The 115,343-nt window shown below is 44.9% G+C and carries 73 protein-coding genes (2 of these 73 only partly in view); 40 read left to right on the forward strand and 33 right to left on the reverse strand.

The genetic code is table 11. The features are described from left to right. From FAM09_RS21825 to FAM09_RS21840, 5 genes are all read left to right on the forward strand, one after another. Positions 1 to 1,733, forward strand: partial view of a SusC/RagA family TonB-linked outer membrane protein gene (locus FAM09_RS21825; protein WP_243751747.1) — the 3' portion only. Its footprint begins 1,258 nt before the window's first position; only the last 1,733 of its 2,991 coding nucleotides appear in the window; its start codon lies beyond the left edge, outside the window; it ends in the stop codon at positions 1,731 to 1,733. A gap of 66 nt (positions 1,734 to 1,799) precedes the next feature. Next, positions 1,800 to 3,434, forward strand: coding sequence for a RagB/SusD family nutrient uptake outer membrane protein (locus FAM09_RS21830; protein ID WP_136579268.1), 1,635 nt, complete (start codon positions 1,800 to 1,802; stop codon positions 3,432 to 3,434). A 211-nt stretch (positions 3,435 to 3,645) separates the two neighbouring features. Next, positions 3,646 to 3,828 carry a hypothetical protein gene (locus FAM09_RS31130; RefSeq protein WP_208025627.1) on the forward strand — a complete coding sequence of 61 codons (183 nt, stop codon included), beginning with the start codon at positions 3,646 to 3,648 and terminating at the stop codon, positions 3,826 to 3,828. Further along, a complete protein-coding gene (locus FAM09_RS21835) occupies positions 3,801 to 4,946 on the forward strand; it encodes an NCS2 family permease (RefSeq protein ID WP_208025628.1) in 1,146 nt (381 codons plus the stop codon). The genes FAM09_RS31130 and FAM09_RS21835 overlap by 28 nt, the downstream gene beginning before the upstream one ends. A gap of 166 nt (positions 4,947 to 5,112) precedes the next feature. Continuing rightward, positions 5,113 to 5,922 carry a 5'-methylthioadenosine/adenosylhomocysteine nucleosidase gene (locus tag FAM09_RS21840; protein WP_136579270.1) on the forward strand — a complete coding sequence of 270 codons (810 nt, stop codon included), beginning with the start codon at positions 5,113 to 5,115 and terminating at the stop codon, positions 5,920 to 5,922. An 84-nt stretch (positions 5,923 to 6,006) separates the two neighbouring features. On the opposite strand, the gene FAM09_RS21845 is transcribed toward FAM09_RS21840, so the two are convergent. Next, positions 6,007 to 6,696 carry a DUF6250 domain-containing protein gene (locus tag FAM09_RS21845; protein ID WP_136579271.1) on the reverse strand — a complete coding sequence of 230 codons (690 nt, stop codon included), beginning with the start codon at positions 6,694 to 6,696 and terminating at the stop codon, positions 6,007 to 6,009. Positions 6,697 to 6,847: 151 nt separating this feature from the next. Then, entirely contained in the window at positions 6,848 to 8,773 is a 1,926-nt protein-coding gene (locus tag FAM09_RS21850) for a rhamnogalacturonan lyase (protein WP_136579272.1), read from the reverse strand. Positions 8,774 to 9,111: 338 nt separating this feature from the next. Here FAM09_RS21850 and FAM09_RS21855 point away from each other — a divergent pair, with 338 nt between their 5' ends. From FAM09_RS21855 to FAM09_RS21865, 3 genes are all read left to right on the forward strand, one after another. Further along, entirely contained in the window at positions 9,112 to 9,393 is a 282-nt protein-coding gene (locus FAM09_RS21855) for a hypothetical protein (RefSeq protein ID WP_136579273.1), read from the forward strand. Between the two features lie 265 nt (positions 9,394 to 9,658). Further along, positions 9,659 to 11,869: an alpha-N-acetylglucosaminidase gene (locus FAM09_RS21860; RefSeq protein WP_136579274.1), complete on the forward strand. Its 2,211-nt coding sequence runs from the start codon at positions 9,659 to 9,661 to the stop codon at positions 11,867 to 11,869. A gap of 292 nt (positions 11,870 to 12,161) precedes the next feature. Then, positions 12,162 to 14,105: an LTA synthase family protein gene (locus FAM09_RS21865; protein WP_136579275.1), complete on the forward strand. Its 1,944-nt coding sequence runs from the start codon at positions 12,162 to 12,164 to the stop codon at positions 14,103 to 14,105. Between the two features lie 18 nt (positions 14,106 to 14,123). On the opposite strand, the gene uxuA is transcribed toward FAM09_RS21865, so the two are convergent. Then, the gene (uxuA, locus tag FAM09_RS21870; protein WP_136579276.1) at positions 14,124 to 15,281 is read right to left on the reverse strand and encodes a mannonate dehydratase; all 1,158 of its coding nucleotides are present in this window, start codon (positions 15,279 to 15,281) and stop codon (positions 14,124 to 14,126) included. A gap of 114 nt (positions 15,282 to 15,395) precedes the next feature. Beyond that, positions 15,396 to 17,324 (reverse strand): sialate O-acetylesterase, encoded by a 1,929-nt coding sequence (locus FAM09_RS21875; protein WP_136579277.1) that lies wholly within the window; start codon positions 17,322 to 17,324, stop codon positions 15,396 to 15,398. A gap of 307 nt (positions 17,325 to 17,631) precedes the next feature. Between FAM09_RS21875 and FAM09_RS21880 the strand changes: the two genes are divergently transcribed. The 4 genes from FAM09_RS21880 to FAM09_RS21895 all read left to right on the forward strand — a co-directional run bounded on the left by FAM09_RS21880 (position 17,632) and on the right by FAM09_RS21895 (position 23,016). Then, positions 17,632 to 18,672, forward strand: a complete 1,041-nt coding sequence (locus FAM09_RS21880; RefSeq protein WP_136579278.1) for a LacI family DNA-binding transcriptional regulator — start codon at positions 17,632 to 17,634, stop codon at positions 18,670 to 18,672. 187 nt (positions 18,673 to 18,859) lie between these two features. Then, a complete protein-coding gene (locus FAM09_RS21885; protein ID WP_136579279.1) occupies positions 18,860 to 21,001 on the forward strand; it encodes an alpha-glucuronidase family glycosyl hydrolase in 2,142 nt (713 codons plus the stop codon). Between the two features lie 174 nt (positions 21,002 to 21,175). Continuing rightward, positions 21,176 to 21,925 (forward strand): SDR family NAD(P)-dependent oxidoreductase, encoded by a 750-nt coding sequence (locus FAM09_RS21890; protein ID WP_136579280.1) that lies wholly within the window; start codon positions 21,176 to 21,178, stop codon positions 21,923 to 21,925. Positions 21,926 to 21,948: 23 nt separating this feature from the next. Further along, a complete protein-coding gene (locus tag FAM09_RS21895) occupies positions 21,949 to 23,016 on the forward strand; it encodes an endo-1,4-beta-xylanase (RefSeq protein ID WP_136579281.1) in 1,068 nt (355 codons plus the stop codon). Positions 23,017 to 23,030: 14 nt separating this feature from the next. On the opposite strand, the gene FAM09_RS21900 is transcribed toward FAM09_RS21895, so the two are convergent. Continuing rightward, the gene (locus tag FAM09_RS21900) at positions 23,031 to 24,545 is read right to left on the reverse strand and encodes a TolB family protein (protein WP_136579282.1); all 1,515 of its coding nucleotides are present in this window, start codon (positions 24,543 to 24,545) and stop codon (positions 23,031 to 23,033) included. 179 nt (positions 24,546 to 24,724) lie between these two features. On the opposite strand from FAM09_RS21900, the gene FAM09_RS21905 reads away from it, so the two are divergent. The 3 genes from FAM09_RS21905 to FAM09_RS21915 all read left to right on the forward strand — a co-directional run bounded on the left by FAM09_RS21905 (position 24,725) and on the right by FAM09_RS21915 (position 28,099). Continuing rightward, positions 24,725 to 25,843: a redoxin family protein gene (locus FAM09_RS21905; protein WP_136579283.1), complete on the forward strand. Its 1,119-nt coding sequence runs from the start codon at positions 24,725 to 24,727 to the stop codon at positions 25,841 to 25,843. A 446-nt stretch (positions 25,844 to 26,289) separates the two neighbouring features. After that, a complete protein-coding gene (locus FAM09_RS21910; RefSeq protein ID WP_166437227.1) occupies positions 26,290 to 26,928 on the forward strand; it encodes a response regulator transcription factor in 639 nt (212 codons plus the stop codon). A 307-nt stretch (positions 26,929 to 27,235) separates the two neighbouring features. Continuing rightward, positions 27,236 to 28,099, forward strand: a complete 864-nt coding sequence (locus FAM09_RS21915; RefSeq protein ID WP_136579285.1) for a hypothetical protein — start codon at positions 27,236 to 27,238, stop codon at positions 28,097 to 28,099. A gap of 75 nt (positions 28,100 to 28,174) precedes the next feature. Here FAM09_RS21915 and FAM09_RS21920 read toward each other — a convergent pair whose 3' ends face one another. Beyond that, positions 28,175 to 28,519 (reverse strand): hypothetical protein, encoded by a 345-nt coding sequence (locus tag FAM09_RS21920; RefSeq protein WP_136579286.1) that lies wholly within the window; start codon positions 28,517 to 28,519, stop codon positions 28,175 to 28,177. 307 nt (positions 28,520 to 28,826) lie between these two features. Here FAM09_RS21920 and FAM09_RS21925 point away from each other — a divergent pair, with 307 nt between their 5' ends. Continuing rightward, positions 28,827 to 29,450, forward strand: a complete 624-nt coding sequence (locus FAM09_RS21925; protein ID WP_136579287.1) for a helix-turn-helix transcriptional regulator — start codon at positions 28,827 to 28,829, stop codon at positions 29,448 to 29,450. A 295-nt stretch (positions 29,451 to 29,745) separates the two neighbouring features. Continuing rightward, positions 29,746 to 30,831, forward strand: coding sequence for a T9SS type A sorting domain-containing protein (locus FAM09_RS21930; protein WP_136579288.1), 1,086 nt, complete (start codon positions 29,746 to 29,748; stop codon positions 30,829 to 30,831). On the opposite strand, the gene FAM09_RS21935 is transcribed toward FAM09_RS21930, so the two are convergent. The 7 genes from FAM09_RS21935 to FAM09_RS21965 all read right to left on the reverse strand — a co-directional run bounded on the left by FAM09_RS21935 (position 30,828) and on the right by FAM09_RS21965 (position 48,338). Continuing rightward, positions 30,828 to 33,665, reverse strand: a complete 2,838-nt coding sequence (locus tag FAM09_RS21935; protein ID WP_136579289.1) for a TonB-dependent receptor domain-containing protein — start codon at positions 33,663 to 33,665, stop codon at positions 30,828 to 30,830. The genes FAM09_RS21930 and FAM09_RS21935 overlap by 4 nt on opposite strands. 189 nt (positions 33,666 to 33,854) lie before the next feature. Next, the gene (locus FAM09_RS21940) at positions 33,855 to 37,532 is read right to left on the reverse strand and encodes a DUF4450 domain-containing protein (protein ID WP_136579290.1); all 3,678 of its coding nucleotides are present in this window, start codon (positions 37,530 to 37,532) and stop codon (positions 33,855 to 33,857) included. 135 nt (positions 37,533 to 37,667) lie between these two features. Then, a complete protein-coding gene (locus FAM09_RS21945) occupies positions 37,668 to 39,803 on the reverse strand; it encodes a hypothetical protein (protein WP_136579291.1) in 2,136 nt (711 codons plus the stop codon). 83 nt (positions 39,804 to 39,886) lie between these two features. Continuing rightward, positions 39,887 to 40,318, reverse strand: coding sequence for a nuclear transport factor 2 family protein (locus FAM09_RS21950; RefSeq protein ID WP_136579292.1), 432 nt, complete (start codon positions 40,316 to 40,318; stop codon positions 39,887 to 39,889). A gap of 103 nt (positions 40,319 to 40,421) precedes the next feature. After that, complete coding sequence (locus FAM09_RS21955; protein WP_136579293.1) at positions 40,422 to 43,313, reverse strand: glycosyl hydrolase; 2,892 nt, start codon at positions 43,311 to 43,313, stop codon at positions 40,422 to 40,424. 281 nt (positions 43,314 to 43,594) lie between these two features. Next, positions 43,595 to 45,103 carry a RagB/SusD family nutrient uptake outer membrane protein gene (locus FAM09_RS21960; RefSeq protein WP_136579294.1) on the reverse strand — a complete coding sequence of 503 codons (1,509 nt, stop codon included), beginning with the start codon at positions 45,101 to 45,103 and terminating at the stop codon, positions 43,595 to 43,597. A 19-nt stretch (positions 45,104 to 45,122) separates the two neighbouring features. Beyond that, positions 45,123 to 48,338: a SusC/RagA family TonB-linked outer membrane protein gene (locus tag FAM09_RS21965; RefSeq protein ID WP_136579295.1), complete on the reverse strand. Its 3,216-nt coding sequence runs from the start codon at positions 48,336 to 48,338 to the stop codon at positions 45,123 to 45,125. Positions 48,339 to 48,796: 458 nt separating this feature from the next. Between FAM09_RS21965 and FAM09_RS30785 the strand changes: the two genes are divergently transcribed. Genes FAM09_RS30785 through FAM09_RS22000 form a run of 8 tightly spaced genes read left to right on the forward strand, consistent with a single transcriptional unit; the run spans position 48,797 to position 64,406 of the window. After that, positions 48,797 to 48,934: a hypothetical protein gene (locus FAM09_RS30785; RefSeq protein WP_153825471.1), complete on the forward strand. Its 138-nt coding sequence runs from the start codon at positions 48,797 to 48,799 to the stop codon at positions 48,932 to 48,934. A 48-nt stretch (positions 48,935 to 48,982) separates the two neighbouring features. Beyond that, positions 48,983 to 51,229 (forward strand): fasciclin domain-containing protein, encoded by a 2,247-nt coding sequence (locus FAM09_RS21970; protein WP_136579296.1) that lies wholly within the window; start codon positions 48,983 to 48,985, stop codon positions 51,227 to 51,229. 20 nt (positions 51,230 to 51,249) lie between these two features. Continuing rightward, entirely contained in the window at positions 51,250 to 54,537 is a 3,288-nt protein-coding gene (locus tag FAM09_RS21975; RefSeq protein ID WP_136579369.1) for a SusC/RagA family TonB-linked outer membrane protein, read from the forward strand. 19 nt (positions 54,538 to 54,556) lie between these two features. Next, the gene (locus FAM09_RS21980) at positions 54,557 to 56,050 is read left to right on the forward strand and encodes a RagB/SusD family nutrient uptake outer membrane protein (protein WP_136579297.1); all 1,494 of its coding nucleotides are present in this window, start codon (positions 54,557 to 54,559) and stop codon (positions 56,048 to 56,050) included. Between the two features lie 8 nt (positions 56,051 to 56,058). Further along, positions 56,059 to 57,747, forward strand: coding sequence for a fasciclin domain-containing protein (locus FAM09_RS21985; protein ID WP_166437228.1), 1,689 nt, complete (start codon positions 56,059 to 56,061; stop codon positions 57,745 to 57,747). Between the two features lie 51 nt (positions 57,748 to 57,798). Then, on the forward strand, positions 57,799 to 59,328 hold the full coding sequence (locus FAM09_RS21990) for a fasciclin domain-containing protein (RefSeq protein WP_136579299.1): 1,530 nt from the start codon (positions 57,799 to 57,801) through the stop codon (positions 59,326 to 59,328). A gap of 34 nt (positions 59,329 to 59,362) precedes the next feature. After that, the gene (locus FAM09_RS21995; protein WP_136579300.1) at positions 59,363 to 62,542 is read left to right on the forward strand and encodes a SusC/RagA family TonB-linked outer membrane protein; all 3,180 of its coding nucleotides are present in this window, start codon (positions 59,363 to 59,365) and stop codon (positions 62,540 to 62,542) included. Between the two features lie 31 nt (positions 62,543 to 62,573). Continuing rightward, positions 62,574 to 64,406, forward strand: a complete 1,833-nt coding sequence (locus FAM09_RS22000) for a RagB/SusD family nutrient uptake outer membrane protein (protein WP_136579301.1) — start codon at positions 62,574 to 62,576, stop codon at positions 64,404 to 64,406. 264 nt (positions 64,407 to 64,670) lie between these two features. On the opposite strand, the gene FAM09_RS22005 is transcribed toward FAM09_RS22000, so the two are convergent. The 10 genes from FAM09_RS22005 to FAM09_RS22050 form a co-directional block, all read right to left on the reverse strand. Beyond that, positions 64,671 to 66,647, reverse strand: a complete 1,977-nt coding sequence (locus tag FAM09_RS22005; protein ID WP_136579302.1) for an alpha-L-arabinofuranosidase C-terminal domain-containing protein — start codon at positions 66,645 to 66,647, stop codon at positions 64,671 to 64,673. A 70-nt stretch (positions 66,648 to 66,717) separates the two neighbouring features. Next, positions 66,718 to 67,548, reverse strand: coding sequence for a 5-dehydro-4-deoxy-D-glucuronate isomerase (kduI, locus tag FAM09_RS22010; protein ID WP_136579303.1), 831 nt, complete (start codon positions 67,546 to 67,548; stop codon positions 66,718 to 66,720). 326 nt (positions 67,549 to 67,874) lie between these two features. After that, positions 67,875 to 68,639, reverse strand: coding sequence for an SDR family NAD(P)-dependent oxidoreductase (locus FAM09_RS22015; protein ID WP_208025634.1), 765 nt, complete (start codon positions 68,637 to 68,639; stop codon positions 67,875 to 67,877). Between the two features lie 358 nt (positions 68,640 to 68,997). Then, entirely contained in the window at positions 68,998 to 70,536 is a 1,539-nt protein-coding gene (locus tag FAM09_RS22020; protein WP_136579305.1) for a glycoside hydrolase family 28 protein, read from the reverse strand. 83 nt (positions 70,537 to 70,619) lie between these two features. After that, complete coding sequence (locus FAM09_RS22025) at positions 70,620 to 72,878, reverse strand: GH92 family glycosyl hydrolase (protein WP_136579306.1); 2,259 nt, start codon at positions 72,876 to 72,878, stop codon at positions 70,620 to 70,622. Positions 72,879 to 73,101: 223 nt separating this feature from the next. Next, entirely contained in the window at positions 73,102 to 74,016 is a 915-nt protein-coding gene (locus FAM09_RS22030) for a glycerophosphodiester phosphodiesterase family protein (protein WP_136579307.1), read from the reverse strand. 31 nt (positions 74,017 to 74,047) lie between these two features. Next, complete coding sequence (locus tag FAM09_RS22035) at positions 74,048 to 74,785, reverse strand: MIP/aquaporin family protein (protein WP_136579308.1); 738 nt, start codon at positions 74,783 to 74,785, stop codon at positions 74,048 to 74,050. Positions 74,786 to 74,965: 180 nt separating this feature from the next. After that, the gene (glpK, locus tag FAM09_RS22040) at positions 74,966 to 76,450 is read right to left on the reverse strand and encodes a glycerol kinase GlpK (RefSeq protein WP_136579309.1); all 1,485 of its coding nucleotides are present in this window, start codon (positions 76,448 to 76,450) and stop codon (positions 74,966 to 74,968) included. Positions 76,451 to 76,547: 97 nt separating this feature from the next. Continuing rightward, positions 76,548 to 77,966 (reverse strand): calcineurin-like phosphoesterase C-terminal domain-containing protein, encoded by a 1,419-nt coding sequence (locus FAM09_RS22045; protein WP_136579310.1) that lies wholly within the window; start codon positions 77,964 to 77,966, stop codon positions 76,548 to 76,550. A gap of 317 nt (positions 77,967 to 78,283) precedes the next feature. Continuing rightward, positions 78,284 to 79,858 carry a glycerol-3-phosphate dehydrogenase/oxidase gene (locus FAM09_RS22050; protein ID WP_136579311.1) on the reverse strand — a complete coding sequence of 525 codons (1,575 nt, stop codon included), beginning with the start codon at positions 79,856 to 79,858 and terminating at the stop codon, positions 78,284 to 78,286. A 549-nt stretch (positions 79,859 to 80,407) separates the two neighbouring features. On the opposite strand from FAM09_RS22050, the gene FAM09_RS22055 reads away from it, so the two are divergent. From FAM09_RS22055 to FAM09_RS22070, 4 genes are all read left to right on the forward strand, one after another. Next, on the forward strand, positions 80,408 to 81,172 hold the full coding sequence (locus FAM09_RS22055) for a DeoR/GlpR family DNA-binding transcription regulator (RefSeq protein WP_136579312.1): 765 nt from the start codon (positions 80,408 to 80,410) through the stop codon (positions 81,170 to 81,172). Positions 81,173 to 81,238: 66 nt separating this feature from the next. Beyond that, complete coding sequence (locus FAM09_RS22060; RefSeq protein ID WP_394347824.1) at positions 81,239 to 81,391, forward strand: helix-turn-helix domain-containing protein; 153 nt, start codon at positions 81,239 to 81,241, stop codon at positions 81,389 to 81,391. Positions 81,392 to 81,594: 203 nt separating this feature from the next. Beyond that, positions 81,595 to 82,662, forward strand: a complete 1,068-nt coding sequence (locus FAM09_RS22065) for a glycosyltransferase family 4 protein (RefSeq protein ID WP_243751748.1) — start codon at positions 81,595 to 81,597, stop codon at positions 82,660 to 82,662. A gap of 114 nt (positions 82,663 to 82,776) precedes the next feature. Next, positions 82,777 to 84,957, forward strand: coding sequence for an amylo-alpha-1,6-glucosidase (locus FAM09_RS22070; RefSeq protein WP_136579313.1), 2,181 nt, complete (start codon positions 82,777 to 82,779; stop codon positions 84,955 to 84,957). Positions 84,958 to 85,088: 131 nt separating this feature from the next. On the opposite strand, the gene FAM09_RS22075 is transcribed toward FAM09_RS22070, so the two are convergent. Together FAM09_RS22075 and FAM09_RS22080 are read right to left on the reverse strand one after the other, a co-directional pair. After that, complete coding sequence (locus FAM09_RS22075) at positions 85,089 to 86,234, reverse strand: aldose epimerase family protein (protein ID WP_136579314.1); 1,146 nt, start codon at positions 86,232 to 86,234, stop codon at positions 85,089 to 85,091. 78 nt (positions 86,235 to 86,312) lie between these two features. Then, positions 86,313 to 87,854, reverse strand: coding sequence for an alpha-N-arabinofuranosidase (locus tag FAM09_RS22080; protein WP_136579315.1), 1,542 nt, complete (start codon positions 87,852 to 87,854; stop codon positions 86,313 to 86,315). Between the two features lie 373 nt (positions 87,855 to 88,227). On the opposite strand from FAM09_RS22080, the gene fdhD reads away from it, so the two are divergent. Further along, complete coding sequence (gene fdhD / locus FAM09_RS22085; RefSeq protein WP_136579316.1) at positions 88,228 to 89,049, forward strand: formate dehydrogenase accessory sulfurtransferase FdhD; 822 nt, start codon at positions 88,228 to 88,230, stop codon at positions 89,047 to 89,049. A gap of 163 nt (positions 89,050 to 89,212) precedes the next feature. Beyond that, positions 89,213 to 91,519 (forward strand): FdhF/YdeP family oxidoreductase, encoded by a 2,307-nt coding sequence (locus FAM09_RS22090; protein WP_136579317.1) that lies wholly within the window; start codon positions 89,213 to 89,215, stop codon positions 91,517 to 91,519. A 168-nt stretch (positions 91,520 to 91,687) separates the two neighbouring features. Here the strand turns inward: FAM09_RS22090 and FAM09_RS22095 are convergent, their stop codons facing one another. Next, complete coding sequence (locus FAM09_RS22095; protein ID WP_136579318.1) at positions 91,688 to 92,176, reverse strand: YbhB/YbcL family Raf kinase inhibitor-like protein; 489 nt, start codon at positions 92,174 to 92,176, stop codon at positions 91,688 to 91,690. A gap of 417 nt (positions 92,177 to 92,593) precedes the next feature. Here FAM09_RS22095 and FAM09_RS22100 point away from each other — a divergent pair, with 417 nt between their 5' ends. Beyond that, entirely contained in the window at positions 92,594 to 93,319 is a 726-nt protein-coding gene (locus FAM09_RS22100; RefSeq protein WP_136579319.1) for a hypothetical protein, read from the forward strand. Between the two features lie 92 nt (positions 93,320 to 93,411). Here FAM09_RS22100 and FAM09_RS22105 read toward each other — a convergent pair whose 3' ends face one another. Further along, positions 93,412 to 93,771: a hypothetical protein gene (locus FAM09_RS22105; RefSeq protein WP_136579320.1), complete on the reverse strand. Its 360-nt coding sequence runs from the start codon at positions 93,769 to 93,771 to the stop codon at positions 93,412 to 93,414. A 379-nt stretch (positions 93,772 to 94,150) separates the two neighbouring features. Here FAM09_RS22105 and treS point away from each other — a divergent pair, with 379 nt between their 5' ends. The 3 genes from treS (at position 94,151) to FAM09_RS22120 (ending at position 100,449) form a co-directional block, all read left to right on the forward strand. After that, the gene (treS, locus tag FAM09_RS22110; RefSeq protein ID WP_136579321.1) at positions 94,151 to 97,468 is read left to right on the forward strand and encodes a maltose alpha-D-glucosyltransferase; all 3,318 of its coding nucleotides are present in this window, start codon (positions 94,151 to 94,153) and stop codon (positions 97,466 to 97,468) included. A 607-nt stretch (positions 97,469 to 98,075) separates the two neighbouring features. Further along, positions 98,076 to 98,675 (forward strand): hypothetical protein, encoded by a 600-nt coding sequence (locus tag FAM09_RS22115; protein WP_136579322.1) that lies wholly within the window; start codon positions 98,076 to 98,078, stop codon positions 98,673 to 98,675. An 85-nt stretch (positions 98,676 to 98,760) separates the two neighbouring features. Continuing rightward, positions 98,761 to 100,449, forward strand: a complete 1,689-nt coding sequence (locus FAM09_RS22120) for a patatin-like phospholipase family protein (RefSeq protein ID WP_136579323.1) — start codon at positions 98,761 to 98,763, stop codon at positions 100,447 to 100,449. A gap of 71 nt (positions 100,450 to 100,520) precedes the next feature. Here FAM09_RS22120 and FAM09_RS22125 read toward each other — a convergent pair whose 3' ends face one another. From FAM09_RS22125 to FAM09_RS22135, 3 genes are all read right to left on the reverse strand, one after another. Continuing rightward, positions 100,521 to 101,162 carry a 3-keto-disaccharide hydrolase gene (locus tag FAM09_RS22125; RefSeq protein WP_136579324.1) on the reverse strand — a complete coding sequence of 214 codons (642 nt, stop codon included), beginning with the start codon at positions 101,160 to 101,162 and terminating at the stop codon, positions 100,521 to 100,523. 117 nt (positions 101,163 to 101,279) lie between these two features. Beyond that, the gene (locus FAM09_RS22130; protein WP_136579325.1) at positions 101,280 to 102,788 is read right to left on the reverse strand and encodes a hypothetical protein; all 1,509 of its coding nucleotides are present in this window, start codon (positions 102,786 to 102,788) and stop codon (positions 101,280 to 101,282) included. An 11-nt stretch (positions 102,789 to 102,799) separates the two neighbouring features. Further along, complete coding sequence (locus tag FAM09_RS22135; protein WP_166437230.1) at positions 102,800 to 103,930, reverse strand: ABC transporter ATP-binding protein; 1,131 nt, start codon at positions 103,928 to 103,930, stop codon at positions 102,800 to 102,802. Between the two features lie 193 nt (positions 103,931 to 104,123). Here FAM09_RS22135 and FAM09_RS22140 point away from each other — a divergent pair, with 193 nt between their 5' ends. The 5 genes from FAM09_RS22140 (at position 104,124) to FAM09_RS22160 (ending at position 110,479) form a co-directional block, all read left to right on the forward strand. Beyond that, the gene (locus FAM09_RS22140; protein WP_136579327.1) at positions 104,124 to 106,340 is read left to right on the forward strand and encodes an ATP-binding protein; all 2,217 of its coding nucleotides are present in this window, start codon (positions 104,124 to 104,126) and stop codon (positions 106,338 to 106,340) included. A 41-nt stretch (positions 106,341 to 106,381) separates the two neighbouring features. Continuing rightward, on the forward strand, positions 106,382 to 107,017 hold the full coding sequence (locus FAM09_RS22145) for a response regulator (protein WP_136579328.1): 636 nt from the start codon (positions 106,382 to 106,384) through the stop codon (positions 107,015 to 107,017). An 80-nt stretch (positions 107,018 to 107,097) separates the two neighbouring features. Next, the gene (locus tag FAM09_RS22150; RefSeq protein ID WP_136579329.1) at positions 107,098 to 108,174 is read left to right on the forward strand and encodes an OmpA family protein; all 1,077 of its coding nucleotides are present in this window, start codon (positions 107,098 to 107,100) and stop codon (positions 108,172 to 108,174) included. Between the two features lie 30 nt (positions 108,175 to 108,204). Continuing rightward, positions 108,205 to 108,663: a hypothetical protein gene (locus FAM09_RS22155; protein ID WP_136579330.1), complete on the forward strand. Its 459-nt coding sequence runs from the start codon at positions 108,205 to 108,207 to the stop codon at positions 108,661 to 108,663. A gap of 106 nt (positions 108,664 to 108,769) precedes the next feature. After that, the gene (locus FAM09_RS22160; protein WP_166437231.1) at positions 108,770 to 110,479 is read left to right on the forward strand and encodes a thiol-activated cytolysin family protein; all 1,710 of its coding nucleotides are present in this window, start codon (positions 108,770 to 108,772) and stop codon (positions 110,477 to 110,479) included. Positions 110,480 to 110,532: 53 nt separating this feature from the next. Here the strand turns inward: FAM09_RS22160 and FAM09_RS22165 are convergent, their stop codons facing one another. The 3 genes in view from FAM09_RS22165 to FAM09_RS22175 are tightly spaced (at most 55 nt apart) and all read right to left on the reverse strand, a layout consistent with a single transcriptional unit that may run on beyond the window. Then, positions 110,533 to 112,014, reverse strand: a complete 1,482-nt coding sequence (locus FAM09_RS22165; protein ID WP_136579332.1) for a glycoside hydrolase family 32 protein — start codon at positions 112,012 to 112,014, stop codon at positions 110,533 to 110,535. 55 nt (positions 112,015 to 112,069) lie between these two features. Next, entirely contained in the window at positions 112,070 to 113,776 is a 1,707-nt protein-coding gene (locus tag FAM09_RS22170; RefSeq protein WP_136579333.1) for a RagB/SusD family nutrient uptake outer membrane protein, read from the reverse strand. Positions 113,777 to 113,800: 24 nt separating this feature from the next. Next, positions 113,801 to 115,343, reverse strand: partial view of a SusC/RagA family TonB-linked outer membrane protein gene (locus tag FAM09_RS22175; protein WP_136579334.1) — the final stretch only. It continues 1,595 nt past the right edge of the window; only the last 1,543 of its 3,138 coding nucleotides appear in the window; its start codon lies off the right edge, out of view; it ends in the stop codon at positions 113,801 to 113,803.

A 115,343-nucleotide genomic window follows, 5' to 3' on the forward strand; every position in this document is an offset into this window, starting at 1 on the left:
CCAACAACGATATCGAGAGCAAAGAAGAAAAAACTTTATTGACCGGACTGGCCGAAGTAAAGATCCTCAAAGGACTGGTATATACCCTGAGCATCTCCGGACAAAAAGAACAAACCAACCGGAACATCTATAACAATGCATTTTCAGGTCAGGCGGTTGGCGCCAATGGCCGGGCTTTTCGCAGCAGCTATGAGAACATCAAACAGGTAATTGAGTCGTTCTTTAACTACGAAAGATCATTCGGCCAGCATAACATTAAATTACTGGGTGGGTACTCCTGGCAACAGGACCGCATTGGCGACGGTTTTGGCGTTTCAACACAAGGCTATACCAACGACCTGCTCACCTTTTATAACCTGTATGTAAGTAATCCGTATACTGTTGGGAATATCAAATTTGATAATGCCATCATCTCTACGCTGCGGTTGATCTCTTACTACGGACGGATCAACTACCAGTTCGATGATAAATATCTATTACAAGCTTCACTGCGTAACGACGGTTCTTCAGCTTTTGGTAAGAATAACCGTTGGGGTTACTTCCCGGCTGTTTCTGCAGGATGGCGTATTTCACAGGAAGCGTTCATGGCCGATCAAAAGATCTTTGATGAATTGAAACTGAGGGCCGGTTATGGCGTATCGGGTAACTCACTTGGTTTTGATGCCTTTACTTCTATTGTACGCTATAGTTCAGGCGGCAGGTTCTATTATAATGGGCAATACCCGACCGGATTGTTACCTGTACAAAATGAGAACCCCGACCTGAAATGGGAAAGCACTGCAATGACCAATATCGGTCTTGACTTTTCGGTATTGCGCAACAGGGTAAGCGGTTCAATAGATTATTATATCAAAAATACGTCTGACCTTATCTATAACTATCCCGTATCTACTACCCAGTATTTTGTAAACGTATTAACGGCCAATGTTGGTAAAGTAAAAAATACCGGTATTGAAGTAACCTTAAACGCTACGCCAATATCAAACAACCGTTTCAACTGGACCACTTCTGCCAACTTTGCGCATAATAAAAATGAAGTGGTTTCTTTATCGAACGACAAATTCACCGCGTTATCGTCTATACCCACTGCATACCTGGGAGGGAAAGGCCAAACCGGCAACTGGAGCCAGGTGATCATGGAAGGCCAACCGCTGGGCACCTTCAGCTTGTGGCACTATATGGGCAAGAACGATGCCGGCACCAGCACGTTCCAAAAAGCCGATGGAACTGTGATTGCCAGCCAGCCGCTTACATCAGACTACTTTATTGCCGGCAATGCACAGCCTAAATTGATGTTTGGCTGGAACAACACTTTTACCTATAAAAACTTCGATCTGAACTTCTTTTTGAGAGGAGTTACCGGTAATAAAATTCTGAATAATACGCTGGCCCAATTGAATAACCCGGCCGATTCAAAAAATCTCAACGTCCCTAAATTCACGTTGGGCGAAGCATTTACCGACAACATTGCTTACCTCACTTCTGACCGCTTCCTTGAAAATGGTTCGTATGTGCGCCTTGACAATGCTACCCTGGGTTATTCATGGAAAACAAAGATCCCGGCTATCAGCAAATTGCGATTCTTTGTTTCGGGAAACAACATCTTTACCATCACCAATTATAGGGGTATAGATCCGGAAATAAATATCGGCGGATTGACACCAGGTATTGACGCTAAAAATTTCTATCCCAAAACAAGATCGGTCATCATTGGCGCCAACATAGTATTCTAATACTATGACGCGCTTTACAGGTTGTTCAAAAAAATTAAAGTAAACGCTTCAATAAAAAATTACCAGATGAAAAAGCTTTTGATCGCATTATCAGCTATTACCGTAATGGCGGGTGCGTGCACCAAACTGGATGTTAAACCCGAATCACAATATATTGATACCAATTTCCCCAAAACATCTGCCGACTACCAGGCTCTGATCGGACCTATTTACACGCAACTGGCCAGCAAATATGCCATTGAATATTTCCGGATGCAGGAACTGACCACTGATGAAGTTATATTGCCCGGCCGCGATGGCAACTATGATGATGGGGGCCAGTACCGCCAGCATCATCATCACACTTATACACCCGATCACACCAATGTAAAGGATGTTTGGGAATGGGGATTTGGCGCAATCAACACCTGCAACCGGGTATTGAATAATATCAGCAGTTCAACCCTTGCGGAAACGGACCCCATTCGCATAGGCGCCATTGCAGAAGTAAAAGCAATGCGTTCCCTGTTCTATTTCTTTATGATGGATATCTATGGCAATGTTCCCATTGTTGACACCTTCCCTGTGTTGAACCTTCCTACTACCAAACAAAGGATTGAAGTGTTTCAGTTCATAGAAAAAGACCTGAAATCGATTGTAAACAATCTGCCCGTAAAAAACGCCAATAACGCCACCTTAACCTACGCACATCCCACCAGGGCCATGGCATATGCCTTACTGGCTAAAATGTACCTCAACGCAAAAGTATATACCGGCAGTGAAAGAAAACAGGAAACTGTACAAATGTGCGACAGCGTAATTGCCAATACACAATATAAGCTCGATGCCAGCTATGCAGCGGTATTTGCACCGGATAATGGTCCTGGTATTACAGAAACCATTTTTGCCATTCCGTACGATGCTTTACAATTAGATGGAAACCAGTTTACCCGTCATGCTTTTATGGCTTATTTGTGGCCCAAATATGGTGTCCCCAACAACCTGAGCATTTCCATTAGCACCACGCCTGAATTTTACGACAAATTTAATTTAGCTGGCGATGAGCGGAACAATACCTGGTTAGTAGGAAAACAATATAACTGGGATGGCACACCATTTACTATAAAAATAAAAAAGAAGGACCTCGATGCCAGCTATACAGGCACCAATAACGACACTACCTGGCAACTGGAGATCACCAGGGCCATTAAAATGACCGGCACCAAACCTTTTGACGTGGGTAACGATTACCTGGCCCGGTGCATGGGTATCCGTTCTATCAAATATTATCCCGACAAAGCTACTACCGCGGCTACCCGTATGAGTGGTAATGATATGCCGATCTTCCGGTTAGCAGATGTTTATTTAATGAAAGCGGAAGCCATTGTACGTGGCGCCAGCGCCACTACCGTAAATGGCGAATTGCAAACAGCGCTGGTATTATTTAATAAAGTGCGTGCGCGGGCAAAAGCGCCGTTAGCAGCATCGGTTACACTCGATGAACTGCTGGATGAGCGCGGCCGCGAATTACACTGGGAAAACTGGCGCCGGAATGACCTGATCCGTTTTGATAAATATGAAATAGAATACCCCATTCCCGGCGATGTGGCTACCTCAGGTTATACGCCCGGTATGAATAAGGATCCCCGCAGAAGGCTCTTCCCTATTCCGTCTTCGGAAAGAAAACTGAATACCAATTTGGTGCAGAACGATGGCTATTGATAAGTACCCTTATTGTTATTGCTAAGAGTAAAGGGTGGGTCCATCTCTAAGGTGGGCTCACCCATTTCTTTTCATTATACCAACCATGTGAGCTCCGCGGAAAGATAGCTCACCCACAGTCCCCCTACACCTCCTCCCATACTTTTTCCCTTTGATTTAAAGGGAACCCCACCATTTTTCTTCCTATCTTCAGCCCTTAACCTATCACTGCATGTTTTTAGCCGACGCGACCAAAAACAAAAGCACCGTTACCACCGAGATCATTGCCGGAGTATCCTCTTTCCTGGCTACCGCTTATATTATTGTTGTGAACCCGTCGATACTCAGCCAAACAGGCATGCCTTTCAGCGGCGTATTAACGCCACCGTGCTGGTGTCGTTTTTCAGCAGCCTGATGATGGGCTGGTATGCGAAGAACCCGGTGCTGGTAGCGCCTGGCATGGGCCTCAATGCGTTTTTTACGTTTTCGGCGGTTATTGGTATGAAAGTGCCGTGGCAGGTGGCTTTAGGCGCTGTTTTCTGGAGTGGCATACTTTTTCTGGTCCTGTCGGCATTCAACATTCGAACCTACATCGTACACGCTATACCGCGGCCACTGCGTTACGCCATTGCTGCGGGTATAGGTTTATTTATAACACTCATCGGCTTTGTGAATGCCGGGTTTATCGTGCACAACCCCGCAACTATAGTAGGTATTGGAAAATTACAACCGGCCCTGCTTACGTTTTTTGCCGGACTATTATTTACAGCCGTACTGGTAACCCGGCAGGTAAAAGGCGCTATCCTTATAGGCATTGTGTTCACTACGCTGGCCGCGTTGCCCTTAGGCCGCTGGTGGGCAGAAGGCGCAGCACCGCTGATCACCTGGAAAGGAGTTTTTGCAGCGCCCGATTTTAGTTTGTTATTTAAGCTGGACCTGGTACACTCACTGCAATGGTCGGTTATACCGGTGATCTTTGCCTTTGTATTTACCGATATGTTCGACAGTCTTTCCACACTGGTAGGCTTATCAGAAGCAGCCAACCTGCTGGATGAAAACGGCGAACCACGCAATATTAAACGCGCTCTTATAACCGATGCCGTGGCCACTACTATTGCCGGTTTGGTAGGTTCCAGCCCGGGTACTGCTTATATTGAATCGGCTGTTGGAATTAAAGAAGGGGGAAGAACAGGGCTTACAGCCATTACCGGGGCGTTGTTGTTTTTACCCTTTTTGTTTTTGGCGCCCCTGTTATCTGTTGTGCCCGCTATTGCCACCGCGCCAGCATTAGTGTTAGTAGGCGTGTTCATGGTGCAACCGGTTACAAAGATCAACTGGTTGAAACTGGATGAAGCCATACCGGCTTTTCTGGCTATGGTGATCATTCCCTTTTCGTATAGTATTACGCAAGGCATCATCTGGGGTTTCCTTAGCTGGACGGCTATTAAACTGATCACGGGGAAGAAGAAAGACATTAGTATTGCGTTATGGATAATAGATGCCTTTGCGATTTTAGCTTTGATACTTGAATAGTTCTTAGTTTTTAGTTTATTGTCGTTGGTTTATAAGTTCGACATAACCGACTTATAAACTCATTAATTTACAAACTCGTTACCTTGTTGCCTCGCTGCCTTGACTTTACTTGCAGCTTGCAGCCTTTTTCACGATTGCCGCTGCCTTTCAACATCAACCAACCACCATGCGTACAACCATCGTTCTATTAGCCTGGATTTGCTGCTCCTTCGCCACCCAGGCTCAGGCAAAAAATTCAAACGTTACCGGCATACTTGGCGCTTTTGCAGATGAGATCAACTACCTGTTAACACAGGTACAGCAAAAGAAAGAAACGATTATTCAGCAGGTTCATTTTACTGAAGGCATTTTGCAAGGCAAAAAAGTAGTGATCGCGCAAACAGGAATTGGCAAGGTGAACGCTGCTATTACCACTACGCTGATGCTGGAACATTATAAACCCCGTGCTATCATTTTCACCGGTATTGCAGGCGGTGTAAACCCTGCCTTACAACCCGGCGACCTGGTTATAGGCACCCGCGTTGCTTACCACGATTACGGCGCCATTGTTCCCGATAGCATTGTAAGAAAACCTACCCGCAACCCATTTACACTAAAAGAAAATCCACTGTATTTTAGCTGCGACACTGTTCTGGTGGCCCGCGCCCGCTCTATCAGTCATAATATCTCACTGGAAAAAATTCGCCGGGCGAATGGCGAACAGGCGCCTCAAATAATTAGCGGCACTATTGTAACCGGCGATGTATTTGTATCCTCAAACCGCGCCGCACAGAACCTGGCAGATCAGTTACAGGCAGATGCAACCGAAATGGAAGGCGCTGCCGTAGCACAGGTATGCTGGCAACAAAAAACACCCTTCATCGTCATCCGCAGCATGAGCGACAATGCCAATAACAATGCCCATACCGATGTAGCTGCCTTCTATCAAATTGCCGCGCGCAACTCTGCTAAGTTTGTAATGGCGATTTTAAAGTAGCTTATTAGTGAGTTCTTGATTCGTTAGTTCCAGGTTCTTAAAATTTGGTTCCTGGCATTTGCTTTTTGGTTCTTACTCCATGAACTAATTTTCCATTTGATACACTTTAAATGTAGTGATCTCCTGGTGCGATTTGGTACTGCGAAAACCAAAATAACCTTCCTGCAACGGAGCCGGGTCTTTATAGGAGAAATAACATTGTCCATCTACCCAATAAGAAGTGACGCCGTTCTTTACAACAATAGCGATGTGATATACTTTATTCACCTGTAACAAATGCGCTGGATCTGTAAATTCCTGCAATAATCTTCTCTTCCCATTACCTTCATATTTCCTGAACCGGGTTGTTTTATTGCTGTTCCCACCCATGCCTGCATAATATAGTTGCAATGAATCGTATGACTCCAGCACACCCTGCCGGGTGAATAAGTATTTATTACGGGGATCACTGGCCATCCAGAAATTGTTAAGATCTGATAACCGGTCATTCGCGCCACCTGCCATTACAACTACCCGGTCGTATTCAATGCGGATATTATTTTTAAATAACCTTTTCAGCCAAACTGTTACCCCACCTTTGGTATCCAGCACCAGGTTACCATTTTTTGTATGTACAGAAGAATTCGGAGCAGGCGCCATTTCAACGATCCATCGGCTGGTATCTAAAGAAGTAGTGAAATTGTCTGAATGGATCAGGGTGCCTCCCGAAAGAACGGAGGTATCAACTGGCTGAACCTGTGCCACCGAAGCAAATTGCAATACACTTATAATCATCAACGATATAATTGACCTCAAAATACTATATGCATACCTGGAGCTTTCAGCATTACCCTTTTGGCTTTTGGCTTCTGGCTGTATTTGTATTTGCTTATAGCTTGCAGCTATATTTGTATTTGCTTTTAGCCTGCAGCGGTTCATACACCGGTTAATTTTTAGTAGTGGTAATATCAGGTTGCGATTGCGGTTTCATGCCAGCCCCTAAATAAAATCCGGGGTGCGGCGGCTGGTTATAACTTACGTTTTGCCAGGCAATCGCCAACCGGTATTGCGGATCGTGCATCAAGGTATAGAAACGATAATCGGTTGGAATGGTGGTGGTATAAATGCGCAACGCTGAGTTGTCTGTTGTTCGCCACATCACTTCTTCGCGCCAATCGCCAAACAGGTCTGCACTTAAACAAGGCGTGGCTTTTGTACCGTTGTTAGCCGTACAGCCATCTGCCGTAAGCAGGTTGATCGTTGTTTCATTTTTCCAATCCCATTTATCAATGCGGTTCTTATCCAATAACTCACGGGTAAGGTCCCCATCCCACCAAACAACGAAATTGGTTGAAGACGGCGTTTTCTCTGTGATGGTTTTTCCATGTACATCGCGCAAACCGCCTGGTCCACCCCAGTTCTCAAACCCAGGATGAACAGGATCGATATCTGCGGCAACGCCGCGGCCAACATCTACGCCCGGCGCCAGGCTGAACAATACTTTACCGGTCTTTGCATCAAACAAGGCAACGCCCGGTGTTTGCAAGGCCAGTGTTTTTTCTTCCGTTTCATGAATGCCAAACACCTCCATACCGGCACGCTCAGGGTCCATATCGGTCATATGCAATGCATCGCCATGACGCAGCCCGGTTGTGAACAAACCTTTGCCATCATCATCAATTGTCATGGCGCCAATGCAGATCTCATCTTTCCCATCGCCATCTACATCTGCCACACTCAGGCTGTGATTGCCCATGCCGGAGTACGGGTTGCTGCCGTTCTTTGAATCAAACACCCACCGGCTGGTCAGTTTTCCATTCCTGAAATCCCAGGCCGCCAATACAGAACGTCCATACCAGCCACGTACGAATACAACGCTGGGACGAACGCCATCCAGATAAGCGATGGCGGCTGTAAAGCGATCTGCCCGGCCGCCGTTATTATCGTTACCGCCATTTCCGCCTATACCGCCCCAACCATTCAGGGGGTACCGGTCTGGAATAAACGTACTGGTAGCTAATGCCGCGCCGGTAAGGCCATCAAATACGGTCAGGTACTCCGGACCATTCACCACTTTTCCATAAGTAGGATCATTAGCAGTAAATGTTCGCCAGTCTTTCGTGCTATCGCCAATGATCTTACCTGTGCCGTCTATAGTACCATCGGCCGTTTTGCAAACAACTTCTGCCCGGCCATCGCCGTCCAGGTCATACACCATCAACTGGGTATAAGCTGCGCCGGAACGGATATTCTTACCCAGATCAATGCGCCAAAGTAGTTTACCAGTTAAGGTATAGGCATCTAATATTTGTGGACCGGTAAACCCGGTTTGCGGCGGGTTCTTTCCATTAGAGGGTTCCCATTTCAGAATGATCTCATATACCCCATCGCCATCCACATCGCCTACACTGGCGTCGTTGGCACTGTAAGTGTAGGATTGGTCCATTATGGTTGATGACGGCGGTGGCTGTAATGGTATGGAAAGATATTGCCTTACAGGTGCATTTACTGCCAATGAAAATTCTCCTGAGCCTGTAGTTACTTCTTTTCCATCCACTACCGGTTTTACCAGCCAGGTATTAGTAGTTGATAAATCGGCCAGGGAATCAATAAACCAGGTAACGGTTGCAAGCGGAGATGCATTGAGCTTTACCGGCGTTTGTGTTCCGGACTTACGGTAGATATTAAAAGCAACTTTTGTTGATTCAGTACCTAACAAGCGCCAACTGATGAACACCTGGTTTTCGCTGCTACGTATTGCCACCACCCCACGGTTCAACGTTTCCATTTGACGTTGTGCATTGGATGTGCTGACCCCCAAAATAAAACAGGTAATACAAATAATAGCGAAGGATATATTTCGTTTTAGCATATCTAATTCAGCAAGCAATTTACCGTTATATTAATTCACGAAAATTAGATAGCCCTATGAAAATACCATCCTGCACCAACCTGAAGAAAATTGCTGATTTATAGATTTTGAGATTTGTCAGCATGATGTTCTTCATAAAATTCCAACATTTCTAAATCCCAAAATCAGAAATTCTAGCAAAACATTGGCACGCTTTTTTAATAGTATAGACCATTAAACAAAACAGGGCTATTAAGATAATTTGAATTAGCTTTCATAGAGATAATTACTAATATCTTAATACATTTTAAAACTCCCGTGATCAGCCATCATTATTCCAAAACCATTAAATAATTTATATGAACACATTTACTGCCCGGGTTGAATTGCATAGTGCGAACCCAAATGATTATAATAGATTATACACTGAAATGCAAAAAGAATCGCTGGTTGCCGCAGGCGCCAAAGCAGATACCGGGAATGTTGAATTTAAAAGCAAGGATAAATTATCAATCAGAGAGGTTATTGATGCAGTAATTCGGGCCGCTTCCAAAACAGGTAAGAAGTTTTCTTTTACCGTAATGAAAGATAAAAACCTTGACAAGCTGGAAAGCAGAATGCGCTATCATTTACAACACTAAACTAGTGGTGAGTAGCTAGTAGCCAGTAGGGAGAACTCCGCAACTTTTTCATTTCCTACCAGCCACTAGCTACTTGCACTCGCCCTCATCCTACCTCTTACATCTTATTTCTTACCCAATACCTCTCCTCTGTGCTCCTGCCTTATCAACTCGTCCACTTACTTCCCTCCTAACGAAACCGGTTTCGTTAAGGCATTTTGGCTACTAGTAAAATTGGCTTTATCTTGATGGCGCTACCGATTTGGTATGATGAACGGATAAAACTATGCAAAAACAAGTAACACCCAGGCCACACAGCTTTATGCTGCTGCTCATGGTCGCGATGCTGCCGCTCTCTATTACTGCCCAATTGAATAAAAATGCCTCCCTCGCACTTATTCAACGGGTATTGCCAAAACACGCCACACATTTTATAGTAGAATCAATTCCTGCCGAGAATGGGAAGGATATTTTTGAAATAGAAAGCCGGGCCGGTAAAATCGTTTTGCGTGGCAATAATGGTATGTCGGTTGCCTCGGCTTTGTATCATTACCTCACCGAATATTGCCATTGCCAGATCACCTGGAATGGAAGCAACCTGCAATTGCCTGCCACCCTTCCGGTAATAAAAGAAAAAGTACATAAGGTTACTCCATATACCTATCGCTACTACCTCAATTATTGCACATTCAACTATAGCATGAGCTGGTGGGACTGGAACCGCTGGCAAAAAGAAATTGACTGGATGGCCCTGCATGGGATCAATATGCCGCTGGCTATTACCGGGGAAGAATATACCTGGTATGTTGTTTATAAAGAAATGGGCTTTAGTGACGATGAATTGAAAGATTTTTTCAGCGGTCCGGCTTATTTTGGCTGGTTCTGGATGGGCAACCTGGATGCCTGGGGCGGTCCGTTGCCATTAAGCTGGATGAAAAGCCATAAAGTTTTGCAGGAAAAAATACTGCAACGCGAAAGAGAATTGGGCATGAAACCGGTATTGCCTGCCTTCACCGGCCACGTACCCTCAGCATTTAAAAAGAAATATCCCAACGCAAAATTAAAAGCCACCAACTGGACGAATGGTTTTGCCGATACTTATATTCTTGATTCGGAAGATCCGTTGTTTGCCGAGATCGGTAAAAAGTTCTTGCAAACCCAAACAAAATTGTTTGGCACCGATCACCTGTATTCAGCAGATACTTTCAATGAAAACGAACCACCTTCCGATGATCCTGCTTACTTATCAGCACTCAGCGCGCGCGTGTACGAAGGCATGAAACAAGCCGATACGGCTGCTACCTGGGTAATGCAGGGCTGGTTGTTTTACAGCGATCGTAAATTCTGGAAAGCGCCGCAAATTGAAGCATTGCTGAAAGCGGTGCCAGCTAATAAAATGATCTTACTCGATCTGGCTGCAGAAATTGAACCGGTTTGGAAACGCACCGATGCTTTTTATGAAAAGCCCTGGATCTGGAACATGCTGCACAACTTCGGGGGTAATGTAAACATGTTCGGTCGCATGGATGGCGTAGCGGCCGGACCAGCATTGGCTTTGAACGATACCGCATCTGGTAAAATGTGGGGCATTGGTTTAACCATGGAGGCCATTGAACAAAACCCTGTGATGTATGAACTGATGATGCAACACACCTGGCAAACAGAACCCATTGCGCTGGATGCCTGGTTACAAAAATATGTATTGAACCGCTATGCCACTACCAGCAACGACCTGGTGAATGCCTGGCAGATCCTGCGGCAAACCGTATACAACGGAAAAGAGATCAGGGATGGCGCAGAATCGATCATTACCGGCCGTCCAACTTTTGATTCCACTACCGTATGGACCCGCACCAAATTGAATTACGACCGCAAAGACCTGTTACCGGCCTGGGACCTGTTTATTCAGGCAGCCAATAAAGGTATTCATACTGAAGGGTTCCGCTACGACCTGGTAGATATTACCCGGCAAGTGCTGGCCAACTATGCCGGACCGTTACAAAAGAAATGGATAGCTGCCTATAAAGAAAAAGACACGGCAGCTTTCTATAAATACAGCAAGGCGTTTTTACAACTGATCAGCGATATGGACCTGTTGCTGGCTACCCGCAAAGATTTTATGCTGGGCCCCTGGTTGTCTACCGCCCGCAGTCATGGCACTACACCAGCAGAAAAAGCATTGTATGAGCAGAACGCCCGTGACCTAATTACGCTGTGGGGCGATGCCAATAGCCCGTTACATGAATATTCGAACCGGCAATGGAGCGGATTGCTGAATGATTTTTATAAACCACGCTGGCAGCAATTCTTTACACTCCTGCAAAATTCATTGCGTACAGGTACCGAACCAGACCTGAAACAATTTGAGGAAACGATCCGCAACTGGGAATGGAAATGGGTGAAGACACAGAAGGGATTCCCTGTTGTTCCTACAGGCAATAGTGTGCAAGTGGCGCAGATGATGTATAAAAAGTACCGGAAGGAAATTGAGAAATGAGAAAGTAAGAATTATGAATAAGGAATGAGAAAATAAATACAGCGAATGCTGAATATCGAATATTGAATGTTGAATGTCGAAGTAAATAGGAGCGTATAGTGTGTTGAAAGCATGTATTAAAAAAATAAACCATAAAAGAAAATTGCAATTACCAGGCACCGGCAGAATTTGAAGAATATTGAATTAATCGTATATTGTCAATTACACACGAGCATCAATACCATCTAACCATTGCCTTCAGAATTCCTTCAAATTCACTATTTCATTTACAGTTTCTATTCTTGCCATGCACATGAAAAAAACCCGGTATTCGATCCTGATTAACTTCATCCTGTTATTCCTGGTCATTTCTTTCGTTACAAGAACCATTCTTTTAGTATTGTCATTTCATAAAGCCGACCTGTCGGTTTTGTCGGGCTTGTGCATTTATGGTAAAGGGCTGGTTTTTGATAGCGTAGTAGCTTTTTATTTTTGTGCGCTATATGCCATCTACCTGCTGGTTTTGCCGCACCGTTGGAATTATTCCGTTGTAAACAAAGTATTGACCTACGCAGGCTTTTTCCTGGCGGTGCTGATCATTATGTTCTCCTTTTTTGCAGAATTCGCTTTCTGGGATGAATTTGAAAGCCGGTTCAATTTTATAGCTGTCGATTACCTGGTATACACGTTTGAGGTGATCAATAATATCAATCAATCGTACCCACTTCCCTGGCTCATCAGCGCCATGGTGTTGCTCACCGTGTTGGTGATCTTTATTTTTCACAAGCGAAAAATATTTCAACAAAGCTATTATTCCTATACGCCTTTTAAGGAACGGCTCTTATTTACAGGAATCGTTTTGCTTTGCGGGGTCCTGGGCTTTTTGTTTATCTCCAATTCCTGGGCCGATACCAGCCGCAACCGGTACCAGAATGAATTGTCGAAAGCAGGCATTTTTTCATTCATTGCAGCTTTCAAAAACAATGAACTGAACTACTATGATTTTTACGCTAAAGAGCCCGAAGCCAGTGCATTTTCAATAGCCCGGTCACAATTACAGGAATTCAATGCACAATACAACAGTCACGGGAATAGCATCCGGCGGCTGATCAACAATGCTGGTATTGCGCAAAGACCAAATGTAATAATGGTAACGATTGAAAGCTTCAGCGCCGATTTCATGGGTCATTTTGGCAATACCCAACAACTTACGCCCGTGCTGGATGCGTTGGCCGATTCAGGCATTTTATTTACGAATATGTATGCAACAGGTACGCGCACTGTACGGGGTATGGAAGCGTTGACCTTATGCGTTCCGCCTACGCCCGGCAACAGCATCGTACGGCGTACTGATAATCAAGGGTTGTTTTCAGTGGGGTCTGTTTTCAAAAAAGCAGGCTATACAAGAACATTCTTTTATGGTGGCGATGGGTACTTTGACAATATGAACCATTTCTTTGGCAACAATGGATTCGACATCATCGATAAAGGGGGCCGGTTTTCCCCCGGTGATCACTTCAATACCACCAGGACCATTATTCCCGATCAATACATTCATTTCAAAAATGCCTGGGGCATTTGCGATGAAGACCTATACGATGCCGTTATCCGGGAAGCAGATCTCCGTTATTCCAACCAACAGCCTTTTTTTGATTTTGTGATGACCACCTCCAATCACCGGCCTTTCACCTATCCCGACAAAAAGATAGATATTCCTTCCGGTTCGGGCCGGGAAGGCGCTGTAAAGTATACTGATTATGCCATTGGGGAATTCATTAAAAAGATCAGGTTAAAACCGTGGTTCAATAATACGATCATCATTTTTGTAGCGGATCATTGCGCCAGCAGCGCCGGTAAAAACGAGATCAATGTTTCAAAATATCATATTCCCTGCATCCTGTATAATGTAAAAGGCAATACGACCCATGCCGTTAATAAACAATGCTCGCAGATTGATCTCTTTGCCACCTTATTTGGCATGTTGAACTGGAAATATGAGTCTGGCTGGTATGGCAAAAATGTGTTGCTACCCGATTTTCAACCGAAAGCCTATATTGCTACTTACCAGAAGCTGGGTTATTTGCAACAGGACAGCCTGGTTGTGTTAAGCCCGCAACAAAAAATTGCCACCAGTATATGGAATGCGCAAACCGATGAACAACGTTCAATCAAAAACGATCCGGCACTTTGTAAAAAAGCGATTGCGGCTTATCAAACAGCTTATTACCTGTATAAAAACGGTGGAATGAAAGAATGAGAACGACACAAGACTAACCTATAAACTCCTCGTAATCCCCAACTCCAGTCCCCGCAATTCTGCCAGTCCGCGCAGGCGGCCAATGGCGCTGTAACCGGGATAGGTTGTTTTCTTCAGGTCATCCAGCATTTGGTGACCATGGTCGGGCCGCATGGGCAGCGACACGCCTCTTTTTTGCATCACCAGCACCAGTTCCTTTATTACGGCATACATATCTACATCGCCGGTGAGGTGACCGGCCTCGAAGAAATTACCGGCCGCATCCCTTTTGGTGCTACGCAGGTGCACAAAATGAATATGATCGCCATATCGGTTTACCATTCCGGGTAGATCATTATCTGCCCGAACCCCAAATGACCCCGTACAAAAACACAAACCGTTTGCGGTTGAGGGAACCGCCCGCAGCAGGTCTTTTACATCCTGCTCGGTGCTCATAATGCGGGGCAGGCCTAATACCGGGTAAGGAGGATCATCAGGATGAATGGCCATTTTCAAACCACATGCTGAGGCTACGGGTACCACCTGTTGTAAAAAATAAAACAAATGTGACTTCAGCTTTTTCGCATCGATGTGATGATACGTCGTTAATGCCGCCAATACCTGTTCTTTGGTAAAAGGCTCATCGCTGCCCGGTAAACCCAGTAAGGCATTGCGGTACAGTGTTTCTTTTTTTTGAGGCGTTATATTGTGGAGGTATGACCTGGCTGCATTAAGCTCTTCTTTTGTATATTCTTTTTCCGCCCCGGGTCTCTCGAGCATAAATACATCAAAGGCAATAAAGGCCAGGCGCTCGAAGAACAAGGCTTTACTGCCGTCGGGCATTTGATAATCTATATCGGTACGCACCCAATCGAGTATGGGCATAAAGTTATAAGTGATCACCTCAAGGCCGCAAGCGGCAACGTTGCGAAGGCTTTGCTGGTAATTTTGAATGTATTGCTGATAATTACCGGTCTGCTTTTTTATGTCTTCATGCACAGGCAGGCTTTCAATGACCGTCCACCGCATGCCGGCGGCTTCTATCATTGCCTTTCGTTTGTTGATCTCGTCTATTGTCCAAACGTCGCCTACGGGAATGTGGTGTAAAGCCGTTACTACTCCTGTACATCCTGCCTGTCGTATATGTTGTAATGGAACGGGATCGTTAGTACCAAACCATCTCATTGTATACTCCATATCATTGTAAGTTATTGGTTCATTTGTGGTTTAGTTTCAAGTTTTGAGTTGTTCAGTTATTAAGTTATTTGTTCAAGACTGAACAACTCATTAACTGAATAACTTACGAACTTATTACCAATCATCCGTTCTAAACGACGAAGCCGGCAAGCCTTCCTTATTGTATAGATTCGCGCCTTCAGGATTGTCGGCCCAGGCATAACGAACTGCAACGGGATCCGGCACCTGTTCACTCCACACCACTACCTTCTTCCCTTCAATAACAGCCTTCGCCCAAACAAATTTTTTATCTGCCCCTGCTATAGCAAAATATTTCAACTCATTGTTCCCTTTCGCCATCAATCCGCTTCCCGTATTGGTAAATTGAAGCACCAGCTTATTGCCTTGCTTCGTCTTCGACTGGTATAACGGACCCGAATACACTACTTTCTGATCACCATACGCCTGTTTTTGTGCCCATAATGCCAGCCGTTTTCCTACATCTGCTTTGTTCAACGGGTGTATATCGTTCCATTCGCCAATATCTGTTATCACAGCCATGCCGGTATTGGGTAGCGACAAGGTCTTCAACTGCGCTTCGCGCGTCATGGCCCAACTGCTTTCGCCCGGCTGTTCTTTTGCCGCCATGTAATTGGCGAGCTGTACAAATAAGAAGGGGAAATTTCCCTGGTTCCATTGTTGCCGCCAGGTATTTATTACCGCAGGAAATAATGTGCGGTATTCAACCGGTTTGCCTGCGTTGGATTCGCCCTGGTACCAGATCACCCCTTTGATGCGATAATTCAACAACGGCGAGATCATGGCATTGAACAATCCTGTTGGCTGGTATTGAAAAAAAGTTTGTGACGGCAATGGAGAAGCAGTAGTGCCTAATGCAAATTGCCAGTCGCCGGTAAGGTCGATGGTCTCCTCTCCTGCTATCAACTGGTAAGGTTTTTCAGTTACAAATCCGCCACGCCCTGAGTTGTTGATAACGCGCACCACAATGGTATTCTTTCCCGGTTGTAACAGGCCGGCCGGTAATTCATATCTTCTTGGTGGATATTGATACCCGGTAGTTCCCGCAAAGCGACCATTCACAAATACGGAATCCTGGTCAACAATTCTTCCCAATAACAACTGCACCGGTTTACCAGTCATGGAAGCCGGCACCTGTATATCTTTTCGAAACCATACAACGCCATTCACGCCTTTCAACCCATGTTGTTCCCAATAACCGGGAATGGGCATCTTTTGCCAGCCTGCTACATTGCAGGCGGTATCGTACCAGGGTTTTGCATCGTGCAATCCTTTATCCTGCAGCCAGATCGTTTTATACCAGTTATCGCGTACCTGCCTGTCGTAATTGCGAATGCTATCTATATAGCCGTTACGCCTGTATTTCAAAGCGGTTTCCAGGTGATTCGGAAATGCTTTTAACGCTGCTGAGTTCAACCAGGCTTCAGCAGGCGATCCACCCACGGCAGCTTTTATTAACCCAATTGGTACCTGGTATTTTTCGTACAGCGACTTCGCAAAAAAATAGCCTACAGCAGTGAACTGTAACACGGTTTGCGGGTCGGCCAATTGCCAGTTGCCCGATTCAACATCTTTGCGGCTTTTTTGAAAATCATAGGTAGTGCTCACGTTGAACTGCCTGATGTTCGGGTTGGTTGACGCGGCAATGATCGCCGCATACTTTTCTTTTACCCGCTCCATGGGTAATTCCATATTCGATTGCCCCGAACACACCCACACGTCCCCTATCAAAATGTTCTTTATTACTATTCGATTGCTGCCGGTAATTTCCATCTCATACGGCCCGCCGGTTTTCATGGCAGGCAATGTGATCATCCAGATACTATCGGCGCCGGTGGTGGTTATATAGGTTTTGTCTTTAAATTTGACATTCACCTTTTCACCTACTGCCGCCCAGCCCCAGATAGATAATTTGGCATCTCTTTGCAGCACCATGTTATCACTGATAAGGCGGGGCAGTTTCACCTGACCTGTAGTGGCCAGGCAAAAGAGACTCGAGATAAGTATGTAGATATAGCGGATCATAATGTAGATTACAGGTTGCAGGTTGCAGGTTGCAGGTTTCAGGTTACAGGGAAAACCGGTTACCGGGTACCAGTTGCCGGGAAAGTCAGTTTCAGGTTTTCACCATTCACCATTGACCATTCACCCTTGACCATAGCCTTTTCCGGTGTAAAAATTTATTTTCAATCGTTTTAATATACATGGCAAACAATTGACTAGCAATTCATGGCACTAATTTATAGATAAAAAAGCATCAATGTAACCGATTACATTGTTTTTTTAAAAATAATTTTACTTTACCTTTACTATCATATATGTAAGCGATTGTATGACAAAACCCAAAGAAGTAACGATTTACGACCTCGCCCGTAAATTGAATGTCTCGATAGCTACCGTAAGCCGGGCCTTAAAAGACGACCCTGTTGTAAGTAAAAAAACCAAGAAGAAGATCTTCGACCTGGCCGAAGAAATGGGCTACCGGTACAATCACTTTGCCCGCAATTTGCGTGAGCAACGCACCTACACTATTGGCGTTATTGTTCCCCGCCTCAACAGCTATTTCATGAGCACGGTCATTGCCGGTATTGAAAGTGTTGCTAATAACGAAGGTTATACCCTTATTATTAGCCAGTCGTCTGAAAAGGCCGATAAAGAAATGGCCAGCGCCAAAACCATGTTCAACAACCGCGTGGATGGCATGCTGGTTTCCCTGGCCTACGATACGGAGGACATTGCGCATTTTGACCAATTTATAAAGAAGAATATTCCACTCATTTTTTTCGACCGCGTAGCAGACCATCCCGATTGCACCAATGTTTTAATTGATAACCGCAAAGGCGCATATGAAGCTACCTGCCATTTGATAGCACAAGGCTGCCAACGCATTGTTCATATAACCGCTACACCAAAACGAAATGTATATGTAGATCGATTGGCCGGTTACAAACAGGCATTGGCCGATCACCAGATCCCGTTCGATGATAAATACATACTGATCAATAACCTGAGCCAGGAAGCCGGTGCACAGGCCGCCGCAACCATTCTGCAGATGAACCCATTGCCCGATGCCATTTTTGCTGCAAACGATAATTGTGCCGTGGGCTGTATGATAGCATTGAAAAAAGCAGGCCTTCGTATTCCGCAGGATATCGCATTCGCCGGTTTTAATAACGACCCGGTTTCAACAGTCATTGAACCTAATCTTACCACCATTAATTACCCGGGTTATAAAATGGGAGAAATGGCAGCCACCAGTCTCATTAACCATTTAAATGGCGTGAACAGCATTGACTCAACCAATACCATCTTGTTAAGATCGGAATTAATTATACGAGCTTCATCGTTGAGAACAAAGTCAGATAGTGAATGAGAAAAGAGCTGCAAGCTGCAAGCTGCAAGTTGCAAGCTGCAAGCCGCAAGCTGCAAGCAATACAGCTTAAAGCCAAAAGCCGAAAGCAAAAAGGAAAGCCGCAGGAATTGTATTAGGCAATCTGCATTGAACTTTGAACTAAGAACTGAAAACTGAAAACTGAGAACTGAGAACTGAGAACCCCCATATGAAGAAATTGCTCATTATTATTATTGGTATTCTTATAAACAACTCTTTACTGGCAGAAGACGGCTACCGTTTGTGGCTGCGGTATAACACGGTTCACGATCCTGCTTTATTACAACAATACCGCCAACAGATCACCAGTATTCTTTCCCCCGGTGATGCTGATGGGTTGTTCAGGGCGCAGCAAGAATTGATCACGGGCCTCTCCGGGTTACTGGGCAAACAAATATCCATGCAAATGGGTGTCAACAACGGCACCGTCATGGTTGGTCTGCCCCAGCATTTTTCTTTTATCCGTACACTGGTGGGTGATACGGCACTGGCGCGTTTGGGAGAAGAAGGATTTATCATTCGCACCACACGCCGCGACGGCAAAAGCGTCATTTTGATAACAGGCAACAAGGAAGCCGGTATTCTCTATGGCGTATTTCATTTTTTACGGTTGCTGCAAACGCATCAGCCTATACAACAACTGAACATTTCCAGCACACCGAAAATTCAGCTTCGCTTACTTAATCACTGGGATAATCTGAATCGCACCGTTGAACGGGGTTATGCCGGCGGTTCTATCTGGGACTGGCAACGTTTACCAGGATATATCGACCAACGATATATTGATTATGCGCGGGCGAATGCTTCAATAGGCATCAATGGTACTGTACTTACCAATGTAAACGCCAATGCGATGGTGTTAACGGAAGCCTGGTTGCAAAAAGTGGCCGCACTGGCCAATGTATTCCGGCAATATCATCTCAAGGTTTATCTCACAGCCCGCTTTAGCGCACCGGTTGAAATAGGCAAACTAAAAACAGCCGATCCGTTGAATGCAGAAGTAAAGCAATGGTGGAAAGAGAAAGCGAATGAGATCTATCGCTCTATCCCTGACTTTGGCGGCTTCCTGGTGAAAGCCAATTCCGAAGGGCAACCGGGTCCGCAAAATTATCAACGTACACATGCCGATGGCGCCAACATGCTGGCCGATGCCGTGGCGCCGCATGGCGGCATTGTGATGTGGCGTGCTTTTGTATACAGCAACGAGTCACCGGAGGACAGGTTCAAGCAGGCTTATAATGATTTCAAACCACTCGACGGGCAATTCAGAAAAAATGTTTTGGTACAGGTAAAGAATGGCCCCATCGATTTTCAACCGCGCGAACCATTTCACCCGCTCTTTGGCGCTATGCCGCAAACCCCGCTGATGATGGAGTTTCAGTTAACACAGGAATACATGGGTTTTGCCACCCACCTGGTTTACCAGGCGCCTTTGTTTAAAGAGGTGCTGAACGCCGATACGCATTCGAAAAGCAGCAGCACGGTTGCACAAATAATCGACGGCACTGCCAATAACCATACATTGACCGGCATGGCCGGGGTAGCTAATATCGGCAGTGATATCAACTGGACCGGTCATCCATTTGGGCAGGCTAACTGGTATACATTAGGCCGGCTGGCATGGGACAACAGCCTTACTTCCGCCCAAATTGCCAATGAATGGATCCGGCAAACCTTTTCCAACAAAAAAGCGTTTGTTGATACGGTACAACAACTCATGCTGGCTTCCCGGGAGATCATGGTCAATTATATGACACCGCTGGGCCTGCATCACATCATGGGCTATGGACATCATTATGGTCCGGCGCCCTGGTACAATAAGGCGCCGCGTGCCGACTGGAACCCGGTATATTTTCATAAAGCCGATTCTATTGGTATCGGATTTGATCGTACAGCAAGCGGCAGCAATGCGCTGGCGCAATATCAGCCTGCCGTACGGCAGCAATTTGAAAATATGGCTACCTGTCCGGAATACTTTTTATTGTGGTTTCATCATGTACCCTGGGATCATAAAATGCGTTCCGGTAAAACCTTGTGGGAAACCATGTGCGATAAATATTATAGTGGAGTAGACTCGGTGCGTTGGATGCAACGCAGTTGGAACCGGATGCAAAATTTTATAGATGCAGAACGGTTCAACCAGGTTCGGCAATTGTTGGCGATCCAGGAGCAGGAAGCGGTGTGGTGGCGCAATGCCTGCCTGTTGTATTTTCAAACCTTTTCCAGGAAAGCGATACCGGCGGGGTATGAGAAACCGGATCGTACTTTACAATATTACCAGGAGTTGAGTTTTCCTTATGCTCCGAATTAGCGAAAGCCAGCGAGTAGTAAGTAGCAAGTAGCGAGTAGGGGAAAGCGAGCATGCAGAATTTAGAAAATCGTAGCGAGCATTAAATATAAAGCCCTACTAGCCATTCACCACTAGCCACTAGCTTGACACATAGAGCACAAAGGTTGAAATATAAGAAATATAAACCTAGTATTAATGAATACAGTTAATCAAACAGTAGCGATCGTAACCGGCGGTGGTTCTGGCATAGGCCTGGCTATTACAGAAAAATTTATACAAAACAATATTACTACGGTTATTGTGGGTCGTGACCCTGAAAAACTGCACCAGGCCAAACAAAATCTCGGCACCTTGTGCATACCTATAGTTGCCGACCTGAGCGACCTGGAGGCTATTCCCGCATTGGTAAAACAGGTAATTACCCAATTTGGACGTATCGACATCCTGGTGAACAATGCCGGTATAAATATGAAGAAAGAATTTACCGAAGTAACCAATGAAGATTTTCAAAAAGTAATACAGACGAATTTAGTGGGCGTATTTGCATTGTCGCGCGAGGTGGTAAAGACCATGTTACCAAATAAGAAAGGCAGCATCGTCAACATCAGCTCTATGGCGGCGCAATACGGCATTCCGAAAGTAATCGCCTATTCGGCTTCCAAAACAGCTATTGAAGGTATGACGCGGGCCATGGCTACGGAATTGTCGCCCCAGGGCATTCGCATCAATTGCATTGCCCCTGGTTTTATTGCAACAGATATGACATCCAAAGCATTTAACCAGGATGTTGAACGTAAAAATAAAGCATTAGGCCGTACGCCCATGGGCGTTATGGGTATGCCCGGCGATATCGGGGATGCCGCGCTGTTCCTGGCCACCGATTCATCCCGCTATATAACAGGCGTGGTATTGCCGGTAGATGGCGGAAACTCCATCGGGTTTTAAGAACAAAACTCAGCTACAAGAATATGAAAAAAACATTGTTTGCCTGTTTACCCCTGCTCCTTTCTATTACTTTATGCGGTCAAAACGCAACAAAAGGACTGAAAGATTATTATGCAGCTTATTTCCCGATCGGCACAGCCGTGAGCATGCGCTCGCTATCGGGGCCGGAGGCAGAACTTATCATCCAACATTACAACAGCCTCACGCCTGAAAATGCCATGAAAATGGGGCCCATTCATCCGGAAGAGAACCGGTATAACTGGGTGGTTGCCGACTCCATTGTGAACTTTGCACAAAAACATGGGTTGAAGGTGCGCGGTCATGCACTATGCTGGCATGAACAAGCGCCCAACTGGTTGTTCAAAGATGCTGCCGGAAACACAGTTACCAAAGAGGTTTTACTGAACCGGCTGAAAGAACACATCACCACCGTAGTCAATCGCTACAAAGGAAAGATCTATGCCTGGGATGTTGTGAACGAAGCGGTTGACGACGACAACTCCCGCTTATTACGGAATTCTTTGTGGTACCAGATCTGTGGTGAAGATTTTATTATCAAGGCGTTTGAATATGCACATGCTGCCGATCCCGATGCCGTTTTGTTCTATAATGATTACAATACCGAACGGCCGCAAAAAATGGAGCGCATCTACCAACTGTTGAAAAAACTGGTGGATGCCAGGGTACCTGTTCATGGCGTGGGGTTACAGGCGCATTGGTCGTTATTCGAACCCAAAGAAAAGGAGCTGCGCACCGCCATTGAAAAATATTCATCGCTCGGTTTGAAGATACAGTTCACCGAACTGGACATCTCCGTTTATCCCTGGGAAAAGAACCGCCGTGCCAGGCGCCCCGACGATAACGATGCATTTACACCTGAACGTGAGCAACAGCAATTGGAGCAATACAAAAAGGTGTTCAGTATTTTCAGGGAATACAAGCATGTTATCACCGGCGTTACTTTATGGGGTGCTTCTGACCGTACTACCTGGCTGGATAACTACCCGGTAGCCGGCCGCAAAAACTATCCGTTATTATTCGATCAGAATAGGCAGCCGAAGAAGGCGTTTGAGGCGGTTACTAATTTTTAAGCTGTTCAGCATCTCTAATAATTCGACACAAACGCAATATACTTACCATCGGGCGACCACGAAGGCACGTTTATAGTACCCTGCCCGCCATATACATAAGCAATAACGCGGGGAGCGCCTACAGTGGTCAGCGGCATCAAACGCAACAGCACCCGTTTATAAAAAGGATGATCTGCAGGATCGATATCTGGTGGAAATGAGATCATGACCATCCATTTTCCATCAGGGGAAATATGTGGGAACCAGTTGTGGTATTCATCATACGTTATTTGTTCTTTTCCCGATCCATCTGGTTTCATTCGCCAGATCTGCATTGTTCCCGTAACGTTGGCATTGTAATAAATATACTTACCATCGGGTGCATATTCAGGTCCGTCAACATGCCCGGTGGTATTGGTAGTGAGCGGTATTTCGGCGCCCCCATTCACATTCATCTTATAAATGTTGTATACCCCGCTATCGCGATGTGCCACATAAACCACCTCTTTATTGTTGGGCGCCCAGCCATGCCAATACGAAGGTGTTTTGGCGGTAAGTAATTTCGGGGTTCCCCCTGCCAGTGGCATTACGTAAACAGTTGATCCGCCACCAGGCAAACCAGCCCGGTGATGACTAACTGCTAACTGCTTACCATCAAACGAAATGCCATGGTCATTGTTTAACCGGTCAAGATCGCCCACCCTAAATTGTTCAGGCGTTCCCCCTTCTACCGGAATAGTGTACAACTTTCCTTCTGCATTGAACAACAGTTTTTTTCCGCCGGGCATAAAGTTAGGCGCTTCAAAACGACCGGTTGATTCATGAATGACCTTTCTTCGTAAGTCCCAAACATCCATCACTTCCAGGCGGCTGTTTATAAATCCCTGGCGATACGCATTATAATTCTCCGCTACCGGTTTGTCTATTCGTACATTCCATACACGCGCTTCTTCCACCACATCGGCATCATGCGAACAAATAAATAAACCAGCCAACGCCGAATCCGGCATCTCGGGCATTTCTTTAATACCCACTGTTTGCAGCGGTTCGCCCGGGTGCGCCACCCGCATAATGAACCTGTTCCCGCTTCGTTCCAATTGTATTACCTGTACGCTTCGCTTGGCAAAAAATAGCTCATCCTGAGGGTCACGCATATAGGCGCCGCGCAACGGACGCCATTGCAACACAGTTAACCCGTCGCCGTGTGAAACAGCGCTAATATGAATAGCTTCGGCATCGGTAGCTGCCCGAACCATCCAGCCGGTCTTACGATGATGATTTGATCCCGGTCCAATAAATTCAAAATTAGCGGTGAGTATAAAATCACCTTTCATCTTTTTATAAGCGTATTGAAATTCATCGCGGTTAAACCAGATATTATACCCGGCTCCTTTCAGTGTGTAGGTTTGCGAACCGGCATCGTATTGAACCGAACCTTGCTTTTTGGGATTGCCAACACCTGATTGAAAGTCGAAAATGCCGAGAGCTTGCTGTTGTGCCAGCAAAGCCGTTTGTATAAAGAAGAAGAATAGAAACGATAACACCTTCATATAATATGATTAAATATAATTACAGGAATTGTTCCCGTACTGAAGGTACTACAAAGTCATTCTTTGATCTGTTACAGGCAGGTAACCGGTTAAGAAAATAGCATACGCGGTTAAAAAAGTGTTATATAAAAATAAGGGTTACCTGCTATAAAATTGTAACTTTTCATAAATAATCTTTTATGAAAGGGTTGTTTTTCTTTCTCCTGCTGCTGCCAGTTGTTGCATTCCCGCAAAACTCGCATGTAGACCACAAAACACTTGCCATTGGGTCACCCGCTCCTGATTTCAAATTGCCTGGTGTTGATGGTAAAACCTATACCTTGTCGTCTTTTAAAAATGCCGGGGTGCTGGTTATCATCTTCACCTGTAACCATTGCCCTACGGCCCAGGCATATGAAGACAGGATCATTCAACTAACAAAAGACTATAGCGCCAAAAAAGTGGCGGTAGTGGCCATTAGCCCCAATGATCCAAAATCGGTCAGGCTCGATGAATTAGGATATACCGATATGAGCGATTCCTTTGAAGAAATGAAGGCCCGGGCAAAGCAAAAGCACTTCAACTTTCCTTATTTATACGATGGCGATGCACAAGCCACCGCCAAAGCATATGGCCCGGTGGCCACGCCACATGTTTTCATATTCGACAAAGCGCGTACCCTGCGTTACCAGGGCCGGATCGATAATATAGAAAAGCCAACCAAAACGCCTACCGAGCTAAATTCCCGTGACGCAATTGACGCTTTACTGCAAAACAAACCTGTTCCCGTTGAAACCACCAAAGTATTTGGCTGCTCCGTTAAATGGGCCGACAAAACATCGCTGGTAAAAAAAGGATTCGAGGAGTGGGCCAAAGAACCGGTAACAGTGAATACGATCAGTGAAACAGCTTTAAAAGAGCTGCTGAAAAACAATTCAGATAAGCTGCGACTGATCAATGTATGGGCCACCTGGTGCGGCCCCTGTGTTACGGAGTTCCCTGAATTCATTTCCATTAACCGGATGTACCGGCGGCGCGATTTTGAATTTATCAGCATCAGCGCCGATGATCCTGCCAAAAAAGAAAAAGTATTGAAGTTCCTGCAACAGCAACAGGCTTCCAATACCAATTACCTGTTTGCTATAGATGATAAATACAAACTCATAGAGGCCATTGACCCCACCTGGCAGGGCGCCTTGCCTTACACTATACTGGTTGAACCGGGCGGTAAGATCATTTATGGAAAACAGGGCACCATTGATCCTGCAGAAATAAAACAGTTAATTGTAGACAACCGGCTTATAGGCCGGTTTTACTAAACAACCGGAAATTATTCGGTAAATGTTTTCCGATCATATATAACCACCTGGCAAATACTATCTTGCCAAACCTGCAGTATTTACTTTTTTTTAGTACAATTTGTAATTACATTTGAAGACCAGAACACATTATCCAATAAACATATTTAGAAAATAAAATATGCTTTATCCGATAGTGTAGTAGCTGACAATCCGCCGCCCACTTTGTAATACATAGATCATCGACCGAATTACAATCGTGCCCAATTCGATTACTTGTTACTGTTGATGATCAAAACATGAAACATTGATTCCTGTTCCATTTTAAGACAGACAACTACATTAAGTAGTTTTTATCGCAACAATGGTAAATCATGTACTATTCATAGTACTATCGCTTACCTCTGTATGTAGATAAATTTATGATTCAATTCCCATTAAAAACCTCAAACCCAACCTCTAAAACCATGATTAAAGTCGGCTTGATCGATGACAACTATTTTTTGCTGAACAGCTATAAAGAGTTCCTGCAGGGTTTTCCGGATATTTCAGTTGTCTTCACGTTTATGTCATTGGCAGAATTAACCAAAACCATTAGGCATGGTTTGCATATTCCGGAACCGGATATTGTTTTGCTGGATATCAATCAGCCACAGGTAGCCGATAACAAAGGGGTTCAAACAATCCTGGAAATTTATCCGCACAGCAAGATCATCATCATCAGTGGCGATGACGATGAAAAATATATTGTTCAATCGCTTAAATCAGGGGCCAGTGGCTTTTTGATCAAGAACGCCAAGCTGATGGATATATACAGCTCTATCAGGGATGTATACAATTCCGGCGCCTGCCTTTCGCCAAAAGCAGCCAAAAAACTGATAGATCACCTGAAGAGCAATATATCGGAGCAACTGGCAACCAAACTTACCAAACGCGAAATGGAATTGGTTAACCTGTTAAAGGAAGGCTTTTCATATAAAGAGATGGCCAAAAGAATGTTTGTTTCTGTTTATACTATTAACCATCATTTAAAAAACATTTACCAGAAACTAGGCGTAGAAACAAAGTCAGAACTCATATCCAAGATCCTTCAAAAGACCATTTGATCTGGCTACTGCCCCTGATATGTACAGGTATTTCACGAATGCTGCTGTAAATACTATTCATTAAAGCAGGATATAGCAAAGAGGCCAGCGGTACATTTGCTTATCACAAAGGTATATTATAGTGTTTGTTTCCCCCCTATTGTAAACCACTCCAACATCCACAGTAAGGTTTAGTACTCCTATTAAGCGACAAGAAATTCCAATTACACCTTCACTTTATTATTGAAAGACCAATCGGAACCAGGTAACGGGTTTCATTTCGTAGTGCCGGGATAAAGCTTTTCATCTGGCTATGCATATTTTTTTTATGAGACTTAATAAAACTAAATATACAACAGTAGTAGCCAGGTGGAATCTGAAAAACCGCTTTGTCCTGGCCTTTTTTCACGGCCTGCTCGTGGCAACCCTCTTTTACACAGCCATTGAGTCGCATTATGAATCTTCCCTGTACGAGCAAATAGTTTCCACCATTAACTCGGCACCAGCGGCAAAACAATCTGAAGATGCTTTTCTGGTGCAAGCCATGCACCTCACCCATCAATTGCTCAATAACCGGCAACCTTATTTTAACCGTCCATTTACCGGCATTAAAACATCGGTTTTCTATCCCACCACTTTTGACCTGGCAACTGCTAATGGAGCCTGTGGCAGTTATTCACGGGTACTGGCAAGGATTTTACAAACAGCCAATGTAAAAGTGCGTTTTGCTGAAATGGAAGTCAATGGGCAAAAAGGCGGTCACATAGTTCTTGAAGCAAACACTTCGCATGGCTGGGTAGTATTGGATGGCTTGTATGATCTGTATTTTACAACTCCCCACGGAAAGCTGGCCAGCTTTGCTGATGTTCAACACAACTGGCCTTATTATAAAAATCAGGTGCCACTACAGTACAACGGCGATTACCGGTATGAGGGTGTTCATTATACCAATTGGAATAAGATACCGGTGCTGTTACCAATGGTAAAGAAAATTGCACAATGGTTACTTGGGAAAGATAGAACAGCTCAACTGTCATTACGCACCTATTTCCTGCAACCATACCGTGTAATTTTCTGCAGCATCCTTGGTTACTATGCGCTTATTCTGCTTGGGCTTTGCTATAAGTGGTTACGATCGAAGCAACAAACTAAAATCATGCTTCATTCCGATCGTACGCTGGTTTTCCAATAGCATAAAAAAAGGTCCGGAAGCTACCCGCCAAACACCCTTACCTTTCCGCTCCCGGACAATAACATGCTGTAGCTGCTACAACATCCTGCTTCGCAGCGAAACCGCAATAATAACAGAGTCGGGCGTATTTATTTTACGCCACGCAAACGCTTTCCAGTTAGGCCAGTTGCATTTGTTATTATAATTATTCAGCACGCCACGCAAAATATCTTTGATCTCACCCACATTACAGGTTTCTTTATTGGCAAATACCACCACCAGTTCGGCATAGCTGGGATATTGCACCTGCTTCTGCCGGTGAATGAAGTTGCTGCCAGCCAGGATAACCTCCTGCAATGCAGAGTGGTATTCGTCATCCGGCTCCGCATCATCAACATCGAACCGGTAAGGCACAAAACCTTCTGTAAATTCGTCTTCCATACATGGCGAAAAAGTATATAACGTGATATACTTATCGATTTTTTTAAGAATTGACCGACTACTAAGAAAAGTAGTTCGTACTTGCTGAATAATGCCGTTTTTGTTTAGCAAAACGGAATTATAGATGTTCGCACAGGGTGGAACAGTAGTAATAGAGTACAATAGATTTAGTTTTAATTAGTATTAGGATTAATGCAAAGATTGCAGTCACAATCACATAAAAAAACTACTATTTCAAGTCATTTTATTCTTTTTGTCAACCGTTAGCTTTGAGTTAAATGCCCTCAACATCCTATAAAAACAAGATATGAAGAATGTAGCTGCATCACTCAACCGGGTGCTGGTAATTGACGACGTTCCTGTAATTGCTTTCGGTTTGCTTGAAACCTTTACCTTACTTAACAAATCGGTAACTGTTGCTTACGAATCCAATGTTTTTTCAGCATTATCATCCCCAACGCTCGTTGCAGAGGCATTCGATCTGCTGGTAATAGGCGTATTACCTCATGACACGTCAACATCGTTAAGCAAAATGATCGTTGATCTGAAGAAACGGTTCGGGCATCCCAAACTAATGTTGTACGCAAGTAATTATTGTCATTCCGTTATTGAAAAAATGGATATATGGAGTATCGATGCATATGTTCATCGTTCTGAAAGTATGGAAGAGATCCAAAATGCCTACACCCGCATCTCCATGAATGAAAGATATATCTCAGAGCTATTCTACACTTTGTACAATGACTACTGCTTAACCCGCGACTGGATGGAGCCGGGCTCTCAATTTATTTCAATGAGCCCGCCTGAAAAGAACATCCTGTTGTTACTCTGCCAGGGTAAAGGCGTACAGGAGATAGCTTATATTTTACATACTCCCGTGAATGAGATCCACATGCATCTGAATATGTTTCGCAACAGGCTAAATGATTAGCACATAAACAATAAAAAAAAGCCCTCCATCGAAATGGACGGCTGTGGTTACCTCTGAAACCAAAATGTATATATGAAGTAGTGCAAGATATACGAAAGCATGCCCTGCTTCAATACTTGAATTAGTAGTTTTATTAAACCATAAGATCAACTTACATACTTACATTATAGCATAACGGCTGTTAACAACCGTTTTTCATATTACTATATTATCCAATTCGGAGTTTTGCTATTTGACAATTGAATGTATAGCTTTAATTTGCCTGCCATCACTCACCTTATAATTATCCGTTCCTATGAAATATATCTCAGGTTTGTTTAACCTTCTGATAACAGCATTTGCCTGCAGCAGCGTGGTGGCACAATGTACCGGCAATTGTCCATCAGGCGCTATCGCCACATTGCCAACCGGAGCAGCTACATTAACAGCCGGATCTACTTATTGCATTTCTACCACAACTAATTTAAGCGCCAACACCTATACCATCGATGGAACGCTGGTTATACAAGGTGGTACCATTACGCTGGGCAACGTTACACTTAATAAAACCGGAGTTATCCTGGTAAAATTCGGCGCCAAACTCATTATCACCGGCATACTTACCGGTAACAGCACGGCGCCTGTTTCTTCCATCGATAACCTGGTGATCTGTAATGGCGGATTTATAGATATAACCGGCTCCTTCTCACAGGGACAAATAAATATAGCTATAAATGATTTTGGAGTGATGAAGGTTACCGGCGCCTGGACAGCCGGTTCTACGGGCAGTAATGTAAAATTGGGAAATGGATCGTTGATTGAATTATGTTCTTCCTTCAACCTGAACAAAAATGGTTTCTTTACCGAAACCAGCACCGGCATTTCTTACCTGGTGGTGCATGCGCCCATGATACAGAGTGTTGTCAATGGGTTTTTGTCTTCTTTACAAAACGCATCCAAAATAAGATGGACGTCTGACGTACCGGCCGCGTTTGTTTCGCATCCTGCCGCTTTCACCTGTAATGCCTGCGGTAATTATAACCTTGCTCCTACCGGCACTACATCAGCCTGCGGCTCTGCAGCCAACGCCCAAAACTCCATTGTGTTATCGGTAACTCCCAACCAACCTGTTGCAGGTTCAACCGATATTACCAATACCAACGAAGTAATCGCATTTCCTAACCCAAGTAAAAAATATATTTTCCTGCGATTACCCAAAAAGCATAGGTATACGGATATGTTGATATTTAACCAAACCGGGCAACCGGTGCATCATACAACCATAAAAGCAGGCACCGCCCCAACGCGGTATGAGCTGCCCGCACACCTGCTGCCAGGCCTGTATTATATACAGCTCAGCGGCGGATCGGTATCATTGACAATACGAATGGTGAAAGATTAATATCTTCTGCCACCCCGTTCCCTGCTATCCCGGCCGGGGAACATGCCCTTGCCAAAATTCCTGAAGTTGTACAGGAAGCTAACGAAGAAGTACCGTTGCAGTACCTGGGTGTAGGTATCTTCAATGTAGTTGTCGCCCACTGAACGGGTGATGCTTTTATTCTGGTTCAATAAGTCGATACCGCTTATGCGCAATTCGCCATTTTGCTTTTTAAACAACAAACAGGAAATGTATGCATTCCACAAAGGAATCGGCTGGTTGAAACCTTGCGCCCGGCCGGTATTGATGTAATAATCAAAATCATTATTGATCATTATCTTTTTGAACATCGTATAGGTTACATCCAGTGAATAATGATGATCAAAATAAGTATAGTTCAGCGTTTTCTGCACACTGTACTTTGCATCGTTATAATTAAAGTTGGCATTCGCCTGCAGGTCAAGCTTGTCCTGGATGAAGTAATTGAATGAGATCCGTTGTCCAAAGCTTTTGGTATAATTGTAATTAATGGCGTTGTACAGCTTGCTTACATCGCGGTTGAACCGTACGGAAGAGGTAAGGTTCAGGTTTACCGGGCTGCGACGGCCGGTAGTTACTTTCTTCAACGGAATGCCAATGGTTCCTGAAAAAGTAAAACCTTGAGCGCCATTCAGGTTCTCCGGTTTTGTTAAAAGCACCGCCGTGTCGAGTTGGCTGATGCTGTTCACAATCTTATTGCTCACAATATTGGCGCCGCCATTCAAATTGAAGTATAAAAAATTACTAAGATTGAAAGAATTGTACGAAACGTTGATATTATGGGTAAACTCCTGTTTCAGTTCGGGATTACCGGTACGAACGTTCAGCGGATTGCTTACATCCGCTACATCCTGTAACTGGCTGATGCCCGGGGCACGGGTACTTCCGCGATAATTAAATCGCAGGTTCTTTCTGGGAGCCGGGTTATAATTGAACGAAGCGTTCGGGAAGAAATTGGTATACGTTTGCCGCATCGTACTGTCTTTACCGGTAGTAGCCCGGTTGCTCAGGTTTGCCAGTGAAGCAAAATTCACCGCGCCGCCAAACTGGTAATCATACTTTTGCCTTTTCACCCTGAAATTGGTGCCCAGCCGGTTGGCTGTAAACAGGTTTTCAAAATAATTAGTAAGGGGCTTATTAATACTATCGTATTCCTGTGTAACAGAATTAAAATCGAAGGTGTTCCGGTCGCTGTTACTGCGGTTAATGGTATACGCATAGTTCAGTTCCCAAACCATTGACGAATCGATCATTTCCGTAACCGACGAACTGATGGTATTATTAAATGACCGGGTATACTGGTCGTTCCGTTGCCGGCGGTTATCTATCCGGCTTGGCGCTGTACTATCTGCATTATAAAAATAATAAGGCGACGTGTTCAACCCATTGCCATCACTGCCATTCAACGCTGTGGTCCAGCCAATGGTAAACGTACGGCCGGGTTTGCGGAACCGGTGACGGAACAGGAAGTCGTTGTTAAAGGTTTTTCCCTCGCGACTATTGGAGCGGTGGCTCTCTCCCTCAATGGCTTTATAATTCACTTTGAGGTTGGCAGCCTGCGTAACCAACGATTCGTCACTGGAAGAACCGGCTTGTTGCAGGTTAAAAGTTGGGGTTATCAGCAATGAGTTCATGCTGTCGATGGCATATTCCAGCCTGAAACCAAACCGGTGATTGGTATTGGTATTACCGCTATTTGAAACGGAAGTGGTATATGCTGCCGAGTCGTTGGCAAAAACACTTTGACGAAAACTTTGACTGTAATTACTGGTAGTTGTTTGCGATACAAAATAGCTGCCACTGAAATCGATCTTGGCACCCCATTCATCACGGTAATTAATTCCTGTGCTCCACGATTTTGTATTGCCATTATCGGTAGCGCGGCCACCACCGCCGCCGCCGCCACGGCCTCCACCCCCACCACCACGACCTCCGCGCACATTACCCATACCCCCCATAGCACTTACCAGGTCGTTATTGGTAAACCCTAATTTGTTTATGTTATTGGCGCCGCCCAATACAGAGATCTGCCGGCTATTGTCGAACGCGTTCAGCGATGCGCTGGCTTCGTACCGGTCGCTGGTACCAACGGAAGCGCTTGTACGCCCGAATACGCCCTTCTTACGATCTTTTTTCAACTTGATATTGATGGTGCGTTTGCGGCTGCCATCATCTATCTTAGTGAACTTCGCCTGGTCGCTCATATCATCAAATACCTGTACACTTTCTACCATGTCCGACGACAGGTTCTTTGTTGCCAGCTTCGGATCGTTGAGGAAGAATTCCTTTCCATCAACATATACTTTAGTGATCTCTTCACCTTGTGCAGCAATGTTTCCTTCTTTATCTACTTCAACGCCGGGTAATTTCTTAAGCAGGTCTTCTACCGTGGCGTTGGGTTTTGTTTTAAATGAACTGGCCCTGAATTCAATGGTATCTTTCTTAACAATTATTGGCGGCGCCTGCACCACAACACTTGTCATCATGGAAGTATCAGGCTGCAGGAAAATAGTATCGAGGTCTATAACGAATTGCGATTGGGTAATATTCAGGTCCTTTGTAAATGGACGGTAGCCTGTATACGTAACCCCCAATTTAAAGTTCCCCTTGCCCAGGTTTTTTATTTCGAACAAACCTGCTTTGTCGACCACAGCAAAACCCACGGCAGCAGAATCAACCGGGTTAATGATGGTGATGGTAGCATCAGGTAATGGAAACCGGTTCATGGCATCCATTACCTTGCCGCTTATTTTATTTTGAGCGCTAACAAACTGGGCTGTAAACAATAAAAGGATAAAAAGCGTAACTATCCGCATGCAATCTTTTCTTTTTGGTTAACTCCCCGTGACTCATAATAGACGACAGCACACCCAAAAAATTGTACTGAAAAACCTTGTTTTCATGATATTGGAATTATTTATCATGAAAAACATCCATAGGGCGCTGCGGATTCAAGACGGGGAAGAATTACAAAAAGTGGCATGACATTAAAATAAAATTAGAATTTAGCGGGTGAGCGTAACACTCATTAATCCGATGACCACATCATTGGCGAAAGTATGGAGACTCACAGACTCAAGTTCTTTATTGTGGTGGAGCGGCATATCGAGTATAGTAGCGGCGCCGCCATCAACGGCCATGTTGCTAAAGCCTTTTATGGAAGTATATTCTATTGACGATGCATATACTTTTCCTGTTTTAAGCTGCACTCTTAGCGGCCTCGGCGCATCGGTTGTAAAACCAACCCCATCTATAAAATAGTCCTGTTCAATTGGCCACCAGTTTTGCGGATTTATTAATGCCAATGTATCAATAGAGCCATCCTTGTAATGCACCCGCAGTTCACCGTTAACGAGCCTGGTTTGCATGGGATTGGTAGAACCTGCTAACAGATAATACGCATGTTTGGCATGACCCGATAAAAGTACTACTGCTGAATCAGGATAATTATCCCATTTTGATGTGAATATAATATTCTTCGCCAGCGTATCGGCCGGAGTTGCCAGCGGTATATGTTGGGGTAACACGAATTCATTATTGATCGCTGCTTTGCGCAAGCCGGCATCATCGATCACCGGTTGTACCAGCGGATAACACCAGTTACCAATGCCCTGTACCGGTAATTGTAGTGTAGTAGATGGTGAACGCGGCGACAAATACGTCTGTTTAAAAATATTCGTCACCTTATCATTAAAGTATTTGGAAAGATCTATATTTTCAAACTTACTATTAGCATTGGCGCGCAGATGCCAGTTCATCATCATCGTGTCTGTAAACTGTCCTTCACCCCATTCAACCCGTATGCGGTTACTACCCGGCACAAGGTATGATGCAGGAACACTGATTTCATTAGAGATTGAATTAGCCGGTAATTGTATTGTTTGCTGATGCGCCTGTTCACCGGAATTAACGATGAGCCTCGCAGTAACAGCAGCGCCATTATTTTTTATGTTGAACCGGATCTGCTGATCATTCATTTCACCGGCCGGAATAATTTCAACCGGTTGCTTTACTTCAAAACTTAGCGGGAACCACCAAACCATTTCGCCCTGCCGTAACTGGATGAATGCCGTTTTATGACCAGCCGTACCTTGAATGGTTGCCTGCAACTGGTTGCTGGTAAGCATGATCTGATGCAACACCTGCTGCGGATCGTAAATAGATTGAATAAAACCCAATGGGCTAACCGCTGTTAATTGTGTGCCCATGGCAAAGACACTATCATATTTCATTGGCAGAATGGCTGAGCCGGCCCATTTAATGAGGATAGTATATTGTTTTGCTTTGCCTGCTGCAATTTCAATCACCGGTTCACCAACCGCATCCTGCAGTCCATGCCAGCTAACCGGTTGCCCGTTTACCATTATCGATTCAATGGCATCTTTCCATACCCTTACCTGTAAACGCAGGTTCATTGACCGGGGAAAGGCAGGCTTCAGGATATATTGATCCGTTGTAGCAGTACGTTTAAAATCAAAAGCGATATCAGGCGTTTGCAGGCTTGCCATGTTCCAGGCAGCAGGCCAGCCTGGTTTTATAGTAAGCGTATCTTTCAATGCATCGGGTAAAATGCCAAACAATCCTTCTGTTAAAGAACGACCCGCCATACCAATAGGATCGGCAAAATCGCGGTACAGTTCTCCCCGTATGGCATCATAAAAAGAAAGTTGCTGAAATCCGCCCGGGCTCGATGACAGGTACATACTTTCTACCAGGGCGCTTTTCCATAACCGGTAGGCGTCCTCAATCCGGTTGCCTTGCCAGTAGGCCAGCGCCGTATGCAGGTTTTCGGCCAGCACTACATTATTTAACGACCAGGCATAGGGTTGCCAGTTGGTGGTGGTAAGCAGGTAATGACTGCTATCACGCAATCCTTTTGCCTGAACGCGAATATGAGGAATATGTTTATCTACATAACGTAACGCCTGGTATGCTTTAAACCCATCGTGCAATTTTTCATCAATGGCGTGATAGATCGTCCATAAGCCGGCAGCCTTATGCAACAATTTTTCACCCAGCGCATCTTTATATTCAGCATACCAACCCAGTTCAGGCATCCACAAATGGTTATTCACGGCATCAAAGATCTTTGTGGCTTCATTGTGATAAGGCGTAGGATCGGCCCCCACAATGGGCGCCAATTGCGCAGCAACGGCATTGGCGCGATAATTATACGCCGATGAATGCGTAACGCCACCGCCACTGTATTGCAAGGCATCGCTGGCCCAAATGCAACAATAAGCATCGTACAACCCATCATTGTCTGCATCAAAATTTCTTTTCTCCCAGGCCAAATGCCGTTGTATGGTTGGCCACTGTTCTTTTATATAAGCCGAATCACCGGTATAATAAAAATGCGTTAACAACTGATCGATGAACACGAGGTTCATATCGTAATGGTGGGGACGCAGATCGCCATTGGGATTACGGCAGATATAACCACTGCTGAACATGGACGTTCCCATTTTTTCCAACCCGCGTGCCAGGTGCAATGCCGTATCCAATACCACGGGGCCCGTTTCGGGTGTGGTAACCTGTGATAAAGCATAACTGCTGAAATGCGTTCGGGCCCGGTCGTGCCAGCCTAGGGCATCAGCGACATAAGCGCCGCGCCAGGCGGGCAGCCGCATGCGCCAGGCAACCGCGCCATGCATATAAGTGGGCGATTCCCAGATGCCATCGGCCGCAACACTTAATGCGCCGCCTAATGTATTGATCCAGGGATCGGGTGTTACCACCCTGATGCGGCTCGCCAGTTTTTTACGGGCCGCTTCTGCTGCATTGAATGATAGTGCAATATTGTTGTATGCAATTGCTACTGTATCGGCAGGTTGCAGTAAAAAGTATTGAACGCCATTTACGACATTCATTTTACCGGCAATGGCCGGCGTTTCTGTCGCATTGCTTTGATATAACGAGAGGGGATTACTCTGCTGTGCCGCATCTGTTAACCGAATGACAGAAGCAGGCGGCACAATGGCCGAGATATGTTTTTGCTCATTAAACTGTAACCGAAAACTGTTTTTAACAATGGTATATTCATTGCCTTTGCAGTAACCGGGTTGCAGGTAGAACGATGATTCAGGATCGGCGCCGATATCGCCATCGCGGGAAAACTTTTTACCCGTTGCCCCTCCGAATACCCAGCACAACGCCGCTTTGGTAGTTACATTTACAAATTGAGCCTTAACGACCATGCCTTCGGCATCGGCCAATGCGAGTACTGTAATGTGCATGGCGCCATTTCCCAACAACGGATCTTTTACTTCGTACAGCATAGAACCCGCCCGGTAAGTGGCTTTCACTGATTTCGCCTCCGTTAACCATTTACTATTATTGCCTGCGATCAATCCGAACCTAAAATTACCACCCATGCCTGGCAGGTATAAAGCAAACTCAGGCAGGTCGCCGGCTTCAATCCGAAACCCGGTATTGGTACCATACAAAGCGCGGTTAAAACGCATTCTTCCATTTACGGTAACGAAGTCTGTTCCCTGGGCCTGGTAGTGTACACTGCGTTCTCTGGAGGCGATGAATTGCGTAGCGCCGGCAGGAGATTGTTTATTGCCGGTAGCTGGTTGCCTGGCAGCAACAGTCTGTTGCCCATGGTTTACATGTAACTGGGCCCTGGCAGAAATGATGATTGAAAGAAACGCTATAAAGTATAAAGCCTTATGGATCATCTTGAGAGTGGTGCATCAATTCATATTAGAGACAATAGCCATAAGCTGCAAGCTGCATGCTGTTAGGAAGAAAAAGGCATTCTTCATTTCTCATTTCCCCCTTTTCTTCTATTTGCACATTTGCTGATTTTCACATTAGAACATTGGCTTTAGCCCCTCCCACTTCACTTTCCAGCTTCCGTCACGGGGAAAACCGGGATTGGGAGTGGTATTGTGATCATAACCGGCACACATCATGGCAATGGCGCTCAATAAACCACCGTTGCCGGGTAAGTAAATGGTAAGCCGGTCATCCTGAAAATTATGGCCATTCACCAGATACCGGTTTGTTTGTACCGGCATGAACAAAGCATCGATCGCTTTATCGGGCATTTGCAGCCGGGTAGCCGTCATGGCCATTAATGGAAAATCCCACCCCCAGGTAGTTTCCCATTTCCATACTTTTAAAATAAGGTTGTAAGTGTTTTTCATTACTGCGGTATCGAGCCGGTTGCACGCAGGTAATGAACTATAGGCGCCCAGCACAGCCGGGTGATCTGTTATGTATCTTTCATTCGTATAACAATCGGGGGTGCTTTCTGTAGCGAGGTATACGCCATTGGCTTGCGGCCAGGGCGACAGTTTGTTGATGATGGTATCCCATTTTTTCTCCCGCGGCAATCCCAGGCGTTCACGCCATTGTTGCGCCACCGTTAATGCCCATTGCCAGTAGGCCAGCTCGTAGGTTGGATTGAATGTTGTGACCGCATCAAAACATTCCTGCGCCGGTATTAAGCCTTTGCCGAGGTTAAATCGCTTATGAACGGAATCATAGGTTGGAAAAGAAGCCATAAAAGCAGCCGTACCAAATACAAGGTCTTTATACTTTTCCAATACCTTTTTATCTTTTTTGGCGCGATAGCTCAACTCAGCCATATAGATCAAATGCGGTTGTTGCCAAATGAGAAATGCACCTACAGAAGAGGGCGCTTCCCTGCCATCGTGATCAGTCATTTTTTGCCAGCGCAATCCATCAAATCCCTGTCGTTGTGCAAGGTCACGGGCGCCATTGGCAACGGTGAAATACCAGTCAAGACTTTTTTCCATTAACGCAGTCCTTCCCCATAAAGCAAAGTGTACGGCATGCCACCAATGCATTTCCAAATGTGGTTTACCAAACCAACTGTTGAACGTTAAACCCGTTTCCTGTGGTGGGTATGCTGAAGCGCATTGCACTTTGGTAAGGTATTGCGATAACACAATCCTTCTTTCCAGTTCTTTGGCGCGTTCATTGGTACTGGCGGAAAGATCGATGGCGCCACCGCTTTTCCAGAACCTGATCCACTGGGTACTGCTATTTGCTTTTGCTTCAGCAAACGAAGGAACAACAGAATGTCTTATTACTGGTGTATAATAAAATGAAGCTTCAAAAGTGTTGCCGGTAGTTAAAGGTTGCACCTTGCAATCGTGCGACCGGCGCATTTGAATATTAACAGGTTGGTTAAACCCATATTGTACAAAGTAAGTAGTATTATCCAGGGTGCGTTGAATGACGCCACTTAAGACTGTTCGCTTGTGCAGAATGGATGTATGCCTGCTGCTGTCGCCTTCAAACATACCTACATCTTTGAACTCGCCATTGGGATACGGAAAATGCAGCCGTATCGCCAGTCTTTTTTTGGCAAGTAATGCGGATTTGATCTGTACGGATATGCCATCCCGTTCCTGGTGCGCATAAGTTATTACGGTTACTGGTTCACCTTCTACAGTAAACCGGCTTTGTAAAGCGCCGGTCCACATATCCAGTTGCTGATCGATGTGCTTAATATCGTCGATAGTGGCAAGCGTGCCATTCTTTTTGGTGATCTCCAATCCAATGTGGCTAAGTTGTAACCGGTGTGGGTTCTGGCGGAAATAGTCAACGGCTTTCCGGTTGCGTTCGGGTTCTTTCACCTGCACGGAATAAGTGATCTTCTTTCCTTCCAGCTCATATTCTTTTAACGTTTCCTCGCGCTGGTAGTTTTGTGTATTGGGAAAGCTGTGCCATCCCCACTCTGATTGTGTTCCCAACGGAACGCCTTTTTGATAGAAGGCCGGAAAGCTTTGCAGGCCGGTTACATCTGCCGTAAATGCAAATTGTCCATTGCCAACGGTCAATGATGCCAGCGGATCTGCGTTGCTGATGTGGATGGTGTGCCTGCGAACAACTGCCTCCCGGTTAATGGCCGTTGCCTGTGCCATGCTTTTACTTACAGAAATACTTCCGGCTATTAACCAGATCCATTTTTTCATACTTATCGTTAATTGAAAAATGCAAACTGCATCCGCAAGCAAAAAAGGCAACGAGGCAATTCTTCATTCCTCATTTTTCATTTCTATGGTACTTTCACCGCCTGCCTTGCCAGCAACTTCCACTGCCCTTTTTGCTTTTGCCAAACCAGTAAGATATTCAGCTTTACACTGCCGGGGTTTCCGTTATCATTGGTAGTGGCGGCTAATTGATGACGTACAATAGCGGCATCGCCGGCTACGGCTATGGTTTGATTGGTGAGATCGATCGTTACAAAATCAGATTTACCGGTAACAATATTGTCAACAAAGGATGCTTTGTCTTCTACCCTGCCGCTGCTATGCCCATAACTCAACTGGTTGGCAGTAAGATTTTGTAACCCGGTTTTATCGCCATCGATCATGGCTTTACGCAACGATTCAACGGCTGCACTTACTGCAGATTCATCTTTACTTTGTGCCTGGGCTGATTGCATAATTCCTGTTAATACAATAAGGTAAATAAATCGCTTGATCATATTGTACATTTTTTATATGATTTTATGGCTTACTGGTAATGGCTCATAAAATTCGAATTTACCTTTTACCATCGAACCATCCAACAATCGAGCCATCGAACCATCACTTTAATGGCGCAATCGTTACCGGTCCTAACAGGCCTGAAGTTTCATATTCCCATTTGGCTGCTGTGAAAACCCCATCGGCGCCCCGGTTCTCCGCAAGCCGCGAGGGGAAGTTTACATTATAGAATTTCTTCCAGGCAACACCCTGCTTTTCCAGGTCAAGGATGCGGTTGGTCATGCCGTTGGTTACATTTATGTACAGTTCATTATCGGCTTTCAACAAACTGGCGGGTATGGTTACCCGGTAAACCGGCCCCAGCAGCGTACCAAGGTTTTTACCATTGAGCACTACTTCTGCGCTCCAGGCAACTTTACCGAGGTCAAGTACATAAGCAGGTGCAGTACCGGCGGGTTTGGGAAATTCAATGCTGTACTGCGCTGTGCCTGAAAATTCTTTCACCATCGGTTCCGGCACATCGGTCCAGGAACCCAACCTGGTAAGGGTTGTTGTTTTAGGCAGATCAGGCCCGCCGATCATGAAGCGCAGGGTCCATTTACCTTTTATTTCACTGGCAGTACCGGCCGGGGTATAATACCGGTAAGCATTGCCTTTTAATATAGTATTGGAAGTTTGCAATACACAGCTTTCACCTGGTTGCAGTTGTACGAATACTTCTGTAACACCATTCACGATCCTGGTGCGCGCAATACCGCTTTGCTCCTGCATGGGATCAAACAAAATGGCGCTGGCCGCTTTTCTGTTGAGCGGCACCCATTTAGATACAGCAGTAGTGGAAGCATTGCTGATAAAATAATAATGGCCGCCGCTTATATTCCGGCGAATGCATTGCAATCCTAACCCGTACATGGGTTCGGCATTTACACTGGCTGCTGTTAACAGGGCACTGAGATCCTCTCCTTTTATAAAGGCGCCTTTGCCTACTGTTGCTTTTTGCAACGCACCTTCTGATACGAATTTCAATGTTGCTGTTATATCGGTAAAATGTTTCTGCCGGGTTTCCAACTGACCAAAGCCGGGCACGCCGCCTGGCATGTTTTTATAAACAATGATCTTTGCGCCATACTTTGCCAACGTTACCAGTTTCTCCAATGTTGCCAGTGGCAGGTATTTCGTATTGGCCAGTACAATGGTGCGGTAGTTGCCGCCGGGCGTATGCAATAAGGAACCGATCGCAGTTACTTTTTCCAATTGCTTATCGGAAATAAAATCAAAGGCATAGCCTTTTTGCAACATGTCTTCCGCCACTTTGTTAAAGTCGGTTTGCTCAAATCCTTTCATGCCATCGTAATGGTGCAACAGGTCGCGGCCGGGTTCTGAATTATGATCGCTGAAAGGAAAATATAACAGGATATCGTTATCGGGCTTACCGCTTTGCAGGAACGACTGGCAGCGGGTTACATAATTATTCAATGTGCCGAAATCTTTCCAGAATGGATGTATGGGTTGAAAATGCACGGCCGCATAGAACAGCCATCCGGGCCAGGGATCATTCATTGGTGAATAGCTGGTTCCATGGTACACGATGTGATTTACACCGCCGATGAAATATTTGTCGATCACATTCTTTACATCACCCAGGTTCGATTTAAAATGTTCATTCAACCAGGTAGCCGCTTCCGCAGAGGCCAGCTGTTTATTTAAGATGTGTGCAGCAGATGCAGCGAATTTGAACCGCAGCAATTCGGTGCCTTCGGTTTCAGGGATATCAACAACGCCATAACAGTCAAGTATATTTGCCGGCGAACCGTGCGACTGGTTCCTTACAATTTTTCCTTTTGCCTGCGCCCAGTTGTGCCAGGGAACCGTAAATTTTTCCAGTAGCAGATCGGCCATGGTTTGCCGGTAATCGAACAACACGCGCAAACTGGTTTCATCGCGTTGCTTTGCCAGCAGTTGAGGTAAATATAATTTCAGATCATATCCACGGCGGCGTTTGAACTCATCAAAAAAGCCGGGCGTATAATTACTTTGCCCACGCGCGTCATCTACTTCATAAGAGTCATTAAAGAAACCGCGTAAATGGCTCAGGTCATTACCAACAAAAGCCGTGTCGAAACGACTGAGGTATTTTTTAATAGCAGCTTCAGAAAAATGGTCGATGGCATTGCCTTCAGCGCCCGGTGCGGCGCGTTCAACCATTTTACCATGCCAGCCCATGAACAGCGCGTATACCGTCCAGTTACCAGCGGGGGCAGTCCAGGTTAATTTGCCACTTCTATCTACTTTACTGGTCAGGTCAATAGTTTGGTTGTTGTCGCCATACGCCATGATCACCTGTAAAGGCAGGTTCTTTTTATATTTCAACTGATCTATTGCTAATGCCTGCAGGTTTTTATTAGCATAAACCGGTTCTACCAGTTTATCTGCATCTTTTATCTGCTGCGCTTCTTTCAGGATCGCTGGTGCAGTTGATGTATTGGGAAATGTGTTTTTCAGATCTGCCAGGGTGTTTCCAATGGCATTCAGGTAAGGTTGTTGTTCAAATGCTATTGGTTCTTTGATGGTTTCCCCTGCTTTTACGGCCCAGGTTTTATATACAAAATCTTTACATGCATCTGCATCGCCGATCAGCGGCCCTCCACCAAATGGCCAGCCGCTTCCGGTAGCCATATCTATTTGCATGTTCAACCGTTTGGCTTCATTCAGCGTATGGGTGAGCAATTGCATCCATTGGGGCGATAAATAATCTACAAACTTATTTTCATAACCAGCTACACCATAAATAGGTGTTATTTCCAAACCGCCCAAACCAACTTCGGCATATTGCTGCATATTGGCAGTAAGGTTCTTAGGGTCCACAGCGCTACCCAACCACCACCAGCGGGTCCAGGGCTTGGTTACGGGTGTTACTGCCGGCCATTTGATCTGCGCCTGTCCATGGATCAATACGGATAATAAAGAGGTAGTATAAATTATCTTTTTTATCATCTGTTCTGGTTGTTATATTAGGATGCTTTCAGCCAAGGCGCAATCTACAATCAAAACCGTTAATGGTCAAGGGGGTAAGGGAGAAATAGCTGCAAGCTACACGCTGCACGCTGCAAGCCAAAAGCAAGTGCCAGGGACTGTTTTTCATTAGCAAAATCAGCACATTACAGCCTTTAATTTGCATATTTTCGAATGAATGGTCAATGGAAGCCGAATTTTGAGGTTTCTGTATATTTGGAAACTTCCCTATTCGCAAGCTATTCACCATTGACCATTCACGATCAATAACCTAAATTCTGTTCATACAAGCCCGGCTTCACATCCAGTTCTGTTTGAGGTATAGGATATAAGAGGTAATTCTTTTGAAAAGGCTGCATTACTTTTTGCACATCTTCTACCGGTATCCAGTTTGTCATAACCGATTCAACCAAACCGCTGCGAACAAGGTCGTGCCAACGGCTGCCTTCTGCTGCAAACTCCTTTCTTCTTTCTTCCATCAAACGGGCCAAGGATACATTTGCTATTGGTAATAATCCGGCACGATTCCTTACCTGGTTCACAATACCATCTACATCGGCTTGCGTTCCTGAAGCGCCTTTCAGGATACATTCCGCTTTCAGGAGCAACACATCGGTAAAACGAAGCACTATAAAATTGATGGGCCAGTCGAGCCGGCTGGTGGTAGGCACTTTGGTTATATCAACATATTTCTTAAAGAATGAACGGGTTTCTGTAACACCGTTATTATCTACATAACCCGATTGAATGGAAAAGCCTTTGCGGGTATCGGCAGCCTCATAGGAGTTCAACAAATTTTTTGATACGGGGCGAATGGTAAGGCCGCCCTGTGTGCCTTTTCCCAGCGCCTGAAAATAAGCATCCGGCACCAATACCCAGGGAAATGTAGCGCCTACAACGGGTGTTGATCCGGTATTATATTGCACATCAAATATTACTTCAGGATTGTTTTCATTGGTGTATGAAAAAATATTGGCATAGCTCGCACCAAACGAATACTTGCTGCTACCAATGATCTCATTAAGCAAACCAAGCGCCTGGTTCCATTCGTTCAATCCCAAACCTGGTCCGTTTATATCATAGGTTGAACCAGAACGTGTCATATAAACCAGGGCCAGTATACCTTTAGCCGCATATTTGGTGGCTCTTCCTTTATCGGCGGCTACGGTATATACTTCGGGTAATTTGGCAGCGGCAAACTGCAGGTCTGAAATAATAAGACTGTATACATCATTAACGGCGCTTCTGCCAATTTGCAATGCTTCACCGGGAGAAACCGTTTTATCAATAACCGGTACACGGCCAAACCATCTTACCAGGTCGAAATAATAAAAAGCGCGCAGGTACCTGGCTTCTGCTTCGAGGCGGGTCCTTAAACTGGTATCGGCAATAACACTGGCGCCTTTCCCGCTTAATTGTTCCAGGATCAAATTGGCTTTAAAAATGCCTGTATAATTTCCTGACCAGGCTTCCGTAACATACGCGTTCCCCGCAATAGTTTTATGAAAACTGTTAATGCCTTCCCACTCACGCACACCGCCATCCGATACGGCATATAAGTTATCAGACCGGGTCTCAGATAAATTCAGTTGCCTGTCGGGATAAGTTGCCAATGCATTATATACGGCATTTACGCCCTGAATAAAATCAGCAGGCTGCGTATAAAAATTATCAGTAGTTGGTAATGAGATCGGTGACAGGTCAAGCTTCTTTTCACAGGCGCTCAGCAAACCGATCATCGCTATCAATGAAAAACCAAATATTTTTTTCATATTGACTCAATTATCAGAATTAAAAAGTAATGTTTACACCCAGGATCAACGATTTTGGTAAAGGCAATCCACCATAATCGCCCGGTTCAGAGAACAGCGTGCTGCCGGTAAAGTCGGTGTTATTGGCTTCAGGGTTCATACCGCCTTTATATTTATCGTAGCCAAAAAAGTTTTCAGCCGTCAGGTAAATGCGGGCAGCCTGCAGCATTTTCTTTGATCTTATTACCCGGTTCAGATCATATCCTAACGTTATCATCCGAACGCGGATGTAATCGGAAGAATACAACCAGTCGGTATTAGCGATCTGTCCAAAGGTTGAATAGGCCTTCCCCACCTTGCCTGCCCCCGGATCATCAGGCGAACGCCAGCGATCACGAAAGAAGCCTAACGCATTATCAACAGTGCCTTGTCCGGTTCTGCCCAAAGCACGACCTAATAAAGAATAAATTGAACCGCCGCGTTGTCCCTGCACCAGTACGGTGAAATCAAATCCTTTATAGCGAACTGTATTGGTCATTCCATATATATAGTCCGGATTGGGATGCGCTACGATCTGGCGGTCATTCAGGTCAATAGTTCCATCGGGCGTATAATCTTCGTATTTAGGATCGCCTACTTTTTGCGGACCATACAGGGCTACATTTTTATTAATATCATCCTGGGCAAGAATCCCAATTTGCCTGACTACATAAATGCTGTACAGGGGATCGCCCACCCGTAAAATAGAATGTTGCGCACCGGCAAGTGCAGAAGGAATGATTATCTGGGATTGTCCGCCGGCCAAAGCCACTACTTTATTGGTGTTATGGCTCAGGTTGAGCGAAGTGGTCCAGCTTACCGGTCCTTTTACGATATTACGGGAAGTGAGCTCAATTTCCCATCCCTTATTACGGGTAGAACCTACATTACCCAGAACGGAATTAAAACCGGTAACCCAGAGTACAGGCATATTCAATAACAAGGCCGTATTCAGTTTGGTATACACATCAAAAGATGCACTAAGCCGGTTGCCTAAAACAGTTATATCGAACCCGGCATCATAGGTTTCTGATTTTTCCCAGGTAAGATCGGGGTTGGCAGCGCCTCCGGTGGCCGAGCCCACTACCGAGGTACCATTCAATGAATAATTGTACGCAGACAAGGTAGAAATGGTAGGATAATCAGGAATTTGATAGTTCCCCGATTTACCCCAGCTTGCCCTTACTTTCAGATCGTTGATAAAAGGTATGGTGCGCATGAAATTTTCTTCCGATATCCGCCAGCCTACAGAAGCGCTGGGAAACCAGCCCCATTTTGTATTGGCGCCAAAACGGCTTGAACCATCCCTGCGAATACTGGCCGAAAACATATACCTGCCGTCAAACGCATACTGCACCCTGCCTAAATACGAAAGCAGGATATTCTGTGTTTCGGTCGTTGTGCCTGTATATCCTCTTGCCTGGTTTAATGTGAAGATGCCGTCGACCCGGTACCCTCCACTGGATGCAAGCTCCTGAACATCCAGCTTGTCGGAATTATAGGTAAACCCGGCCACTGCAGCGATGTCGTGCACATTATTGATGGTTTTATTGTACGAGACCGTATTCTCATTTACAAAGGTTTGCTTTTTGAAGCTGGTGAACTTTCCACTGGTAAGCTCAAGCCCCCTTAACTGGCGGGTGGCTAAACTATTGGTAATCCTGTACGGCGTATAACTTTTACTGTTATTATCAATATTATCCAGGTTGAGGGTTGTTTTAAACGTTAAACCCGGAACGATCTGGTATTCGCCAAAAATAGAGGTCAGGGTACGAAAACGTTTCGTTTGGCCCATCATGTTCTGCAATTTTGCAATAGGGCTATTGGTAGAAGTGCTCCACCGGTACTGGTTATTGTTACCAATATTCGGGTACAGGCCCATCGTATCTTCCTGCACCGGGCTCATACTTAATAGCTGGTGTAAAATATTATCCTTGCCTTCAACACCCGGATCATTAATAATTGAATAGGTAGGTGAGATATTCAAGCCGAACCGCAGCTTTTTATTGGCATTCACTTCTACATTGGCGCGGGATGAATAGCTGGTAAAATCGGTATTGATCACCATGCCCTCCTGCCGGGCCATATTGCCGGAAATATAATAGCGTACAAATTCATTACCACCGCTGGCTGATACCTGGTGATTTTGTATCAGCCCTCTTCGAAATGCTTCATCCTGCCAGTCGATAAACCGTAAGCCCTTATGATCTGGCAATGCCCAGCGTTCATCCGTCATATAGGTGGTATTGTATGCAGTGGGCCCCAATCCTAATTTTTGCCGTCGAACGTCGTTATTGTCGTTGACAGTGGCCCCGGCGGCTCCATAATCAGCAACATACCTTGCATTTACCATTTCTGTAAACCGGTCGATCCATTCTTCCGATCTCAGCATGTCGAGCTTTCTGCTGCGCTCATTATAGCCAGCGTAACTGTTAAAATCAATTTTCACTTTGCCGCTCTTACCGCGTTTGGTGGTAATGATCACCACCCCATTGGCAGCCCTGGAACCGTAAATGGCCGCAGCGGCCGCATCTTTCAACACCTGGATGCTCTCAATATCGTTGGGGTTCATATTGTCGAGCGGGTTACCATTGGCATAATTACCTGCCGCATTGGGTGCGGCGGTAGCCAGCGGAAAACCATCAATAACATACAAGGGTTCATTGCCTGCGGTAATAGAACCGGTGCCACGCACCTGTACACTAAATCCTTTACCCAATGCACCGCTTGTTTGTTTTACGGCCACACCAGCCATTTGCCCAACCAGCGCCTGGTCAACGCGGGTAACAGGACGCTCATCCAGCTTGCTCGCATCGAACGATACAGTAGCGCCGGTCACATTTCTTTTCTTTTGCGTACCGTACCCAATCACCACTACATCATCCAATGTATTTTTTTCGTTAATCAGTTGTACAAACAGGTTGGTCTCCCCTTTAAGCGGGATCTCTTTTTTTCCGTATCCAACAGAGGTAAAAACCAATGTTTCTTTGCCGGTAACCACGGAAATCGAGAATGAACCATCTTCTTTGGCAACGGTCCGATTCTCTGTACCCTTTATTTGCACGGTGACGCCGGGCACTGCGCTTCCATTTTCATCTGTAATTTTTCCGGTAATGACGATGCTGCTGGTTGCATCCTGGGCGCCTGACTGAAATAAGGTGAAAAGGAATAAGACAGGTATCAGCCAGATACCCTTTTGTGGTTGAGGTACTCTCATAATGGCACTATTTAATAGTTAATAGTTTACAATCGACTGGTGCGGTTAAAATTAGGATCGCCTGTTTCTTCGTTCATCCTGTTCTATCCTGTCTAAAAGGAATTAGCAGGCATTGTGTTCCTTGAATTGTCACCATTACTATTAATAAATAGGCCTCAAACGAAAGCAGGCCCTACTAATTACCAGCTTTGGGAAGGTTAATCAGAATGCTTTTTTTTTCAGTTACGGCGAGGCATTGTACACAAAAACCATTAGTAACCATAGAAAAAGGCCGCCCGCCTTCTTTCCGCCGCCTTTTTCCCATTACTTTTTCTATCTTTAAATGTCACCGATACACTTCCGGGAACGATTGCGTAAATCCGGAGCGCCATACGGGATGCTTCAGGACGGTTGAAAGACGCGAAATTTTAATTTTAGGTCAATTACTGCTGCAATAACCAAAACGAAACTGACTTGCCATGCTGCACTTAAACATTGCAGCTATCGCCTATCCGGTGATAGCTATTTTATACAACTTCCCTTCATTTTCTTTTCAATTTCATTTTCCGGAGATTAAACAATCGCTTACCAGTCCGCCAGCCGGCGGAGAATACTAGGCTATTCGTTTGCATCTGGCTTTCAAATAAGACAAAACATCACTTGCCATGGGTAAATCGTTACAAGCATTTTTTTTACTGGTTACATCCTGTTTATTATTGGTTAATTGCCGTAAAAAACAGTGGGAAGAATTCTACGAGCGGCCTGGTTCACTGGAACCGCCTATTTATCAGCAACTGGAAGCAAATGGCAATTTTAAACAATTGCTTTCCTGCATAGACAAAGCGGGTTATAAAAACACGCTCAGCGCTGCCGGGTTCTGGACCCTGTTTGCTCCCAATGATTCTGCATTTAATAATGATCCCGAATTTAAAACCTTCCTGAAAAGCAGGAATATCAGTGATATCAGCGCCATTGATCCGGTTACAGCACAAATGATCGTTCAATACCTGTTGGTTTATAATGCATTTGAAAAAGACAGGTTAGATGATTTTCAATCGGTGACCGGCTGGGTAGAAAATTCGGCCTTTAAAAGACGTACCGCTTACTATACCGGTTTTTATTCAGATACCACGTTGGCGGGACAGCCCGTTAAAGCGATCGCTTCCAACCGGAACAATACAACAGGTACCAACTATTATGTTACCTCTGATAATAATAATAAATACATCCCCTTCTTTACTTCCGATTATTTTTCAGCCAAAGGGTTGTCTTCCGGAGATTACAACTACTTCTACCCCACCTCAACTTATACCGGCTTTAATGTAGGGAATGCAAAAGTTATTCAACAGGATATTGCGGCTGAAAATGGGGTGATCCATTTCATTGACCGCGTGGTAACGCCGCAGCCCAGCATCGATCAGTACATCAAGACCAAACCTGAGTTCAGTGAGTTTAAGAAATTATTCGACCAGTTCATGGTGCAGTTTGTGCTCAATAACGACGCCTCCCGCCGTTACCAGGTGCTTACCGGCAGTTCAGATAATGTAATGGTGAAAGTATATAACACCCTGCTGGCATTCTCCCCCAATAATGAAAACCATTTAAAATTACAGGATAACGATGGTCAGCGTGAGGGTTGGACGATGTTTGCGCCGCAAAACGATACCCTCATGAGTTATATCAACCGGGTATTGCTTGAAAATTACCCATCGGTAAGCTCGTTGCCGTTGCCAGTGATAGCCGACCTGTTGAATGCGCATATGTGGCAATCTACCGTATGGCCTTCCAAATTCAGCTCAACCTATAATTACCTGGGAGAAACCGCTCAATTGAACAACCAGTCGAACATCATTGATAAAAAAATATTGAGCAATGGCTTTTTCTATGGTACCAATAAAATAAATGAGCCGAATGTATTTTCTACCGTATACGGCAAGGCGTACCTGAATCCCAACTATTCTATCATGACCCGCCTGTTGAATTATGAATTACGGGACGTGATCACCAACCCAAATGCCAGGTTCACCATTTTCATGATACCTGATTCTGTGTTGGCAAAGCAGGGGTATAGCTACAATGTAGCAGGGAGTGAGTGGAGATTTGTTAACCCTGCCAATGGCGTTCTTTCTATTAACGATTCCAACCGAATCAATCTCATTCGCATTTTAAACTCAGGTATTATTGAAACGCCCCAAAATGAATTAAATAACCTGGGCACACCTGGTTTCTCCGGCATCATTGGTTCCTTTGGATCAGAATATATCCGTTTCGATGGCAACCAGATCATTACGGCCGGAACAAAAGACCGCGGGTTAACAGTAACTTTTAATCCTTCACAGATAAAGACCGCTAAAAATGGTAAGGTTGTATACCTGAACAACCTGTTGTTCTTTTCATATGCAACCATTGCAAAACATCTTGAAATACTGGGCACCCCAACCACATCGGAGTACAATCTTTTCTGGAATTATCTCAAAAATTCAACCTCCATGTACGATGCCGCCAACAGCATTATTACAGGTACTGTAGCCGGGTCGTTCTATACTTTATTTATACCCAACAATGCTGCTGTTCGCCAGGCGATAACTGATGGCCTGTTACCAGGAACAGCCGCTGCGCCCAACTTTACGCCTACCGGCACTGCAGAAAAAGTAATGGTAGAAAAATTCCTGCAATACCACATACTCGATAAAAAATCTGTTATCGCCGACCGACGCGACGAAGGCGCCTTTAATTCCCTGCTTAAAAACTCCGCCGGCGATGCCGTTCCGATCACCATAGCCTACCCGGGCGGCACATTTGAATTAACGGATGTATTTGGCAGAAAAGCCCGTTTGGTAAACAGTCAAAGTAATCAGCTTTCAAACCGTACTGTAATACACCTGTTGGACAATTATCTTAAATACTATTAATGAAACCGATGATCAGCAACATGAAAATATATATAACCCTAATCATAACCTGCTTTTGCCTGGCTGGTATTCCCTGGAGCACAGTGCATGCCCAGCATTTAAGCGGGGCGAAAACGATCCAGGGCAAAGTAACCGATAGCAAGAAAAGACCATTGCAGGATGTAACAGTAGCTGAAACGGATCAGGATAATCGTACTATCAGGGCCGTTAAAACAGATATAGATGGGAACTTTGTAATAAAAGTGACCAACACAAAACATACACTCACCTTTTCAAACATCAGTTATACAGGCCAGGAGTTAAAAATTGGCGAAAGAACTGTATTTAATGTAACACTCGAACTATCGGCACGTGACCTGAGCAGTGTGATCGTTGTATCGCAAAAGAAAACCGACAATGGCATGGTTCCCATTCCTGAAAAGAACCTCACCATTGCCGCCTCGCATATCAGCGCCAAAGAAATGGAAGAAATGCAGGCCGCTTCTATTGACCAGGCATTACAGGGCCGTTTACCAGGGGTTGATATTGCCGCCGCATCAGGCGACCCCGGCGCCGGTTTGCAGATCCGCATCCGCGGTACCTCATCGATCAACTCTTCCGTTGATCCCCTGATCGTAGTAGATGGTATGCCATATGAAACCCAGATCCCATCAGACTTTAACTTTGGTGCAGCCGACGAGGTAGGATATGCGCAGTTATTGAACATTGCACCTTCAGACATTAAAGATATCACCATATTAAAAGATGCGGCAGCCACCGCTATCTGGGGCTCCAGGGCCGCAAATGGCGTAATTGTCATTGCCACCAAACGCGGTTCCGTTGGCAGGCCTACCATTACCTATACCTTTAAAGGTTCCGTAACCAAACAACCGGAAGCGGTTCCCATGTTGAGTGGCGACCAGTATTCAACCCTTATACCCGAAGCTTACATGAATGGTACCGGTACCCCGTTAAGCACCTCAACGGTAAAAGAATTTCAATACGACCCCAATGATCCGTACTGGTATTACAATTACAGCAATAACACCGACTGGATAAAGGCCATTACGCAATTAGGCTATATCCAGGACCACAACATCTCTATGAACGGTGGGGGTGAAAAAGCCAGGTATTTTGCATCGATGGGTTATTTCAACCAAACAGGTACCAACATCGGCACTTACCTTAACCGGATCAATACCCGCATCAACCTCGATTACATCGTATCGAAACGCATTCGCATAAAATCTGACCTTTCTTATTCATTTACCGATAACAACCGGAATTACGGCGAAAACCTGCGCGACATAGCTTATCGCAAAATGCCCAATATGAGCATTTATGAATATGATGAATTTGGAAATAATTCCGGAAACTATTTTTCACCCGCCAACAACGTTCAGGGTTTTTACCAGGGGCTGAACAGCAGAAATGAGATCCTGGGAACGGTAAACCCGGTGGCCATGGCAAGGAACGCCAAAAACAATATCATCACCCAGCGCGTTACGCCTCACTTTAACCTGCAGTATGATGTCGTAAAGGAACTGCTGATGGCCACGTTCGATGTTCAGTTTGACATTAATAATACCAAGAACAAAACCTTTCTGCCGCAAACAGCCACCGGTCGCCCGTGGACGGAAACTTCGGTAAACCGTGCCTATGACGGGGACGTGAACGTATTTAACGTTCAAACAAAAACCAACCTGGTATTTACACCCCAGTTCAAAAATGATAAACACTCGCTCATCAGCTTCCTGTCGTTTTTGACGTATGATAATAAAAGCGTGGTACAGGAAGTAATGACATCCAATACCGCCTCTTCAATTTTACAAGACCCATCGGTACCATCCCGTTCACAGAATTCCGATTCAAGACTGAAGTCGGGTGTTGGGCAAACCAGGAGCATTGGTATGCTGTTGAGCGGTCAATACAGTTTCCTCGACAAATACATCGTGAACGTAGGAATTCGCCGTGACGGTCACTCCCGATTCGGGGCCAATAACCGGTATGGCATGTTCCCGTCAGCTTCACTGCGCTGGCGGATCTCTGATGAAGGTTTCTTTAAAAAAGCGTTCCGCCATGTAGACGATCTGAGTTTCAGGGCCAGCTATGGTCATAGCGGCAATGCGCCCAGACACGATTACTCATTCTTTGGCACCTACAGCACTTTTAACTGGAGCTATCTCGGCCAATCGGGTGTATACCCTTCCAATATGGAATTGAAAGACCTGCGCTGGGAAACGATCATAGGTAAAAACCTGGGCATTAACCTAAGCATGTTCCAAAGAAGGATCGCCCTGGACGTAGAGTTCTACCACAACAGGACAAAAGACATGTTCTATAATGACTTAATGATATCATCCTTCACCGGTTATGACAGGGTAAATATGAACGTAGGCACCATGGATAACCAGGGTTTTGAGGTCGGTCTTAATACCACGCCTTTGAAAACCACGGAATGGCAGCTTGATGTAAACTTTAACGTTGCCCGCAACGTGAACATGATCCGGGAAATATCAGAATACTATCCACGCGACAAAGGCGACATTACATTTAATGGTCAGTATAAAACATACATGCAGGTAGATAACCCCTTCGGCTCTTTTTATGGCTTCCGGTATAAAGGCGTTTATGCCGATAAGCAGGCTACCATCGCCGGAGACGGTAACGGCAAACCCATTGTAGGACCTACCGGGCAAACCGTTTATATGAAATTCAATTATCCGAGTATCAACTATACTTTCCAGCCTGGTGATGCTATTTATGAAGACATTAACCACGATGGCAATATCAATTACATGGATATTGTTTACCTGGGAAACAGCAATCCCAAATTCACCGGCGGCTTTGGTACATCAGTTACCTATAAAGGCGCCTGGAAGCTGACCGCCTTCTTCAACTACCGGTACAAGTACGACGTCATAAATGGCACCAAGATCAACACCACCAATATGTATACGTACGATAACCAGAGCACCGCGGTGTTAAGAAGGTGGCGTAAAGAAGGGGATATAACCGATATTCCACGCGCTATGTACAGAACAGGGTACAACTTTCTGGGGTCTGACCGTTTTGTAGAAGATGCGTCTTTCCTTCGCTTCCGCTCGCTCACTTTACGCTATACCGTACCAAAAAATATGGTTAACAAAATAAAAATGAAAAACCTGAGTGCTTATATCACCGGCGAGAACCTGTATACATGGACGAAGTACACTGGCCAGAACCCGGAAGTAACCATGCGTGGCAGCGACCCATTCAGAGTAGCTATAGATTACTCGTTTACACCGCCCGCTATGATGTTTACAGTGGGTTTAACCGGTACATTTTAATATTTCTAACCGCTCATATATGCTAAAAAAGATATCGATATACGTTTTTTGCCTGTTCACGCTTCTAACTGGTGTTTCCTGTAATAAATGGCTCGACCTGCAGCCGCAGGATGGCATTACCAATACCGAGTTCTGGAAATCAAAAGAACAGGTACAGGCTGCCGTTACAGGCGTTTATGCATCCCTCCTCGCTTCCACCTCAGGCAGGCCGCTTACAGAAACCTTTTTTCTGTGGGGTGAACTGCGGGCCGATCACCTATCGGCTACGCCCAATGCCTCATTCGATGAGGTAGATGTTATGAACGTGAATATTCTGCCCACCAATTCCATTGCAAACTGGCGTAACCTGTATCAAACCATCAATTACTGCAATTCAGTTATTGCGTTTGCACCTAAAGTGCTGCAGCTTGACCAAACCTTTACCCAGGACGCCCTGAACAGAGCGATAGCGGAGGTGAAAACGATAAGGGCGCTGCTCTACTTCTACCTGGTAAGAAGTTTTGGTGAAGTACCACTTAAATTATCGGCTACCGCCAGCGACCAGGAATTGGAACAATTGCCTAAAAGCTCACAACAGGAAGTATTAAACCAGATCCTCACCGACTTAAGCGAAGCAGAAACCAACACGGTTCTTACCTATGGCAATACTGCTGCCGATAAAGGGAGAATAACCCGGTATACAGTATTCGCGCTACAGGCAGATGTATACCTGTGGATGGACAGATATGCAGACTGTATTGCCGCCTGTGATAAAGTGATTAACTCCGGCAGGTTTGGGTTGGTAGATGAAACAAGTGCAAGCGTTTATTACCGCAACCTGTATGTGAATGGAAATTCAAACGAAGGCATTTTTGAAATACAGTTCGATGAGCAGAAGCAAAACACTTTTTACAACTTGTTTTTGGGTAATCGCCGGTTCATGTCGAATCCACTTGTTATGGAAGACCTGTATATGGTTGACTATGTAAATGCCGACAATAAAGACTTCAGGGGTGATGGCGCTTCTGTTCGTACAACTGATGGCGCCATTTGGAAATATGTAGGCTGGAATTACACTACAGCCCGCGGTTCCAGCGAATCGTATGCACACTGGATCGTTTACCGATTTGCAGATATCCTGCTGATGAAAGCAGAAGCATTGAACCAGTTAGATAAAGGCGAGGAAGCGCTGGCCCTGGTACGTATAATCAGGAACCGCGCAAGAGCGCTTATAGAAACCGAACAAAATCCTGACCCCAGCGATAAAAGAGCCATTGCAGATTATATACTGGAAGAAAGAGCCCGGGAATTTGCTTATGAGGGAAAACGTTGGTACGACCTGTTACGTAATGCCAAACGCAACAACTACGAACGCCTCGATATTTTGCTGAACCTGGTTGCCAATACGGTAACTCCCGACAGACAACAATCAGCCATTGCAAAGTTCAAAGACAAAAACAGTCATTACTTCCCGATATACTTCTATGAACTAACGACTGACAAAAACCTTGAGCAAAACCCGTTCTATAAATAATGCCATTTATGAAAAATAATATTAAAGCCAGTTTGCTGATCACCTGCTGTATAATCGTTGCAGCATGGGTCAGCGGCTGCAAAAAAGTTGACATTGTTACAACAACCACTACCGATGTAAACATTTATGAATACCTCGTTCAAAACCCCGACAAGTATTCTGACCTGGTAAAGATCGTTGACAAGTCAGGTTATTCAGGATTCCTGAATGCCTACGGGTCGTATACCATTTTTGCACCAACCAACGATGGCATTAAGCAGTATTTAACCGAAAAGAACCTGGGCTCCGTTGATCAGATCCCGGAAGAGGATGCCAAAAACATTGTAAAACTGCACCTGATGAGCGACACGCTTACCAGCAGTTCGTTCAAAGATGGAAAACTGCCTACGGTAACCATGTACGGGCAATACCTGATCACAAGCGTTAACAACGAAAACGGCGTTTCAAATTACGTTATCAACCGGCGCGCCCTGGTACAGCAGGCGAATGTTAAAACAGGAAATGGCTACCTGCACACTATTGATCATGTGCTGTTGCCTGCCACCAAAACCATTGCCCAGCTTATCAGCGAAAACAGTAATTATTCTATTTTCAAAGAAGCCCTCGTTGCAACAGGATTTTATGATACATTAAATACCATTAATACAGTAGATACCAGCCGGCGGTGGCTCACGGTATTTGCAGAAACCAATCAGGCGCTTGCAGACAGCGGCATTACCAGTTATAATGCCCTGTATGCGAAATATTGCAAAACCGGCAACCCTAAAAGTGTAACGGACAGCCTGCACATTTATATAGCCTATCACATTGTACCAGACGCCAAATACCTGGCCGATATTGTTTCTGCCGGTTCTCATATAACCCTCGCTCCTCTTGAAGTACTTGCATCTAAGCTGGATGGGGAAAAAGTACTGCTGAACGATATCAACTTTAACGGCGTGCACGAACCCGGTGTTGAAATACAACGCTCTACCAGTGATGTGTCAGCTACCAATGGTGTATTACATATGTCCCTTGCCCATTTTAGTCCAAAGGTTCGTTTGCCGGCACCTATTTATTGGGATGTGGCAGATTTCCCCGAAGTAAGAAAGCTGCCGGCTATATTCCGGAAGGGCAATTACAGTTTTGCTTATGGTTCAATAAAAGATATCAAATGGGATAAAACGACCAATTTCCTCGATTATGCATACACTACCTCAGGATCTATACCAGTGTATTATAACGACTACCTGTCCATCCCCATGGGTAACACTTCCCGTCACTTCTGGATCGACTTTACCTCGCCGATCATTGTAAAAGGCCGGTATAAAGTGTGGATCTGTTACCGTACGGCAAAATCATCCGGTACCATTGGCCAGCCTGGTGGTTCTAACATGCCTGTTCAGGTTTTCTTTGACGGACAAGCTATGACAAGGACTTTCAACTTTGTAGAGCGCCGGCCTAATTTGTCGGATGGCGAACTGGAAGCATTGGGCTGGAAAAAATATTCACCAACGACCGAACAACTGGCAGCCGGTAAATTCCTGGGCATCATTGATGTGCCTACTACCGACCGCCACGTATTCAGGTTGCAGGCATTACCGGCAGCCGGTACCGGACAACCGAGTAATTTCCTGGATATGATCCATATCATTCCTGTAAATAATAACCAGTATTTGCCCCGCTTTGCCCGCGATGGAAGCCTGGTGAATTTCTAAATGACCCGAAGTGTGCAATAAAAAGATATCAGTAATACAAACAAACAAGTAATGTATTCAAAGTATAAACAACGCAGAACGCAGAACGCTCAACGCTTAACGCGAAAACTAAAAATTAATGTATTTCGCGTTCGGCCTTCGGCGTTCGGCATTTGGCATTTAATAATCCTTCTTTTTGCAGGGAGTTTCAGCATCACTGCCTGTAAAAAGTGGGAAGACCATAACAAGGTAAATAACCAGGACCTGACCATTAACCTGCTGCAGGCCCTTGCCACAGATGAAAACTTAAGCACATTCAGTGGGTTCATCACAAAAACCGGATTGGATACCGTTTTACAGTCGTCAAAAAACTATACGGTATGGGCGCCAAGCAACAGCGCCCTGCAAAACCTCGACCCGGCTATTGTAAATGATCTTACCCAACTTACGGCATTTGTAAAAAATCATATTGCCAGCCAGGCTTATTTCACCCGCAGTGCAGCAACGGGTACCAGGATACCGGTACTGAGCGGTAAGTACAATAGTTTTGAAAAAAGCAAATTTGATGATGCCACTATTACCACCGCCGATCGTTTTGTAAGCAACGGGGTGCTGCATGTAATTGACAAACCCGTACCTGTATTGCAAAACATTTGGGAATACATCAATAGCACCACTGGTACTTATGAACAGAATGCATTTGTTGTGGCCCAGAACTACATGACCTTTGATCCTTCCCAGGCCATCATCGATAGCATCAACGTTGTAACCGGAGATCCCATTTACCGGCCCGGCACCGGAATTGTTTATAGAAACAATTTTAACGACAGGGTGTATGATGTAAAACAGGAAGACAAAGTGTTTACTTATTTCATTCTTACCAATAACAGCTTTACTGCAGAATCGGATTCACTGAAGCCTTATTATAAATCAGCTTCTGCAACCTATACAGATACATTAAGCAAATTCAATACAGTGAAAGACCTGGCAGTGGAAGGGTTGTACCCGGCCAATGCGCTGCCAGCATTTGTATTGTCAAAAAATGGCACCCCCATTCCGTTAAGCGCTTCTGCGATCGTTGCCACCAAAAAACTCAGCAACGGCATTGCTTATGTAATGAATAACGTAGACGTGCTAACAGCCGATAAGTTCAAACAGGTAACCATTGAAGGGGAAAGGCCAAACGGGTTCCAGTCTGACAAATCGGGTAATACCAACTACCGTACACGATATGATACGATCAACAAAAGATACTATTGGGACCTTATGGTCACCGGGCATGGGGTAACTGCCTATTATGCTTATTATTCCCTGGGTCAATACCCATCTATGAAATATCGGGTATACGCATTGGGTGTGAACGATTTTCAGGGAACAACATTTAATCAAAGTGTAGTTGTTAAAGCGGTGACAGGCCCTACATCAACAACGCTGGCTACCCTTACACACGCAGTGCCTTTAAGTACTGCTGCGGGGGCCTTCAACGAAAAATTGCTGGGAGAATTCACTTCCACCAGTTATGGTACGCTTGAAATTCAATTAACCGCTTCAGGAACCAATCCGCTGGTACTGGATTACCTGCGCATTGTTCCAGTACCTTAAAAAATTCTGATTACAGTAATTATATATAACCAACATGCAGCTATTGAAAAAATTAACTGTATTACTTCTGCCGGCTTTGGCGGGATTACATGCAGCAGCACAGCATCAGCCCGGCCAGGAAGATAGTGTTATCGTTATAAAAAAACACCGGCCAGGCGCTGTTCAAATTACCGGTTTGGTTACAGATGCGGTTACCAAAAAGCCATTGAGCGGTATTCGGGCAACGTATAAAAATTATTCGGCTGCTATTTCAGACAGTACCGGAACCTTTACCATAGAAGTTCCATCAAAATACGTTTCAGTGATCCTGCAAAGCGAAGGCTATCAAACAAAGGAAATAGCCTTGCAGGGACGCAATCATATAACAGCCGCCGTCTATGAAAATCCTTATCAGTCGTATTATGATGCAGCGCAGTTACCTTTCAATCAATCAATGAAGAGCCGTACGCCGTATGCTACTACTTCCGTGCAAACAAATGGAACATGGGACCGGGTAACAGAAACGCCTTCTTCCTGGCTACAGGGAAAAATTGCAGGACTGAATGCGACCCGTCGCTCGGGCACGCCCAATATCGGCGCTACTTTATTCCTGCGTGGTACGTCATCTTTATATGCTACCAATGCGCCATTGATCGTAGTAGACGGCGTGATCTTCGACAATAATGATTACGGTGGTTCTATCATCAAAAATCATTATACCGATCCGTTATCTACCATCGATGTAAGAGATATTGACAATATCACTGTTTTAAAAGACGGGTCATCAATTTATGGAACCAAAGGCGCGAACGGTGTCATTCTCATTACTACTGCACGTGCCCGGGAATTAGGTACAAAAATAGATTTTGCCACCTATGCAGGCATTAATATGGCGCCAGCCAATTTACCGGTTATGGAAGCGGCTGATCATCGCATGTACCTGGCCGAAATACTCAAATCAAAAGGTATGAGTGATGCAGACATTCAAAGCCAGCCTTACATGAACGACGACCCGAACAATCCCTTATATTATCTATACCATAATAATACCAACTGGCAGAACCTTATTTTCAATAAAAGCACCACCAAAAACATATACTTAAAAGTAACCGGTGGCGATAACATCGCTAAATACGGTCTTTCACTGGGCTATATGGGCAATGACGCGGTTATTAAGAATACTGATTTCTCCAGGTTCAATATGCGCTTCAATGGCGACCTGAACCTGGGTAAACGGATGACCGCCACTACCAACCTTAGCTTTACCTTCAATCAACAGAATCTCAGGGACCAGGGAATTTCGAACAAAACCAACCCGGTGTTCCTGGCGCTTACCAAATCACCGCTGTTGTATTTCAAGGAATTGTCTGACAAAGGCATTGAATCGCCGCTGCTGGCCGACCGGGATACCTTCAACGTTACCAATCCGGTAGCCATCACCGATGCCGCGTTGGGCAGCAATAAAAGTTATCGCTTCTTAGGATCTGTTGCGTTTAATTATGAGATCACCCCATCGTTGGCATTATCTTCCACGATAGCTGTTACCAGCGATAAGGTGCGGGAAAACTTCTTCATTCCCCGTAAAGGCGTAACCCCCGATACGTTGGCCAATGATATTGCCTATAGCCGGTCGGGTTCACAGGTTAAAACACTCTTTTCGCTGTATAACGATACCCGACTTACTTATAGCAAAACGTTTAAAAACGTACACGAGCTGTCATCCCGCGTGGGCATCCGGTACCTCTCTGGTAAAACCGAGCAGGATATTGGACTCGGATTCAACTCAGCTACTGATGAACTGGTAAGTGTGGGCTATGGTGTGAATGCGTTACGCAGAATAGGTGGCGATATGGGAAAGTCGCACTGGTTAAGCACTTATTTTAATTCAGATTATAATTATGCCGGCAAATATTTTGTGTCTGTGAATGTGGCCATGGACGGTTCATCCCGTTTTGGAAAAAATATTCCGGGCGCACCGGGCCTTAACGGCAATAAATATGCGGTATTGCCTTCCGTAGCCGCTGCCTGGCTGGTATCTTCTGAAAACTTCATGAAAAGCAACTTCATCGATCTGTTGAAAGTAAGGGCTTCTTATGGCTTATCGGGCAATGATGATATTGGCAATTTCACTGCCCGCCAATACTATGTTTCACAAAACCTGTTAGGTATGCAGGGGCTTACCCGGGGCGGTACCGGCAACAACCAGTTGCAATGGGAAGCATCTACCCTGCTGAATGGAGGTATAGATGCCGCCATCCTGAACGAACGGGTCAATTTCAGTGTAGATGTATATCAGCGCAAAACGAATAAAATGATCGTTTATGAACCAGCGCCCGTTGCATCAGGATTTACCTACGCCATTACCAACACAGGCGGTATGACCACGAAAGGTATTGAAGCATCACTGGCTGCACGCGTAATCAACAACACCTCCTTCAAATGGGATGTTGAAATGAACATCAGCAAATACAAATCTACTATCGATAAACTGCCTGTAGAGAACATCATCACTGATTTTGCCGGCGCCTCCTATATTACGCAACCCGGCAGCACACCCAATCTTTTTTACGGATACAAATCGAACGGTGTATATGTGAGCGATGCTGATGCCGCAGCAGAAGGCTTATCTATTAAAAAAGCAGATGGTACCCTGGTGCCATTCCAGGGCGGGGACATCAGTTTTACTGATCTTAACGACGATAAGATCATCGACGCCAACGACCGCCAGGTAATTGGTAATCCCAATCCTGATTTTACCGGCGCTTTCACCAATAGGTTCCAGTATAAAAGGTTTGAACTGGATGTACTGGTAACCTTTGTAAAAGGCAACGACCTGTACAATTATACCCGCAACCAGCTGGAAGCTGTTTCCAGCACCAATAACCAAACACTGGCGGTGAGAAATCGCTGGAGAACGAACGGACAGGAAACCGCCATTCCAAAAGCAACCTGGGGCGACCCGATGGGCAACAGCCGCTTTTCTGACCGCTGGATAGAAGATGGTTCTTACATGCGTTTAAGAAGTGTGTCGCTGACCTATAATGTTCCCATGAAACCAGGCTTTTTCAAATATGCCACGGTTTATATTACCGGTAACAACCTGATCACCTTAACAAAGTATAAAGGATACGATCCCGAATTCAGTGCAACAGAAAGCATCTTCGGGCAGGGGGTAGACAATACGCTGGAACCCCAATTCAGGTCCATATTGCTGGGCGCAAGGATCGGTTTGTAATTACTATTATTAAAAAGTTATTGTGTATACTATGAGAGGTTCAATAATAAAACGCTATTCAATACTGCTGGTAACTGTGGCTTGCGTGTCGGCCATTTCTTCGTGCAAAAAAATATTTGACGTAGAACCAGAGAACGCGGTTGATAAAACCCAGATGTACCGGAATGTTTTTGATGCCGATGCAGCAGTGATCGGCGTGTATGGCAAGCTGATGAAGCTGGCAAAGCCATACATCCTGCTGAATGAATTACGGGGCGATCTGATGGACGTTACCCTGAATGCCGATGAAAACCTGCAACAACTGAATACGCATTCAGCCAAAGCCGACAATCCATATATCGACCCACGGCCTTTTTATGATGTCATTATCAACTGCAACGATGTGCTGTACAATTTTGATATCATGATCAGTGAGAGCAAACTGAAGGATATTGAATACAGACAGCGCTATTCTGATGTAGCTTCCATTCGTTCATGGGTTTACCTTCAGTTGGGCATTCATTTTGGTGAGATCCCATACGTAACCTCGCCATTGGAAGAAGCTTCAGACCTGAATGACATGTCGAAATTCCCTATGGTAAAGCTGGAAGCGCTGATCGATTCACTGGTTTCCTTTACCGAAAAGTTACCGTTTACAGAAGATTATCCAACCGGTACTACCTTGATGACAACTGTGGATGGCTACAGCACCTCCCGGTTCTTTATCAATAAAAATATCCTGTTGGGCGACCTGTACCTGTGGGACGGTCAGTATGACAAAGCAGCCGATCGTTACAAACGAGTAATGGAGATCAATGGCCCTTCCGGCAACAGCGAAGCTTTTTTTAACCAATACCGGATATCAAGTTTTTCCGATGCCGGTATCTTTTATACAAGAGCGCAGGATTTTTCTTCCCTGGTTTATACACCCGGCTGGAGATATCTTTTTGAACGCAGCCAGGATAACCAGTTCAACTACGAGTGGATCTGGGTGCTGCCTTTCGACAAAAATTTTGAACCGCAAAATCCATTGATCGATCTTTTCTCGCCCAATGGTGGCAGTTACCTGGTAAAACCATCTCAACTGGCCATGGACAATTGGAATTCCCAGACGCAGGTATTTACATATGCATCGGGCACTTCTACGGCGGCAGCAGTTTTAAGAGATAATTTTCCACTCGATTCCAGGGGCCTGTTTACCTGGCGTACAATAAACGGCCAGCCGGTAATTATGAAATACCTCTATAATTATCTCGGTACAAATCTTTTACCCATTAATTCCTTCAACAAAGCAGGAAAATGGTTCCTTACAAGAGCAGCAACACTGCATTTGCATTATGCAGAGGCCGCCAACAGGGCCGGCAAAATGAAAGTAGCGTATGCATTAACGAACAGAGGCATTAAAGAAACATATGACACACTGCCTGGCGCTGCCCGTACAAGAGATGTTACGAAATGGCAGCAAACCTTCCTGCCCTACCCTTATGATTTTGATGCACGCGAAGGGGATGCGCCATCTTACCGTAATAACTGGTACCGCAACCAGGGCATTCGTGGCCGCGCTGCATTGCGTTCGGCTAAGTTTGATTCGGCAAGATATTTCAACCTGGCCGCCAGCGGCTTTAACAAACCATTATCAGACAGCCTCGGCTTTCAGCAGTTCGTAGAAAACATGATCATTGATGAAAATGCGCTGGAACTGGCTTATGAAGGAAATCGCTGGCCCGATCTTGTGCGGGTTGCATTACGAAAAAATGACCCCAGCTACCTGGCCAATAAGATAGCCACCAAATTTGAACGGGCAGGCAACCCGGGCCTTGCGGCAAGTATCAGAGCCAAATTATCTAACAAAGACAATTGGTTCCTGCCATTCAAATGGAAGTAATTCTTAGATGGTTTGATGGTTTAATTGCTTGATGGTTAATCGTTGAACAATTAGCTTGCAGATATTCGCAGATCATCCCGAATATCTGCAGGCTCAGCCATCCAGCCATCAAACCATCCAGCCATCAAACCGGGTAGCCATCAAATAAAGACTTTTTTGATCAATCCCAATTGCATTAAACTTTGTTTCAGTCAGTTTCTCTGATCCGTACCCGCTTTTATTAAATAAATAAGGTTGACAAGATTGATAATGATTAATAGATCGTCATTCCAACTTTACCCGTAACACGCTGAATGAATAGGGAGAATTATTGAGTGTTATTTTTTTACCTTTTATTGTTATCGTTGATTCAACAGGTACTACATTGGTTGGACTGTCGAACGAATTCAAAGCAGTAAGTTCTGCCTGCATAACAGTCAGTTTTCCTTTGGATGCGAGCTTTTTCACGCCTTCCAGTTGCAACGTATTGTTCTGCGGTTTGTCGGACGCGTTTACCACTTTAATGATCAGTTCGTTGGTAGCAGCATCGATACAGGCCGAAGCATACAGGCTGTCCTGACCGGCCACTACATCATTGTTCAATGAAATGGGTACTACTTTGGAACCTTTGTTCAGGGAGAACAATTTTTGTACATAGTAATCGGGAGTGCCATATGCCTGCAGGTTGTTCACCCAGATAAGATCGGGCGCCCATTGCCAGCCATCAATATGCGCAAATAACGGCGCATAGGAAGCCATCTGAACTACATCTGCATTGCGTTCGAGACTGGTCATAAAAGCTGCTTCTGAAATGGCAGCCAGCCAGGTGTTGCGGTTGCCGCCAGCGGTTTTGTCTACGTGCGATGCATACTCCCCACCGAATACTTTTGAGCCGGTGCGGGGATAGCTATCATATCGCCGGGCATTCTGGAAGAACCACTCCGGTTTGCGGTAATAGTGCTCGTCAATGAAATCTGCATTCATCTTGCGCAATTCTCCATTTAAATAATCGAACCGCTCGCCATTGGGATCAGTTCCTGAACTGCAGATCAGTTTTATGTTGGGGTATTTTGCTTTGATGGCCGCCTGGAATGCTTTCAATCGCTCAATATATTGGGGACCCCAGTTCTCATTGCCTATGCCCATCATCTTCAGGTTAAATGGAGCGGGATGGCCCATTTCGGCCCGCACCTTGCCCCATTTGGTGCTTACATCGCCATTGGCAAATTCAATAAGATCAAGCGCATCCTGTATATAGGGATCAATAGCCTGCATAGGCACTACTTCTGCAGAATTGAACTGGCAGGCCATACCGCAGTTAAGAATAGGCAACGGTTCGGCGCCAATATCATCTGCCAGTTGGAAGTATTCAAAAAAACCAAGACCAAATGTTTGAAAATAATCCGGGGTAGCGCGGTGCGGGAATTCAATATTCCACCGGTTGATCATCAACTGTCTTTCTTCAATGGGGCCAACGGTATTCTTCCACTGGTAACGGTTCGTTAAATCAAATCCTTCTACAATACAACCGCCGGGAAAACGAATAAAACCGGGTTTCATATCGGCCAACAGTTGAATCATATCGGCGCGCATGCCGCCGCGACGGTTTTTCCAGGTATCACCGGGAAACAGGGAGATCATATCCAGGTCTATTGTACCATTTCCTTCAAACCAGATATTCAATTTGCCTTTCAGTACCGTTTCCTTTGCATGAAAGCTTACGGCTGCTTTGTGCCAGTTGTCGCCTGCTTCGGTGAGCGACAACACCGTATCGCCAATAACCTGTTTGGCTGTGTCTATAAGTTCAATATGTAATTTCGTTTGTGCCTGAGGTTGGCGATACATCAAAGAAAGATCATACCGTACGCCTTTTTTAATACCCATACCCCGGAAGCCTTCATTGGTTAAACCCAGATCGCCTTTTGCTGCATTGTTCATGGTAACGCGCAGGAAACGGGGATTGCGTGTGTTTTCCACGCCCCGGTTTATGACCAGCATTTCGCCTTCCACAAACTTTTTACGGTTCACCGTCCAGCCCATTAGTGGTTTAAAGAACTCAAATGAGCGGTTCTTCACCATTTCAGCGTAAATACCACCATCAGCGCCCAGGTTGATATCTTCAAAAAACACACCCCACATAGTAGGCTGAATGGTTGCCGTTGGTTGTGCTGCTTTTACAACCAGCGTATGGTTTTGTTGCGAAAAAATTGGTCCACCAAGTGCAGTCATGGCCAATAGCAAAAGCGCAATTCGTTGTTTCATTCTATTTTGTTCTTAGTTTTTATTCGTTAACAACCATTAACCGGGACACTTCAAATTTATATATAAATATTTATCTCAATGCAGGAATGGCGCAATGGTCCATATCGCCATAATCGAGGTTTTCACCGGCCATTCCCCAAATGAATGTGTAATTCGATGTGCCGGCGCCGGAGTGAATGCTCCAGTTGGGGGAGATCACGGCCTGCTCGTTCTGCATCCAGATATGCCGTGTTTCCTGCGGTTCGCCCATGAAATGACAAACGCTTTGACCATCGGGCACTTCAAAATAGAAATACACTTCCATGCGGCGATCGTGGGTATGAGCCGGCATCGTATTCCATACACTGCCGCTTTTTAATTCTGTCATGCCCATTTGTAACTGGCAAACTTCCAGTACACTGTTTACGATCAGTTTGTTGATCACGCGGTGATTGGCTGTAGCCGGGCTGCCCAGTTCCACCACATCTGCATTGGCCCGGGATATTTTTTTGGTGGGATAGGTATGATGCGCCGGCGCTGCATTAATATAGAACTTGGCGGGTTTGTTGCCATCGGCTGATACAAACGCTACCTGCTGCGTTCCTTTACCAATGTATAATGCTTCTTTGTAATCCAGCTCAAAGGTTTGTCCATCGGCAGTAATGGTGCCTTTGCCGCCTACATTGATGATGCCCATTTCTCTTCTTTCCAGGAAAAACTGCGCTTTCAGTTTTTCCGGGTTGGGCAGGCTTACTGGCTTTGTCACCGGCATAATGCCGCCCGCAATATAGCGGTCGTAATGCGACAAGGTAAAATGGGCTGTATCTGCTTCAAAAATTTTGTCTATCAAAAAAGCCTTCCGCAAAGCAGCAGTATCCATTTGCTTTGCTTCATTCGGACTTATAGCTAATCGGTTATCCATGATTGTTTTTTTAATCGTGATCCGGTTACGGGAATTATGATATGATTTTCCTTAAGATTATTTACTTCAAACATTGAAGGCAACAAGGCAACGAGGCATAAAGGCAACGAGCAAAACCCTTCTTCATATTTCATTACCCCGCCTTCTACTTCTACATTCTATATGGGATATTCAATATTCGATATTTGTATTTCCTTTCTCATTCCTCATTTTTCATTTCTCATTTTTCATTACCCCGCCTTCTACTTCTACATTCAACATTGGATATTCAATATTGTCCTCACTTTCTCATTTCTCATTTTTCATTTCTCATTTTACATTTCCAACTACCTTCCCATCCATCCGCCGTCTACCGTAACAATAGTTCCGGTAACATAATCAGAGGCAGGAGAAGCCAGGTAAACGGCCGCGCCTTTCATATCTTCACCTTCGCCCCAACGGCCCGCAGGAATGCGCGACAGGATCGATTTGGCACGCTCAGGGTCATTGCGCAATGCTTCGGTATTGTCGGTTGAAATATAACCGGGTGCAATGGCATTCACCTGTACGCCTTTGCCAGCCCATTCGTTCGACAATGCCATGGTCAACCGGGCGATAGCGCCTTTGCTGGCTGCATATCCGGGCACGGTAATACCACCCTGGAAGCTCAATAAAGAGGCGGTGAAAATGATCTTACCACTTCCCCGCTGGATCATGTCCTTGCCAAATTCGCGGCTTAAAATAAACTGGGCGTTAAGATTTACGTTGATCACCTCATCCCAGTATTCGTCAGGATGCTCGGCGGCGGGTTTACGCATGATGGTGCCGGCGTTGCAAAATAAAATATCAACCGGCGCACATTCGCCCTTTACTTTGTCGATGAACGTGTACAAGGCTTTGCGATCGTTGAAATCGGCCTGATAGGCTTTGAAAGAACGGCCGGTAGCTTCTACTTCCTGCTGAACTTTACTGCCTGTTAATTCAAGACTGGCGGATACGCCAATAATGTCGGCGCCTGCTTCGGCCAGTGCAACAGCAATGGATTTACCGATGCCTCTTTTGCAGCCTGTAACCAGTGCGGTTTTGCCTGCCAGGGAAAATTTTGAAAGAATGCTCATATTGAATGTTGTTAACTAAGTACAATGGTGGTAAAGGTGAATCTCCTTGCGGTCACATGAAAAAATCGTGAAACGGCAAACAGCAAACGTGAAAAAGAATTCGACGCCTCTGCTTTCACGTTTCACCTTTCACGCTTCACGATTCGAGTTGTAACCGGGCTGCAATTTCCTGTATGAGGGGCGGACTACCAAATTTTGTCGCGGGAGAAGTCTATCTGTTTGCTGTTCACAGGCTTACGTAATTTGTGCCAGGATAATTTCAGACACAAAAATGCCAATTACACATATGGCACAATGTAATTGGCATGCTTGTTTTCTACTATTTAAGTAGGAAATGCAAAAAAAGGAGATCTTATTTCCAAACCATCACCGCTTTGCTTTTCTCAAACGGCAGTTTCATTGTTTGCAGCACGGGAGTTGGTACGTCTTTTAATACTATGACCGGAGCTGTTTTGGCGGTTGGGATCTGCAATCCCTGTACCTGCAGTTTTTGTACATCATCAAAAATAACAGCCGGCCGAAAATCTTCTTTCTGGTATTGCATCTTGATATTCTTTAACTGAATGCCGGTGACATGCCGTACATACAACCCCCAGCAGGGCAATTCGCCAAACATGGAGAATTCAGGATAATCCTGCGCCTTTTCGGGTACCTTTTGCAGGGAGTCAATGGCAAAATGCGCCACCTGCTTATTACCGCCGCCTTCGTAGGTAATACTGATATTTTCCAATATAACATCTTCAACAGGATGACCGGGTAAACCGGTTATGGAAGCAGGAAAAACATTGTGCGGGTAGGCAACCACCGGTCCATCCATTTCATATCCCTTATCGGGTTTGCCGGCGGGCACTTCTACCTTAACGTTAGAGATCCTGATGCGCCTTACTTTTCCTATTGCCGCCTCCGTTTTGCGATGGCCCAGGCGAATAAAAATGGCATTGCCGGTGTTCGTTGCTTTTATATTCTCCACCGTTATATTTTCCAGTGTACCGCCGTCTACCGACTCCAGCGCAATGGCCGACCGGTACGTATCGTATATCTTGATATTCTTTACCGTAACATTTTTGAATCCGCCATGCGATGCCGTACCAAACTTCAGGGCACTGGCGCTGGAACGCACAATGCAATCGCTGATCACGATATTCTCACAAAAGGTATTGGGATTACCAGATTTTAAACAAATGCCATCATCATCGGCATTCACATTACAGCGGGTAACTATAACATTGCGGCAGTCATCGATATCAATACCATCGTTATTGTAGTATGCCGTGCTTTGTACGCGGATACTGTCGATAGTTAGATTGGTGCACTCCCGGTACGTTTGCACCCAGCAGGCGGCATCTTTAAAAAGTACGCCGGTAATGGTTACCTGGTCGCAGTTTTTGAAAGTAAGCAGGTGCGGGCGGTTGAACTCCGCCGAGCGCATTTGCCCCCAGGGATTTACCGTTTGCCATTGGGGATCCTGCAGCGTACCTTCTTTTAACATGCGGTCAACATCCGCTACCACTTCACGCCCACGCCCGTCGATGGTGCCGGTACCCGTGATGGAAATATGGTCCTGCTTGTCGGCAATGATCAGGGCCGATGCGCGAACGCCGCCATAATCTGAACGCTTGGTACTACCCAACAGCAAAGCATTAGCCGATACGTGCAATTCAACTCCCGAACGCAACTGGATAACACCGGTTACGAATTTTCCGGCAGGCACCAATACGCGGCCCCCGCCAGCAGCAGCAGCACTATCGATGGCTTTTTGAATAGCCACTGTATTATTGGTAGCGCTATCGCCAACAGCGCCGAAAGTGGTTATGTCAAATACTTTTTTTTGTTGACTGAAAACGCCTGTTGTAACAATCATTAATAAGAAGAATACGCCTGATTTTTTCATATGATTATTTTAGTTCTGAGTTCTTTTGTTATTGAGTTATTAGTGATTGAATACATGACCTTACCAACTTAATAACTAACAACTCAATAACCTGACCGCGGCCTGTTAACAGGCAATTTCCCAAAACTTACATTAGGTTTATTCCCCATCACAATTGTCATCGTTCCGCCCTGTGTGATCTGCTTATGGGTGATATAAGTATTGGGCCAGGGTTTGCCATTTAGAATTACGCGTTGAATATAGATATTCTTTGGACTGTTCTGTAATACTTTTAACGAAAACGTTTTCCCTTTTGGTAGTTGAATGGTGGCTTTATCAAACAGCGGACTGCCCAATACATACGCACCACTGGCCGGAAATACGGGATAAAAACCTAATGCGGAGAAAATATACCAGGCCGACATCTGTCCGCAATCTTCATTACCGCTGATGCCATCGGTGCTATCGAGGTATTGTTCTTTTAAAATGAAACGAATTTTCTCAGCCGTTTTCCATTGTGCGCCGGCATAGGTATATAAATACGTGGTATGATGACCCGGTTCATTGCCATGCGCATATTGCCCGATCATTCCGGAGATATCAGGCGGCGACTGCGGATCGAATTCTATTTTCAGCTTAAAGAATTCATCCAACCGGTTTACAAACGCGGTGTCTCCGCCTATTAGTTGAATGAGCCCTTCTACATCCTGGGGTACCAGCCAGGTATATTGCCAGGCATTGCCTTCGCAATAATCATCTATCCAGGGATGGCTTGTGCGCCCCGGACCAAATGTTTTGTTCCATTCGCCCTGTTCATTCTTCCCTCTGAAAAATTTAGTAGTGCTATCAAAATAATGCCGGTAATACCGCGACCGTTTTAAAAACAACTCCGCATCTTCCTTTTTGCCCATTTGCTTTGCCATCAACGCAATGCTGCCATCGCTGATGCAATATTCCATGGCTTTGGCTACTGATTCCTGCACTTTGTTATGCGGAATGTATTCGAGCGATTTTACATAATCCAGCCCAAACTCATTGCGCAGCGAAGTATTCTTTACTGCTTCAAAAGCCAGGGCGGTATCAAAGCCGCGATACCCTTTCAAATAAGCTTCAGCCACTATTTGTACGCCACTCATCCCCGGCATGAGGTTGGTTTCATTGCCGGCCAGGTGCCAGATGGGTAATTTCCCCTGCTGCTTGTAAATGCGCAGCATGGTGTTGATCATATCATTCACCCTTTCCGGTTGCGTGATGGTATACAATGGATTCAAAGCCCGATAGGTATCCCACAAAGAGAAAATAGTATAGTTATTAAAAAAACCTTTGTACACCTTTTTATCAGCGCCCCGGTATTCGCCATTGGCATCATTAAATAATGCCGGATCGATCATGGTATGATACAATGCAGTATAGAAGATCTTTCTGGCGGTAGCGTCTTTGGTATCGATGACGATCTTGCCCAGTTCGCGGTTCCATTTGGCATCTGCATCCTTCACCACCTTGTCAAAATTCCAATGTGGTATTTCTGCTGTAATATTCGCCAGTGCATTTTCTGAGCTAACCGGTGAAATGCCCACCTTGAGCAGGATGGTTGCAGGCGCTTTGTCAAAACTGATGACTCCTTTTATGGCATCTCCCTTCGCCGAATTGCCCGCCTGCTTTTTTGAACTATCGTACACTTCAAATTGCTGCATGGGAGCCGATAACCGGATCGCAAAATACAACCGCTGATCGGGCGCCCAGCCTTTCGAATAACGATATCCCAACAAGGTGGAATCATTTACTTTTTCAAGATATGTATCGGTGGTTTTATCGCCGATGCCTTCTTTCAGATCAATCAACAACCGGGCGACAGTGTTGGCAGGAAATTTATATTGATGAAAACCCACCCGCTCGGTAGCCGTTAATTGCACCTGTATATTGTAATCATCTAATGTAACGGCATAAAACCCCGGTTTTACTTTTTCTTTTTTATGGGAGAAGCGGGAAGAAGGACCTGCAGTTGGAGCCTCCGCAGTAACCATACCGGTCTTTACCTGGCCGGTAAAAGGCATAATGAGCACATCACCCAGGTCGGGCATACCGGTGCCGCTTAAATGGGTGTGTGAAAAACCTTTGATAATGCTATCCGTATAGTTATACCCTGAGCACCAGTCCCACCCCCTGAAAATATTATCAGGTCCCAGTTGTACCGCGCCAAAAGGCACATTGGCTCCCAGGAACACGTGCGCATGACCCGCTGTACCAATGTACGGGTTTACAAGATCAGTAAAGCGCTGCGAAAATGACAAGGAATGGAACAATAAGAAAAAGGAAAACGAAACAATACTTTTAACAATTACCCTACGCATACTACCTTTCATGAAGTTGAATTTACAACAATCTATATATACTTTTTGCAAAATATCAGCCGCAATATAGTGTAGCTGGGAGGATATATGTAATTAGTAAGGAAAGAAAAAGCCTCGTTAATTAAAAGAGGCTTTTGAAAGTCGTGAGTGGTCGGTTGTGAGTGGGTTCCAGAATTTTCGGAATGCTGAAATTTCGGCGGGCTTACTCACCATTCACCACTCACCATTCACCAACTCACTTTCCGATCTCCGCAAAATAATTTGGGTAATCGGTAATGATGCCGTCAACACCGTCTGCTATGAGGTTTTTCATTTTCTCTTTATCGTTTACCGTCCAGGGAACCAGCTTCATGTTCCTGCTGTGACAAATGTCGGCCATGGCTTTGTTCACCAGGCTGAATTCCGGGCTATAAATATGCGGGATGAAACCCAGGCTTTTGAGGTTGCTATCGAGATTCTTTCCAGTTGTTAAATAACCGATAACAATACCTGGATGCTTCTTGTGCACATACTGCAACGGACGCACATCGAAAGATTGAATATAAAAACGGTTACCAATATTCCTGGGCGCTACATCTGCCAACACGGCTTTTACTACTTCTGCCGGACTTGCATTGTACTTCAGGCTATCGAATCGTAGGGAAGTCTTTAATTCAATATTGTAAATAGGTTTGGGCAGGTTATTCGCAGTTACATATGCTTCTACAGAATCTATAAGCTCGCCCAGCAATGGCATGGGCACTTTGATTTTCTGTTGTTGCGGAAAGGCCGGGAATGGTTTGGAACCCACGTCAAATTTGCGGATGTCTTCATAGTTCATCTGATGCCAGATGTACTTTTTAGCATCGCCTTTTGCTATTTCACTGCCATCCTCGTACAACGAATGCGTTACATTCACGAAAGGATCATGAGCGATCAGTACTTTACCGTCTTTGGTAAGGTATACATCCACTTCAATGCAATTCGCTCCAACTTCAACACCCTTTTTCATGGCGGGAATGGTATTCTCCGGCATTAATCCCCGGGTACCGCGGTGGCCTTCTTTGTAAAACGATGGATAATTGGATGGTATTGACACCTTCTTAACTACTATACAGGACGCCATACAACTTGCGACCACTGATAGCACTAAAAAACGATTCACCTTCATTATATCGAAATTTTATTTCTGACTTCCGACCTCAGATATCCCCTTTCAATCCCAGGTATAAAGTGGCAGCTATAATAGCGCCAATGATGGGACCAATGACCGGTATCCAGGCATATTTCCAGTTACTACTACCCTTCTGTTTAATTGGCAGCAGCGCATGCACAATACGCGGACCGAGATCGCGGGCCGGGTTAATGGCATAACCGGTTGTGCCTCCTAACGAAAGGCCAATGGCCCACACCAGGAAAGTTACCGGCAGGGCGCCTAAAGAACCCATTCCGATAGGCGTTTGCGGTTCTCTGATCTCCGCATCGGTGAAATAGAAAATAACAAAGATCAGCACAAATGTGCCGATGATCTCACTCAGCAGGTTAAACGTATTATTTCGGATAGCCGGCCCGGTACTGAACACGGCCAACTGCGTATCGGGATCGCTGGTTGAATTGAAATGATCTCTGTATATCACCCATGCCAGGAAAGAACCCAGCATAGCACCCAACAGTTGGGCCAGTACATACATAGGCACTTCACTCCAATTAAATTTATGGGCCATAGCCAGGGCTATCGATACCGCCGGATTCAAATGTGCGCCGCTATACGGCCCTGCAATGACCACGCCTACAAATACAGCGAGCGCCCAACCGGTGGTGATCACCATCCAGCCACCGCTGTTCCCTTTGGTTCCTTTTAAGATCACATTCGCCACAACGCCAGCACCTAATAAGATCAAAAACATAGTGCCGATTAACTCGGCTGCAAATGGTGACATAAAATCAATTTATTGTTTATGGTTTGTGGTTTATAGTTTGTGGTTCGTGAAAACCGCTGCAAGCCGCACGCTTCAGGCAAAATACATCGCCTACATCCTGCCATCTTTTGCCTTTCGCTTGTGGCTTGTAGCGTGAAGCTTGTAGCTGTATTCCCATTAGCACATTATCACATTAGCTAATTATTCCTCAGCCCATGCCTTAGCCGCCTTTATGGCCTTTTGCCAGCCTTTCGTTAACTCAATGGCATTGTTGCTATCGGGTGAAAAACTTTTATTGAGCTTCCATTGCTTTTTTATTTCATCAATATTCTTCCAGAACCCTACTGCCAGTCCGGCCAGGTAAGCAGCGCCAATAGCGGTCGTTTCCGTGATCTCCGGTCTTATTACCGTTGCCTGCAACACGTTCGCCTGAATTTGCAGTAACAGGTCATTGGAAGTAGCGCCGCCGTCTACCCGAAGCTCTTTAATAGGTGCGCCCGCATCGGCCTGCATGGCAGTTAATACATCCATGGTTTGCAGCGCAATGCTTTCCAAAGCAGCGCGGGCAATATGGGAAGAAGAAGTGCCGCGGGTAATGCCTACGATGGTACCCCGTGCATGTTGTTCCCAGTATGGCGCGCCCAATCCTGCAAAGGCCGGAACCAGGTATACGCCGCCGTTATCAGGCACTTTTTTTGCCAGCGCTTCCACATCAGCAGATTTCTTGATAATGCCCAAACCGTCACGCAGCCATTGCACTACGGCGCCGCCAATGAATATGCTGCCTTCCAGTGCGTATTGTACCTTTCCATTGATTTGCCAGGCAATGGTTGTTACCAGGTTGTTTTTCGACAGAATGGGTTTATCGCCAATATTCATGAGCATAAAACAACCGGTGCCATACGTGTTTTTTACCATGCCTTGCTCGGTGCACATTTGCCCGAATAAAGCCGCCTGCTGATCGCCTGCAATACCGGCGATGGGAATTTGCGCAGCGAGTATCTGTTGATCCGTTTCGCCAAACACTTCACTCGATGAGCGGACCTGGGGTAACATAGAGGCCGGAACATCCAATAACTGCAACAGCTCCTCATCCCATTTACAGGTGTGAATATTGAACAACATGGTACGGGAAGCGTTGGTGATATCGGTAGCATGTACTTTACCACCCGTTAGTTTGTATACCAGCCAGGTATCGATAGTACCAAAGGCCAGCTTTCCTTCCTGCGCTTTTTTACGGGCGCCTTCTACATTATCGAGGATCCAGCGGACCTTGGTAGCAGAAAAATAGGCATCAACAATCAACCCTGTTTTTTCCTGTATCAATTTGCCGGACTGTATTTTCAACTGATCACAAAAAGTAGCGGTACGCCGGTCTTGCCATACGATGGCATTGTGAATGGGGTTACCGGTCTCTTTATCCCATACTACGGTTGTTTCGCGTTGGTTGGTGATGCCGATGGCAGCTATATCGGTTGCTTTCAACCCGGCTATGCTCACGGCTTCTACTGCCACGGCCAGTTGCGTGGCCCAAATTTCTGCGGCATCATGCTCTACCCAACCTGGTTGCGGGTACAACTGGGTAAATTCTTTTTGAGCAATCGATATAATAGATCCTGCATGATCGAAAATGATGGCGCGCGAACTGGTAGTTCCCTGGTCGAATGAAAGAATGTATTTTGGCATTGGTACTTTATATTAATCGTTAGTGTATTATTGAATCGCTGGTGACTTATGTTGCTGTTGCCGGTTACCAAACCGAAATCCCCAAATTGAGCTTTAGTTACGCATTGTATTCAGCCGTATACTTCTTCCCAAACCGATCCGTTGCTACCACTTTCACCTGTTTAGCCGAGGCAGGGATAACGGCATTGAACAAATGATCTGTTCTCTTGGGTTCGGCAAAACCACGCGGCTTGGGCAATTGAGGGCCTTCATATAGCGCAACCGCTAACAGATCAAACCCTTTCTCCTGCTTAAATTGATCATGTCTGGCGCCATCAACAAAGCATTCCACCGTCCATGCCGGATCATAGTTCCATACATTCACCTGCAGCTTTTTGCTGGCGGCATCCTGGTCCTGCACAAACAAACTTACCTGGTGATCGGCTTCTTTACCGGTACTCTGATAATACCAGCTCAATTCGGTTCCTTTTACCGAATATACGCCATAACCAGATGGTGTACCATCACCGCAAATGGGACCAGTCCACCAGGCGCCACAAACCGTGCCATGGTTATGTTCAAAGATATTATCCTTTATTACATTTCGATGGTAATGTGTATGGCCCGACATGATGTGTACATTACGGCCTTTCAACACCGCATATAAAGCTTCATTATTTTTTACTTCATTGTGCACGGGAATATGCAAACAAACAATTACCAGGTGATCATCAGGCACAAAAGAAAGATCTTTCTGCAGCCAGTTCAATTGCTCTTCTGAAATATACCCGTCGTATTCCCTTTCTTTTCCCAGGTAACGTACATCATCTAACACCACATAATGTACTTTGCCGCGGTTAAAGGAATACCAGGTAGGACCATAATGTTGTTGAAACGTATCGTCCGACATATCATCGCCGCCCTTGTTATAATCCATATCGTGGTTACCGATACATTGAAAGAACGGGATACCCATTTTTTCTACGGCAGCATTATAAGCAGGGAATAATTCGTGGCTATCCCATACAATGTCGCCTACAGTAATACCATGCAGTAAGGCGCCATTGGCGGCCTGTACAAACTTTTGTACGTCGGGTACCGATTCGGTCATCATCCTGTTCACATCTTTCTCATTCTTTACCTGCGGGTCGGCCCAAATGATGAACTGGTGATTGGTATCATCGGTTGCCAGGGGTTCAAGGTAGAAGTTGATCGCTTTGCGCAGGTTGGTATCCTGTACCAACCGGTAATGCCGTGAAAGTCCTTTTTCATGCGTGAACGCATAACCGGCAGGGGTAGAAACAAAGATCGCGGTTGCATTTGGATGCAATTCCATTTCATATTTTCCCGACTTATCGGTTGTCACTACGGAATATCCATCACTTACCACCACTCCTTTCAAACCTTTTCCACTTGCCTGCACTTCGCCTTTTATTTTCTTTTGTGCAGGTATAAACGCTTTTACAGGAGAAAAAGGCGTTACTACCCATCCTGCAGTCAGCCAACCAAGAGAAGCAATGAATTTGCGTCGTTTCATAATACAGATTTAGAATACAGCTCCAGGCTACACGCTGCAAGCTTCAAGCAAATACAGAATACAGCAGTAAGCTGTAAACTATAAGGGAATACAGTTTATAGTTTATTTCCAGGGTTCAAGAGACGCCAACAACAATGTTCTGGTTGCAAGCATTTGATCAAAGCTTTACACAAACGTTTGCATAATCTGCTTTCAGCAGAGAGCTCAGAGCTTACGGCTTACGGCTTGCGGCTTACTGCTTACGGCTTATAGCTTATGGCTTACAGCTTGAAGCTTGAAGCTTGCAGCTTTCGGCTTGCACAGTTCCCTACAAAATACTATTGCAACAAGTATCCCTGCGCTAACTTAGTATATGCCTCCACCTGCTCCTGCACCCAGTTATTATCTTTTTGTAATTCTTTCGCCATAATGGTAGCCACCGGTTCCGCCATACGAATACTTTCCCGCGCATCTAACAACAACGCCCGGGTACGGCGCGATAATACATCTTCTACGGTTCGCGCCATTTCATGCCGCACTGCCCAGATCACCTGCGCTTCGTGTATTTGCAGGCTTTTGCTGAGCCATTCGTTGGAATGACCATTCATCAATGCTTTTACCTTTACGGTATCACTCCCATAGAAATATAATGGATCGCTCAAATTCACATCGGTTAGGGCTCCATGTATGGCCAATTGCCTGGTAGCTGTTTTCTTATGCGGCCACTGCAATTCTTTTTCTATCCGGTCAACCATATCCTCGCCCATTTTTCGGTAGGTGGTCCATTTACCGCCTAAAATGGTAAAGAGATGGGAAGGTGTAACCATGATCTTATGACTGCGGGAGATCTCTTTTGTTTTCTGATTATCGTTTGTGGGAGCCGCCAACGGACGCAATCCGGCAAAAACGCTTAATACGTCACTTCGTTTGGGCTGCTGCACAAAATAACGCGAAGCATTTTCGAGAATGAACGCAATCTCTTTTTCCAGCGCCTGCGGTTCTAACGAAGCTTCATTCACCGGCGTATCTGTTGTACCCACCACCACTTTATTATGCCAGGGTACTGCAAACAGCACACGTCCATCACTGGTAGCAGGGATCATCAAAGCATCATTAGCCGGATAGAATTTTTTATCCAGAACAAGGTGTACGCCCTGGCTGGCTGTAATGCTTTTGGAACCGGTGGGGTTATCCATTTGCAGGATGGCATCAACAAACACCCCGGTAGCGTTGATCACCGCTTTTGCCTTGCAGGTAAATTGGCGGTTGGTTTCTGTGTCGGTAATTTTTACACCTGAAATATGCTGACCATCCTCTTTAATTAGCCCGGTTACTTTCGTGTAGTTCAGGGCAACGCCACCTTGTTCAATAATGGTTTGCACCAGGTTAATGGCCAGGCGCGAATCATCAAACTGGCCATCGTGGTACATAACCCCGCCAACCAAACCTTCCGTTTTTATGTTGGGCAGTTTTTGAAGGGCTTTTGTCCGCGAAATAAAAACAGAGGATCCCAGGCTCAGGGTGCCCGAGATCCAATCATATAGTTTAAGTCCGATGGTATATTTCAGCCGGTCCCACCAGGTATAGATGGGTATAATAAAAGTTTGGTTCTTTACCAGGTGCGGTGCGTTGCGCCATAACAGACCGCGTTCAATGCTGGCCTCTCTAACCAGTTGAATATCGCCTTGCGCCAGGTATCGTACCCCGCCATGCACCAGTTTGGTGCTGCGGCTGGAGGTGCCTTTGGCAAAATCGGCCTGTTCAATTAATAATGCAGAATATCCCCTGCTAACTGCTTCAAGAGCAATACCTAACCCGGTTGCTCCACCCCCGATCACAATCAAATCCCATTCCTTTTGTGTGGTCAGCTTGTTTATCAGGGTATTACGATTCTGTACGGCTTCAACTTCCATTTTATATCTAAAACTTTCGTTTTATTTCAATTAATTCCAATAGGCAATAATAGCGAAACAATTTGAAACAGTAAATTAAAATATTTCGAAAGAACGAACCCCGCCTCGCCAACCTATTTACTCATGCCCATTCCGCTCATAAGTGTGCACTGATAGCCTTTATATGGACGTTTTAAAACCCAATATGGTACTAGTTGAGCGGAAACTCCCGGGGAACCCTGTTCATTTCTCATAGGTGAAATTGAGATATCCCACATGTTCCGGAGTTATCACACAGATGTCCCAGCTCTTATCAGGTCTGGAATATCTTCGGGACACTATTTTAATAATTGAGGATCATAACTATAATATGCCTAATAATTCAGGGCGTATTGAGCCCTGATATTTGTGTTCTAAGAATTACATTATATAACCCTTACACAAGGTTGATTGCCGCTTTCATAGCCATAATGGCATACAGGAAGTTCAGCTCATAGCTATCAAACAGTTTAGCCATCAAACAATTACATCCACCATCTGACAATTTTCATTTAATTTGTCATACCAATTATGATCTCACAAACCGAACGCCATCAATTCATACTTAATAAACTAACGAAGGAAAGCTTCGTTAATGTGCTGGAACTTTGTAAGGAGCTGGATGTTTCTTCCGTTACTATTCGTAAGGACCTGAAACTGCTGGAGGATAAAAACCTTTTATTCCGCACACATGGCGGCGCCACCATTAACAACCCGTATACGGTTGACCGGCCGGTGAATGAAAAGGAAAAACTGCAATCGGGAGAAAAAATGAAGATCGGCGCCACGGCTGCACAACTGATCGCCGACAATGATTCCATTATCATTGCCTCTGGCACAACGGTGTTGGCGCTGGCTAAAAATATGCCGCCGAAATTAAACCTCACTGTGATCACCGCTTCTTTGCAGGTAGCACAGGAATTGATCAAACACCCGGATATCGAGATCATGCAATTGGGCGGTATTCTGCGCAAGAGTTCTTCTTCCGTAACCGGACCATACGCGCAAAAAATATTAACCGATTTTTTTTGTAGTAAATTATTCCTGGGCGTTGATGGTATTGACCTGGAGTTTGGTCTTACAACCACCAGCGTAATGGAAGCACACCTTAACCGCCAGATGATTGATGTGTCGCAAAAAGTGATCGTTCTCTCCGACTCTACCAAATTCGGCAAACGTGGTTTTGGCCGTATATGCGGGCTGGAAGAAATAGATCAGGTCATTACCGACAATGGTATTTCAGAGCATTATGTAACGCAGTTGGAGAGCAGAGGGATTGAAGTGACGATAGTTTAATTAACTAATGTGCTAAATTTTATCGAATTATCACATTAACCATCTGAACTTTCCAGAAAGTTTCAAATTCAACTTAAAATACACAAAGCAAAAGAACTCCTGGCCCACACAACAAGATCTGTCAAAGAAATTGCCTTCGCACTCAACTTCGAATCTAACTTTTACTTCTTTAAATTGTTTAAAGAAAAGACAGGATTAACATTTCCCCCTGGCACCTGAATTGCGTAACCCTAGATAGTTAAAACAATCTGGGTCATTCATTTTGAAAGTAATAGACATTAAAACCGGATCGTAGTTATGTTTTATTTTATACGCTATAAACCACTTGATGCATTTTTTCCCCATCCCCCAATTCCAGCATACCCCTTATACAACCAACAACAAAGAATTTTATATGAATCATTAAACAGAAAACATTGGTTATGTTGAAAATTGCGCAAATAGCTCCACTGGTAGAATCTGTTCCGCCTAAATTTTACGGAGGCACAGAACGGGTAGTAGCCTATCTTACTGATGCGTTGGTAAAGCTGGGGCATAATGTAACTTTATTCGCTTCGGGCGACTCCATTACCAAAGCACGACTTGTTTCGGTTACGCCCACTTCATTGCGATTAAGTAATTGTGTTGATCAAATGGCCGGTAATATCCTGCAATTGCAGGAAGTGATGGACCGGTCGCATGAATTTGACCTGCTGCATTTTCATACCGATTATTTACATTTCCCCGTTACCCGTTTTTGTAACAAAAAAACCCTGACAACCTTACATGGCCGATTAGATATTCCTGAATTAAAACCGCTGTATAAAAAATTCAATGATGTACCGGTAATTTCTATTTCCAATGCCCAGCGTCGCCCATTGCCTATAGCCAACTGGGTTGCTACCGTATATCATGGTTTACCTGTTGATCTCTACCAGCCGGGAAATGGAGATGGCGATTATGTGGTATTCCTGGGCAGGTTTTCTCCCGAAAAACGGGTAGATCGCGCCATTGAAATTGCAAAACGGGCAAACATAAAAATAAAGATCGCAGCAAAAGTAGATAAAGCAGATGAACGGTATTTTGAAAAAGAGATCCGCCACCTGCTCGATCAACCCCATGTAGAATACCTGCAGGAAATTGGCGAAGCAGAAAAAGGCCCCTTGCTGGCCAATGCAAAAGCCTTATTATTTCCGATCGACTGGCCTGAACCATTTGGCATGGTGCTGATTGAAGCCATGGCTTGTGGCACACCCATTATTGCGTATAACCACGGTTCGGTACCCGAAATTGTTGATCATGGGAAAACCGGCTTTATTGTAAACAGCATTGAAAAAGCAACTGAAGCATTACAAAATATTCATTTAATAAGTCGTGAGGACTGCCGCGCCACCTTTGAAAAAAGGTTCAGTAACATCGTGATGGCAAAAAATTATGTTCGTCTATACGAAAGGTCACTACTCAAGCAACCCGAAAGATCTTTTTACTTAACACCAGCGTATAGGAAATGAAGCAGGAAGTAAGATGCCGGAAGCAGGAAAGAACCAGAAAACAAAATCCTTATTTTTTTCGAGCTTCCTGCTTCTCAGATTTTTTATTATTGAGAGCATTAAAAACCAGCCGTTATGAAAAAACACGACACCCTGGTAAAGCTGCATGATGACAAATATTACATACTGGCGTCTTCTTCGTATGCAGATGATCGTGTACTTACCTTGAATTACGGCGATACATTTGGCATTTTTGATCGCTGGGGCGATATTAAACAATTCGGCACCTGTGTACAGGGTATTTATCATCAGGGAACCCGTTTTATCAGCGACATGGAACTGGAATTGAACCATTACCGCCCCATGTTGCTCAGTTCCACTATAAAGAATGAAAATGAAATGCTGTCGGTTGATCTTACGAATCCTGACATCAGCAATGAGCAGGACGTTGTTATTCCCAAGGGCACATTGCACATTTCGCGCAGCAAATTTTTACAGGATGGCACCTGTCACGAACTGATCATTCTTTATAATTATGGCTCACATACCTACGAAACAGAATTGGAGATCACCTTTGCCGCTGATTTCAGGGATATTTTTGAAGTAAGAGGTATGGACAGAAAACAACGAGGCGTACAGCAAGTTCCGGTGATATCTACGAAGAATCATATTTTACTTTCCTATAAAGGCGTGGATGATATTGAACGGCAAACCAACCTGCACTTTGATCCGGTGCCTGCTTCTATAAAAGAAAACAGGGTTGTATATAAAATCAAGCTGGGCCCTAAAGAAGCCTATAGCATTAATTGCACTTCTGTTTTTTCGGTATATGCCAATCCGGTTGAATTTGAGCCGTATTCCATTGCGTTCAATAAGATCAGAACAGGCATGGAAAAAAGCAAAGAACTGGTGGCGGAAATATATACCGACAATGAGCAGTTCAATAACTGGATCAACCGTTCGAAAAATGATCTGTTGTCGTTATTGGTTCAAACCCCGTACGGCAGTTACCCATATGCGGGGGTACCCTGGTATAACACGGTATTTGGCCGCGACGGAACGTTTACCGCATTAGAAACTTTATGGGTAGCGCCCAATATTGCCAAAGGCGTTTTGTTGTATCAGGCCAGAAGGCAGGCCACAGAACATAAACCATTGCAGGATGCAGAGCCGGGAAAGATCTTACATGAAATACGTTCCGGTGAAATGGCCGAGACCGGCGAAATTCCTTTTAAACTTTACTATGGCAGCATAGACACTACGCCATTGTTCATTGTACTGGCCGGGCATTATTTAAAACGCACCGATGATATTGCAACCATCAAAGATATCTGGGAAAATATTTTAAGAGCGCTTGACTGGATCAAAAAGTACGGCGATATGGATGGCGATGGCTTTGTGGAATACCAGCGCAAAGCGGAAAGCGGTTTGGCCAACCAGGGTTGGAAAGATTCACACGACTCCATCTCCCACGAAAATGGCGATCTGGCCAGTTTTCCCATTGCCTTGTGTGAAGTGCAGGGTTATGTGTACGACGCAAAAAAACAGGGCGCCTATATGGCCCATCGGTTGGGATTTCATGAAATGGCAGAGCAATTAAAACAGGAAGCCGAGGAACTGAAACAACTTTTCAACGATGTTTTTTGGGATGATGAACTGGGCTCCTACATTCTCGCACTAGATGGAGAAAAACAACCTTGCCGGGTCATATCTTCAAATGTTGGCCATCTTTTGTATTCGGGCATTGCTACACCGGAACGGGCTGAACAAACCGCCAGGCTGCTGATGCAGGATGACATGTTTAATGGCTGGGGTATTCGCACGCTTTCTTCCAAAGCGGCCAGGTTCAATCCGATGTCGTACCACAATGGATCGGTATGGCCACATGATACGGCTATTACAGCGTATGGCTTCGCCCGTTACGGACTGATGCCGCAATCACTGCGCATTATGCAGGGGCTATTTGATGCATCCCTGTTCATAGAGCTGCAACGATTACCTGAATTGTTTTGCGGCTTTCCTTTCCGTCGCGGAGAAGCGCCCACGGCCTATCCCGTTGCCTGCTCTCCACAAGCCTGGTCGGTAGCCGCGGTGTTCTTATTATTACAGGCCTGTTTGCGCATTACGTTTGATGGGCATAATAAGAAACTGACATTGTACAAACCCATGCTGCCAGAATATATAAGGCAGATCAGGATCTCTAACCTGCGGTTCGGGGATGAGCAATTTGAACTGGATATTGTAAAATATGAATACGACCTGGGCATTCACCTTATAAAGAAACCGGTTGGTTGGGAGCTCGTCACTATTAAATAATTTCTGATTTCGGGATTGCGGGATTTTGAGATTTAAAAATCTCAACATCTCTAAATCTCAACATCTCTAAATACAAAGGTGAGCTGCCCATTAAAGAGCAACCCACCTTTTATAAAAATATACTAACCTACTTACTGAACCGAAATCTTATAAGTTGTTACAGTATGGTATTTCTGTCCGGGTTGTAAAATAGTAGAAGGGAATTTAGGTTTGTTGGGTGAATCAGGAAAGTGCTGTGTTTCGAGGCACAGGGCTGTACGCAGATTCACGGGTTTGCCGCCACTAACAAAAGCGCCATTCAGGAAGTTACCGCTGTAGAACTGGATACCTGGTTCGGTGGTAAACACTTCCAGTTTGCGGCCGCTTACACTGTCACTCAGAACGGCTACCAATTGCATGGAGCTGTCTTTACGGTTCAACACAAAATTATGATCGTAGCCGCCTGGCACTGCGTCAATGCGGGAACCGATGATCTCCGCTTTGGTAAAGTCGAACGGCGTACCCTTTACCGCTTTGATCTCACCAGTAGGGATCAACCCCGTATCAACAGGTGTATAATGATCGGCATTGATCATTAGGCTATGATTTAAAATTGTGTTCTCTGTGCTGCCGGTCAGGTTAAAATAACTGTGGTTGGTTAAGTTAACCGGGGTAGCTTTATCGGTTTCAGCGGTGTAATCAATATTCAACTCATTATCGTCGGTTAAGGTATACACAACCGTTACTTTCAAATTACCGGGAAAACCTTCTTCCCCATCCTTGCTCAGGTATGATAAGGTGAGGGCTGGTGTGCTGTCGGCCGAAGGCGTAGCATCCCAAACCACTTTATCAAATCCCTTGTTACCACCATGTAAATTATTTTTACCGTTGTTGGCAGCTAAGGTGTAGGGCTTGCCATCGAGCGTGAATTTGGCATCACCGATACGGTTGCCATAACGGCCAATGATAGCGCCGAAATAAGGTGGCTTTTTCAGGTATTCCGACAAGCTGTCCATACCCACTACCACACTTGATTTATTACCATTTTTATCGGGCGTAACCCAGGATGTAACGATACCTCCATAGTTGGTGATGCCAACTGTTACACCGTTCTTATTGGTGAGTGTAAATAATTGCACTTTTTTACCATCAGTTTCGCCCCAATCTTTCGCTGTAACGCCTGCTTTCATAATTGCTTCAGAATTTTCTGGTGAAGGTTGTTTGTTTTCGCCCCCGCATGAAGCAATACCGGTTGTGATCAGCGATAGCATTGCAACATGGCAAATCAATCTGTTCATATGGTAACACGTTTTTGATTTTACTAATGGGTTATTTGAAAATTTGTCAAATATCAGGTATTTTCTCTTTCAGGCACATTATTTTAACTCCAGCACTACTACTGAGAACGGAGGCAATTTTACGCTCAGCGTTTTGCCTTTTATAGTAGCTCCCTGAAATGGCGCCGGCTTAATTTTAGCAGGTTCTTCAAAACTGTTATGGTCCTGCAATCTGGCAGAAGAGAGTATACGGCCGCCAACTGTTGTAAAGTTACCGCCTTCCAGGTTGATGGTTATATCCTGTGCGTTTTTAGCATCGATATTCACCAGGGAAATATGCACCAGTCCGGATGAGTCTTTAGAAGCAGAGGCAGAAACTGCCGGTAATTTTTCCTTTCCAAACACATAATTGTTGGTCTTAATGGTTAACGGTATCAGTTTGGCATCCTGATGCACATTGTACATTTCCATTACGTGATAGGTAGGCGTCAGGATCATTTTTTCTTCCTTGGTTAAAATAACCGCCTGCAGCACATTAATGGTTTGCGCCAGGTTGGCCATCCGAACCCGGTCAGCATGATTGTGGAAGATGTTCAGCGTGGCGCCGGCGATCATGGCATCGCGCATGGTGTTTTGCTGATACAGGAAACCACCATTTGTGCCTGGCTCTACATCATACCAGCCACCCCACTCATCCACTACCAGGGCTACCTGCTTTTTCGGATCGTATTTATCCATAATGGCTGAATGCCTGATCACCAGCGAATCCATGAACAGAGCTTGTTTCATGGTTTGGAAATATTGTTCTTCGCTGAAATCAACAGCAGACCCTTTTTTACTCCAGTTTATAACAGAATAATGATGCAATGCCAGTCCGCCTACCATGTTATGCGGAATATTTTTCATCAGCACTTCTGTCCAGTTATAATCTCTTGAATTGGCCCCGGAAGCAATGCGGAAAATTTTTGTTTCATTCGACCAACCGGTCATGAACGTAGCATATTTGCGGTACACATTAGCATAATATTCGGCGGTCATATTTCCACCGCAACCCCAGGCTTCATTACCAACACCCCAGTAGGTTACATTCCAGGGTTTATCGCGGCCATTCTGCCTGCGCAGGTCACTCATAGGGCTTTTGCCCGCGAAGCTTACATACTGAACCCAGTCTATCAATTCCTGCACCGTACCGCTGCCCACGTTACCGGCCAGGTATGGTTCCGTACCGATCAGTTCGCACATATTCAAAAAATCGTGTGTGCCAAAGCTGTTGTCTTCGGTAACACCCCCCCACCACGTGTTTACCATGGATGGGCGTTTGTCTTTGGGGCCAATTCCATCTTTCCAGTGATACGTATCGGCAAAACAACCACCTGGCCAGCGCAGGTTAGGGATCTTTAATTTCCTGAGGGCATCTATAACATCATTGCGTACCCCACTGGTATTTGGGATTTTAGTATTTCCTTCGCCCACATAAAAACCACCATAAATACAATGGCCCAAATGCTCGGCAAAATGACCATAGATCTGCCGGCTGATAGTAGTTTTTGCGGCACCTACATTAAAGGAGAGGTTGTTTTGAGCAACTGCACCAAAAGCGATCCCTGTTGTACAAGCAAAAAGCAAAGCAAAGCGTTTCATGTAACAGCTTTAAGATGAATAATTAATAAATGTAAAGAATTGGTTGATTATAGAAAGAAAGTTGACAAGCAACATGATAATCGTTAATTTTTATTAAAAAGTTGGCTTTGAAAACGGATTATTGAACCCCGCAAAAAGAAGCCACCCATTTCTTCATTGGGACCGTGAAACTAAGACAAAACAACATATCTGTCAATTTTACACTTAATTATTTTTGGTTACCGGTTGCCAGGTACCGGTTACCGGGCAAAAAAATTCGGTGCCCCCTATTGTAAGCAGTTTGTTCTACATCCAGGGCCGGGCAACTGGCAACTGGTAACCGGCAGCTGTTTCCCCATTCCCACCACAAGCTACTTTACTGTAACTTTATACTATGCAACCACCAGTCGCCCATATTACAATTAAAAAGATCAATGCCGGGGAACAAACGGAAGTAGAAGACGAACTGGCCGTGGAAGAACCGCTTGAAATACAGCTGGCCTGGCAGGAAGCTGCCGGATATGTACAAAAAAACATTTCCGTTACCATGCGCACACCAGGGCAGGATGCCGAGCTGGCCGCCGGCTTTTTATTTACCGAAGGCATTCTTCAACATATTGACCAAATACAACATATTCACCCGCAGCAAAACGGGGTACTGGTTACATTGGCGGCAGGGGTTACGCCGCAATTACAACAGGCTGAAAGGAATTTTTATACCACTTCCAGTTGCGGCGTTTGTGGTAAAACAGGGATCAACGCCATAAAAACGGTGCCGGTATATGCCCCACAAGCCGATGCTTTGGTGCTACCCGCCAATACTTTTTATGGACTTCAACAAACCATTCAAAAAAAGCAGGTAGTATTTGAAAGCACCGGCGGTTTACACGCAGCCGCGCTATTTGATGTTGAGGGCAATTGCATCTTGCTGCGCGAAGATGTTGGCCGGCATAATGCCGTAGACAAAGTGATCGGCGCCGCCTTGCTGAACCGGCAATTACCTTTGCACCAGCATATTTTATTACTGAGCGGACGGGCAGGTTTTGAGCTGATCCAAAAAGGGGTTATGGCCGGTATTCGTGTTATAGCAGCAGTTGGTGCGCCTTCCAGCCTGGCCGTGCAACTGGCTACCGAACATAATATTACCCTGATCGGCTTTTTACGGAAGAACAGATTTAATGTGTATAGTGGGGCGCAGCGGGTGAAAGTGAGTTAATGGATGAATTGGATCGTTGTTGGTAAAATATCAATTTCTGATTTTGAGAATTAGAGATTTTGTGATTTCCCCTGGATTGGGCTTTCTGATTAATCTCAAAATCCCGAATAGACCTATGGAACACTAAGGCCTGTTATTAAAAACACAACTTCATTAACATTCCATGAGCGACAATCAACATACCTCCGGTGCAGAAAATCCTGAACATATTACAGGATTAAAACTGGGACCTGTTAAACAATCTGCCGCCGGTTTACCGGCTATTATTGAAACGGTTAAACAGGTAGTGGGTGAAGCAGGCATAACCCGCGGCTGGAAAGCCCTGGCAGCCATGAACAAAAAAGGCGGGTTCGATTGTCCCAGTTGCGCCTGGCCCGACCCCGATGATGACCGTTCTGCCATGGGTGAATATTGTGAAAACGGCGCCAAGGCCATTGCCGAAGAAGCCACCCTCAAAAAATTAACGCCCGAATTCTTTGCCCAACACAGCGTTCAGGATTTAGCTACCCTAAGCGACTTTGAAATAGGTCGCAAAGGCCGAATTGCCCAACCGATGTACCTGCCGCAGGGCGGCACGCATTATCAGCCCATTTCATGGGACGAGGCATTCAACAAAATAGGTAAAGCATTAAACAACCTGGCTTCGCCCGATGAAGCCATCTTTTATACTTCGGGCCGAACCAGTAATGAAGCGGCTTTTCTCTACCAACTTTTTGTACGGGAATACGGCACCAACAACCTGCCCGATTGCAGCAATATGTGCCACGAAAGCAGCGGCGTGGCCCTGGGCGAATCACTTGGCATTGGCAAAGGCTCGGTAAAGCTGGAAGATTTTTATGAGGCGGAAGTGATCATCATTCTCGGGCAAAACCCGGGCACCAATCACCCCCGCATGCTCAGCGCTTTACAAAAAGCCAAAGAAAACGGCGCCCGCATAATTGCAGTGAACCCGCTGCCCGAAACCGGATTGATGGCCTTTAACAATCCGCAACAGCTAAAAGGACTGCTGGGCAAGGAAACTCACCTCACCGATATTTTTCTACACATTGTTATCAATGGCGACCTGGCCTTGCTAAAAGCCATTGAATACCTGTTATGGCAACACGAACAACGCGAACCCGGCCAGGTATTCGACCGCGCTTTTATTGAAAACAATACCGAAGGCTACAACGCATTTATCAACGACCTGCAACAACAAAACCTGGAACAATTAATACAGGCATGCGGCATATCCCCGGAGCAACTTACCGAAGTGGCCGACCTGTTAAAAAATAAAACAAAGATCATTGCCTGCTGGGCCATGGGCCTTACGCAGCACGTAAATGCAGTAGATACCATCAAGGAAATTGTGAACCTGTTATTGTTAAAAGGAAGTATAGGGAAACCAGGTGCAGGCACCTGCCCGGTGCGGGGCCATAGCAATGTACAGGGCGACCGCACCATGGGCATTTATGAAAAGCCAGGCCAGCAATTTCTGAATAACATCGCTGCTAATTTCAACTTCCAACCACCTCAACACCCCGGTTATGATGTGGTAGAAGCCATTAAAGCTATGCATGGAGGAAAGGCATCTGTATTTATCGCCATGGGCGGCAACTTTTTATCAGCTACGCCCGACACGAATTATACAGCCACTGCCTTACGCAAATGCGCGCTTACCGTGCATGTATCAACCAAGCTCAACCGAAGTCACCTGGTGCATGGCGATGAAGCCCTGATACTCCCCTGCCTGGGACGCAGCGACAAAGACATACTGAACGGCGAGGAACAAATTGTTTCGTGTGAAAACTCTATGGGCGTTGTTCAATTGTCGAAAGGCGTGTTGCAACCCGTATCAGACCATTTGCTGAGCGAACCTGTTATCGTATGCCGGCTGGCCAAAGCTACCCTAGGCGGCCGTAGTACCGTTAACTGGGATAAATACCTACAGCATTACGATCATATCAGGGAGGATATTGAGCGCACCATTCCCGGTTTTACCGATTACAATAACCGGGTGCGCATACCCGGTGGATTTTATTTACCCAATTGCAACCGCGAGGGATCGTTTAATACCACCACGAAGAAGGCGCATTTTAATATAGCGCCTGTAACTACTATCCATTTAGCGGAAAATGAATTGCTGATGATGACCATTCGCAGTCATGACCAGTTTAATACCACCATTTACGGTCTCGACGACCGGTACCGGGGTATTTATCACGAACGGCGGGTAATACTTATGAATGTAGATGATATGGACCGGCGCAACCTGCAGCAAGGCGATGTGGTAGATATTTATAATCACCATGGCGGTGTGGAAAGAATAGCCCACAAATTCATTGTAGTGCCCTATCCCATTCCACCTTTATGCACGGCCACCTATTTTCCCGAAGCCAATGTACTGGTGCCGGTGAACAGTGTGGCGAAAAAAAGCAATACGCCGGTGTCGAAGGGGGTGGTTATTACGGTGAGGAAAGCCAGTAGCTAGTAGAGAGTAGCTAGTAGGGCGTGTAAGCAAGCTGCACGCTTCACGCTGCACGCCACAAGCAAATACCGCTCTCGAAAATTTTGAATCTGTCACTTTCTGCCTTTGACTTCGGTATTCACTTCAACATTCCCTGTCTTCACTTTCTCATTCCATATTTTTCTTAATTCCTCATTTCCTTTTATATTTTCCAACAAGCTCCCCATACGCCACCACATGTCCCGTAATGGCCTTTTCCAATTCAGTCTTACTGGTGTCGGCAGGCAGTTCCAGCAGTACATCCAACGCGTAAACTTTAAAATGATATCGGTGTACCCCATAAGGCGGACAGGGACCGCCATATTTATTCTGCCTGAAATCATTGACTCCCTGATCTTTAAATTCAGTGTCTTCCTTTATATGCTGTGCCACCGGAATATTCCAGGCCAGCCAGTGCACCCAGGCGCGAATCGGCGCATCAGGATCATCTACAATTAACGCCAGGCTTTTGGCTGTATTTGGTATATCATGAACATCGAGTGGCGGACTTACATTAGCGCCATCACACGTAAAGCGGGAAGGAATAAATCCGTTCCCTTCAAATTCCGGACTGGTAATATGTAAAGCGGCAATTTCGCGAAACGTTTGTCTGTTTGAAATATTCGAGTGGGAAATTTTCATGGCTATACTTTTGCTAAAAGATCGATAGCAAATCACGCGAACGCAACGTGCCTCTTTCCTGGTTAATGGTGTTTTATCAAATATATTATCCCCAAAAAATTTTAACAATGACGATGATCACACATTGTTGTGATTGCGGCAATGAGGTGAGTGGGTATATTTTTAATATAAATCAATGAAGTATCACAATTTTACCGGTATCGGTTCAATATCTTTCTCCCCTCATCGTTATAGTAGTACAAATACCCGCCATTAAACTTACCAAAAGCCCCTACGTCATACATAATAATGATTAGTGGGTAGTATGTTAACCAGTAATCAAATGGATTACAAGCTAATATACTTGCTAACCGCCATGCAGCCATCGTATCATTGTGTTGTGGTTTTCAAATAACCTTCACACTAAAAATCACTGTTATGTCCAGCTATCCTTTCAACAGCAGCTTTACAAAGCAATACAGACAAGAACAATTTGTTTCTTTTTGTGCTGATGAAAAACCAGTTCAGAACATCGTAATAAGCACTTACAGCCGCATTACTGATGCTGAAATAAATACCATCGGCCGCTCGCTTAACCAACAATTGTTAGATAATGCCATCATCCATCGCCTGCTGACTAAATTGACGCAGAAAGATAGTTTTGATGTTGACCGCTTATCAGCTTTTGTACAGGAAACCCACGAAGAGTTGAGCAATCACGCCAGCGCAGAACCTTTTACCGCCCAATATTATAGTCACCTCTTAGAATTGCTGACTTCATTTGATGAATTGGTAAATGAGTTTAGTGCAAATGGACAGGAGTTATTAATAGGCAATCTGAATGCCTGCTATTCCGATGAATCTGGCTTTGCCGTTAACCAGTCGGTTGACAGTGAAGAAATAGCCACCATGCACAGAATAATTGAAGATTACTTATACCAGATTGGTGAATACTACCAGTATTTTCATATGCTGTTGCAAAAAGAAACAGAGAACGAAGAAAATAAGAGCCGCATCTTGGTAATGTCGCAGGTAGCTTATTACCTCGATACACTGATCACCTGCACCGAAAAGATGATCATTAATATGGAAGTTACACTCGATATGCTGTTAGAATGGGAAACCGCGTTACAAAACCGCGAATCTCAAGAGTTGTTCAATTAAGTAGTACGCTAAAATTCTAATTTCCGGCCTATGAGTTCCTTCGCCGAGGCTTCGGCAGGCAACTATTCACCTTTGACCATTCACCATTCACCCTAAACAATCACCCTATTCACCTGCCTCTTCAGCTCATGCTCCATTGCCCTTGACACCAGATGCATGCGCACATAGCTTTTACTGATACCCGTAAACGCACAAAATTCTTCCACCGTAATTACATCCCGCTTCGATTTACCAAAGTACTCGCGTAGCTCCTGTATAACCAGCCGGGCTTCAACCGGGGGTATAAACATAATTTTCGTGACATCGATGGTATGAATATACCATTGTTTAAAAAAAGGCTTTGTAGCAAATGGGATCTTACTAAAGCAGGGAAGTACTTTCGACCGAACGCGCGGTTTGTGAACAATAGTTTGCTGTGTAGTAACGGAGTTTTTTTCAGGAACAAAGGTCATGCTGATCAATTTCGTTAAATGCCCGTCAGACTGAACACAATCTTTCGGGCTGGGTTTTGCCAATAGTTTTTTTGGCTCACCAATCAGAATGCCTTTCAGAATTATTATAGAACCCTTTACCGTACGCTCTAATAGTAAAGGGTAAGTCTAATATACAACTTTTATGCATAAGCGTGGTAAAAAGTAATTGACAATTGATAAAAATCAATTCAATAGAAGCATCCGCACATATTGTCAATTTTACACCTTGTATTTAAGTCACCGCTAAAATTTCGTTAACAATTCCCCTCTTTTCGCCTGGTTATTGCTGCAATGGGCAAACAACACCCCATGTGGCACAAAAATTATGTGAGATAAAGTATTCATATAACCGGGAGATATGGAACATACAAAAAATGGTTTCAACGAAAAACTGCACTGGTATAAGGACGCCATTATTTACGAACTACACATTAAGGCATTTTGTGACAGTAATGGAGATGGCATCGGTGATTTTGGCGGTCTGCTTCAAAAACTCGATTACCTGCAGGAACTGGGTGTAAATGCGATCTGGCTGTTACCCTTCTACCCTTCGCCACTGCGCGACGATGGTTATGACATTGCCGATTATTATAACATCAACACCTCCTATGGCAACATCAGCCAGCTTAAAAACCTGCTCGATGAGGCCCACCAGCGTAACCTGAAAATAATTACAGAGCTGGTCATTAACCACACTTCCGACCAGCACCCCTGGTTTCAGCGGGCACGCACTGCCCCCAAGGGTTCGCCGGAAAGAAATTACTACGTATGGACAGACGACCCCACCCAATACAAAGACGTCCGCATTATTTTCCAGGATTTTGAAACAAGTAACTGGACCTGGGACCCCGTTGCTCAACAATATTACTGGCACCGCTTTTTCCATCACCAGCCCGATCTTAATTACGACAACCCGCTGGTGCAACAGGAAGTATTTAACCTCATCGATTTCTGGTGCAATATGGGAGTCGATGGCTTCCGGCTGGATGCCGTTCCCTATTTGTTCGAACGCGAAGGCACCAATGGGGAGAACCTGCCCGAAACGCATGCCTTCCTGAAGCAATTACGCGCTCATGTTGACGAGCAATTCCCCGGCACGGTGTTACTGGCCGAAGCCAACATGTGGCCCGAAGATTCGGCATCGTATTTTGGTGATGGTGATGAATGCCACATGAACTATCATTTTCCAGTAATGCCGCGGATGTTCATGGCGCTGCAAATGGAAGACCGCTACCCCATCACCGATATTTTTGATCAAACACCCGCCATACCGCCTACCTGCCAGTGGGCTATTTTCCTGCGTAATCACGATGAGTTGACGCTTGAAATGGTAACGGATGAAGAGCGGGACTACATGTATAAAGTGTATGCAAAAGACCCCAAAGCGCGCATCAACCTGGGTATTCGCCACCGGCTGGCCCCGCTGATGGAAAATAACCGCGAAAAAATAGAATTGCTCAACTCCCTCCTGTTCTCATTGCCCGGTACGCCGGTAATTTATTATGGCGATGAAATAGGCATGGGCGATAATTTTTATTTAGGCGACCGTGATGGCGTACGCACGCCCATGCAATGGTCGCCCGACCGCAATGCGGGTTTTTCCAATTCAAATCCGCATCAACTGTATTTGCCGCTGATACTCGATCCTGAATATCATTACGAATCGGTGAATGTAGAAATGCAGCGCCGTAACACCTCATCACTATTCTGGTTCATGAAACGCATGATCACCATGCGTAAAAAACACAAAGCCTTTGGCCGGGGCGATCTCACCTTCCTCAACGTCGACAACCCTAAAGTGCTGGCCTTTTTGCGACGGTACGAAGATGAAACATTGCTCATTGTGGTAAACCTGTCGAAGTTTGCGCAGGTAGCCGAAGTGCCGCTCGAAGGCTATAAAGGAAATGTGTTGATAGAACTGATGAGCCGCAACAAATTCCCGGCAGTAGGCAAATCGGAAACATATTTCTTTACGCTCGGTCCGCATAACTCGCTTTGGTTTTCCCTGGAGAAAGCGCATCCTGAAATTGATGAGCAAAAAGCAATTCCTTTGTTGCAGGTAAAACATTTCCAGGAAATTATCACTAAATCAACCCGGGCCGAACTGGAAAATGCCGTACTGCCGGCCTACCTCAAGCAATCCAAATGGTTTACCGGCCGCGTCCGGCCTGTACACAATGTAGAGATCATTAATCATGTCAATATACCCGTAATACCGCACGATACGCTTTTATTATTGATAGAAGTGACGTATGAAAGCGGCCTGCCCGAAATGTACCAGTTGATTGTGACCTTTGCCACCAATGCGGTAGCCCAAAAACTAACCAATAGTTTTCCGCACTCCATCATTGCCCATATGCATGTAGGTGAGCAGCAGGGCATTTTATGCGATGCATTATTTGTAACCACCTTTCAGCAATGGTTGTATCAAAACCTGGTACGCAACGAAACCTTTGCCGGCAAGAACAACAACAAGGTGAAGTTTTACAATACCGGCCTCCTTGGCAACTACGCAACACAGCACGAGGATATAAAATCCAAAGTACACGAAGACGACCGCTATCATGGTTCCATTACCTATGATAACAATTTCTTTCTTACTATCTACCGGCGTGTGGATTATTTCATTAACCCCGATGCTGAAATTACCCACTACCTGAACGAGAAAGCAAAATTTGAATACGTTCCGGGTTTCCTGGGCGCTATAGAATGGATGACAGACAAAGGCATGATCACCATGGGCATGATGCAGGTGATGATAGAAAACCACGGTAGCGGATACAGTTATATGCTGGAACGGGTATACAATTATATTGAAAGAATACTGGCCCTGAACCAGGACAACCTGCCTACCTATGAGCTGCAAGGCAACCTGAGCGAACCAACAGCCTTTGAGCAATTGCAAACAGGGCTGAAAGACCTGCTGGGTAGCCGCGCCGCCGACCAGGCACGCCTGATCGGCATTCGAACCGGTCAAATGCATTTGGCGCTGGCCTCCGGCAGCGACCTGAAAGATTTCAAACCCGAAGAGTTCTCCCTGCATTATCAGCGCTCCCTGTTCTCAGCTATGGTATCGCTGGTACGGGAAGTTTTTCAAAATTTGAAAAGAAATATCCCGCACCTGCCAAAAGACCTGCAAACCGAGGCGGAAGAATTGCTCAAACACCGGGATGATGTGCTGGCTGTGTTTAAAAAGATATATAACAAAAAACTGGATGTGTTAAAGATCAGGATCCATGGTTATTATACATTAAACCAGATCTTATTAACAGGTAAAGACCTTGCCATACAAGGATATGGCGGCGATCCTTTACGGCCATATAGCGAACGAAGATTAAAAAGATCGCCCCTGCACGATGTAGCCACCATGCTGCGGAGCTTTCACAATACGGGGTTTGAAGGGTTCCATCTCAACAACCATATACTGAAGGATAATTTACCGAAGTACATTCCGTTCCTTCGTTTATGGGCGCATTATATGAGCGGCTTTTTTATGAAAGCGTACCTCGATACGGTGACCGGCAGCCGTTTTGTGCCTGCAGACAAAACCGACTTCAGGGTGATGATACAAACTTTTTTGCTGGAGAAATCACTGCTCGATCTGAATCATGCGTTGAACAATGGGTTCAGTTCAATGGTAGTGCCGTTGAGAACGATCAAGTCGATTATTAAGTAGAAAGAAGGCTGCACGCTACACGCTGCAAGCTGCAAGCGAATACAGGCAGAAAGCTGAAAGCTAAAACCAAATACACTTATGCTTTACGCCTTATGCCTCGTTGCCTTGTTGCCTTTATGCCTTTTCTAAAAAAAGAAGCGAGTCTTTCGACCCGCTCCCGTTAAACGTTGGTAGCTCGTAATCACTTATGACCATTATGCTATCAGCGTTTGCTTAACCAAATCGGTTTTCAAGTTAAGATAACAGATGAATTCTGCCTTTTCGGACTATAGTTTTCTGTTCTCGTTCTTGCCTCTTATCAAACAATACGTAAACAGTTTTACTATTTTCCTGCTTAACTGATCGCCCATTGATTAATCTGATATAAATGTACAATTTGAAAAAGTGGGAAACAATGACCGTGATCATAACAAAAAATTTAGGTAAGCGGTCCTAAATTCCAATGATTCAAATCAATATCATACTACTTATTTAATTTGTATCTGCTTAATCATCATTTAATTGTATTTTAACTTAAACAAGGGGCGCAGGATTATCGTTATACTTACAATTCAAGTAAAAAATATTGGTAAATTACTGGCAAAATGATCCGGTTTCGGTGAGATTTATGACAACATTTTGGACTGAAAATAGCATCCTTACCAATCAAAGCGATACCACACCGCCTGCTGAGATATTCGATGCCTTTTGCCAGGCTATCGGATTTTATTATCAGCAGAAAGGCTATAAGTATACCAAAAGCCGTCCTAAAGTGAAGATTGAATCTAAAGATCTTTTTGTGGAGATCAATTTCTGGAGCTCAAGAAGCAATATGGCAGGCAGCAGCGTTGGCCTGGAAATATTGCCTTACGTGGGTTCCAAAAAATTAAAAAAATGGATAAAGGCTAACGGCACCGGACGAAACGAATACATTTACGGCCCTACAAAATACGACTTCCGCTTTCAGAATATTTATGGCGCCTCCGTCGACTTCTTTCTCGACCTCATTCTTAAAATAGATAAATACATAGCCGCCAACCTGGATATAACAGACAATAAAAAATTTATTGACAAACTGCTGGCCGAAAACAGCAGCGAGCTCATCACCGACAATTTTGCCTGTTACCTGGCTATGACCAACGACCCACGCCTGCCCGAATTTATGGATTTACACCAGGAAGGCATCGGGGAAGACCTCAGTAATAAATTGTTGAACGTTTCACACTAACGTTGCGCCACTTTCTAAATTGGGTTAAAAAACGGTAGGTGCAGTACGGTACAATAGTTACCTTTCCCGGTACTAAACCAATTGTATGTCTGCTACCAATACTCCTGATAGTAATACCTTCCATATTGGCCTATGCATGGCCGGTGCCGCTTCAGCCGGTGCTTATACCGCTGGCGTAATGGATTATTTACTGGAAGCATTACAGGAATGGCAAAAACGTAAACTGGCCAATTGGCCCGATACTCCCCAGCACAAGGTGGTGATCTCCGTTATGGGTGGCGCCTCCGCCGGTGGCATGACAGCGCTTATAACCGCAGCCTCATTGAACAATACTTATATCCCGGTTTCAAAACCAACTTCTGACGTGCTCGACGAACACCCGGAAAACAGCCTGTATCATTCGTGGGTAGATATGACGAACGTAGACATGATGCCATTGCTGCTGCAAACAAATGATATTGGCAAGAACAACATCATGTCATTGCTCAATTCTTCTTTTATTGATCAAATAGCCGCCCGGGCATTAAAGCCAAATAAAGATACCTGGAAACAGATGCCCGACTTCATTGATCCCGATCTTAAAATATTTACAACACTAACCAACCTGCAAGGGTTTAAATACAATATTTCTTTTAGCGGCAATACCGGATTGAACAACAAGTATTACATGTCAATTCATAACGACTATGCCTGTTTTACTATGAAACAGACAACAGAAGTTAAGGATGGATGGATGCCGCTTGATTTCAAAAACAATCTCAACCTCGATATTGCCCGCAATGCAGCCATGGCAACCGGTGCTTTTCCCATCGGCTTACTATCAAGAGAACTGAACCGCAAGTCGGCCCATGTGAATGGCATGCTCTTTTGCCGCGACATTACATGCCGTTTTCCGGTACCGGAACCTGATTGTGATACACTGAATATCGACGGCGGTGTTATCAATAATGAACCGTTTGAAAAAGTAAGAACGGTACTGAACAGCAAAACCGGCCAGGGTAATGAAGCGGAATACGAAGACCCCAACCTGTTCAAAGGCACTGTGTTGATGATTGATCCTTTTCCCAGCCAGGAAGCAGATGACTGCAAAAAACCCGATCGAAATTTAATTAATGTAATAAGATTATCACTGGGCGCCATTCTGAACCAGGTAAGGGTTAAACCGGCTGACCTCACCAACGCCATGAATGAAAATAAATCAGGACAGTTTTTAATTACACCAACGCGTAGAAGACCTAACCTGGAAGGTAAAATGGAAGATGTAGCTGGTGACAGTGCAATTGCCTGTGGCGCCCTGAGCGGTTTCAGTGGGTTTATGAATAAAGAATTCCGGGTGCACGATTATTTCCTGGGTCGCTTCAATTGCGAAATGTTCTTACGGAATTATTTTACAGTTCCGCCATCGGCGCTGGAACAAAACGACATCTTTAAAAAAGGGTACAGCAATATCAATAAAGAACAATTCAAGGCAGCCAATGGCAATTACCAGATCATCCCCATCTTTTCTCCGCTGCCAACCGGCGTTTATTTTCCTATTCCCAATTTTTCATCGGGCAGTGACTGGCCGGTGATCCCCGAAAGCAAGATCGATGCCTTTCAGCCACAGGTGAAAAAAAGAGTGCAATCGATATTGATGAATGCTATAACAGCAAATGGGCTCAACAAATTCTTATTATGGATAGGCGCCAAAGTAGTGCTCAATCGTATGCTGACCAATAGCGCACTAAAAGCGATAAAAGATGCACTGACGGGACACGAATTATTAAAACGCTGAACGCCGAAGGCAGCATGCTGATTACATCAAGACTCTATGCCTTGTTGCCTTTATGCCTTGTTGCCTTTCTTCTAATCAGGCAATATTTTTACCAGGAGGTTCTTATAATATACTTTGCTGTTGGGATCGTGGCCTTGCAAAGCAAAAGTGCCATTGGAGAGCATGCGACCATTCATATCTGCAGGCCGTTGCGCGTTATCAGGCTCTGTATATTCAACCACTATTTTTCCGTTCACTTTTACGGTCACTTTCTTACCCTGCACAATGATCTCTTCCGTAAACCAGACATTATCTTTTACCAAAACGTCTTTTACGTCATTCACGGCATACAAACTGCCGGTGCGGCGCCAGTCGGTATGAGAATTATTCACCTGCACCTCATAACCCTTCGAAGGCCAGCCTTCTTCCTGGAATGCGGCATGAAAATAGATCCCGGAATTTGATCCCGGTGTGGTCATTACCTCGGCTTTAAAATGGAAGTTCCTGAAATTATGATTTTGCACACTACCATTATAAAACAAATGAGCGGTTGGCCCATAGGCAATGATCATTCCGCTGTCAACTGTAAACGTAGACGCATTTTTGCCCACCTTCCAATCGCTGAGCGATTTACCATCAAACAGCGGGATCCATTCATTCGATTTCTTTTGCGCCAATGCCACACCAGCCAGCAGGCAACATGCAATTGTTAAGAGATATGATAGCCTTCTCATTCTGAAAATTTGCATGAAGGTAGGGTTTTAGCAAAAACAATTACCAGGCGCCAAAATTATCTTACCTGTTACTGCTCGTGGTATCGTTGCCAAAGAATATTCTAGCCAGGATCAATACTAATCTTCCGGTAAAGAATACCAACGGCGGTAAACTTTGCCGATGTATGTTGCCAACAGGATCAGGAATAACAGCCCCCCTCCTATTTCGGGATAAATAAGATACTGATCCAAATCAAATGGTTCAACAAACGGTGGCTCCTGCAAATAATATTGCTGCCTCATCCGGCTATAATACCAGCCAAAAATCAACAATGGAAATACGGGAGCAATAAAAACAAACAGGTTGATTAATATACCGGTTATCGCCTTTCTTTTTTTGTTCGCCCAGGTTAACAATGAGCCCAGGAAAAACAAAGCAGCGTATAAGATCATCAACATAAAGAACCCGGTTCCTTCAAACCTAAAAAACGCGATCATCAATGCCGTGAAAATGGACAATAACACGCCTGTAAGCAATGACAGAAAAAAGGTGCGAACAGCCGAATGCCTGAAAATAAATATCAGCAGGGTGATGCCTAATGTTACGTAATAAAATAGCCTGATAAAGTCCGGCAGGTGGCGGCCCTTCCAGCGGTATTTCTTTTCAACAACATTTCCAATGTTTTGGTCAACCTCACTTATCTTATATTTCTTTTGGATTATTTCAAATGGGGTATCATTATCATTAATCTCCTCGGACCGGCTATGGTTTCTCAAATTTTCAGGACGATGATATTTATTGATCAGTACGCTGAGCTCTTTACTGATAGCAGCCCGCTCTGCCGGGGCAGGTGGATGCCTGAGTACTTTATTATAAATCTCAAATGAACTTAGTAATTGTTCTTTAGTGAAATCATCGGCCCCGTAGTTATCAACAAAATTATAAGCAGGCGTATTATACATCAGGTATACCGTGTCATTAATTTTAACCAAGCTATCAGTACCGGCTAACCTGTTACTAAACGCAGTAGAATCAAGATGGTAATATGGAACGGCTGTCCATACGCTTGGCAGATCTTCCACTGCAGTATCAACTTCATAACCGGATGGAGGATCTGTTGATGGCGTTTGGCTTTTTACCCTGGCAACCGTGTCATATTTCCAGGGCCCTTGCAGTAAATTAAATTCAAGCTGGCATATTTTAAGATTTATGGCATTTATATCCTGAACGATCTCTTCATTACCAAATGCCATGTTTGCCCGAACGCTTTCTACAAAAGGATGCACATAACTAAATAATACAATAATACCCGTTGATACAAAATATAACAAAAAGGCGCGAAGTGCATTTAAAGGATGGATATTACCATATTTTTTAAACACATTAAAACGAAGCAGGTATATAAGCCAAACTACAAGCCCTATAGCAGAGATGATAGATACAAACCCTATCCAGTATTCTGTAGTGGAATAATTCCTTACATCATTGGGTTCTAAAAAACAAAGCGCTGCCAGGAACAGGATGAATAATGCACCATAATACAATACAAGATGGGCGCGTGTGCTCCAAATGCCGGGTTTATTCAACAATAATTTTTGATCTGCTTTTTTCAGGAACCCGGGCATCAGGGGTCTGTTTATGTTCATGGGTAATGATATTAAATAAAGCGTTTGGTTGAATGGGTAATGTCGCGGAAATAGGTAATGGGAATACTTCCATTAACCAGTTTTGATAAAATATCCTGTGCCGGTAGTTCTTTTGAAGTGATGGTATAGAAACCGCCGTTAAACTGCAGCTCGCCCTTATCGTCCAGCGCCTTCAGCAACAGCGCTCTATTGGCAGTGGTTTCCAGTTCAACGACAAATGCGTCGGCAGTTTTCTCCCCCTCCCCTGTTCTGAAAAGGCAGGAACCTTTTTTAATAAGCAGTACCGTATCGGCAATTTTCTCCACTTCGTGCAATTGCTGCGAACTTAGCAAAATACCCATGGGGTTATGTACCGACTTCGCCATAAACCGCAGATCGGTCAAAATGCTTTGCTGGGCATTTATATCGAGGTTAGCCAACGGTTCATCAAGAATGAGCAACTTAGGCTTCTGTAATAAGATGCGTGCTATTTCAAAGCGGGTGCGGTAACCGCTGCTGATCTGGGTCCAGGTAAGGTGTGCGTACGGCGTCAGATCAAGACGTTCGAGCATAAAGTCGACCATTACGCTGTTTTCTTCACCTGTAACGCCCGAGATGGCAGCGGAGAAATGAAGATTGTCTTTTAATAACCCATACCACCGTGGAATGCGTTGTGGAATAAACGCCAGGTGGTGTTTGATATCGTAATAATCAGGTTTCTCCAGTTGTGCAAAATGCAATTCGCCGCTATCTAATGCCAGTTGTCCCGCCATGCACCGCAGCAACGTTGTTTTGCCGTTCCCGTTCTCGCCAACTATTCCAAGTACATCGCCGGTATTTATTTGTATACTGATCGGCCGTAGGCTGAAGTTTCCCGAGCTATAGGTTTTGCTGATCTCCCGGGCAGTTACCAGTGACGTAGTTTGATCTGTAAACATATCGGTAGCATTACTGATCTTGTGAAGCAATGCATTGGCCGATTGAAAGAATGACGTTGGTACTGTTGTGTCTTTATATTGCCGGTATGCCTGGCTAACAGCAATGGCTTCTTTCAGCAATGTCATATCTGCTATATCAAGCGACGCATCCAGTATCCTTCTTACTGCTAACGAATGATCATTGTGTTGAAGATAGGATTGAATTTCTACAATTCTCGTATGCATGGGGGTGTAGATTGGCATAAAGATGCAGTAAAAAAAGGAAAATTGAAATACCAGGCGCTCAATTTCCGGACCTATTATATTATAAAAATATATTGACTGACGGAGATATAGCTGAAAATTTATAGTGGGAAATTATTTTATATGCTTTCATAAAATATTGCTAATTTCCAAAAATATAACCGATTTCTCTCATATGAAGCTCTTATCTCCCAAAATACCCCTGCTTATACTGGCGCTTTCCTTCTGCCAAGCCAGTTTTTGCCAAAGGAAGATCCCACCGATAGATACGGTTTTTATCCGGCACTCCCTGGACCAGGCAACGCTTCTTTTTAAAAAAAGTTTGTACGATACGGCAATCAATATATGCAACGACGTGTTGCGACTGACAGAGAAGCATAATCTAAAATTATTCTCAGCCACTGCCTATGATATCCTCGCCGATATAATGCTGACTAACGGAAAACTGGCGGGCATTAGGAAATACGATTCCATCATACTTACAACAGCGGTTCATTTTAAAGACACCAACCTCATCATCAATGCCAGAACGCGGGAAGGCGTATACCTGTTGGAGCAGGGAAAGAATGGTGAAGCCGCAGATAATTTTTTATATGTACTGGACCTGCGGCTTGAAAAAGAACAATCTATAAAAACAGCCGAAGTATATAGTAATATGGCTACGGTTTACATGGCCCTCAGCAAACATAATGAAGCCATGAAATGGTTTTTCAAAACATTACGGTTATATGAGAAACATAATCACCATGCAGGCCTGGGTGAAACCTACAGCAATATCTCATCATTGTATTATCTTATAGGCCGTCCCAACGATGCCATAGAATTTCAAAAGAAAAGTATCTATTTCCGAGAGAAACAAAACGATATTCAGGGACTTATTATTCCCCAAATTAATATAGGCCAGCTATATATTCTTAAGGACTCGTTTTCACTGGCGCTCGATCACCTGAAAAAGGCGGTTACCTATTCGGAAAAGATCAACAATACCAAACTGCGGGCAGCAGCTTATTCCGGCATGGCCACTTATTATGTGAAGGCCAAAGAATTTGGCAATGCCCTGCAATGGCAAAACAAATCGATCGCCCTGTTTGAAGAAACAGACAACAAGGTAATGTTATCGAGGCTTTATGTTGCTGCCGGTAACCTGGCGAATGCAACAAACGATTCTGTTGGCGCAGTGGCATTTTTCCAAAAAGGGCTGGCCCTTTCAAAACAACTCGACAACAAAGAAAATATCGGCAATGCATATGAAAAAATGAGCACCTTCTACTTTTCTCATAAAGACTTTGAAAATGCGTACCGGTATTATAAAATTTACACCACCTACCGGGATACTATTGCCACTGCCAGTGCATTGACAAACATTGAAAAAATAAAAATCGAGTATGATTCGGAAAAGAAAGACAATGAAATTCTGAAAATGGTTACAGAGCAAAGGATAAAAGAATTGCAGATAGAAAAACAAAAGGCGCTCATCGCCGGCAACATGTTGGAAGCACAGAAAAAGGAAAACGAGATCGAATTGCTTTCCAAAGCAAAAGAACTGCAGGAATTAAAAATAAAACAACAGGATGAAGAACTGGAAAAACAACTGCTGCTGGCAAAAAATAATGAACAGCAATTGCAATTAGCAGCACAGGATAAACAGTTACAACAAAAACAATTACGGAATTCAACCCTTGTCCGGAATTTTATCCTGGGAAGCGTTCTACTGTTGGCGGCACTTGGTTACTTCCTGTTCAACCGGTACCAGTTAAGAAGAAAGATAAAAGAACAGGAGGCACTGCTGGCCGTTCGGAATAATATTGCCAAGGACCTGCACGATGAAATTGGTTCTACCCTCACCAGTATAAAGATCCTGTCGGAAGTGTCGAAAAAGAATTTACAGCACGATCAGGCCAAAACATCTTCCTTCCTGCAAAAAATAACCGAGCAGTCTGCCGCGGTGCAGCAGGGGATCAGCGATATCGTATGGGCGGTAAAACCAGAGAACGACAAGCTGGAGAATATGGTGATCCGGATGCGTGAATATGCCGCACAAACACTGGAATCTAAAAATGTACATACGGTGATCAATATCGACGAAGAAGTGCTGAGCAAATCGCTCGACATGAACCAGCGTCGGGATCTTTTCCTTGTATTCAAAGAGGCGGTGAATAATATTGCCAAGTACGCCGGCGCAACAACGGTGCAGGTAACATTGGAGAAAATAAATACCGGCCTTCAAATGCAGATAGTTGATGACGGATGTGGTTTCGATATAGACAAACAAACCTCCTCCAGTGGTTTGAAAAACATGCAGGCCAGGGCCGCCTCATTAAATGGTAAGCTGGCAATATATTCCCTGCCCGGAAAAGGCACGTCCATTTCGCTTCGTTTGCCAACTACATGATCATGTAGCAGGGCAACAAATACAGATCCTTATTTTTAATTATGGGTATAAAAGTACTGCTCTACGACGATAATGAAGCTTTGCGCTGTAGCATGGAAGCCCTGATCACTGCAGACCAGGGTTTTGAATTGCTGGCAGCCATGCCGAATGCAGAAACGGTTGAAACCGATATCAAAGAAATGAAACCCGATGTGGTTTTAATGGATATCGATATGCCGGTAGTAAACGGCGTGGAAGCAGTAAAGAAGATCAGCCAGATCAATGATAAATTACCCGTGATCATGCTTACTGTATTTGACGATAACGAGAATATCTTCAATGCTATTTGCGCCGGCGCTTCAGGATATATTCTGAAACGTTATGCCACCGAAGAAATTCCTTCCGCCATTCGCATGGTTCTGGCCGGCGGAGCACCCATGACGGGTTCGGTAGCCAGAAAAGTATTGATGATGGTGCCGCAAGCCAAAACAGAAGAACAGGAAAAAAGCAACCTCACAGAGAAAGAAACTGCCATTCTTAAATTCCTGGTAAATGGCTTTAGCTATAAAATGATCGCAGCCGACCTAAAGATCAGTATTGACACCGTTCGATTTCACATCAAGAAGATCTACGATAAACTCCATGTACATTCCGCTACCGAAGCGGTTTCCAAAGCCATAAAAGACAAGCTCGTTTGAACATTCCTGCTGCGGCTACATAATGATGTAGTTGCCCCGCACCGGCTTCCCTGCTAGTTTTATGGAAATTTTAAAACCAGATGAAAAAAACATTTGCTTTCGTTCTGATCGTGATCAGTTCAATGGGCTCGCTGTTTGCCCAGTCTTCCGATTTCATTCCTGGCGGAAATGTAATCTTCGAAGACAATTTCTCGAAAGATCCTGTTGGTGATTTTCCGGCCAGATGGAGCACCAGCAGCGAAGGTTCAGTTGTTGAACTGGATGGCTTTCCCGGGAAATGGTTAAAAGTAAATGGCAATGTTGCCGTAAACCCGGAGCTTAAAAAGAAGTTGCCGGAAGATTGCACGATCGAGTTTGACCTGGTAGTGAAAAAAGAATCGTGCCGCGTACACTTTGGCATTACCCCTATAAGCGATGTGGCTTCCGGAAATGTGCATTACAAAAACATTTCTGTAACCCTGCAAAACATGGTGGGCTACCCCGATATCGTGATCAACAAAGACGTACAGGACATCAGCTCAAAAAGAGATTTCAGTATGGAAGGCTATATCGACAGGATACTGCATGTAAGCATAGCGATCAATAAAACACGTTTCAGGGTTTATCTCGATGAAACGAAAGTAGTTGACATGCCCAAGCTGCTCATCCCTGAATATCGCAACAACTTTTTTGTAGCCGGCGGCACCTCCATCCCTGCACCACCAGACGGGATCTATATCAGCAATATCCGCATCGCGGCCGGCGAAGCCGATGCACGCCGCTTATTGATCAAACAACTGTTCGAACAAGGCTCCGTTGTTACCAATGATATCAGCTTCAATCCGCAAACCAATGAAATGACGCAACAATCCCTGCCGCTGCTGGATACACTGGGACAGGCACTGGTGGCCGATCCTAACCTCAACATCCAGATCAACGGTATGGAGCAGGCGCCCGTTATGACGCAAGGCACTACTTCAACAGGAGCCATAAATGAAGAAATGGTAAAGCAAAAGGTAGAAAAGATGAAGGCGTACCTCGTTGAAAAATTTCATCTGAAAGTAGACCGCATTGTAACAGGAATAAGCAATAAAATAAAGACGAAAACAGATGCCATGCAGAATACCAAAACCGGACAAAAGATCAAAGGCTTTTTGACCGAGATCGTGAAGCTCTGATAGCATATGCTCATCCTGAAAATTTACCCAATGAAGTTTTACCTGAGTATACTATTGCTGCTATGGCTTCCCGCGCAGTTGAGCGCCATAGCCGCAAACGGGAAATCAATAGGCACATTGAACTTCCGGGCAAATGGACAATTGTATACGGCGGATTCCACCCATGCAAGAGGGTATGCAGTAAAGCAAACGTCCATTGCCTATATCAACGGCGCCAGCAACAACATGGTGATCGGTATTGAATGGAAAGGCGTAAAGGGACCCGGTACTTTTTCAATAGGCATACGGGAAGGAAAAGTTGAATTTACCCTTGATCATAAAACATACTTTCCACAACAGGCAGGCGATTACCTGAAGGTAACAGTGAAAACGGTAAAACAACTGGGCGCCTTCCTGTTATTGAACGGAACCTTTGAAGGTCAGTTGCAAGACAGGAACGGGAATAAACTGAAAATAACAGAAGGAAATTTTGAAACCCTATCGCTCTGAAAAACCTCCCGGTACGCACTACATGGTTGTGTAGTTGATGAAGGGACTTATTCATGCCATCTTTGATCTGTCAAAAATCTTTAACCTGAAAATTAAAAATACCAAAATGAAAAGAATACCATTACTGGTTTGCCTGATTCAGTTATTATGCGCCGGACTGTTTGCGCAAATAACCCCTGCCAGAAACTTAACACCCATAAAGCTGAAAGGCAATATTCCCTTTCTGATAAAAGGAAGTACAGCTATCAAGTATATTGTTCCCGCCAACGCAGCCAATCCAAGTTTCAGGATGCAACGCGGCACCATCAGCGCCAAAAGAACAGTAACGTCAACCTCAAGCGCCACAGCGCCTGACGCTAATGGACGGTATTGCACTACCTCGCAGGTAAGTGAGGAAAAAGGCGATTATACAAAGATCGTATTGGGAAACCAGAACGATAAAATATATCCCGGCGCTGTTTATTATGATAACGCTTTTATCGATGGTACTTATAATGCGCCTACCAACCTTGAGTTGAAGCCTTATGAGATCACCACCGACCTTTTTTCTGCAGCTTTCTCTGGCAGCTCCATTGTGAATGTACAGCCCAACCTTGGCGGGGTGAATGATGGCATTGGCGATTTAATGAGAAGGGGCGGCAATGTTAAAAACGCCAGTCGCATTTCTGTTGAAGTAAAATCAATGAACTCTTCAGAACAACTGGCTTTTGAAATTGGCGCCGGTTTTACCGGTTATGGCGCCGACCTGAATGCCAGCTTTAATTATTTGAAGTCTTCCAGCAAAAATATTTTTATTGCCAAGTTAACACAGGTATACTTTTCAGTAATGCTTAACCGCGCAGATGGAAAAGTACTGGCAGCCAACAGCGGATCGTTCCCTAACCTGGTTTATGTGAACAAGGTAAACTATGGTCGCCTGGGATATATCCTGATCTCATCCGATTCAAGCCGGGAAGCTATTCAGGCAGCACTGGACTTTACGTATAGCTCTGGCTCTGTGTCGGTATCGGCGAATGCAAGGTTGAATTACCAACGCACCATTGCCTCTATGCAGATCAGCGGTTTCTTCTTCGGTGGCGACGCAGCCAATACCATGAGCCTTACTTCACCCAATCAATTACAGTCATTTGATGACTATGTACAAAACGGTTTACGCCTCGATCCCAATGTGGCGCCGGTAGCCATCAGCTATGAACTAAAATACCTGAATGACAATGCTACTGCCGCTACCCGCAGCACCACCAGTTATACCGAAAGACAATGCACCCCAGCCAAAGGCTTAAAAATACAATTGCACAACGTAGCCATTGAAGATATGCATGGCGGCGACTGCAGCTATGCCTGGGGAACTGTAGGTGTGGAAGTGTGGGAGACCAATGCACAGAAACAACCGGTAAAAATGTTGTGGAACTCGGTGCTGTGGGATTACAAGGGAAATGCCCCCAACCGCACGGTGATCAATTATGCTGATGTACGCGCCGGCAACAATCTGCGACCTGAAATAAAGAACATTCCAAACGGTACAAAAAGCATTACCATCAACCCCATGCTGGCCAATGAGAACCGGATCATGCTGCGGTTTAAATGCAATATCAATACCAATCACAAGGATAATGACCTGGCCGCTCTTGGCTTTCACGGTATGAACCGGGTAGAATCTGTAGACAAGATGTTGAACGAAGTATTTGCAGGATCGGATATGATACAGGCAAAACCGAATGATTACAAGTATGGCACCTATGTAGCAGGACGTTGGTGCTCAAATACCGATCGCGTGCATTGCTTTTATGCTTTATTTACAATAACCAATCAGTAATTCCATTATAAGTGAAGAGCCTGTCTTATTATGCAGACAGGCTCTTCTTCATTTTATTTCCAGATGCTTTTACAATTGGCGTACGTTAATTTTTTAAATGGGGCATTTCCTGCAGATTGCATCCGGAGCCGATCAAATGGTTTCGCAGGAAAGAAAATGGCCGTCATTACCGTTAAACCATTATCGGCAAACAATTCAACCGAGCTAACATCAATGATCAACGAAAGGTCCATACTACCAGATGGGCGAAACCGGGGCGCCACAAACTTACCGGCAAAGTCTTTTTGAAAATCAGTTATACCGGATCTGCTTCGGTCAATGAAAAACTGTTGCTGTTCCTTATTATAACCTATTACAACCTCTTCCCCGGCATCGTTGGAAAGTGTTACTGAAAAATTGTCCGGCTTATCCATGCTCAAATCAAGACGGCCTGGCAATGCTATTTTCCTGGCGCCCGGGGATAGAGCAACCGGGTTCAAACGAATTGAATTGAGTTCCGCAACCGGCTCCGATGCTACATGAATAGCTGTTCCTACATGTTTAATTTTTAACTCCCGGGGGATGGTCATTGCATTTCTCCAGGTTGCGGTTGGCACTACGTTCGCATATGACCAGTTGCTCATCCAGCCCAGAAATATTTTCCGGGCGCCGGTATTACACCAGGTAATGCCGGCATATTCATCAGGTCCATAATCAAGCCACCTTGTACTGCTATCCATGGGCGTAAACTTATTGCCGTTAAAATCACCGATAAAATATTGGGTAGCAGAACCGCCGTTGGGTCCGCCCGGATTCAGGTTTACGATCAGCACCCAAACTTTCTTTCCATTATCATCCAATGAAAATAAGTCGGGGCATTCCCACACGCCACCATGCGCGCCCAGTTCTTTTCCAAACTCGCTTTCCTTTGTCCAGTTCTTTAGATCGGGAGAAGAATAAAAGGTAATCCGGTCTTTGGTGGCCAGTGTCATGATCCATTTTTTTTGCGGCTCATGCCAAAATACTTTGGGATCGCGAAAATCGGTTATGCCAGGACTCTTCAACACCGGGTTACCGTTATATTTCGTCCAGCTTTTTCCATCATCAAGACTATAGGCCAGGCTTTGGTTCTGAAAGTTGTTCCTGCCTTCTTTCTCTCCCTTAGGGTCATGGTGTGTAAAGATGGCCACCAGGGGCGTTTTTCCATTTTTACCAAAGCCCGATGTATTATTCTTATCAACTACGGCACTGCCTGAAAATATGTAACCCAGGCTATCGGGGTACAATGCTATGGGTTGCTGCTGCCAGTGAACCAGGTCCTTGCTGGTAGCATGTCCCCAATGCATAGGCCCCCATACCGTACTATCGGGATAATATTGAAAGAACAGGTGATAAATACCATTATGATACACCATGCCATTCGGATCGTTGGTCCATTTTTCCTTAGGTGAAAAATGGATCTGCGGACGATGCGGTTCCTTATACGCCTGTTGCCCGTGTACGGATGCGATTGCTATAAAAAATACTATTATGAAAAACAGTCTCTTTGTATTCATATCTTATGCTTTTTAGAATGGCCACCAACCATCAAACAATTTAACAATCAAACAATCAGTACCCCGGATTCTGCTTATACAAACCTTTCGTAAACGTAATTTCCGATTGCGGTACGGGCAGGTACTCATCCCTTCCTGCAGTGAATACAGCAGTTGCCAGAAATGTTCGCCTGCTTTTTTCAACACTGATATAATCATTTAAAACCTGGGCTGCTATCCCCCATCTTACCAGATCAAAAAACCGTTGTCCTTCCGTTGCAAATTCAAGGCGCCGTTCCCATTGCAATGCAGTACGAGCATATCCCTGCGTAAAACCGGCAGCCGGATACGGTTGTATATTATAGTTGGAAGCAAAAGTACCGTCCATCTTTTTCAGCCTGCCGGTACTGGCAGCCGCCCTGGTCCTGATCTGGTTGATCAACGGCAGCGCCTTATCGGGCTGTCCCAGTTCGATGTATGCTTCCGCCTGCATTAATAAAACCTCATCGTACCGGATAATATCATAATTTTTTGCAACGCCCATAAAAGGACCATTCTTGAAATAAGAAGAGCTGGTGGCCAGTTGCTGATTGCGCATGGTATGAAAATTGCCATATACGCCCGGGTCGCGCACCCAACTGTTGCTGAATACTTTTGTATTATCATACTTGTAAACGTGCCCGTCAATACCAACGGTATGATCTATTCGAACATCAACAGTTGCTGTATTCAAATTTGCTATGCTGTTATTAAAAGTGGTGAACTTAGGCAAACCGCCTGCATCGGTAGTATACGCGTTTACCAGGTTCTGGCTGGCAGCATGAAAACCGCAGCAGCCATATTGCGGCGCGCCATGCGGATAGTTCAACCCATCTTCATAATTCAACCTTCCCGAAGTTGTTCCATCGTTGATCGTAAATTGAATGGCGAAGAGGGACTCTGATCCATTCTCCGTTTCAGGTAAAAAATTATTGGCAATGTCGGCGCTCAATGCATATTTCCCTGATGAAATAACCGACTGGCATAGGGCAACTACTTCCTGCAATCTTGTTTGATTGATGCTGATTACCTTATGTGTGGTATTCTGCTCGTAAGCCTGGAACAACCGCAGCTTCGCCAGGTAAGCCTGAGCTGCATATTTATTGGGCCTGCCCATTTCTGGCTGGGTTTCAGGCAGGTTATCTACTGCGTATTGAAGATCGGCGGCAATTTTATTCCACGATTCTTCCCATGTCAGGTCGTTAGACAGTTGCAATATGTCGTCTGAAGTTGCATTCTCATCAAAAATGGGAATGTTCTTATACAGGATCTTCATCGTAAAATAGCTATGCGCTCTCAGGAATTTCAATTCTGCCAGTCTTGATTTTTTTTGCGGGAAGGCGGCATCTGCAAGACTGGTCACCGCACGTAAGGCCACATTAGCCCGGGAAATGGATTTGAATAAATTCTTCCAGGTGCGCGAAACAAAGGCATCCATGGTTGGTGTTACCAGGTTATAGTGTTCCATGGCATCTATTTCGCCCACATCACCGGTGCCACCGCCGCCTTTATAGGCGTCATCGGAGCGAACGCTTCCATATGCCCACATGCTGTAGATGGGGCCTATCATATCACCATTACCAATACCCGCGTAGGCGGCAGTAACCAGTCCTTCCACGGCTGTTGGCGAGGTAAGTGCCGACGACGACAATACGCCGGTTGGTGTATATTCCAGTTGTTTTTTGCAGGAACCGAAAATCAATATGGCGGAAGCGATAAATGCCGGTATATATATCTTTTTCATTTTGAAGCAAATTTTGATTGGTTACTAAAAGGAAGCGTTAACACCGAAGGTGAAGGTTTTTGGAACCGGTATCGGGTTCAGGTCAATTCTTTCAGGATCGGGGCTTTGATAGCTTTTGCTTTTAAACCAGAACAGGTTCTCGGCCATGGCATACAGGCGTAACCCGGTAAAGATGGCCTTCGGTTTCACATTATAGCCAAGCTGCAAATTGCGCATTTTGAAATAGGAAGTGCTCACCATAAAATAATCAGAAGTGCGGCCTTCGTTGTTATTGTCTTTAAGTGTAAGCGCAGGTATGCTGGTATTGGTATGTTGTGGCGTCCACGCATTGAATACACCCGGACCTACATTCTCCCGGCTTTTCATCAGGTTATTGAAGAGTGTATAGGCATCATATCCTTTTCTGCCGGCTACACCGGAACCAAAGATCGACAGGTCGAATTTTTTGTAAGTGAGATCTATTCGCAATCCATATTCCAATGATGGTAAGGTAGTACCTATCCAGGTGCGGTCGAGATCATTAATAGCACCATCATTATTGATATCCACATAACGGATCCTTCCCGGACCCGCGCCTATTTGTTTGGGCGCCTTATTCACCTCATCCTGCGATTGAAAGATGCCATTTGTTTTATAACCGAAAATATCGAACTGGGAATGTCCTATAATGGTGTTCACCAGGTTGCCGGGATAAGCCGGGCGTACGCTTTCAGGCAACTCGGTTATTTTATCTCTGAAGTGGGCAAAGTTCAACCGTACATTATAACTGAATTCGCCGGCTTTTTCGCCGAGGTAACCTATTACGAATTCCCAGCCTTTATTGGTCTTTGATGCACCGTTCACAGCTTTCTGCTGGCCTTCACCCAGTGCCGAAGCCACCGGCGGCGTAATTAATATACCGGTCGTTTTGCGGCTAAAAAAATCGAACGATCCGTAGATCCTGTTCTTGTACAAGGTGAAGTCGACACCTGCGTTGATCTCATCGGTTGTTTCCCATTTCAGGTCAACGTTCTCTGCCTGCGTTTGTACAAAACCGGAAGGAAGGGTACCGGTATTGGCGCCTGATAAAGAATAAGCGGTACCAATATTCATATACTGTTCCCAAAAGCCGGGCGTAAGCTGGTTCTGGTTTGTTCCATACCTTGTATCAAAGAGACCAAAACGGGCCAGGTCGCCAATTTGCTGGTTACCTACGCGGCCAATGCCGGCCCTTAATTTTATTTCAGAGAACAGTTGCTGGAATTGCATAAAATTCTCTCTGTCTAATCGCCAGCCTATAGAGGCTGCGGGAAAAACACCATACCGGTTATTGGCCCCGAACCGGGACGATCCATCACGTCGAAGCGTAAGGGCAGCCAGGTATTTATCGGAAAAGTTATAATCAATACGGCCAAAGAGCGAGTATAAGCGGTTGCCGGTTGATCCGCCCGACACGTTGGTATTACCGGTACCTGCGCTCAGAGTGAAATATTCTTCTGTCTGAATGGCGAAGCCTTCTTTCCTGGTATTTTGAAAATCAAGGTTCGTTTTGATGTATTCTGTACCTGCCAGGAATTTTATAGCGTGT

Source organism: Niastella caeni (assembly GCF_004834005.1).
In the GTDB taxonomy this organism is placed as follows: Bacteria; Bacteroidota; Bacteroidia; order Chitinophagales; family Chitinophagaceae; genus Niastella; species Niastella caeni.

What these genes read in the sequence shown, in the direction of transcription:
- FAM09_RS21880 (WP_136579278.1), top strand. Translation starts at nt 17,632, where the DNA reads ATGACAAAACCCAAAGAAGTAACGATTTACGACCTCGCCCGTAAATTG.
- FAM09_RS21945 (WP_136579291.1), bottom strand. Translation starts at nt 39,803, where the DNA reads ATGAAAAAATGGATCTGGTTAATAGCCGGAAGTATTTCTGTAAGTAAA.
- FAM09_RS22100 (WP_136579319.1), top strand. Translation starts at nt 92,594, where the DNA reads ATGTCCAGCTATCCTTTCAACAGCAGCTTTACAAAGCAATACAGACAA.
- FAM09_RS21875 (WP_136579277.1), bottom strand. Translation starts at nt 17,324, where the DNA reads ATGATCCGCTATATCTACATACTTATCTCGAGTCTCTTTTGCCTGGCC.
- FAM09_RS22120 (WP_136579323.1), top strand. Translation starts at nt 98,761, where the DNA reads ATGTCTGCTACCAATACTCCTGATAGTAATACCTTCCATATTGGCCTA.
- FAM09_RS22165 (WP_136579332.1), bottom strand. Translation starts at nt 112,014, where the DNA reads ATGAATACAAAGAGACTGTTTTTCATAATAGTATTTTTTATAGCAATC.
- FAM09_RS21865 (WP_136579275.1), top strand. Translation starts at nt 12,162, where the DNA reads ATGAAAAAAACCCGGTATTCGATCCTGATTAACTTCATCCTGTTATTC.
- FAM09_RS22005 (WP_136579302.1), bottom strand. Translation starts at nt 66,647, where the DNA reads ATGAAACAACGAATTGCGCTTTTGCTATTGGCCATGACTGCACTTGGT.
- FAM09_RS22030 (WP_136579307.1), bottom strand. Translation starts at nt 74,016, where the DNA reads ATGAAGGTGAATCGTTTTTTAGTGCTATCAGTGGTCGCAAGTTGTATG.
- FAM09_RS21940 (WP_136579290.1), bottom strand. Translation starts at nt 37,532, where the DNA reads ATGATCCATAAGGCTTTATACTTTATAGCGTTTCTTTCAATCATCATT.
- FAM09_RS21985 (WP_166437228.1), top strand. Translation starts at nt 56,059, where the DNA reads ATGAAAAATAATATTAAAGCCAGTTTGCTGATCACCTGCTGTATAATC.
- FAM09_RS22105 (WP_136579320.1), bottom strand. Translation starts at nt 93,771, where the DNA reads ATGACCTTTGTTCCTGAAAAAAACTCCGTTACTACACAGCAAACTATT.
- FAM09_RS21840 (WP_136579270.1), top strand. Translation starts at nt 5,113, where the DNA reads ATGCGTACAACCATCGTTCTATTAGCCTGGATTTGCTGCTCCTTCGCC.
- FAM09_RS31130 (WP_208025627.1), top strand. Translation starts at nt 3,646, where the DNA reads ATGTTTTTAGCCGACGCGACCAAAAACAAAAGCACCGTTACCACCGAG.
- FAM09_RS21890 (WP_136579280.1), top strand. Translation starts at nt 21,176, where the DNA reads ATGAATACAGTTAATCAAACAGTAGCGATCGTAACCGGCGGTGGTTCT.
- FAM09_RS22070 (WP_136579313.1), top strand. Translation starts at nt 82,777, where the DNA reads ATGAAAAAACACGACACCCTGGTAAAGCTGCATGATGACAAATATTAC.
- FAM09_RS21980 (WP_136579297.1), top strand. Translation starts at nt 54,557, where the DNA reads ATGCTAAAAAAGATATCGATATACGTTTTTTGCCTGTTCACGCTTCTA.
- FAM09_RS22115 (WP_136579322.1), top strand. Translation starts at nt 98,076, where the DNA reads ATGACAACATTTTGGACTGAAAATAGCATCCTTACCAATCAAAGCGAT.
- FAM09_RS22140 (WP_136579327.1), top strand. Translation starts at nt 104,124, where the DNA reads ATGAAGCTCTTATCTCCCAAAATACCCCTGCTTATACTGGCGCTTTCC.
- FAM09_RS21975 (WP_136579369.1), top strand. Translation starts at nt 51,250, where the DNA reads ATGAAAATATATATAACCCTAATCATAACCTGCTTTTGCCTGGCTGGT.
- FAM09_RS21990 (WP_136579299.1), top strand. Translation starts at nt 57,799, where the DNA reads ATGTATTCAAAGTATAAACAACGCAGAACGCAGAACGCTCAACGCTTA.
- FAM09_RS22020 (WP_136579305.1), bottom strand. Translation starts at nt 70,536, where the DNA reads ATGAAAAAATCAGGCGTATTCTTCTTATTAATGATTGTTACAACAGGC.
- FAM09_RS22075 (WP_136579314.1), bottom strand. Translation starts at nt 86,234, where the DNA reads ATGAACAGATTGATTTGCCATGTTGCAATGCTATCGCTGATCACAACC.
- FAM09_RS21960 (WP_136579294.1), bottom strand. Translation starts at nt 45,103, where the DNA reads ATGAAAAAAATATTTGGTTTTTCATTGATAGCGATGATCGGTTTGCTG.
- FAM09_RS22035 (WP_136579308.1), bottom strand. Translation starts at nt 74,785, where the DNA reads ATGTCACCATTTGCAGCCGAGTTAATCGGCACTATGTTTTTGATCTTA.
- uxuA (WP_136579276.1), bottom strand. Translation starts at nt 15,281, where the DNA reads ATGGAGTATACAATGAGATGGTTTGGTACTAACGATCCCGTTCCATTA.
- fdhD (WP_136579316.1), top strand. Translation starts at nt 88,228, where the DNA reads ATGCAACCACCAGTCGCCCATATTACAATTAAAAAGATCAATGCCGGG.
- FAM09_RS22065 (WP_243751748.1), top strand. Translation starts at nt 81,595, where the DNA reads ATGTTGAAAATTGCGCAAATAGCTCCACTGGTAGAATCTGTTCCGCCT.
- FAM09_RS22130 (WP_136579325.1), bottom strand. Translation starts at nt 102,788, where the DNA reads ATGAACATAAACAGACCCCTGATGCCCGGGTTCCTGAAAAAAGCAGAT.
- FAM09_RS21970 (WP_136579296.1), top strand. Translation starts at nt 48,983, where the DNA reads ATGGGTAAATCGTTACAAGCATTTTTTTTACTGGTTACATCCTGTTTA.
- FAM09_RS21925 (WP_136579287.1), top strand. Translation starts at nt 28,827, where the DNA reads ATGAAGAATGTAGCTGCATCACTCAACCGGGTGCTGGTAATTGACGAC.
- glpK (WP_136579309.1), bottom strand. Translation starts at nt 76,450, where the DNA reads ATGCCAAAATACATTCTTTCATTCGACCAGGGAACTACCAGTTCGCGC.
- FAM09_RS21995 (WP_136579300.1), top strand. Translation starts at nt 59,363, where the DNA reads ATGCAGCTATTGAAAAAATTAACTGTATTACTTCTGCCGGCTTTGGCG.
- FAM09_RS22000 (WP_136579301.1), top strand. Translation starts at nt 62,574, where the DNA reads ATGAGAGGTTCAATAATAAAACGCTATTCAATACTGCTGGTAACTGTG.
- FAM09_RS21950 (WP_136579292.1), bottom strand. Translation starts at nt 40,318, where the DNA reads ATGATCAAGCGATTTATTTACCTTATTGTATTAACAGGAATTATGCAA.
- FAM09_RS22150 (WP_136579329.1), top strand. Translation starts at nt 107,098, where the DNA reads ATGAAAAAAACATTTGCTTTCGTTCTGATCGTGATCAGTTCAATGGGC.
- FAM09_RS22055 (WP_136579312.1), top strand. Translation starts at nt 80,408, where the DNA reads ATGATCTCACAAACCGAACGCCATCAATTCATACTTAATAAACTAACG.
- FAM09_RS21935 (WP_136579289.1), bottom strand. Translation starts at nt 33,665, where the DNA reads ATGCGGATAGTTACGCTTTTTATCCTTTTATTGTTTACAGCCCAGTTT.
- FAM09_RS21830 (WP_136579268.1), top strand. Translation starts at nt 1,800, where the DNA reads ATGAAAAAGCTTTTGATCGCATTATCAGCTATTACCGTAATGGCGGGT.
- FAM09_RS21845 (WP_136579271.1), bottom strand. Translation starts at nt 6,696, where the DNA reads ATGATTATAAGTGTATTGCAATTTGCTTCGGTGGCACAGGTTCAGCCA.
- FAM09_RS22050 (WP_136579311.1), bottom strand. Translation starts at nt 79,858, where the DNA reads ATGGAAGTTGAAGCCGTACAGAATCGTAATACCCTGATAAACAAGCTG.
- FAM09_RS21860 (WP_136579274.1), top strand. Translation starts at nt 9,659, where the DNA reads ATGCAAAAACAAGTAACACCCAGGCCACACAGCTTTATGCTGCTGCTC.
- FAM09_RS21850 (WP_136579272.1), bottom strand. Translation starts at nt 8,773, where the DNA reads ATGCTAAAACGAAATATATCCTTCGCTATTATTTGTATTACCTGTTTT.
- FAM09_RS21910 (WP_166437227.1), top strand. Translation starts at nt 26,290, where the DNA reads ATGATTAAAGTCGGCTTGATCGATGACAACTATTTTTTGCTGAACAGC.
- FAM09_RS22160 (WP_166437231.1), top strand. Translation starts at nt 108,770, where the DNA reads ATGAAAAGAATACCATTACTGGTTTGCCTGATTCAGTTATTATGCGCC.
- FAM09_RS22145 (WP_136579328.1), top strand. Translation starts at nt 106,382, where the DNA reads ATGGGTATAAAAGTACTGCTCTACGACGATAATGAAGCTTTGCGCTGT.
- FAM09_RS22155 (WP_136579330.1), top strand. Translation starts at nt 108,205, where the DNA reads ATGAAGTTTTACCTGAGTATACTATTGCTGCTATGGCTTCCCGCGCAG.
- FAM09_RS22045 (WP_136579310.1), bottom strand. Translation starts at nt 77,966, where the DNA reads ATGAAACGACGCAAATTCATTGCTTCTCTTGGTTGGCTGACTGCAGGA.
- FAM09_RS22095 (WP_136579318.1), bottom strand. Translation starts at nt 92,176, where the DNA reads ATGAAAATTTCCCACTCGAATATTTCAAACAGACAAACGTTTCGCGAA.
- FAM09_RS22080 (WP_136579315.1), bottom strand. Translation starts at nt 87,854, where the DNA reads ATGAAACGCTTTGCTTTGCTTTTTGCTTGTACAACAGGGATCGCTTTT.
- FAM09_RS22125 (WP_136579324.1), bottom strand. Translation starts at nt 101,162, where the DNA reads ATGAGAAGGCTATCATATCTCTTAACAATTGCATGTTGCCTGCTGGCT.
- FAM09_RS22170 (WP_136579333.1), bottom strand. Translation starts at nt 113,776, where the DNA reads ATGAAAAAGATATATATACCGGCATTTATCGCTTCCGCCATATTGATT.
- FAM09_RS30785 (WP_153825471.1), top strand. Translation starts at nt 48,797, where the DNA reads ATGCTGCACTTAAACATTGCAGCTATCGCCTATCCGGTGATAGCTATT.
- FAM09_RS21915 (WP_136579285.1), top strand. Translation starts at nt 27,236, where the DNA reads ATGAGACTTAATAAAACTAAATATACAACAGTAGTAGCCAGGTGGAAT.
- FAM09_RS21905 (WP_136579283.1), top strand. Translation starts at nt 24,725, where the DNA reads ATGAAAGGGTTGTTTTTCTTTCTCCTGCTGCTGCCAGTTGTTGCATTC.
- FAM09_RS22090 (WP_136579317.1), top strand. Translation starts at nt 89,213, where the DNA reads ATGAGCGACAATCAACATACCTCCGGTGCAGAAAATCCTGAACATATT.
- FAM09_RS21955 (WP_136579293.1), bottom strand. Translation starts at nt 43,313, where the DNA reads ATGATAAAAAAGATAATTTATACTACCTCTTTATTATCCGTATTGATC.
- FAM09_RS21920 (WP_136579286.1), bottom strand. Translation starts at nt 28,519, where the DNA reads ATGGAAGACGAATTTACAGAAGGTTTTGTGCCTTACCGGTTCGATGTT.
- FAM09_RS21885 (WP_136579279.1), top strand. Translation starts at nt 18,860, where the DNA reads ATGAAGAAATTGCTCATTATTATTATTGGTATTCTTATAAACAACTCT.
- FAM09_RS22135 (WP_166437230.1), bottom strand. Translation starts at nt 103,930, where the DNA reads ATGCATACGAGAATTGTAGAAATTCAATCCTATCTTCAACACAATGAT.
- FAM09_RS22025 (WP_136579306.1), bottom strand. Translation starts at nt 72,878, where the DNA reads ATGAAAGGTAGTATGCGTAGGGTAATTGTTAAAAGTATTGTTTCGTTT.
- FAM09_RS21855 (WP_136579273.1), top strand. Translation starts at nt 9,112, where the DNA reads ATGAACACATTTACTGCCCGGGTTGAATTGCATAGTGCGAACCCAAAT.
- FAM09_RS21895 (WP_136579281.1), top strand. Translation starts at nt 21,949, where the DNA reads ATGAAAAAAACATTGTTTGCCTGTTTACCCCTGCTCCTTTCTATTACT.
- FAM09_RS21930 (WP_136579288.1), top strand. Translation starts at nt 29,746, where the DNA reads ATGAAATATATCTCAGGTTTGTTTAACCTTCTGATAACAGCATTTGCC.
- FAM09_RS21900 (WP_136579282.1), bottom strand. Translation starts at nt 24,545, where the DNA reads ATGAAGGTGTTATCGTTTCTATTCTTCTTCTTTATACAAACGGCTTTG.
- kduI (WP_136579303.1), bottom strand. Translation starts at nt 67,548, where the DNA reads ATGGATAACCGATTAGCTATAAGTCCGAATGAAGCAAAGCAAATGGAT.
- treS (WP_136579321.1), top strand. Translation starts at nt 94,151, where the DNA reads ATGGAACATACAAAAAATGGTTTCAACGAAAAACTGCACTGGTATAAG.
- FAM09_RS21965 (WP_136579295.1), bottom strand. Translation starts at nt 48,338, where the DNA reads ATGAGAGTACCTCAACCACAAAAGGGTATCTGGCTGATACCTGTCTTA.